This is a genomic window from Stenotrophomonas sp. PvP093 (assembly GCF_017876915.1).
GTDB lineage: Bacteria > Pseudomonadota > Gammaproteobacteria > Xanthomonadales > Xanthomonadaceae > Stenotrophomonas > Stenotrophomonas muris.
On sequence record NZ_JAGIOX010000004.1, the window covers coordinates 1,418,227 to 1,530,818 of the forward strand.

Annotated in this window: 109 protein-coding genes, 4 tRNA genes and 1 pseudogene (2 of these 114 only partly in view); 81 read left to right on the forward strand and 33 right to left on the reverse strand. The window is 66.4% G+C overall.

The features are described 5' to 3' along the window. On the reverse strand, nt 1-1,444 hold the 5' portion of the coding sequence (locus J3A72_RS09025; RefSeq protein WP_075075891.1) for a TonB-dependent receptor. 1,346 nt of this gene lie to the left of the window's left edge; only the first 1,444 of its 2,790 coding nucleotides appear in the window; the start codon lies at nt 1,442-1,444; its stop codon lies beyond the left edge, outside the window. A 213-nt stretch (nt 1,445-1,657) separates the two neighbouring features. Between J3A72_RS09025 and apbC the strand changes: the two genes are divergently transcribed. Together apbC and dcd are read left to right on the forward strand one after the other, a co-directional pair. After that, nucleotides 1,658-2,512, forward strand: a complete 855-nt coding sequence (gene apbC, locus J3A72_RS09030; protein WP_075075890.1) for an iron-sulfur cluster carrier protein ApbC — start codon at nt 1,658-1,660, stop codon at nt 2,510-2,512. 78 nt (nt 2,513-2,590) lie between these two features. Further along, complete coding sequence (gene dcd, locus J3A72_RS09035; RefSeq protein WP_014037995.1) at nt 2,591-3,163, forward strand: dCTP deaminase; 573 nt, start codon at nt 2,591-2,593, stop codon at nt 3,161-3,163. Nucleotides 3,164-3,269: 106 nt separating this feature from the next. Here the strand turns inward: dcd and J3A72_RS09040 are convergent, their stop codons facing one another. The 3 genes from J3A72_RS09040 to J3A72_RS09050 are packed head-to-tail and all read right to left on the reverse strand — an operon-like array spanning nt 3,270 to nt 4,543. Beyond that, the gene (locus tag J3A72_RS09040; RefSeq protein ID WP_005418011.1) at nt 3,270-3,437 is read right to left on the reverse strand and encodes a DUF5668 domain-containing protein; all 168 of its coding nucleotides are present in this window, start codon (nt 3,435-3,437) and stop codon (nt 3,270-3,272) included. 15 nt (nt 3,438-3,452) lie between these two features. Next, on the reverse strand, nt 3,453-3,875 hold the full coding sequence (locus J3A72_RS09045) for an HIT family protein (protein ID WP_014647910.1): 423 nt from the start codon (nt 3,873-3,875) through the stop codon (nt 3,453-3,455). Further along, nucleotides 3,872-4,543, reverse strand: a complete 672-nt coding sequence (locus J3A72_RS09050) for a dienelactone hydrolase family protein (protein WP_032957503.1) — start codon at nt 4,541-4,543, stop codon at nt 3,872-3,874. Before J3A72_RS09050 ends, J3A72_RS09045 begins: the two co-directional genes overlap by 4 nt. A 365-nt stretch (nt 4,544-4,908) precedes the next feature. Here J3A72_RS09050 and J3A72_RS09055 point away from each other — a divergent pair, with 365 nt between their 5' ends. From J3A72_RS09055 to J3A72_RS09105, 11 genes are all read left to right on the forward strand, one after another. Beyond that, a complete protein-coding gene (locus J3A72_RS09055; protein WP_014037992.1) occupies nt 4,909-5,367 on the forward strand; it encodes a hypothetical protein in 459 nt (152 codons plus the stop codon). Further along, nucleotides 5,367-5,711 carry a hypothetical protein gene (locus tag J3A72_RS09060; RefSeq protein WP_014647908.1) on the forward strand — a complete coding sequence of 115 codons (345 nt, stop codon included), beginning with the start codon at nt 5,367-5,369 and terminating at the stop codon, nt 5,709-5,711. Before J3A72_RS09055 ends, J3A72_RS09060 begins: the two co-directional genes overlap by 1 nt. 80 nt (nt 5,712-5,791) lie before the next feature. Then, on the forward strand, nt 5,792-6,034 hold the full coding sequence (locus tag J3A72_RS09065) for a hypothetical protein (protein ID WP_227864145.1): 243 nt from the start codon (nt 5,792-5,794) through the stop codon (nt 6,032-6,034). 34 nt (nt 6,035-6,068) lie between these two features. After that, complete coding sequence (locus J3A72_RS09070; protein WP_345776747.1) at nt 6,069-8,444, forward strand: phage tail tape measure protein; 2,376 nt, start codon at nt 6,069-6,071, stop codon at nt 8,442-8,444. After that, nucleotides 8,441-8,794, forward strand: a complete 354-nt coding sequence (locus tag J3A72_RS09075) for a hypothetical protein (RefSeq protein ID WP_014647906.1) — start codon at nt 8,441-8,443, stop codon at nt 8,792-8,794. Before J3A72_RS09070 ends, J3A72_RS09075 begins: the two co-directional genes overlap by 4 nt. Next, nucleotides 8,791-9,252 (forward strand): DUF1833 family protein, encoded by a 462-nt coding sequence (locus tag J3A72_RS09080; RefSeq protein ID WP_014647905.1) that lies wholly within the window; start codon nt 8,791-8,793, stop codon nt 9,250-9,252. Before J3A72_RS09075 ends, J3A72_RS09080 begins: the two co-directional genes overlap by 4 nt. Next, a complete protein-coding gene (locus J3A72_RS09085; RefSeq protein WP_014647904.1) occupies nt 9,252-9,647 on the forward strand; it encodes a hypothetical protein in 396 nt (131 codons plus the stop codon). The genes J3A72_RS09080 and J3A72_RS09085 overlap by 1 nt, the downstream gene beginning before the upstream one ends. Continuing rightward, nucleotides 9,638-17,914, forward strand: a complete 8,277-nt coding sequence (locus J3A72_RS09090; protein ID WP_075075889.1) for a host specificity factor TipJ family phage tail protein — start codon at nt 9,638-9,640, stop codon at nt 17,912-17,914. Before J3A72_RS09085 ends, J3A72_RS09090 begins: the two co-directional genes overlap by 10 nt. 3 nt (nt 17,915-17,917) lie before the next feature. Next, nucleotides 17,918-18,217, forward strand: a complete 300-nt coding sequence (locus J3A72_RS09095) for a hypothetical protein (protein WP_209572007.1) — start codon at nt 17,918-17,920, stop codon at nt 18,215-18,217. A gap of 188 nt (nt 18,218-18,405) precedes the next feature. Then, nucleotides 18,406-19,767, forward strand: a complete 1,362-nt coding sequence (gene rimO, locus J3A72_RS09100; RefSeq protein WP_049442367.1) for a 30S ribosomal protein S12 methylthiotransferase RimO — start codon at nt 18,406-18,408, stop codon at nt 19,765-19,767. Next, the gene (locus J3A72_RS09105; protein ID WP_075075888.1) at nt 19,764-20,588 is read left to right on the forward strand and encodes a DUF3025 domain-containing protein; all 825 of its coding nucleotides are present in this window, start codon (nt 19,764-19,766) and stop codon (nt 20,586-20,588) included. The genes rimO and J3A72_RS09105 overlap by 4 nt, the downstream gene beginning before the upstream one ends. Before the next feature lie 87 nt (nt 20,589-20,675). Here the strand turns inward: J3A72_RS09105 and greB are convergent, their stop codons facing one another. After that, nucleotides 20,676-21,182, reverse strand: coding sequence for a transcription elongation factor GreB (gene greB / locus J3A72_RS09110; protein WP_014647900.1), 507 nt, complete (start codon nt 21,180-21,182; stop codon nt 20,676-20,678). A gap of 125 nt (nt 21,183-21,307) precedes the next feature. Further along, nucleotides 21,308-22,813 (reverse strand): helicase HerA-like domain-containing protein, encoded by a 1,506-nt coding sequence (locus J3A72_RS09115; protein ID WP_075075887.1) that lies wholly within the window; start codon nt 22,811-22,813, stop codon nt 21,308-21,310. Between the two features lie 122 nt (nt 22,814-22,935). On the opposite strand from J3A72_RS09115, the gene J3A72_RS09120 reads away from it, so the two are divergent. Further along, nucleotides 22,936-24,546 (forward strand): transglycosylase SLT domain-containing protein, encoded by a 1,611-nt coding sequence (locus J3A72_RS09120; RefSeq protein ID WP_014647898.1) that lies wholly within the window; start codon nt 22,936-22,938, stop codon nt 24,544-24,546. Nucleotides 24,547-24,569: 23 nt separating this feature from the next. Beyond that, a complete protein-coding gene (locus J3A72_RS09125; RefSeq protein ID WP_046431838.1) occupies nt 24,570-24,917 on the forward strand; it encodes a ribonuclease E inhibitor RraB in 348 nt (115 codons plus the stop codon). A gap of 111 nt (nt 24,918-25,028) precedes the next feature. Here the strand turns inward: J3A72_RS09125 and asd are convergent, their stop codons facing one another. Both asd and J3A72_RS09135 read right to left on the reverse strand, forming a co-directional pair. After that, nucleotides 25,029-25,871 carry an archaetidylserine decarboxylase gene (gene asd, locus J3A72_RS09130; protein WP_075076287.1) on the reverse strand — a complete coding sequence of 281 codons (843 nt, stop codon included), beginning with the start codon at nt 25,869-25,871 and terminating at the stop codon, nt 25,029-25,031. Beyond that, nucleotides 25,868-26,518, reverse strand: coding sequence for an SCO family protein (locus tag J3A72_RS09135; RefSeq protein WP_075076288.1), 651 nt, complete (start codon nt 26,516-26,518; stop codon nt 25,868-25,870). Before J3A72_RS09135 ends, asd begins: the two co-directional genes overlap by 4 nt. Before the next feature lie 123 nt (nt 26,519-26,641). On the opposite strand from J3A72_RS09135, the gene prmB reads away from it, so the two are divergent. The 13 genes from prmB (at nt 26,642) to J3A72_RS09200 (ending at nt 45,012) form a co-directional block, all read left to right on the forward strand. After that, complete coding sequence (gene prmB / locus J3A72_RS09140; RefSeq protein WP_014647894.1) at nt 26,642-27,571, forward strand: 50S ribosomal protein L3 N(5)-glutamine methyltransferase; 930 nt, start codon at nt 26,642-26,644, stop codon at nt 27,569-27,571. Beyond that, nucleotides 27,568-28,671 carry a chorismate synthase gene (aroC, locus tag J3A72_RS09145; RefSeq protein ID WP_014647893.1) on the forward strand — a complete coding sequence of 368 codons (1,104 nt, stop codon included), beginning with the start codon at nt 27,568-27,570 and terminating at the stop codon, nt 28,669-28,671. Before prmB ends, aroC begins: the two co-directional genes overlap by 4 nt. Beyond that, nucleotides 28,664-29,701 (forward strand): D-glycerate dehydrogenase, encoded by a 1,038-nt coding sequence (locus J3A72_RS09150; RefSeq protein WP_075076289.1) that lies wholly within the window; start codon nt 28,664-28,666, stop codon nt 29,699-29,701. Before aroC ends, J3A72_RS09150 begins: the two co-directional genes overlap by 8 nt. Before the next feature lie 90 nt (nt 29,702-29,791). Beyond that, nucleotides 29,792-30,820, forward strand: a complete 1,029-nt coding sequence (locus J3A72_RS09155; protein ID WP_014647891.1) for an aspartate-semialdehyde dehydrogenase — start codon at nt 29,792-29,794, stop codon at nt 30,818-30,820. A gap of 145 nt (nt 30,821-30,965) precedes the next feature. Beyond that, nucleotides 30,966-32,978, forward strand: a complete 2,013-nt coding sequence (locus J3A72_RS09160) for a FimV/HubP family polar landmark protein (RefSeq protein WP_075076290.1) — start codon at nt 30,966-30,968, stop codon at nt 32,976-32,978. A gap of 26 nt (nt 32,979-33,004) precedes the next feature. Continuing rightward, on the forward strand, nt 33,005-33,367 hold the full coding sequence (locus tag J3A72_RS09165) for a VOC family protein (RefSeq protein WP_014647889.1): 363 nt from the start codon (nt 33,005-33,007) through the stop codon (nt 33,365-33,367). Nucleotides 33,368-33,399: 32 nt separating this feature from the next. Beyond that, nucleotides 33,400-34,170: a tRNA pseudouridine(38-40) synthase TruA gene (truA, locus tag J3A72_RS09170; protein WP_014647888.1), complete on the forward strand. Its 771-nt coding sequence runs from the start codon at nt 33,400-33,402 to the stop codon at nt 34,168-34,170. Then, on the forward strand, nt 34,167-34,823 hold the full coding sequence (locus tag J3A72_RS09175; RefSeq protein ID WP_014647887.1) for a phosphoribosylanthranilate isomerase: 657 nt from the start codon (nt 34,167-34,169) through the stop codon (nt 34,821-34,823). The genes truA and J3A72_RS09175 overlap by 4 nt, the downstream gene beginning before the upstream one ends. Before the next feature lie 168 nt (nt 34,824-34,991). Then, complete coding sequence (locus J3A72_RS09180) at nt 34,992-35,666, forward strand: hypothetical protein (RefSeq protein ID WP_014647886.1); 675 nt, start codon at nt 34,992-34,994, stop codon at nt 35,664-35,666. Beyond that, nucleotides 35,663-37,681 carry a hypothetical protein gene (locus J3A72_RS09185; RefSeq protein ID WP_014647885.1) on the forward strand — a complete coding sequence of 673 codons (2,019 nt, stop codon included), beginning with the start codon at nt 35,663-35,665 and terminating at the stop codon, nt 37,679-37,681. The genes J3A72_RS09180 and J3A72_RS09185 overlap by 4 nt, the downstream gene beginning before the upstream one ends. 85 nt (nt 37,682-37,766) lie before the next feature. After that, entirely contained in the window at nt 37,767-43,154 is a 5,388-nt protein-coding gene (locus J3A72_RS09190) for a DNA repair ATPase (RefSeq protein WP_075076291.1), read from the forward strand. 2 nt (nt 43,155-43,156) lie between these two features. Continuing rightward, complete coding sequence (locus J3A72_RS09195) at nt 43,157-43,858, forward strand: hypothetical protein (protein WP_230374568.1); 702 nt, start codon at nt 43,157-43,159, stop codon at nt 43,856-43,858. A gap of 44 nt (nt 43,859-43,902) precedes the next feature. Continuing rightward, nucleotides 43,903-45,012 carry a toxic anion resistance protein gene (locus J3A72_RS09200; protein WP_014647882.1) on the forward strand — a complete coding sequence of 370 codons (1,110 nt, stop codon included), beginning with the start codon at nt 43,903-43,905 and terminating at the stop codon, nt 45,010-45,012. A gap of 71 nt (nt 45,013-45,083) precedes the next feature. Here J3A72_RS09200 and J3A72_RS09205 read toward each other — a convergent pair whose 3' ends face one another. Further along, complete coding sequence (locus tag J3A72_RS09205) at nt 45,084-45,971, reverse strand: LysR family transcriptional regulator (RefSeq protein WP_032957497.1); 888 nt, start codon at nt 45,969-45,971, stop codon at nt 45,084-45,086. A gap of 97 nt (nt 45,972-46,068) precedes the next feature. Between J3A72_RS09205 and trpB the strand changes: the two genes are divergently transcribed. From trpB to glmM, 5 genes are all read left to right on the forward strand, one after another. After that, complete coding sequence (gene trpB, locus J3A72_RS09210; RefSeq protein ID WP_075076292.1) at nt 46,069-47,286, forward strand: tryptophan synthase subunit beta; 1,218 nt, start codon at nt 46,069-46,071, stop codon at nt 47,284-47,286. Then, complete coding sequence (locus tag J3A72_RS09215; RefSeq protein ID WP_014647879.1) at nt 47,283-47,963, forward strand: hypothetical protein; 681 nt, start codon at nt 47,283-47,285, stop codon at nt 47,961-47,963. The genes trpB and J3A72_RS09215 overlap by 4 nt, the downstream gene beginning before the upstream one ends. Nucleotide 47,964: 1 nt before the next feature. Further along, nucleotides 47,965-48,774, forward strand: coding sequence for a tryptophan synthase subunit alpha (gene trpA / locus J3A72_RS09220; RefSeq protein ID WP_014647878.1), 810 nt, complete (start codon nt 47,965-47,967; stop codon nt 48,772-48,774). A 306-nt stretch (nt 48,775-49,080) separates the two neighbouring features. Then, nucleotides 49,081-49,956, forward strand: a complete 876-nt coding sequence (gene accD / locus J3A72_RS09225) for an acetyl-CoA carboxylase, carboxyltransferase subunit beta (RefSeq protein WP_005410473.1) — start codon at nt 49,081-49,083, stop codon at nt 49,954-49,956. Next, nucleotides 49,956-51,317: a phosphoglucosamine mutase gene (glmM, locus tag J3A72_RS09230; protein WP_053495739.1), complete on the forward strand. Its 1,362-nt coding sequence runs from the start codon at nt 49,956-49,958 to the stop codon at nt 51,315-51,317. Before accD ends, glmM begins: the two co-directional genes overlap by 1 nt. 78 nt (nt 51,318-51,395) lie before the next feature. Here glmM and J3A72_RS09235 read toward each other — a convergent pair whose 3' ends face one another. From J3A72_RS09235 to J3A72_RS09245, 3 genes are read right to left on the reverse strand one after another with little or no spacing between them, the layout of a single operon-like run. Beyond that, nucleotides 51,396-52,253 (reverse strand): polysaccharide deacetylase family protein, encoded by an 858-nt coding sequence (locus J3A72_RS09235; RefSeq protein WP_049407821.1) that lies wholly within the window; start codon nt 52,251-52,253, stop codon nt 51,396-51,398. Further along, the gene (locus tag J3A72_RS09240; RefSeq protein WP_075076294.1) at nt 52,246-53,391 is read right to left on the reverse strand and encodes a glycosyltransferase family 4 protein; all 1,146 of its coding nucleotides are present in this window, start codon (nt 53,389-53,391) and stop codon (nt 52,246-52,248) included. The genes J3A72_RS09235 and J3A72_RS09240 overlap by 8 nt, the downstream gene beginning before the upstream one ends. A gap of 20 nt (nt 53,392-53,411) precedes the next feature. Further along, nucleotides 53,412-55,289, reverse strand: a complete 1,878-nt coding sequence (locus tag J3A72_RS09245) for a sulfatase-like hydrolase/transferase (protein WP_075076295.1) — start codon at nt 55,287-55,289, stop codon at nt 53,412-53,414. Between the two features lie 194 nt (nt 55,290-55,483). Here J3A72_RS09245 and J3A72_RS09250 point away from each other — a divergent pair, with 194 nt between their 5' ends. The 29 genes from J3A72_RS09250 (at nt 55,484) to J3A72_RS09390 (ending at nt 85,271) form a co-directional block, all read left to right on the forward strand. After that, complete coding sequence (locus J3A72_RS09250) at nt 55,484-56,419, forward strand: 2-oxoglutarate and iron-dependent oxygenase domain-containing protein (protein ID WP_014647873.1); 936 nt, start codon at nt 55,484-55,486, stop codon at nt 56,417-56,419. A gap of 668 nt (nt 56,420-57,087) precedes the next feature. Next, the gene (gene tpiA / locus J3A72_RS09255) at nt 57,088-57,843 is read left to right on the forward strand and encodes a triose-phosphate isomerase (protein WP_053495921.1); all 756 of its coding nucleotides are present in this window, start codon (nt 57,088-57,090) and stop codon (nt 57,841-57,843) included. Between the two features lie 31 nt (nt 57,844-57,874). After that, nucleotides 57,875-58,312 carry a preprotein translocase subunit SecG gene (gene secG, locus J3A72_RS09260; RefSeq protein WP_075076296.1) on the forward strand — a complete coding sequence of 146 codons (438 nt, stop codon included), beginning with the start codon at nt 57,875-57,877 and terminating at the stop codon, nt 58,310-58,312. 51 nt (nt 58,313-58,363) lie between these two features. Beyond that, nucleotides 58,364-58,448 (forward strand) — tRNA-Leu (locus J3A72_RS09265). A gap of 111 nt (nt 58,449-58,559) precedes the next feature. Next, nucleotides 58,560-58,916, forward strand: coding sequence for an NADH-quinone oxidoreductase subunit A (locus tag J3A72_RS09270; protein ID WP_008265012.1), 357 nt, complete (start codon nt 58,560-58,562; stop codon nt 58,914-58,916). Next, on the forward strand, nt 58,907-59,461 hold the full coding sequence (locus J3A72_RS09275; RefSeq protein WP_005417936.1) for an NADH-quinone oxidoreductase subunit B: 555 nt from the start codon (nt 58,907-58,909) through the stop codon (nt 59,459-59,461). Before J3A72_RS09270 ends, J3A72_RS09275 begins: the two co-directional genes overlap by 10 nt. A 33-nt stretch (nt 59,462-59,494) precedes the next feature. Beyond that, entirely contained in the window at nt 59,495-60,244 is a 750-nt protein-coding gene (locus J3A72_RS09280; protein WP_014647869.1) for an NADH-quinone oxidoreductase subunit C, read from the forward strand. Then, the gene (locus J3A72_RS09285) at nt 60,241-61,548 is read left to right on the forward strand and encodes an NADH-quinone oxidoreductase subunit D (protein WP_032957439.1); all 1,308 of its coding nucleotides are present in this window, start codon (nt 60,241-60,243) and stop codon (nt 61,546-61,548) included. Before J3A72_RS09280 ends, J3A72_RS09285 begins: the two co-directional genes overlap by 4 nt. 97 nt (nt 61,549-61,645) lie before the next feature. Next, nucleotides 61,646-62,173, forward strand: coding sequence for an NADH-quinone oxidoreductase subunit NuoE (gene nuoE / locus J3A72_RS09290; protein WP_014647867.1), 528 nt, complete (start codon nt 61,646-61,648; stop codon nt 62,171-62,173). Between the two features lie 4 nt (nt 62,174-62,177). Beyond that, on the forward strand, nt 62,178-63,518 hold the full coding sequence (nuoF, locus tag J3A72_RS09295; protein WP_014647866.1) for an NADH-quinone oxidoreductase subunit NuoF: 1,341 nt from the start codon (nt 62,178-62,180) through the stop codon (nt 63,516-63,518). Next, nucleotides 63,515-65,749: an NADH-quinone oxidoreductase subunit NuoG gene (nuoG, locus tag J3A72_RS09300; protein WP_075076297.1), complete on the forward strand. Its 2,235-nt coding sequence runs from the start codon at nt 63,515-63,517 to the stop codon at nt 65,747-65,749. Before nuoF ends, nuoG begins: the two co-directional genes overlap by 4 nt. Beyond that, nucleotides 65,746-66,840 carry an NADH-quinone oxidoreductase subunit NuoH gene (nuoH, locus tag J3A72_RS09305; protein WP_006458641.1) on the forward strand — a complete coding sequence of 365 codons (1,095 nt, stop codon included), beginning with the start codon at nt 65,746-65,748 and terminating at the stop codon, nt 66,838-66,840. Before nuoG ends, nuoH begins: the two co-directional genes overlap by 4 nt. A gap of 4 nt (nt 66,841-66,844) precedes the next feature. After that, a complete protein-coding gene (gene nuoI, locus J3A72_RS09310; protein WP_005410456.1) occupies nt 66,845-67,333 on the forward strand; it encodes an NADH-quinone oxidoreductase subunit NuoI in 489 nt (162 codons plus the stop codon). A 9-nt stretch (nt 67,334-67,342) separates the two neighbouring features. Beyond that, complete coding sequence (locus tag J3A72_RS09315) at nt 67,343-67,999, forward strand: NADH-quinone oxidoreductase subunit J (RefSeq protein WP_014647864.1); 657 nt, start codon at nt 67,343-67,345, stop codon at nt 67,997-67,999. Further along, nucleotides 67,996-68,301, forward strand: coding sequence for an NADH-quinone oxidoreductase subunit NuoK (gene nuoK, locus J3A72_RS09320; protein WP_005417921.1), 306 nt, complete (start codon nt 67,996-67,998; stop codon nt 68,299-68,301). The genes J3A72_RS09315 and nuoK overlap by 4 nt, the downstream gene beginning before the upstream one ends. A 7-nt stretch (nt 68,302-68,308) precedes the next feature. Then, the gene (gene nuoL, locus J3A72_RS09325; RefSeq protein WP_075076298.1) at nt 68,309-70,483 is read left to right on the forward strand and encodes an NADH-quinone oxidoreductase subunit L; all 2,175 of its coding nucleotides are present in this window, start codon (nt 68,309-68,311) and stop codon (nt 70,481-70,483) included. 23 nt (nt 70,484-70,506) lie between these two features. Then, nucleotides 70,507-72,015, forward strand: coding sequence for an NADH-quinone oxidoreductase subunit M (locus J3A72_RS09330; protein WP_019660580.1), 1,509 nt, complete (start codon nt 70,507-70,509; stop codon nt 72,013-72,015). Between the two features lie 15 nt (nt 72,016-72,030). After that, a complete protein-coding gene (gene nuoN, locus J3A72_RS09335) occupies nt 72,031-73,491 on the forward strand; it encodes an NADH-quinone oxidoreductase subunit NuoN (protein ID WP_032957446.1) in 1,461 nt (486 codons plus the stop codon). Nucleotides 73,492-73,618: 127 nt separating this feature from the next. Then, nucleotides 73,619-73,695, forward strand: a tRNA-Met gene (locus J3A72_RS09340). A gap of 82 nt (nt 73,696-73,777) precedes the next feature. Next, a tRNA-Met gene (locus J3A72_RS09345) sits at nt 73,778-73,854 on the forward strand. Nucleotides 73,855-74,220: 366 nt separating this feature from the next. Further along, entirely contained in the window at nt 74,221-74,811 is a 591-nt protein-coding gene (rimP, locus tag J3A72_RS09350) for a ribosome maturation factor RimP (RefSeq protein WP_014647860.1), read from the forward strand. Between the two features lie 4 nt (nt 74,812-74,815). Continuing rightward, entirely contained in the window at nt 74,816-76,327 is a 1,512-nt protein-coding gene (nusA, locus tag J3A72_RS09355) for a transcription termination factor NusA (protein WP_014647859.1), read from the forward strand. 92 nt (nt 76,328-76,419) lie between these two features. Further along, nucleotides 76,420-79,065 carry a translation initiation factor IF-2 gene (infB, locus tag J3A72_RS09360; protein WP_014647858.1) on the forward strand — a complete coding sequence of 882 codons (2,646 nt, stop codon included), beginning with the start codon at nt 76,420-76,422 and terminating at the stop codon, nt 79,063-79,065. Nucleotides 79,066-79,197: 132 nt separating this feature from the next. Further along, complete coding sequence (gene rbfA / locus J3A72_RS09365; RefSeq protein WP_005410447.1) at nt 79,198-79,581, forward strand: 30S ribosome-binding factor RbfA; 384 nt, start codon at nt 79,198-79,200, stop codon at nt 79,579-79,581. Between the two features lie 107 nt (nt 79,582-79,688). Further along, the gene (gene truB, locus J3A72_RS09370; protein WP_014647857.1) at nt 79,689-80,597 is read left to right on the forward strand and encodes a tRNA pseudouridine(55) synthase TruB; all 909 of its coding nucleotides are present in this window, start codon (nt 79,689-79,691) and stop codon (nt 80,595-80,597) included. A gap of 173 nt (nt 80,598-80,770) precedes the next feature. Beyond that, on the forward strand, nt 80,771-81,031 hold the full coding sequence (gene rpsO / locus J3A72_RS09375) for a 30S ribosomal protein S15 (protein ID WP_005417886.1): 261 nt from the start codon (nt 80,771-80,773) through the stop codon (nt 81,029-81,031). 151 nt (nt 81,032-81,182) lie between these two features. Further along, nucleotides 81,183-83,291: a polyribonucleotide nucleotidyltransferase gene (pnp, locus tag J3A72_RS09380; protein ID WP_032957452.1), complete on the forward strand. Its 2,109-nt coding sequence runs from the start codon at nt 81,183-81,185 to the stop codon at nt 83,289-83,291. Between the two features lie 287 nt (nt 83,292-83,578). Beyond that, nucleotides 83,579-84,769 (forward strand): glycoside hydrolase family 18 protein, encoded by a 1,191-nt coding sequence (locus J3A72_RS09385; protein ID WP_209572009.1) that lies wholly within the window; start codon nt 83,579-83,581, stop codon nt 84,767-84,769. A gap of 97 nt (nt 84,770-84,866) precedes the next feature. Further along, nucleotides 84,867-85,271 carry a VOC family protein gene (locus J3A72_RS09390; protein WP_041863657.1) on the forward strand — a complete coding sequence of 135 codons (405 nt, stop codon included), beginning with the start codon at nt 84,867-84,869 and terminating at the stop codon, nt 85,269-85,271. 24 nt (nt 85,272-85,295) lie between these two features. On the opposite strand, the gene J3A72_RS09395 is transcribed toward J3A72_RS09390, so the two are convergent. Genes J3A72_RS09395 through J3A72_RS09405 form a run of 3 tightly spaced genes read right to left on the reverse strand, consistent with a single transcriptional unit; the run spans nt 85,296 to nt 87,425 of the window. Then, the gene (locus J3A72_RS09395; protein WP_053495090.1) at nt 85,296-86,855 is read right to left on the reverse strand and encodes a PepSY-associated TM helix domain-containing protein; all 1,560 of its coding nucleotides are present in this window, start codon (nt 86,853-86,855) and stop codon (nt 85,296-85,298) included. A 10-nt stretch (nt 86,856-86,865) separates the two neighbouring features. After that, nucleotides 86,866-87,129, reverse strand: a complete 264-nt coding sequence (locus tag J3A72_RS09400; protein ID WP_032957460.1) for a hypothetical protein — start codon at nt 87,127-87,129, stop codon at nt 86,866-86,868. After that, nucleotides 87,129-87,425, reverse strand: coding sequence for a hypothetical protein (locus J3A72_RS09405; RefSeq protein ID WP_005410439.1), 297 nt, complete (start codon nt 87,423-87,425; stop codon nt 87,129-87,131). The genes J3A72_RS09400 and J3A72_RS09405 overlap by 1 nt, the downstream gene beginning before the upstream one ends. Before the next feature lie 429 nt (nt 87,426-87,854). On the opposite strand from J3A72_RS09405, the gene thrS reads away from it, so the two are divergent. The 11 genes from thrS to J3A72_RS09460 all read left to right on the forward strand — a co-directional run bounded on the left by thrS (nt 87,855) and on the right by J3A72_RS09460 (nt 96,305). Then, entirely contained in the window at nt 87,855-89,756 is a 1,902-nt protein-coding gene (gene thrS, locus J3A72_RS09410; protein ID WP_032957627.1) for a threonine--tRNA ligase, read from the forward strand. A gap of 63 nt (nt 89,757-89,819) precedes the next feature. Continuing rightward, entirely contained in the window at nt 89,820-90,347 is a 528-nt protein-coding gene (gene infC, locus J3A72_RS09415; protein ID WP_075076340.1) for a translation initiation factor IF-3, read from the forward strand. A 266-nt stretch (nt 90,348-90,613) separates the two neighbouring features. Then, nucleotides 90,614-90,811 (forward strand): 50S ribosomal protein L35, encoded by a 198-nt coding sequence (gene rpmI / locus J3A72_RS09420; RefSeq protein WP_005410436.1) that lies wholly within the window; start codon nt 90,614-90,616, stop codon nt 90,809-90,811. A gap of 11 nt (nt 90,812-90,822) precedes the next feature. After that, nucleotides 90,823-91,182 (forward strand): 50S ribosomal protein L20, encoded by a 360-nt coding sequence (rplT, locus tag J3A72_RS09425; protein WP_005410435.1) that lies wholly within the window; start codon nt 90,823-90,825, stop codon nt 91,180-91,182. A gap of 193 nt (nt 91,183-91,375) precedes the next feature. After that, entirely contained in the window at nt 91,376-92,371 is a 996-nt protein-coding gene (locus J3A72_RS09430) for a phenylalanine--tRNA ligase subunit alpha (RefSeq protein WP_005417865.1), read from the forward strand. 87 nt (nt 92,372-92,458) lie between these two features. After that, complete coding sequence (gene pheT / locus J3A72_RS09435) at nt 92,459-94,840, forward strand: phenylalanine--tRNA ligase subunit beta (protein WP_046431787.1); 2,382 nt, start codon at nt 92,459-92,461, stop codon at nt 94,838-94,840. 27 nt (nt 94,841-94,867) lie between these two features. Next, a complete protein-coding gene (locus J3A72_RS09440) occupies nt 94,868-95,167 on the forward strand; it encodes an integration host factor subunit alpha (protein WP_005410432.1) in 300 nt (99 codons plus the stop codon). Next, nucleotides 95,148-95,504: a MerR family transcriptional regulator gene (locus J3A72_RS09445; protein ID WP_005410431.1), complete on the forward strand. Its 357-nt coding sequence runs from the start codon at nt 95,148-95,150 to the stop codon at nt 95,502-95,504. The genes J3A72_RS09440 and J3A72_RS09445 overlap by 20 nt, the downstream gene beginning before the upstream one ends. A 68-nt stretch (nt 95,505-95,572) precedes the next feature. Next, nucleotides 95,573-95,649 (forward strand) — tRNA-Pro (locus J3A72_RS09450). Between the two features lie 117 nt (nt 95,650-95,766). After that, nucleotides 95,767-95,967, forward strand: coding sequence for a hypothetical protein (locus J3A72_RS09455; protein ID WP_014647847.1), 201 nt, complete (start codon nt 95,767-95,769; stop codon nt 95,965-95,967). Beyond that, nucleotides 95,964-96,305 (forward strand): phosphotyrosine protein phosphatase, encoded by a 342-nt coding sequence (locus tag J3A72_RS09460; RefSeq protein ID WP_049442387.1) that lies wholly within the window; start codon nt 95,964-95,966, stop codon nt 96,303-96,305. The genes J3A72_RS09455 and J3A72_RS09460 overlap by 4 nt, the downstream gene beginning before the upstream one ends. On the opposite strand, the gene J3A72_RS09465 is transcribed toward J3A72_RS09460, so the two are convergent. Together J3A72_RS09465 and J3A72_RS09470 are read right to left on the reverse strand one after the other, a co-directional pair. Then, nucleotides 96,284-96,733 (reverse strand): GNAT family N-acetyltransferase, encoded by a 450-nt coding sequence (locus J3A72_RS09465; protein WP_075076300.1) that lies wholly within the window; start codon nt 96,731-96,733, stop codon nt 96,284-96,286. The genes J3A72_RS09460 and J3A72_RS09465 overlap by 22 nt on opposite strands. Nucleotides 96,734-96,819: 86 nt before the next feature. Next, complete coding sequence (locus J3A72_RS09470; RefSeq protein ID WP_075076301.1) at nt 96,820-97,341, reverse strand: DUF3011 domain-containing protein; 522 nt, start codon at nt 97,339-97,341, stop codon at nt 96,820-96,822. Nucleotides 97,342-97,582: 241 nt separating this feature from the next. On the opposite strand from J3A72_RS09470, the gene J3A72_RS09475 reads away from it, so the two are divergent. Next, entirely contained in the window at nt 97,583-97,978 is a 396-nt protein-coding gene (locus J3A72_RS09475; protein WP_075076302.1) for a hypothetical protein, read from the forward strand. A gap of 12 nt (nt 97,979-97,990) precedes the next feature. On the opposite strand, the gene J3A72_RS09480 is transcribed toward J3A72_RS09475, so the two are convergent. Then, nucleotides 97,991-98,683, reverse strand: coding sequence for an aspartate/glutamate racemase family protein (locus J3A72_RS09480; protein ID WP_014647843.1), 693 nt, complete (start codon nt 98,681-98,683; stop codon nt 97,991-97,993). Between the two features lie 161 nt (nt 98,684-98,844). Here J3A72_RS09480 and J3A72_RS09485 point away from each other — a divergent pair, with 161 nt between their 5' ends. After that, the gene (locus J3A72_RS09485; RefSeq protein WP_014647842.1) at nt 98,845-99,486 is read left to right on the forward strand and encodes a LysE family translocator; all 642 of its coding nucleotides are present in this window, start codon (nt 98,845-98,847) and stop codon (nt 99,484-99,486) included. Between the two features lie 94 nt (nt 99,487-99,580). Beyond that, nucleotides 99,581-99,754, forward strand: a complete 174-nt coding sequence (locus J3A72_RS09490; protein ID WP_005417836.1) for a DUF1328 domain-containing protein — start codon at nt 99,581-99,583, stop codon at nt 99,752-99,754. 22 nt (nt 99,755-99,776) lie between these two features. Here J3A72_RS09490 and J3A72_RS09495 read toward each other — a convergent pair whose 3' ends face one another. The 4 genes from J3A72_RS09495 to J3A72_RS09510 all read right to left on the reverse strand — a co-directional run bounded on the left by J3A72_RS09495 (nt 99,777) and on the right by J3A72_RS09510 (nt 101,314). Continuing rightward, entirely contained in the window at nt 99,777-100,109 is a 333-nt protein-coding gene (locus J3A72_RS09495) for an SMR family transporter (protein ID WP_075076303.1), read from the reverse strand. A gap of 13 nt (nt 100,110-100,122) precedes the next feature. Next, a complete protein-coding gene (locus J3A72_RS09500; RefSeq protein ID WP_046431777.1) occupies nt 100,123-100,695 on the reverse strand; it encodes a TetR/AcrR family transcriptional regulator in 573 nt (190 codons plus the stop codon). 91 nt (nt 100,696-100,786) lie between these two features. Next, nucleotides 100,787-101,020: a DUF1653 domain-containing protein gene (locus tag J3A72_RS09505; protein WP_053495097.1), complete on the reverse strand. Its 234-nt coding sequence runs from the start codon at nt 101,018-101,020 to the stop codon at nt 100,787-100,789. 12 nt (nt 101,021-101,032) lie between these two features. Continuing rightward, a complete protein-coding gene (locus tag J3A72_RS09510) occupies nt 101,033-101,314 on the reverse strand; it encodes a hypothetical protein (protein ID WP_014647838.1) in 282 nt (93 codons plus the stop codon). Between the two features lie 392 nt (nt 101,315-101,706). Here J3A72_RS09510 and J3A72_RS09515 point away from each other — a divergent pair, with 392 nt between their 5' ends. Together J3A72_RS09515 and J3A72_RS09520 are read left to right on the forward strand one after the other, a co-directional pair. Continuing rightward, the gene (locus J3A72_RS09515; RefSeq protein ID WP_075076304.1) at nt 101,707-101,964 is read left to right on the forward strand and encodes a hypothetical protein; all 258 of its coding nucleotides are present in this window, start codon (nt 101,707-101,709) and stop codon (nt 101,962-101,964) included. A 37-nt stretch (nt 101,965-102,001) separates the two neighbouring features. Next, entirely contained in the window at nt 102,002-102,385 is a 384-nt protein-coding gene (locus J3A72_RS09520) for a hypothetical protein (protein WP_162292855.1), read from the forward strand. Nucleotides 102,386-102,430: 45 nt separating this feature from the next. Here J3A72_RS09520 and J3A72_RS09525 read toward each other — a convergent pair whose 3' ends face one another. The 8 genes and pseudogenes from J3A72_RS09525 to J3A72_RS09555 form a co-directional block, all read right to left on the reverse strand. Beyond that, nucleotides 102,431-102,913, reverse strand: coding sequence for a pilin (locus J3A72_RS09525; protein ID WP_075076306.1), 483 nt, complete (start codon nt 102,911-102,913; stop codon nt 102,431-102,433). A 111-nt stretch (nt 102,914-103,024) separates the two neighbouring features. Next, nucleotides 103,025-103,273, reverse strand: coding sequence for a pilin (locus tag J3A72_RS23010; protein WP_230374572.1), 249 nt, complete (start codon nt 103,271-103,273; stop codon nt 103,025-103,027). 94 nt (nt 103,274-103,367) lie between these two features. Further along, a pseudogene (locus tag J3A72_RS23225) lies at nt 103,368-103,457 on the reverse strand (prepilin-type N-terminal cleavage/methylation domain-containing protein); the annotation flags it as partial. Nucleotides 103,458-103,610: 153 nt separating this feature from the next. Next, nucleotides 103,611-104,057, reverse strand: coding sequence for a pilin (locus J3A72_RS09535; RefSeq protein WP_075076307.1), 447 nt, complete (start codon nt 104,055-104,057; stop codon nt 103,611-103,613). Between the two features lie 109 nt (nt 104,058-104,166). Further along, a complete protein-coding gene (locus tag J3A72_RS09540) occupies nt 104,167-104,493 on the reverse strand; it encodes a hypothetical protein (protein ID WP_197735280.1) in 327 nt (108 codons plus the stop codon). 99 nt (nt 104,494-104,592) lie between these two features. Further along, nucleotides 104,593-104,964, reverse strand: a complete 372-nt coding sequence (locus tag J3A72_RS09545; RefSeq protein ID WP_075076309.1) for a roadblock/LC7 domain-containing protein — start codon at nt 104,962-104,964, stop codon at nt 104,593-104,595. After that, entirely contained in the window at nt 104,957-105,508 is a 552-nt protein-coding gene (locus J3A72_RS09550; protein ID WP_080469285.1) for an ADP-ribosylation factor-like protein, read from the reverse strand. The genes J3A72_RS09545 and J3A72_RS09550 overlap by 8 nt, the downstream gene beginning before the upstream one ends. Further along, nucleotides 105,505-106,212, reverse strand: a complete 708-nt coding sequence (locus J3A72_RS09555) for a hypothetical protein (protein WP_075076310.1) — start codon at nt 106,210-106,212, stop codon at nt 105,505-105,507. The genes J3A72_RS09550 and J3A72_RS09555 overlap by 4 nt, the downstream gene beginning before the upstream one ends. A gap of 221 nt (nt 106,213-106,433) precedes the next feature. Between J3A72_RS09555 and J3A72_RS09560 the strand changes: the two genes are divergently transcribed. From J3A72_RS09560 to J3A72_RS09570, 3 genes are all read left to right on the forward strand, one after another. Then, nucleotides 106,434-107,135: a response regulator transcription factor gene (locus J3A72_RS09560; RefSeq protein WP_230374570.1), complete on the forward strand. Its 702-nt coding sequence runs from the start codon at nt 106,434-106,436 to the stop codon at nt 107,133-107,135. A 127-nt stretch (nt 107,136-107,262) separates the two neighbouring features. Continuing rightward, entirely contained in the window at nt 107,263-107,826 is a 564-nt protein-coding gene (locus J3A72_RS09565) for a DUF3011 domain-containing protein (protein WP_032956176.1), read from the forward strand. Nucleotides 107,827-108,000: 174 nt separating this feature from the next. Further along, nucleotides 108,001-108,204, forward strand: a complete 204-nt coding sequence (locus J3A72_RS09570; protein ID WP_005417823.1) for a hypothetical protein — start codon at nt 108,001-108,003, stop codon at nt 108,202-108,204. Between the two features lie 139 nt (nt 108,205-108,343). Here J3A72_RS09570 and dxs read toward each other — a convergent pair whose 3' ends face one another. From dxs to J3A72_RS09585, 3 genes are all read right to left on the reverse strand, one after another. Further along, nucleotides 108,344-110,251: a 1-deoxy-D-xylulose-5-phosphate synthase gene (gene dxs, locus J3A72_RS09575; RefSeq protein WP_032956193.1), complete on the reverse strand. Its 1,908-nt coding sequence runs from the start codon at nt 110,249-110,251 to the stop codon at nt 108,344-108,346. Nucleotides 110,252-110,356: 105 nt separating this feature from the next. Then, on the reverse strand, nt 110,357-111,022 hold the full coding sequence (locus tag J3A72_RS09580) for an HNH endonuclease (protein ID WP_032956174.1): 666 nt from the start codon (nt 111,020-111,022) through the stop codon (nt 110,357-110,359). A 475-nt stretch (nt 111,023-111,497) separates the two neighbouring features. Next, nucleotides 111,498-112,592, reverse strand: the 3' portion of a protein-coding gene (locus J3A72_RS09585) for an acyl-CoA dehydrogenase C-terminal domain-containing protein (RefSeq protein ID WP_075076312.1). Its footprint extends 696 nt past the window's final position; the window shows 1,095 of its 1,791 coding nt (coding positions 697-1,791); its start codon lies beyond the right edge, outside the window — the gene reads right to left on this strand; the stop codon is at nt 111,498-111,500.

The following is a 112,592-nucleotide window of genomic DNA, read 5'->3' on the forward strand; positions in this document are numbered from 1 at the left end:
TGCTGCGGTGGGTGCCATAGCCGGTGAAGCTGGCGAACTGGTCCGGGGTGATCGGCGAGTAGAACGCGGCGTAGTCCGGGTTGTAGATGCCGAAGCCATCAGCGGTGGTACCCAGGCGCGGGCCCAGCACGGTGTCGCCGAAGAAGCCTTCGATCTTGTCCTTCCAGCGCGCGAAGCGGTTCTGGTCCAGGCGGTATTCGCCGCGGGTGAAGCTGGCGCTGTAGTCCCAGTCGCCGACCATGCCCTTGCCACCCAGGGTGACCTGGTAGGAACGGCTCTCATCGGAGTTCAGGATGTTGTTGTAGTGGCCCGGGCCGATTTCTTCCGGTGCGAAGGCGCGCTGCAGGTTCACGACCTTGCCCAGGCCCTGGTCGTAGAAGCCGCCCATCACCGACTTGGTGCCCCACCACAGGGCGCTGGAGCCGGAGGTGAACTCGGTCTTCTCCTTGCTGTACAGCACATCGGCGAACAGCTGGAAGTTGTCGTTCACGTCGAAGGTCATCGACGAGTAGAACTGGCCGCTGTTCTTGCCGTTCTTCAGGGTCTTGTAGCCGGCGCTGTACACCGAGCCGCACGATTCGCCCGATGCACGCTTGCCGACGGTGGTGGTGCCGTCGTACAGGCCTGCGACGTTGGCGCAGCGGGTCGGGTCCATCATGTACAGCTTGTTGTCGGCGTTGCCGATGACGGCAAAGTCGTTCGACGGCAGCTGTGCGGTGTAACCGACCGGGTTGTTCTGCTTGGTGATGTCACGCTGGTAGCCCCAGATCGGGCTGCCGTTTTCGATCTGCACGTTGACCAGCGCGTGGAAGCGGTCGTCGAATGCATTGAAGCCCTTGGCGGCGCTGAAGCGGATGTTGCTGCCACCACCTTCGGTGTAGGTGCCGCCACGGATCGACATCGTGCCGCCGTCCATGCGTTCCTTCAGGATGATGTTGACCACGCCGGCGATCGCGTCCGAGCCGTACAGCGACGACTGGCCGCCCGGCAGGACCTCGATGCGCTCGACGATGTCGATCGGAATGCCGCTGATGTTGTTGAACGACTCGCTGCCGTTGTACAGCGCCGGATACGAGAGCATCGGGCGGCCGTTGATCAGGTACTTGGTGTAGCCCGGGTTCAGGCCGAACATGCCGGCGGCTTCGGCGCCCTGGGTGAACGCACCCGAGGTCTGTCCACCCTGCAGGCCGCCGGTGGTCAGCGACGACTGCTGCAGAACTTCAGCAACGCTGCTGAAGCCGCGGGTCTGGATGTCTTCGGCGGTGATGGACATCACCGGGGTCTGGGTTTCGACCTGGGTCTGCGGGATCAGCGAACCGGTGACGGTGATCTTGTCCAGGTTGGTCGCCTTGTCCTGGGCCATTGCCGGGGCGGCGGCCATCAGAGCGGAAATCAGGGCGACAGCGAGCGTGTTGCGACGTGCGGTATTGCTGACGTGTTTCATGTAATTCCATTGGAGAGCAAAAACAAAAACGGCACTGCGCATGCGCCATCGCGCGGGCTGGAATATCCGGCTCCGCAGCTCAAAACAGTGCTCATCGAACGTAACATGAACTTAACAATCTGTGCACGAATCTGTCGCATTCCTGAATTTCAGTCAGCTTGTATCCAGCTTGTATGATGTCGGGTTATCCCCCTGACCCCGCCGGTGCCCGTTGTGAACAGTCCTCCCCGCCGTCCCCATGTCAGCCAGGTCCAGAAGGGACTTACGCCGCATGCCCGCATCCGCAACGTGATCGCGATCGGTTCGGGCAAGGGCGGCGTCGGCAAGTCCACCACCTCGGTGAACCTGGCCGTGGCGCTGCAGCAGCTCGGTGCGCGCGTGGGCGTGCTCGATGCGGACATCTACGGGCCGAGCGTGCCGGCCATGCTGGGCTTGTCCGGTCGCCCGGAAAGCCCGGACAACAAGAGCATCGAGCCGTTGCGTGCCTTTGGCGTGGACACCATGTCGATCGGCTACCTGATCGAAGAGGACACGCCGATGATCTGGCGGGGTCCGATGGCCACCTCGGCGATGACCCAGCTGTTCAACGACACCCTGTGGGACGACCTGGATTTCCTGCTGATCGACCTGCCGCCGGGCACCGGTGACATCCAGCTGACCCTGACCCAGAAGATTCCGCTGGCCGGTGCGGTGATCGTCACCACGCCGCAGGACATCGCCACGCTGGACGCGAAGAAAGCGCTGAAGATGTTCGAGAAGGTCGAGGTGCCGGTGCTGGGCATCGTCGAGAACATGGCGGTGCACACCTGCAGCAGTTGCGGGCACATCGAGCACCTGTTCGGCGAGGGCGGCGGCGAGCGCATGGCCGCGCAGTACGGCGTGCCGCTGCTGGGCTCTCTGCCCCTGCAGATCGGCATCCGTGAACAGGGCGATGCAGGCACCCCGATCACCGTCGCCCAGCCGGATTCGGCGCCGGCCCAGGCCTACCGCCATGCCGCACAGCGCCTGATCGAGGAAGTGGGCAGGCGCCCGCGGGCTTCGATCCCGATCCTGTCGTCGCTGCTGTAAGGGCCGGGGCAGGGGCCGCCGGCCGAGGCCGGGCCCCTGCTAGAATCCTCGCGCCCCCTCGTACCCCCAGGACAAAGCATGAGCATCAAGAGTGACCGTTGGATCCGCCGCATGTCCGAGCAGCACGGCATGATCGAGCCGTTCGAGGCCGGGCAGGTGAAGCAGGCCAACGGCCAGCGCATCGTCAGCTATGGCACGTCCAGCTATGGCTACGACGTGCGCTGCTCGCGCGAGTTCAAGGTGTTCACCAACATCAACTCGACGATCGTCGATCCCAAGCACTTCGACTCGGGCAGCTTCGTCGACATCACCGCCGACGAATGCATCATCCCGCCGAACAGCTTCGCGCTGGCGCGTACCGTCGAGTACTTCCGCATCCCGCGCGATACCCTGGTGGTGTGCCTGGGCAAGAGCACCTACGCGCGCTGCGGCATCATCGTCAACGTGACGCCGCTGGAGCCGGAATGGGAAGGCCACGTCACCCTGGAATTCAGCAACACCACGCCGCTGCCGGCGCGCATCTACGCCAACGAAGGCGTGGCACAGATGCTGTTCTTCCAGGCGGCCGCCGATGACGTCTGCGAGACGTCCTACCGCGACCGTGGCGGCAAGTACCAGGGCCAGACCGGCGTGACCCTGCCGCGGACCTGACGATTGCAGGCGATTTGTAGAGCCGAGCCATACTCGGCTGCCCTGCATTGAAGCCGAGCATGGCTCGGCTCTACATGAGGGAAGGCGGCGCAATGCGCCGCCTTCCTTATTTGCCGCGACCGAACAGCATCGCGATGCCGACACCAACCAGGGCCACCGGCCACCAGGTCAACAGCAGCTTGGACAGGTTCAGGTGCGTCCAGCCGAGATTGCTGGCGAGCATGAACAGGCCGATCAGGATCAGCAGGACGGCGGCAACGAGGTTGAATCGCATCGGGTCGGCGAAGGCTCAGGACTGGGCCGGATATCCTAGCCGTTCCTTCCAGTAGGCGACATGCTGGTCCAGCGCCGCCGGCTCGTAGCGGTGCGCCGGGCCACTGCCCCAGACCGGGCCCGGCCAGGCCGGATCACCGTCATGGCGGCCGATGACATGGAAGTGCAGCTGGCGCACGATGTTGCCCAGCGCCCCGATGTTGATCTTCTCCACCCCGTCGGCACCCTTCAGGGCCTTGCAGGCGCGGTTGAGCTCGGTGCGCAGCTTGTCCTGCTGCTCGCCGTCCAGCTCGATCCACTCGGTCACCCCGGCCAGGCGCGGTACCAGCACCAGCCAGGGGAATCGTTCGTCGTTCATCAGCCGCACTTGCGACAACGGTCCTTCCGCCACCAGCACGCTATCGGTGGCCAGGCGTGAATCGAGTTCGAATTCGCTCATCCAAGATGCTCCGAGAAGAAGTCCAGGGTGCGTTGCAGCGCCAGGGCGGCGCTGTCTGGATCATACGCATGTCCGACCTCCCGGTTGAAGGCGTGATCGGCCGGATAGACGTAGGTGGCCATCTGCGGCAGCTTCTCGCGGTGGGCCTGGACCGCTTCCGGCGGGATGCTGCGGTCCTGGGCGCCGAAGTGGAAGATCACCGGGGCCTTGGGCGCCTCGTCGAGGAACTGCACGTTGCGCGCACCGTAGTAGCTGACCGACGGCAGCCCCAGGCGCAGTGCGGACAGCATCGCCACCGTGCCGCCCCAGCAGTAGCCGACGGTGCCGACCTTGCCGTAGGGCGCCAGCCGGGTGGCCGCCGCGCGCACGACCTCCAGCGCCCGTTCCATGCCCAGCGCGCCGACCCGTTCCAGGCCCTGCTTCACGCCCTCGGCGTCGTAGGGCAGCGCATCCGGGTCGGCGTCGGGGCCGTCGACCAGGTCGAAGAACGAGGGCGCCAGCACCGCATAGCCTTCGGCTGCGAAGCGCTCGGCCACGCTGCGGATGTGCGGGTTGGCGCCGAAGATTTCCTGCACCACCACCAGGCCGCCGCGCGCGGTGCCGTCCGGCAGGGCCTGCCAGGCCCGTACCGGGCCGTGATGCGTATCCAGGGTGATCCACTCGGCCATCGTCATCTTCCTCGTTGCTGGGAACAGAGCTGCATTGTCGGCGCTGCGCCGGTTAGCGCGGCGTCAGCGGCTGTGCCGGATCGGGCGGCTGCGGGTTTGCGGCAGTGCGTTCCCAAGGCGGTGCAGAGGGCTGTTTCTGCATTGACCGGTGCACACCCACAGCCTAAGCTTTCAGCCACGATGACATACAAGCCTCCGGCGCGAGCCGGGGGCTTTTTTGTTGTCCGCGTGTTGCGGGTCGCAACGCGCAACCGGTGGCTGTGACGGGCCAGCCACGATGACCCACTGCAGGCAGCCCCGAGCCTGATCACCCCGAACCCCAGCCGCCGCAAGGCGGCTTTTTCATTTCCAGGAGATTCAACACCATGTCCATCAATCAAGCCATTTCCGCCCAGGACTCCGCGCTGTACGTGAAGGCCGGTACCGCCCCGACCGCGCCGAACAATCCGGCCGGCTATACCGAAATCGACGGCCTGACCGCCTTCCCGTTCGGCCGCGGCCAGGCCAACACCCTTGATGCCACCAACCTGCGTTCGAAGCAGATGGAGAACATCGCGGGTCTGTCCGGCGGCCAGGCCGTGCAGGTGTCCGGCCACCGCTGGCCGGTCGGCAGCTCGGCAGGCCAGGAGATCCTGCGCGACGCCGATCCGGATGCCGACCTGCACTTCCTGATGGTGCTGCCCACCGGCGATGCCGCTACCTTCGTCGCCAAGGTCGCCGCCTTCAACGTGGCCCCGGGCACCAACCAGGTGCTGACGTTCACTGCGGACCTGCTGCCGCGTGAGTTCGCGCTGGTAACCGTGGCCGCTGGCGGCACCCCGTGATGCTGCTGGGCAAGCAGCAGATCCTGGACGCGCAGGATCGCCGGCACGAGGACGTCGCCGTACCCGAATGGGGCGGCAGCGTGCGCGTGGCGATGATGTCGGCGCGTGACCGTGATCGCTGGGAGCAGGAGACCTATGGCGGTGACACGCCCAAGGTGGATGACTTCCGCGCGCGATTCGTCGGCCTGTGCCTGGTCGATGAAATGGGCGAGCGCCTGTTCTCCGACCACGAGGTGGCCCAGCTGGGCACGAAATCGGCCGCGGCGCTGGATCGCGTGTTCCGTGTCGCGCAGACGCTCAATGCGCTCGGCGATGCGGCCGTGGGAGAGCTGGAAAAAAACTGATCCGCCGGCCTGAGCGCCGGCTTCAGTTCCGGATCGCGTGGAGGCTGGGCCTCCCGCATCCGGACCACCTGCTGGCGGGAGTGACCTCCCGCCAGCTCTCGGAGATGTATGCGTTCGCACGCCTGGAGCCGTTGGACCAGCCCCTGCAGGGGATGCTCGCCCAGCTGACCAGTGTGCTGGCGCAGGTGCACGGCAATACGACCACTGCCGACGACTTCCTGCTGGTGCGACCGCGTGCGTCGCCGGAGAGGGCGGCAAAGGAGCGCTCGCAGCAGCTGCTGGAACTGTTCGGCAGCGCATCGCGGCGCAACGCTGCGGCGTGATTCCGGGCGGGGCAGGGCATTGCTTCTCCGATGCGTGGCATGCAATCGAACCTGGGGCCCTGCGGGGCCCCTCATCATTCTTGGAGGAACGCGTATGGCGTCCACTAACCAGAATCTAGACGTAGTACTGCGGGTCAACACGACGGGCTTCCGTACCGCAATGGCGGAGGCCAGCCGCCTGGCAACGCAGAATCTCAAGACACTGCGCGCGGAGGCCGAGCGGACGGCCGCCGCGCTGGCGCGCGTGCATGCGGCACCGGAGGGCGCAACGGGCAAGGCCGCGACAAAGGCAAAGGCCAACGTCGGCGGCGATGTGCTCGGCAGCGGCTTGAAGGAGCTTGGTAGCGGCCTGCTGACGGCCGCCGGTGGCCCATGGGGCATCGCCATCGCGTCGGTGCAGAAGCTGGGCGAAGCGTACCTGGACATGGTCAAGGCGTCCGAACGTGCGCGCAGCGAGTACAAGGAGCAGATGCAGTCGCTGCAGCAGATGTCGTTCTCGATGGACCAGGCCGGCCTGGGCATGGGCGCGGGCACGCTGCCCCTGGAGCAGGCGGTCGCCACGCTGCATGAGCAGGCCAGGGCGCTGCGCGAACTGGAGGCACGCGAGAAGGCGCTGCAGGGCTCGGTCGTCCATTGGGAAGGCCGAGTGAGTCATGGCCAGCGATCGGGACGGGAAGGGGCGGGCCTGAGTGCAGCCTCGGACTACGCCGAGCTGGAGAAGGCCAGGGCGAACCTGGAAGCGTTCCAGGCGGAGGTCGCGCCGGTCCAGGAGAAGTTCCGGGGCCTGAAAGAAACGATCAGGGGCGCCCTCGACGAGAAGCTGTTCAATGCGATTGCCGCGGCCATCCAGAACGTGGACAACCAGACGCTTGACCAGCTCATCGCGTCTCTGGGTGCGACGCAATGGAACGCATTGAAGGCGACCGATGCCTTCAACGGCATGCTGGGCGCCATGCGCGGAGAGGCGTGGCGGGACGAGGTCGAGTGGATCCGGCTGACCCGTGGCGAGTACGCGGCCTGGATGGCTGAACGCGGCGCGGAGATCAACGCAAGGGGCGGCCCGGACAAGATGGACCCGGCCCAGCGCGCAGAGTTCAACAGGGATGCCGCGCGCAAGAAGGCCGACATCGAACGCAAGGCCCAGTTCCGCGAACGGCAGCAGGCCGCCCAGCAGTCGGTCAGGGGCGTGCACGAGCAGGCTGATGCGTACGCCGGGCTGATGGATCGCATCGAGAAGCAGATCGCCCAGGACCGGGTGCGGCAGAAGCTGAAGGAGGGGATGACAGAGGCGGAAAAGCTGCAGGTCACCCTCCTTGACGAGATGGAGCATGCCGAGAAGAAGCTCAGCGAGCAGAAGCAACTGCGGGTGAAGGCCTCGCTGGACGCCGCGGTGGCCCTGGCCAAGGAAGCGGCAGCCGCTGAAGCGTCGAAGAAGGCCCAGCAGGATCTGCTGAAGCTGCAGCGGGAGCTCCAGCAGGCGGCGCATGCACAGCAGCGCGGCAACGACCAGGCGCTGTTCGGCATCGGCCATGGCGCAGCGAGCGTGGATCGCATGCAACGCCGTTCCGCTCTGGATGAGGATCGGGACAATCGAAAGCGCGCGCTGGACGACGAGTCGCGTGGTGAGGACGGCAAGGTCATCGAGTCGGAGCGCTACAGAGCCCGGCTGGCCGAGCTCGATGCATTCCATGAACAGTCACTGCAACGCGAGGCAGAGTTCCAGGAGAACAAGAAGGCATACCAGTCCGATTGGAAGAACGGCGCAATGCGGGCGTTCGAGGACTATGCCGATGCCGCGGCCAATGCCGCCGAGTTGAGCCACGGCGTCTTCAGTAATGCATTGGGCGGGTTGGAAGACAGTCTGGTCAAGTTTGCCCAGACCGGAAAGCTGTCCTTCTCCGACCTCGCCGACTCGATCATCGCCGATCTGGCGCGCGTGGCAGCCAAACAGATGGTCAGTGGGCTGATCAGTTCGATCGGGCAGATGTTCGGACCGAAGATCACCGGTTTTTCCATCGGCGGGTACACGGGCCCAGGGGGCAAGTACGAGCCGGCCGGCATCGTCCACAAGGGCGAGGGCGTGCTCAGCCAGGAAGACATGGCTGCGCTCGGCGGCCCATCGGCATTCTTCGCCCTGCGCACTTCGCTGCGAACCGGCAATGGCCTGTCCGGTGGTGATAGCGGGGGTTATGTGCAGGTACCGATCGCCCGTGCCGGCGAGGGTGGGATGAATGTGGAAATCAACAACTACGGCGAAAGCCGGGTCAACACCCGGGAAGAGCGGCAGCGCATGCCCGATGGCAGCGAAGTACGGCGGCTGGTGATCGACATCGTGGGCGACAGCCTCAACGGTGGTGAGCTGGGCGCCATTGGACGAGCCCGATACGGATGGACGGAGGCAGTGGGATGAGCAGTTGGCCAGAATATGCAGAAATCCGCTTTGCGGATTACGGCGAGGAGATCGTCGCTTCGGAAGAGCGGACCGAGATGGAGCGCGGCCCCAGCAAGATGCGCGCGCTCAACAGCCGGGTGATGAAGAACGTGTACGCCTCGGTGCAGTTCCGCACCGCGGCTGACGCCGAGGCATTCGAAGCGTGGTACCTGCACGATGTCGGTCGCGTCGGCTGGTTCACGATGGAGCACCCGCGGACCGGGCAGCCGATCAGCGCCCGCTTCCCGCAGGGCATCGGCCGCCTGGTGCCACTGAACACCCGGTTCCGCTTCTCCAAGCGCGATCTTGTACTGGAGTACATGCGATGAGTTCCTTCCATGAGCGCCGCCAGCGCCTGGCCGACACCCAGGGACCGCTGATGCTGTTGGAAGTGTCGGCGCCGTCGATGCCGGAGGTGTTGCGGATCGTCAACGACAACGTCAACTGGACCAGCAACGGCAAGGAGTTCATTGCCGCACCGTTCGGCTTCCAGCTTCCCGACGATGTCAGTGGACAGGCACCGCGCGCGCAGCTGGTGATCGACAACATCGGCCGCGCACTCACCGAGGACCTGGAAGGGCTTGCCCCCGGAGAGATGGTGACCGCACGGTTGATGCTGACCGATCGCGCCGATCCGGATGCCATCGAGGCCGAGTACGACCTGCCGATGACCCAGGTGTCGGTCAACACGCGCACGGTCAGTGCCCAGTGTGGTGTCGACTTCCTGATGCGCCAGCAGGCCGTGCTGCTGCATGCCAATCCGTTCACGCTGCCGGGAATCTTCTGATGCGCCTGGTCGACGTCGAGCGATGGGTGGGCATCCCCTATGACGAAGCAGCGTGCGACTGCGCCGACCTGGTGATGCAGGTGCAGCGGGCGCTGTTCGCCCGTGAAGTGGCACTGCCCGGACGCCGGCCGCGCGGGCGGCGCGGCTCGGCCGAGCTGGGCGCATTGTCGCGCGCGCAGGCGGTACCTCGCGAGGGCCCTCCACAGGACGGCGACCTGGTACTGATGATCGAACGCGGACAACACAACCCCGGCCACGCCGGGGTTTTCTTTTTCCTGGCTCATGAGGGCTGGGTCTTGCACAGCAACGAAACGAACGGCTGCAGCGTGCTGCACCGCGTTCGTGACCTGCCCGGATTTGGGCTGAGGATCGAGGGATACTACGCATGGAACTGACACCACAACCGGCGGTCGACGGCCGCCTCATCATCACCCCGCACCCGGTGCTGCTGGATGGCCAGCGCAACGTGCCGGTCGAACTGCGCCCGGGTGAAAGCCTGTACGCATTCCTCATGCGCCATGTAGACGGGCTCGATGGCCGCGCATGGCAGGTCTGCGTTGACGGGCTGGAGGTGCCGCGCGAGCAGTGGATGCACACGCGACCGCGTCATGGCCAGTTGATCGAAGTGCGCAGCGTGGTGGGCAAGGCGGTGATTCCGCTGGTGGCGATGATCGCGCTGACCTATTTCACCTTCGGCATCGGCACGCTGGTGGCCGGTTCCGCGTGGGGCGCAGGCGCCATCGCAGGCACGTACGGCACGCTGGCTGCATCCGCGGTCTACGTGGCCGGCAGCGTGCTGATCAACAAGGTTCTCACGCCGAAGCCGCCCAAGCCCGGTGGTGGCGGTGTCGCCGACACGGCGTATTCCCTGGCAGCGCCGCGCAACCGTGTGCGCGCCTATGAACCGCTGGGCCTGCTGTTCGGTTCCACGCGCCTCGCTCCGGACCTGATCAGCCGCCCCTATACCTGGTTCGAGGGCGATGAGCAGTACGTCGGCCTGACCCTCAGCCCGGGCATCAACGTTGGCCGGGTGGAGGCCCTGCAGAACGGTGATTCAGCGCTGTCCAGCTACGAAGGCGTGCGCACCTGGTTCCGCGGCTTCCCGCAGATGCCCGACGAAGCGATTCCGCTGTACAGCAACGCTGATGTGATTGAAGGCGCGCAGCTGCTCGATACCGGCAGCGATGCCAAGCACGTGGCCAGCCCGTGGATGGAACGCACCAGCTCCGCTGACTCTCTGCGCCTGCAGGTGAACATCGAGTTCCGGCTGTGGGATACCACGTCCAAGGGCAAGGACAAGGACAACCGCGAGCAGATCCAGATCCAGTACCGGCCGGTCGGCTCCGATGCCTGGCAGTCGTTCGGCAATTACAGCGTCGTGGGACGCACGCAGAAGGCGCGCCGCGTCAGCTACGGCCGCGACGTGGAGCTGGGCCAGTACGACGTGCGCGTACGCGTGGCCGGGCAGAACACCGATGGCAGTGGCGCGCAGGCGAATTTCACCTGGACCACGCTGGTCAGCGTGCAGCGCGACGACGCCAGCCATGCCGGAATTCCTGCCATCGGCCTGCAGATGAAGGCGTCCGGCCAGCTCAATGGCACCCCGGATGAGATCCGCTGCGTGGCTCATGCGCGACCGATTCCGGTGTGGAAGGGTGAAGCGGCCGGCTGGGTGACCGAGGAAACCAGCAACCCGGGCGCACAGATCCTGGCCTACGCGCGTGGCATCCATGATGAGAACGGCAAGCGCATCGCCGGCCTGGGCATGGCCGACCGGCGCATCGATATCGAAAGCCTCAAAGCCTTCATGCTGCACTGCGCGGACAACGCGCTGGGCTACGACTACTGGCTGACCGAGGTGCGCAGCCACCAGGCAGTGCTCGACGCCATCGCGCTGGCCGGCTTCGGCCAGGTGACCTGGGCCAAGGGCCGGCTGGGCGTGGCCTGGGCGGCCGATGAGCAGCCCCTGTCCGGCGTGGTCAACATGGCCACGATCAAGAAGGGCCAGTTCCAGGTCGATTACACCCTGGCCAACGCTGCCGACGGCATCGAGTACAGCTACCTGGACCGCCGCACCTGGAAGGCGGCGACGCTGCGCGTGCCGGCGCCGGGCGTGGAGGTGATGCTCAATCCGGCCAAGATCACCGGTGAGGGCGTCAGCTCCGAAGCCCATGCCGCGATGCTGGCGCGTTGGCATCTGGCGCAGAGCGTCTATCAATACAAGTCGATCAGCTACAGCACCGACATCGAGCACCTGGCCTACTCGCGGTTGTCGGTGCTGGCGTTGCAGCACGACCTTACCCAGTGGGGCTTCGGTGGCCGCCTGATCGATGCCGCCGTCGACGCTGCAGGCGTTGCCACGCTGCAACTGGACGAGACGGTCCCGGCACCTTCGCTGGGCAGTGCGTTCATCGGCCTGCGTATTCCAGGCGAGCGTGTCTACCGCGTACTGCGCGTGGTTCCGGGCGCTGAGCCGAGTGACAGGCTGGTGCTGGCCGATCCGTGGCCGGCAGATGCACCGCTGCCGGGCCACAACGACGGCAATCCTGCACACGACACGATCTGGATCTACGACTTCAAGCAGACGCCGGGTACCCGCGTGCGCGTGACCGGCATCCGCCCGGAAGGTGACCTGAAGGGCGCCGCGGTGGAGGTGGTGCAGGAGGGGCCCGAGTTCTGGCACTACGTGCGGACCGGGCAGTATGTGCCGCCGTCGAATGAATCCTCGCTGCAGACCCGGCCGGTGGCCAGCAATCTGAAGGTGGTCGAGCGCCAGGTCAGCCGGGGTGGCAGCGTGCATACCGAACTGCAGGCCAGCTTCGATATCAGTGGACCCACCGGCGAAACGCGGGTCCTGTCCGATCCAGACGGCAATGCCGCGCTGGAGGAAGTGGCACGCACCACCACGCGATCAGCGAGCTGGGCGATTCCCGGAGCGGGTACCTATCCGGTGGTCGTTCGTCCGTACAGCCCCGATGGCCGTGCCGGCGTTGCCGTGTCCACCCGGTACACCACGCTGGGTGCCGATGCGCCGCCGGTCCTGGTCGATCTGTTCGACATCGAAGAGCTCAGCGGTGGCGTGCGCCGGTATGTGTGGGGCTTCTCCGGCGACACCGTGCAGTCGGCTGATTTCGCCGGCGTGGAAATCCGCTATACCGCCGGCAGTATCGACAACCCGCTGTGGGAGCACATGACCCCGCTGGGCGATGCCGGTGGCTTCTTCACCTCCGCTATCGAAGCCGTATTGCCAGAGGCGGGCAGCTGGACGTTTGCGTGCCGCAGTCGCAACACCGCTGGCGTGCTGTCCGTCGGTGCCCGCTACCTGCGACGCTCGCTGGGGCGCAATACCGGGCAGACGCTGGAGGGAATCGGCGGTGTGGTCGAATCGGTCAAGCAGGACCTGGGCAAGGAAATCAACGCCCGCATCGACAGCGACCTGGCCGCCGCCACCCGTGCAGCCGAGGCGCTGCGTAGCGAATCGCTGCGCCTGCAGGACCAGATCACCGCCAGCGCCCAACGACTTGCCGGCCAGGCCGAACGGCTGGACCAGCAGGCGCAGGCGCTCAAGGCGAACACCGATGGCCTGGCGCGCGAAGTGCTGGACCGTGCTGCCGGCGATCTGAATACCCGCACCGAGCTGACCACGGCGGTGACCCGCGAAACCAGCGAGCGCCGGTCGGATGTGGAGAACCTGACCCGCATGGTGAGCCAGCTGTCGGCAGGCAGTGGCGTGCAGTTCGACAGCAAGCGCATCTGGTACTTCGACAGCAGCGTGGAAGGTTGGGGCGCGAATGGCGGCAGTCCGACGCTGGTGGAGGGCTGGCTGCGCCCGGCCAACCATGCCAGCGACGCCTTCGTGACGAGCCCGCGCGGCCAGGATGTCCAGGGCGCGGCGCACCGCTTCGTCAAGCTGCGCATCCGCAAGGTGGGCAGTCCTGCCTGGGACGGGCGCCTGCTGTGGAATGGTCCCGGCCAGTCGTGGGACAACGCACGCATGGTGCAGTTCGCGGAGCCAAGCTATGACAGCAACGGCATCGCGACGCTGGACGTGGACAACATTCCATGGAACGGGACCATCGTCGACCAGATCCGCCTGGATCTGTCCAAGGCGCAGACCGATGCCGACTACTTCCTGCTGGACTGGGTGGCGATCGGTCGCCCGACGCCGGGTGCGTCGGTGGCCATGCTGCAGGACGAAGCCACTGCACGCGTCGCAGCAGACAGCAGCGAAGCGGGCCGGCGCGAGTCGCTGGCCGTGCAGTTGCGCGGCAGCTACGAGGGCGGTGACCTGGCAGGGGTTAGCCAGGGCCTGATCGCGGCCGAGAAGACCGCACGGCTGAGTGGCGACCAGGTCAACGCGCAGTCGATCCAGGCACTCCAGGCACGGATGCCGGCAGGCACCGGCGCGCTGGCCACCAGTGCCAGTGTCAGCAGCCTGCAGCAGGCGATGGTGACCGCTGACACCGCGCTGGGGCGGCGCGTGGACAGCCTCGATGCCACGATGGGGGACAAGATCGGATCCAGCGCCTTCAATGCGTTGAAGACCGAAGTCGGGCAGCTCGATGGCCGGGTTACCAGCAGCAGCCAGGACCTGGTGCAGCTGAAGAGTCGCATGGAAGCGGTGATGGGCGCGGGCAGCAACCTCGCGCTCAATGGCGACTTCAACCTGGGCGCTGGCACCGGCTGGACGTTCTTCAACACCACCGCAGCATCGGTGGTGCGCGAGGGCCGCGGCAACAGCCTGTGCTGGAAGGCGGAGCCCTATGCGGGCGGAAGCAATACGGTGGTCAGCGCCGCGGTCAATGAGGGGCGCGTCATCACCCTGACCGCCGGCCGTCGCTATCGAGTGTCGTGCTGGACGCGGACCAGCGAGGACTTCGACGGCACCGCCGACAATACCAAGCTGCGCGTCGCCGACCACAACGGCAACCTGATGGGCGGCGCCACGCAGTCGTTCCCGAAATCGGCGGACTGGGTCAAGACCGAGACCTTCGTGACGTTGCCGCCTACCGGCACGGTGCAGGGCATCAAGGTCACGATCAATCGCAATGGCACGGCCGGCACGTTGTGGCTGGACGATCTGTGGGTGGAGGATGTGACCGATGTCGACGCGAACGCTGCGGCGGTCAGTGGCCTGTCGACCAGGGTGGAACAGATCGATGGCAAGCTGAGCAGTGCCGCCGAGGACGTCACCCGGCTGGCCTCGGGCATCGGCAACATGGTGGCCTACAACATCATCGCCAACGCACATATCCTCGCCTGGCCCACCGGTGGCCCCCGTGCATCGGGTGTGTACCGTGCCAATGGCAGCATCGTGCCGGGCATGGGCGCCAACCGGGGGCTGCGGGTGGGCATCATCAATGCGGACAACAGCATCACCGATACGGCGGTGTTCGATACCCATGGCAATCTGCAGAGCGAGTCGGCCCGCTTCAACACCTGGTACGACCAGACGCTGAAGGACAACCAGTACTTCATTGCCTATACGTCCGATGCAGTGGGGGCGATCAGTAGTGCCAGCAACAGCGACACCAGTGGCCTGCGCACCCGCCTGCTGGACGCGGGCCTGTCACAGGAAAACCTGGCGGCCCTGTCGGGGTCGCGGATGCTGGTGATGATCGGGCGGCGCAGGAGTGGTGCCGGCGGTGGCAGGCAGATCCTGTCGCCCTTGCCGGAGACCGGCCGTACTGGCATGTGGGTGGAAATGACCGTCACCGTGCTCAATGGCGTGCCGACCGGATCGCAGGATTCGTCGATGCTCGATCGTACGGCGCGGAGCAATGCGGACGCATTGACCGGGCTGCGCACCGACGTCAGCAAGCTCGGTACCGACCTGGTGTCCGCCGCCGACAGCCTGACCAGCCTGGCCGCCCGGGTCGACACCTCGGTGACCAGCAGCGACAACGTGCTGCGCAACAGTAACTTTGCTGGCAGTGCCGCCTGGTGGACGCTGACCCGTACCGTGTCGGCCAACACCGTGGAGTGGGTGAAGGCATCGGGCCAGAGTGGTGATGCGTTGCTGATGACGCATGGGCCGCAGGCCGGGCAGAACCCCTTCATCACGGCCAACGACGCGCGGTGGTTGCCGGTGGTTGCGGGGCGGTCGCGCCGGTACCGACTGGTGATGGTGGCTCGCGCCTTTGATGAAGCCACGGCGACCCTGGTCTGCCGGTTGCGCGTGCGAACCACGGGTACAGGCGAAAGCCATGCCGACGTGACGCTGAACCTGTCCGATGCGTCCTGGAAAACCTACACGGCCGAATGGTCTGCCGCGCAGGATCGCAACGAGATCATGCCGCAGGTGCATCTGACCAACGCCGGCGGCAAGGTGCTGTTCGACCGGATCGAGTTCTACGACATCACCGATGCGCAGGACATCGCCGGCAACGCGACGGCCATCGCCAACCTGCGCAGCGACGTGGTGCAGCTGGGCGATCGTGTCACCAGCAGTGCGTCCAGTGTGCTCAAGCTGCAGTCGGACGTGCAGTCGGTCCTCAATGGCAGCGACAGCCTGTTCCCGCTGGGTGCGTTCGAAACGTTCCAGGATGGCCAGCTGCTGGGCAGTGCGGCGGGCACGATCTACACCGTCCGCGCCGATGCTCGCCGGACCGGTGAGCGCGGTCTGGACGTGAACGTTGCGGCCAACACCAGCCCGAACACCAATGCGGACCTGTACTTCGGGCAGTGGACCCCCATCACCGGCAATCGCCGCATCTATGTGGAGTACTACGCCCGCCTGCATCCGGACAGTATCCAGCCGACCGGTGGTTCCATCCGGGTGGGCTGGCAGACCACCAACGAAGCCAACGCGGAGAATTCGTGGCCCTTGCAGGCTTACGCACTGGCCTCGCTGCGCAAGGATGGCTGGACCAAGGTCAGCGGTTACCTGGACACCGCCGCGTCTGCGGCGAAGTGGCGGATGCTGGTCAGCATTCCGGGAGGAAGTGGTGCGCGCGAAGTGGGCGTGCGCGTGCAGGTGGACGACATCCGCATGATCGATGTCACCGACGCCTACGCCGCGCAGCAGAGCGCCGCTGCCACGGCCACCGCGGTGACCGCGCTGACCACCAAAGTCGATCAGCAGGGCACGAAGGTCGACGCGCAGGCGCAGCAGCTCACCGACCTGTCCAGCGGGCTGAAGGGCGTGCTCAACACCGGAAGCGGCCTGCTGCCCAATCCCGACTTCGCCGAAGGGCTGGGGGGGTGGACGGCATCGGCGGCGGCCAATGGGGCGGTGTGGAGTACGGTCAACGGCGACGGACGCCCAGGTGTGCTGCTCAACCGCTACACGAACGTGAATCCGACCCTGCAGGCCAACGGTGGCAAATGGGTGCCGATCAACGGCGCGCGCCGCCTGCGGGTGATCGTCCGCGCCTGCGGTTCTGGCGGCGCCAACAATCTGCTGGTGCGGATATATCGCAAGAATGCGGCAGGCCAGCAGTCCTACCAGGATCTGCGTGCCGTGTTCGCGGTGGAGGCGTTCGAGACCCGATCGTTCGACTTCGATGCCTTCAACAGCGGCATCGATGCCTGGCGCTTGAACCTCTATGTTCATCCCGACAACGGTCAGGTGCGGGTGGACAGCGTCCAGGTCTATGACATCACCGACCAGGTGGCCAACGATGCCAATGCCTCGGCCATCACGGGGCTGAGCACCTCGGTAAGCCAGCAGGGCACCAAGCTGGACACCACCGCGCGTGACCTGACCCAGCTCAAGACCCAGGTGGGCGATGTATCGGCCAGCGGCTTCTCGCAGCTGAACAGCCAGGTCAGCCAGCAGGGTACGCAACTGACCGCGCTGTCCGGGCGGATCGATGGCGTGCAGGCCTCACTGGGTGGCAAGGCGGATGCAGCCGTGGTCACCAGCATGCAGGCGCAGGTCAAGAATCTGGGCGCCGGTGGCAACCTGCTGATGAACACCACGTTCCCCTTCTGGCAGCGCTCGGGGTGGGGCTGGGGCAGTAATCCGAACGGGCGGTGGACCGAACTGGGCAACCCCACCGGCGATGACAACTGGCATCCGCAGGGGATCTTCGGGCTGGGCGCGGTGACGCCCGGCGTCGTCGCAGCAGGCGAAATGGCATGGTGGGGAACCGAGTACGACATCGCCATCGAAGGCGGCAAGACCTATTGCGCGTCCGCCTGGATCAATACCCATCGCGTGGAAGCCAAGCTGGAGATGACGTTCTTCGATGCGGCCGGCAATCACCTGGGGCTGGTGCACAGCCCGGGCGTGAGGAGCGATACCGGAACCCCGATCACGCTCGACCGCTTGACGCGCACGTTCCTGATCACCAAGGCGCCCGCCACGGCGACCTTCGCTCGCTTTCGCGTGATCGTGATCGGCACCGGTGGAAACACGCCCTATTTCTGGATGTTCCGCCCGATGCTCAGCCAGGTGGACGCGGCAGCAACCGCCCCGCCCACCTGGTCGGCCGGAGGCACCGAGTCTTCCGCGCAGTGGTCGGTCAACGTCCGTGCAGATGGCCGGGTAGGGGGCGTGCAACTGGCGTCCAGCGGCCAGGTCTCGCGTTTCGATGTGGTGGCCGACGCGTTCAGTGTCAGTGCCCCCGGTGGCGGGCGTCGTACCGAGTACAGCGATGGCAACTGGCGGGTCTATGACGAAGCCGGACGCCTGCGCGTGCGCATGGGCGTGTGGTGACCCGTGCACCTGCCCGTCGCGGTGGGTGCCCTGCATGAAAACCGTTCGGGCCGCCGGTGGATGCGGCCCTTTTTTTGGAGATCCAACATGAAGTTCAACGCACGTCTTGTCCTGCTGACCCGCGCAGTGGAGCAGTCGGGGGTGGTCAATCTGCATTTCCGGCCGGAGGGCGAGAACCTTCTTCCGCAGATGGTGATCCCGGTATCGCCGCTGGATGCGTATGCCTTGAAGTTCGGGGCACTGTACCGGTTCGAGGCGATCGAGGTGGAAGAAGCGCTGCCCATTGAAGCAGCCGCTGGCTGAGACCGGGCGATTGCAGTGGTGCTGGATATGACCGGGTACTGACCGTTCACGGGCCAGGCGCCGCAGGCGGCAGCGGCGATTCAGGGCGCTGGCCCGAAGCCCGGTATACTGGCGCCCTTTCAGGCCCCGGCCCCCAGGAACCCCTGCCATGCCGGCAGGGGCCCAGGCCCCCAGAGTCCCGCGATTCCATGTCCCAGCTGAACCCCAAAGTCGGCTTCGTCAGCCTTGGCTGCCCGAAGGCCCTCGTCGATTCCGAGCGCATCCTCACCCAGCTCCGCTCGGAAGGCTACGACATCGTCCCGTCCTACGATTCGGCCGACGTGGTGGTGGTCAACACCTGTGGCTTCATCGATTCGGCGGTGACCGAGTCGCTGGATGCCATTGGCGAGGCGATGAACCAGAACGGCAAGGTCATCGTCACCGGCTGCCTGGGCAAGCGCCCTGAGCAGATCCGCGAGGCGTACCCCAACGTGCTGGCGGTGTCCGGCCCGCAGGATTACCAGAGCGTGATGGAAGCGGTGCATGAAGCACTGCCGCCCAAGCACGATCCGTTCGTGGACCTGGTGCCCGACTACGGCATCAAGCTGACCCCGCGCCATTACGCCTACCTGAAGATTTCCGAAGGCTGCAACCACAAGTGCAGCTTCTGCATCATTCCGTCGATGCGCGGCAAGCTGGTCTCGCGCCCGGTGGATGAGGTGCTGCGCGAAGCCGAGCGCCTGGTGCGTGGTGGCGTGCGTGAGCTGCTGGTGGTTTCGCAGGACACCTCTGCCTACGGCGTGGACGTGAAGTACGCCGAGAAGATGTGGCGCGACAAGGCCTACCAGACCCGCCTGAAGGCGCTGTGCGAAGGCCTGTCCGAGCTGGATGCGTGGGTGCGCATGCACTACGTCTACCCGTATCCGCACGTGGACGAAGTGGTGCCGCTGATGGCCGAGAACCGCATCCTGCCGTACCTGGACATCCCGTTCCAGCATGCGAGTCCGCGCATCCTGCGCCTGATGAAGCGCCCCGGTGCGGTCGAGAAGACCCTGGAGCGCGTGCAGAACTGGCGCCGTATCGCGCCGGACATCACCGTGCGTTCGACCTTCATCGTCGGCTTCCCGGGCGAGACCGAGTCCGAGTTCGAAGAACTGCTGTCGTTCCTCGACGAAGCGCAGCTGGATCGCGTGGGCGCGTTCGCCTATTCGCCGGTCGAGGGGGCCACCGCCAACGATCTGCCCGATGCTGTGCCGGAGGAAGTGAAGCAGGAGCGTCTGGCCCGCTTCATGGAGAAGCAGGCGCAGATCTCCGCCGCACGCCTGGAGGCCAAGATCGGCACCGTGCAGCAGTGCCTGGTCGACGCCATCGAAGGCGATATCGCCGTGGCCCGTTCCAGGGCCGATGCGCCGGAGATCGACGGACTGGTGCACATCCAGAACGCCGACCAGGTGCCGCTGCGCGTGGGCGACTTCGTCGACGTGGAAATCACCGAGAGCGACGAGCACGACCTGTACGGTGACGCGCTGCCCGCCGCTCCCCGCCCGGCATTCGACCTCAAGATGCTGTGACCGCAGCGACGACCGCCGCCAATGACGGGGGCGGCGTCCGGCGCTTCGTACCGCCGCCACGTGCGGCGATCGATCCGCAGGTGTTCGCGCAGCCGCTGTTTGCCGGGCTGCAGGATTTCCGTGATCTGCTGGATGGCCCCCACTGGCCGTCCATCGCGGCGCTTGACGCACGCCTGTCCCTGCCGGGTTGGCAGCTGGTCGAACAGGATGCCGCGTTGCTGGCCGATGGCCTGCACTACGAGGCCCGCATCGCGCAGGGGCGCATCGCCACCCGTGCCGACAACTGGCACGACCTGTTCAACGCGCTGGTGTGGGCCTCCCACCCGCAGCTCAAGCGGGCACTCAACGTGCAGCAGTGCCGGCATATCGAAGCCATGCCACCCGGCCAGCGCAACCGCGCGCAGGCCGCCTTGACCCAGTTCGACGAAACCGGCGTGATCGTGCGTGTGGGGGATGTCACGTTGCTGCGCGCGTGGGATGGGCATGACTGGCCTGCATTGTTCGAGCCAACGCGCTGGCAGAGCGGTGACATCGCCATTGCCACGGTATTCGGGCACGCGTTGATGGAACAGGCACTGCTGCCGGGGCGATTGCTGGTGGGCAAGTGCGTGGTGGTGCAGGGTGATGCCGATGCTGCCTGCGTTGACGCGGTGACTGCGGCCATTGCCGAAGGCAGGGCAGTGACCGATCCGCTGCAGCTGCGGCCCCTGCCGTTGGCGGGTATTCCTGGCTGGCACGGCGTGCAGGATTCCGCCTTCTATCGCAATGCCGATTATTTCCGCCCGTTGCGTGCAGGGCGCACATACCCGCCGCCGTTGTAGAGCCGAGCCCATGCTCGGCTGCGTTTGCCCATCAGCCGAGCATGGGCTCGGCTCTACAACGGCAGCGAGGTCGGGCATGACTCGACTCTACAACGGCGCGTACTCCACCCCGATCACCGCAAAGGTGAATTGCCCGCCGGGCAGCTCCACCGAGAATTCATCATCCAGTCGCTTCTTCAGCAGCGCCCGCGCCAACGGCGAATCGATGCTGATCCAGCCCAGCCCGGCATCGGTCTCATCCGGCCCGACAATGCGATAGCGGCTGGTCTCGCCACTGTCCACATTCTCCAGTTCCACCCATGCGCCGAAGAACACCGCCAGCGGGTCGGTCGGCGTGGTGTCGACCACGCGCAGTGATTCCAGCCGCTTGGTCAGGTAGCGCACGCGACGGTCGATCTCGCCCAGCTGCTTCTTGCGATAGGTGTATTCAGCGTTCTCGGAGCGGTCACCTTCCGCGGCGGCCGCGGCCAGTGCCTTCACCACCTCCGGGCGGCGCACGCGCCACAGCTCATCCAGTTCGGCCTTCAGCCGGGCATGCCCGGAGGCGGTGATCAGTGCCGTGCTTTTTTCTGCGGGGGGGCGCCAACGCGACATGCAATACGACTTCTTTTCTGGATCACGAATGGGGAGTGGGGTCGGAGCCCTCCCTGGCGGGGGGATCCGACCCTGGGGTCAGATCCCTTTCCAGCGGAAAGGGCTCTGACCCCGGCCGTGGCAGATCAACGCTTTCCGCCGAAGATGCCACCCAGGATGCCGCGCACGATCTGGTTGCCCAGCTTGGTGCCGACGGTGCGCGTGGTCTGCTTGGCCATCGTCTCGATCATGCCCTGGCGGCGCTTGGTGCCGAAGATCGCATCCTTGATCGCCTGGCCGAAACCGCCTTCCTGCGCTTCGTCCTGTTCGCGGCTGCGCGCGGCCGGCGCCTGCGCCTGTTCGACAGTCTTCTGTGCACGCTGGGCCAGCAGTTCGGCGGCCGATTCGCGGTTGATCGCGGTGTCGTAGCGACTGCCGACCGGGCTGCCGGCACGCACCTGGGCGCGCTCGGCTTCGGTGATCGGCCCCATCCGGCAGCGTGGCGGCGCGATCATGGTCTGCTGCACCGGCATCGGGATGCCCTTGTCCTGCAGCGTGGAGACCAGGGCCTCACCAGTGCCGAGGTGGCTCAGTACCTTGGCCACGTCCAGCTTCGGGTTCGGCACGAAGGTTTCGGCCGCGGTCTTCACCGCCTTCTGGTCGCGCGGGGTGAACGCGCGCAGTGCGTGCTGCACGCGGTTGCCGAGCTGGCCGAGGATGTTGCCTGGCACGTCGTCGGGGAACTGCGAGCAGAAATACACGCCCACGCCCTTGGAGCGGATCAGGCGCACCACCTGCTCGATGCGCTGCACCAGCGATGGCGGCGCATCGTCGAACAGCAGGTGTGCCTCGTCGAAGATGAAGACCAGCTTCGGCTTGTCCAGGTCGCCCACTTCCGGCAGCTGCTCGAACAGCTCCGACAGCAGCCACAGCAGGAAGGTGGAGTACAGCTTGGGCTTGAGTACCAGCTGGTCGGCGGCGAGGATGCCGATCATGCCGCGGCCGTCGTGGTTGACCCGCATGATGTCGGCCAGCTCCAGCGCAGGTTCGCCGAAGAAGTGCTCGCCACCGTCCTGCGCCAGGCGCAGCACCGAACGCTGGATCGCGGCGATCGACTGCGCGCTGACCAGGCCGTACTCGGTGGAGATGTCCTTGCGCTCCTCGGCGACGAGGCCGAGCAGGGCGCGCAGGTCGTCCATGTCCAGCAGCAACAGGCCGCGGTCGTCGGCCAGCTTGAACACGATGTCGAGCACGCCGGACTGGGTGTCGTTCAACTCGAGGATGCGCGCCAGCAGGGTCGGGCCCATTTCGCTGACGGTGGTGCGCACCGGGTGGCCCAGCTTGCCGTACAGGTCCCAGAAGAGGGTGGGGCTGGCGGCCGGCGCATAGTCGGCCACGCCGATCTCGGCGGCACGCTGGAGCAGGTTCTCGGCGCCGCTGCCGGGCACGGCCAGGCCGGAGACATCGCCCTTCACATCGGCCAGGAACACCGGCACGCCCAGTCGCGAGAAGCCCTCGGCCAGCGTCATCAGGGTCACAGTCTTGCCGGTACCGGTGGCGCCGGCCACCAGGCCGTGGCGGTTGCCGAGTTTCGGCAGCAGGGTGACGGCAATATCGTCGGTAATGCCTTTGCCGAGCAGAATCGGATCCATGGTCCAGCCCTTGTGATGAATAGCCCAATGTTAACCGCCGGCAGTGACGGTCCGAAGGTCGGCTTGCCCGGACCTTGGCGGCGCCGCTACTCTGCCTGCCTGTTTCGCACACAGTGCCATCAATGCCCGTTCCTGTCCTGATTTCCCGCGGTTGGCCGCTGCTGGCCTTGGCCGGCCTGGTTTCCCTGGCGCCCGACGCCCATGCGCAGCGGGTTTCGGCCCGGGACAAGGTGAAGGTGGATGCGCTGCAGCAGCGCATGACCGTCGCCGAAAAGCGCTACAGCGACGCCCTGCTGCTGGTCGCCAATGCCGACCCCAAGGGCAGCAACGAGGCCGACGCCGCGCTGGAGGACATGGAAGATGTCCTCAACGACTGCGTGAAGCAGAAGGGCTGCCAGATGGGCACCCTGCTGGCCAGCTACAAGCGCCTGCTCAAGCACGACGCCGATGCCGCTGCCAGCGATGACGTGGCCGACGAGGGGGGTGACCGCCTGGAAGCCGACCCGGATCACATCGGCCCGCTGACCGCGGATGTGCCCGAGGCCGCGCGCGCTGCCGCGCTGCTGAACGACAAGCGGCACGCCTTCGACAGCATGGTCGAGTACAACCCGGCGGTGCAGGCCGGCATCCGTCGCTGGCTGACCGACATGCGTCCTGCGCTGCTGACCAGCTACGAGAACTACCAGAACCTGCGCGCGGTGATGTGGCCGGAGTGGGAGAAGCGTGGCCTGCCCGAGGCGCTGCTGTTCGGCATCATGGCCAAGGAATCCAACGGCCGCGTGCACGCCTCCTCGCGTGCCGGCGCCGCCGGCCTGATGCAGTTCATGCCGGCCACCGGCCGCCGCTTCGGCCTCGGCCCGGATGGCACCGGCTTCGACACGCGCTTCGATGCGCGCAGCGCCGCTGAAGCCAGCGCCAGCTACCTCAACGAACGCCTGCGCGAACTGAACAACAACGTGGAAATGTCGGTGGCCGCCTACAACGGTGGCGAAGGCCGTGCCGCACGCGTGTTCAAGCAGAGCGCCGGCCAGAGCTTCTGGACCGACAGTGTCTACAACCAGTTCCCGGGCGAGACCAAGGACTATGTGCCGATGGTGATTGCCGCGGCCTGGATCTTCCTGCACCCGCAGCAGTACGGCGTGGAGTTCCCGAAGATCAGCGCGCAGCCGGCCACGCTGCGCCTGGCCAAGTCCACCACCATCTATGAACTGACCATCTGCCTGGGCAGCCACGGCACCCGTGATGGCTACATGCGCGCGCTGCGCAACCTCAACCCGCGCTATGAAGCCGATGGCTGGATTCCGGCCGGCACCCTGATCAACGCCACCACCCGCATCGCCGGGCTGTACCAGCGCAACTGCGTCAGTGGCCCGCGTGCCGACCTGGCCCGCACCCTGATCACCGCCGATCTGAACGCGGCGATCAAGCGCCCGACCGCGGCCAGCTACACCGGCAGCGTCGCCGTGGGCGGCGTGGTGCCGGTGGCCGACGCTGCGGCCTCCACCAGTGTGCCGACCACGCCGGTGGCGGCGGTGGCGACGCCTCGCCCGGCGCCGGCCGCGCGCCCGAAGCCGGTGCGCAGCCACAAGGTGGGCAAGGGCGAGACCCTGGGCGCCATCGCGGCGAAGTTCCAGTGCGACGTGCCGACCCTGGCCCGCGCCAACGGCCTGAAGGCCCCGGCCTACAGCCTGCGTCACGGTCAGACGCTGAAGCTGCAGGGCTGCGACAAGTAATTCCCCCGACCCCTGGAACCCGCATGGATCTCGAAGACACCCGCAACCTGTTCGCCAACCTCCGCGAAAACACCGACTGGGACATCAACGGCCCGCTGCTGTGGGGGTACTTCTTCGTGCACTCCACTGCTGAGCCGTTGCAGGCACTGGCAGAGCACCTGCAGGCGCAGGGCTACACCTTCGTGGAACTGTTCGAACAAGATCCGGAAGAGGGTGACGCGCCGTTCCACGTGCTGCATGTGGAGCGCGTGGAGATCCACGACGAAGCCTCGCTGGACCGTCGCAACCAGGAATTCGCAGCGCTGGCCGCGGAGAAGGGCGTGGAAGACTACGACGGCATGGACGTCGGCCCGGCCCCGGCCCTGCAGTAACGCGCGTACCGGTAGTGCCGGCCGCTGGCCGGCATCCCGTTGTGGAAAAGGGGACGGAGGGGATTAAGTCGTTTATGCATAAACGACTTAATCCCCTCCGTCCCCTTTTTATCAGCGCAGCTTCGCCAGGGCCTGGCCCAGCTGTACCGGGCTTTCGGCGCCCAGCTGCGGGGCGAATTCGGCCACGCCCGGCGGCAGCAGCACGATCACGGTCGAGCCGTAGTTGAAGCGTGCCATCTCGGCGAAACGCTCCAGCCTGATGCCCTGGCCGCGGTAGTCCTTGCGGGTGATGCGGTCGCCGTAGTGCGGAATCTCCTCGCCGCTCCACACGGTTTCCACGCCGGACACCAGCAGTGCACCGACCATCACGCTGACCATCGGGCCGAAGCTGGTGTCGAAGTGGCAGACCAGGCGCTCGTTGCGGGCGAACAGGCGCGGTACGCCGTTCACTGCCGCCGGACCAACGCTGAACAGGCGCCCCGGCACGTGCACGGTCTCACGCAGGGTGCCGGTCCACGGCATGTGCACGCGGTGGTAATCGCGCGGCGACAGGTACACCGTGGCGTAGAGGCCATCGTTGTATGGCTTGGCGTCCTCGTCACTGCCCAGCAGTTCGGCAGCGGTGAATGACTGGCCCTTGGCCTGGAAAATGCGGCCGGCCTCGATCCTGCCGAGCTGGCTGATGCGGCCGTCGGCCGGCATCACCAGGCTGCGCGGATCGGCATCGGCCACGCGTGCGCCCGGCTTCAGCGCACGGGTGAAGAACTGGTTGAAGGTCGAATAGCTGCGCGGGTCCGGGTTGGCCGCTTCGTCCAGGTTGACGTTGAACTTGCGGGTGACCGTGTCGATCAGCCAGCGCGACACGCGCGGATCGTCCGAGTACGCCAGCGAACGCGCCATCGAGGACAGCAGGCGGTGGGGCAGGGCATACGTCAGGGCGGTGGTGAGGCTCATGGGGCGGTTTTCTCGGTCAGCTTCTGCAGGTCGCGGGCGATCGCCGGCGCGTTGAACGGGGGGCGTACCAGGCCGGCGAGGCGGCCCTGCGGGTCGAGCACGGCCAGGCTGGCCGAATGCTCGACGGTGTAATCCTCGGGGTTCTCGTCGAAATGCTTGCCCGGCACCTTCTGGAACACGAAGCCCAACGAGGTGGCGAAGCGCTCCAGCGAGGGAGCGTCAGCGGTGGCGGCCAGGGTGTCCTTGTGGAAGCCGTGCACGTACTCGCCCAGGCGGGTGGCGCTGTCGCGGTCGGGGTCGACCGAGATGAACAGCACGCGTGGGCGCAGGCTGTCGGGCAGGGCTTCCCACTGGTTCTGCGCGCCGGCCAGCGCGGCCAGCGTGGTCGGGCAGACGTCGGGGCAGAAGGTGAAGCCCAGGAACACCAGGGTCCAGTGGCCCTTCAGTTCGCCCGGGATCAGGCGGGTGCCGTCGGACTGGGCCAGGTTGAAGTCGGGCAGTTCGCGCGGCTGCGGGTACAGCGTGATCGCTTCGGTGGCCGGGGCATTGGCCGGCGGCTTCGGCGCGAACACCTGCTGGGCGGCCAGCAGGCCGAGACCCGCCGCCAGGGCGATCAGCAGGATGATGCCGGCGTTGCGATTGAACATGGGGGCTCCCGCGCGAAGTGGGCCCCATCATACCGGCTGTGGCCCGAATCGTTTCCGCCGCAACGGATGCCGCCACGGGCGCCAGCCCCTATAATCGGGGGCCACTTTGCCCGCAGTACCGCCATGACCGCTGAAACGGCCGCCGAACTCCACACGATCATCGATCTGATCCGCTACGGCACCAGCCGTTTCAACGAAGCCGGGCTGACCTTCGGGCACAGCTACGACAACGCGCTGGACGAGGCCACCCAGCTGGTGCTGCACAGCCTGCACCTGCCGCACGACCTCGGCCCGGCCTACGGCCAGGCGCGCCTGCTGCAGGCCGAAAAGCTGCGCGTGCTGGAGCTGTTCCAGCGCCGCATCGATGAACGCATCCCGGCCGCCTACCTGACCGGTGAGGCCTGGTTTGCAGGATTGAGCTTCAAGAGCGACAAGCGCGCCCTGGTACCGCGCTCGCCGATCGCCGAACTGATCGAATGCGGCTTCGAGCCGTGGCTGGCCGGCCGCGACGTGTACCGTGCACTGGACCTGTGCACCGGTTCGGGCTGCATCGCCATCGCCATGGGCCACTACTACCCGAACTGGCAGGTGGACGGCGTCGACCTGAGCGACGATGCACTGTCGCTGGCCGAAGAAAACAAGGAGCGCCTGCAGGCGCACAACGTCACCCTGATCAAGTCGGACCTGTTCAACGGCCTGTCCGGCCGCCACTACGACCTGATCGTCACCAATCCGCCATACGTCACCAACGACGAGACCGATGCCCTGCCGCAGGAATACTCCTACGAGCCGGAGATGGGCCTGCGTGCCGGCGACGACGGCCTGGACCTGGTGCTGAAGATCCTGCGCGATGCCCCGCTGCACCTGAGCGAGGACGGCCTGCTGATCTGTGAAGTGGGCGAATCCGAGCAGCATCTGGTCAAGCTGCTGCCGGAAGTCGATTTCGCCTGGATCGAATTCAAGGTCGGCCAGATGGGTATCTTCGCGGTTGAATGCCGCGAGCTGATCGCCCACAGCGCACGCATCACCGAACTGGCGGCGCAGCGCCCGTGAGCTCCAATTCGTTCGGCAAGCTGTTCACCGTCACCACGTTCGGCGAGTCGCACGGGCCGGCCATCGGCTGCGTGATCGATGGCTGCCCGCCGGGGCTGGCGCTGGACGCGGCCGAATTCGCCCACGACCTGCAGCGCCGCGCCACCGGCAAGAGCCGGCATACTTCGGCGCGGCGCGAGGCCGACGAGGTCGAGATCCTGTCCGGCGTGTACGAGGGCCTGACCACCGGCACTCCGATCGCGCTGCTGATCCGCAACACCGACCAGCGCAGCAAGGATTACGCCAACATCGGCCAGCAGTTCCGGCCGGGCCATGCCGACTACAGCTACTGGCACAAGTACGGCATCCGCGACCCGCGCGGTGGCGGCCGTTCCTCGGCACGCGAGACCACCATGCGCGTGGCCGCTGGCGTGGTCGCCAAGAAGTGGCTGGCCGAGCGCTTCGGCGTCACCGTGCGTGGCTACCTGTCGCAGCTGGGCGACATCACCCCGGCCGGTTTCGACTGGTCGGCGGTGGAAGACAACCCGTTCTTCTGGCCGCACGCTGCACAGGTGCCCGAACTGGAGGCGTACATGGACGCGCTGCGCAAGTCCGGAGATTCGGTCGGCGCGCGCGTGGACGTGGTCGCCGACAATGTGCCGCCGGGCTGGGGTGAGCCGATCTACGGCAAACTCGACGGTGAACTGGCTGCCGCGCTGATGAGCATCAACGCGGTGAAGGGCGTGGAGATCGGCGACGGTTTCGCCAGCGCCGCGCAGAAGGGCACCGAACACCGCGACCTGCTGACCCCGCAGGGCTTCGCCAGCAATCACGCGGGTGGCATCCTCGGTGGCATTTCCACCGGCCAGCCGGTGGTCGCCTCGATCGCGTTGAAGCCGACCTCCAGCCTGCGCCTGCCGGGCCCGTCGCTGGATACGTCCGGCAACGTGGTCGAGGTGGTCACCACCGGCCGCCACGACCCCTGCGTCGGCATCCGCGCCACCCCGATCGCCGAGGCGATGGTAGCGATGGTGCTGATGGACCAGGCGCTGCGCCACCGCGCGCAGTGCGGCGATGTCGGCACGATCACCCCGCGCATTCCCGGGCAGATCGATGGCTGACACGCGGCCGACCGTGTGGGTGAGCCAGCCGCTGATCGACGCGGCCATCGCGCCGCTGCGCGATCGCGTGCAGCTGCGCTGCACCGACACCGTCACCGCTTGGGCGCCGGACCAGATCGCCGGACAACTGGCCAGCGCCGACGGCGCGATCATCACGCTCAACGAGCGCATCGGCGCGGCCCAGGTGGCCGGCGCCGCGCAGCTGCAGGTGATCGCCAATGTCGGGGTGGGCTACAACAACCTGGACGTCGACGCGCTCAGCGCGGCCGGCATCCTGGCCAGCAACACACCGGACGTCCTGACCGAAACCACCGCCGATCTCGGTTTCGCCCTGCTGATGGCCACCGCGCGCCGCATCACCGAGTCCGAGCGCTGGCTGCGCGAAGGGCAGTGGCAGCAGTGGTCGTTCCAGACCATGCTCGGTGCCGATATCCACGGCAGCACGCTGGGCATCCTTGGCATGGGCCGCATCGGCCAGGGCATCGCCCGTCGCGGCGCGCACGGTTTCGGCATGAAGGTGCTGTACCACAACCGGTCGCAGCTGCCGGCGGCGACCGAGGCGGAAGTGGGCGCGACCTATGTGGACCTGGATACGCTGCTGGCACAGTCCGACCACCTGCTGCTGGTGCTGCCGTACACGCCGGCCTCGCATCATCTGATCGATGCCGCCGCACTGGCGAAGATGAAGCCGTCGGCGACGCTGGTGAATATCGCCCGCGGTGGCCTGGTCGATGAGATCGCGCTGGCCGATGCGCTGGCCAACGGTCGCCTGGCTGCGGCGGGTCTGGATGTGTACGAAGGCGAGCCAACGGTACGCCCGGAACTGCTGGCGCTGCGCAACGTCGTGCTCACTCCGCATATCGGCAGCGCCTCGCTGGCCACGCGCACGGCGATGGTACAGCTGGCCGTGGGTAATCTGCTTGCCGGGCTCGGCCTGGACGGCGGCCCGTCGCGGATGCCGAGCGCGATCAACGCTGACGCGGCGATGGCCGCGCGCGTGACGCTGGGCAAAAAAACCGGGAAACGATAGGGAACCTCCGCGCGCCCCGCTTGAGGAGGTTCCCCGAACCCAGCTGTCGTGCGTGTTTTTCCCCATTCCCGTTTTCGTGAGAGTTCCCCCATGAGCAATGCACAGCGCAGTTTCCACGTCGCCGTCGTCGGTGCCACCGGCGCCGTCGGCGAGACCATGTTGTCGATCCTGGCCGAGCGTGATTTCCCGGTCGGTACCCTGAGCGTCCTGGCCTCCGAGCGTTCGGCCGGTGGCGAGATCGAGTTCAACGGCCAGAAGGTCACGGTCCAGGACCTGGCCACCTTCGATCCGGCCGGCGTCGAGATCGCGCTGTTCTCGGCCGGTGGCAGCGTGTCCAAGGAATACGCACCGAAGTTCGCCGCCGCAGGTGCGGTGGTGATCGACAACTCCTCGGCCTTCCGTTACGACGATGACGTGCCGCTGGTGGTGTCCGAAGTCAACCCGGAACAGGTCGCCAACCGTCCGCGCGGCATCATCGCCAATCCGAACTGCTCGACCATGCAGATGCTGGTGGCGCTGGCGCCGCTGCACCGCAAGTACGGCATCGAGCGCATCAACGTCTCCACCTACCAGTCGGTGTCCGGCGGTGGTCGTTCGGCCACCGAGGAGCTGGGCAAGCAGACCGGCCAGCTGCTGAGCTTCCAGGAGATCGATCCGCAGCGCTTCCCGGTGCAGATCGCCTTCAACCTGATCCCGCACATCGACGACTTCCAGGACAACGGCTTCACCAAGGAAGAAATGAAGCTGATCTGGGAGACCCGCAAGATCCTCGGCGACGACAGCATCCTGGTGAACCCGACCGCAGTGCGCGTGCCGGTGTTCTACGGCCATTCCGAGTCGGTGGCGATCGAAACCCGCGACAAGGTCACCGTGGCCGAAGCACGTGCGCTGCTGGAGCAGTCGCCGGGCATCGAAGTGGTGGACCGTCACGAGGCCGGTGGCTACCCGACCCCGGTCACCCACGCCTCGGGCACCGACGCGGTGTACGTCGGCCGCATCCGTGAGGACCTGTCGCACCCGCGCGGCCTGAACCTGTGGATCGTATCGGACAACGTGCGCAAGGGCGCCGCCCTGAATGCCGTGCAGCTGGCCGAGCTGGTCGCCGCCGAGCAGCGCTGATCACAGCGGTTGCCTCACCGGTAGTGCCGGCCGCTGGCCGGCATTGCCGTGATGGCACGTGCGTGTCTGCCGGCCAGCGGCCGGCACTACCGAAGGTTCCCATCGGTGGGTGCGGACCGCGGTCCGCACGCTTTATAGTGTCGCCATGAATAAACGGGCCAGGGGCGCAAAGCGCCCCCTCCTCCATCTTTCCACCGCGCTGCTGGCCCTGGCCAGCAGTTCGGCGCTTGCCCTGGGCTTGGGCGACATCCGTGTCCTGTCCAAGCCGGGCCAGCCCCTGCTGGCCGAAATCCCGGTGGTCTCGGCCGATCCGTCCGAGCTGGAGAACCTGCGTGTCGCGTTGGCCTCACCGGTCACCTTCGAGCGCGTCGGCCTGCAGCGGCCGACCGGGCTGGTCGGCGAACTGCAGTTCGAACTGACCCGCAATGCGCAGGGCAGGGCAGTGGTGCGGGTGACCTCGCAGACGCCGGTCGAGACCCCGTCGCTGAGCTTCCTGATCGAGGCGGACTGGGGCCAGGGCCGCCTGGTGCGCGAGTACTCGGCGCTGGTCGATGCACCGTCCAGCGCACTGGCCGTGGCCGAGCCGGAAATCGTTGCACCCGCAGGTACGCTCTCCAACACCATCGCCCGTGAGGCCGCCCCGGCGCCCGCCGCCGCGGAGAGCGTGAGCGCGCCTGCGCCGTCCACCGCCACCACGCCGGCACCCGCACCGGCTCGCCCGCGTGCAGTGGCTGCACCCGCTGCCGCACCGGCAGCCGATGGCAGCGTTACCGTCCAGCGTGGGCAGACCTTGTCGCAGATCGCCAGCGTGGTGGCCCGCGGCAACCAGGTCAGCCGCGACCGCGCAATGATTGCGCTGCTGCGGGCCAACCCGGAGGCCTTCATCCGTGGCAACGTCAACCTGCTCAGGCAGGGCGCCGTGCTGCGCATGCCCGGCAGCGATGCACTGGCGGCGGTCGATGCCGCCGAGGCCGCCGCGCTGGTGCGCGAGCATGCCGCACAGTGGCGTCAGGCGCGCACCGTGCCGCAACCGGCGGGTACTGTCGCCCCGGTCGCCACGGCGGGAACCACGAACGCTTCTTCCCCGGCTGCGGCCACTGGGGCACGACTTGAAATCGCTCCGGCGCTGGCCTCCGACGCCGCGCACGCGGGCACAACCACCGGCACTGCAGCCGGCAGCGAGGGTGACATGCTGGGCAACGAACAACTGCGCCAGGCACGCGAGGACATCGCGACCCGCGATGCCGAGATCGGCGAGCTGAAGCAGCGGGTGGCCGACCTGGAAAAACTCAAGGAACAGCAGCAGTCGCTGATCGCGATGAAGGACAACGACCTGGCCGCGGCGCAGCAGCGCCTGGCGCAGGCACCGGATGCCCGCGATGCGGCAACGCCGTGGTACTGGCTGGGTCTGCCGGTGCTGTTGCTGGCGGCCGGCGCGGCCTGGCTGCTGCGTCGTCGCAAGCCGTCGCCACTGCCGCCGCTGCGCGAGGAAGGCGACGCCGCCGGCCTGGCCGCTGCGGTACCGGCCGGCGCGGCGCTGGATACGCTGGCCGAGCAGTCTTCGTGGTCGACGGCGGTGTCCGACAGTGGCCGCCAGGAACCGGCGATGCCTGCCTGGGCGACCGAAGCCGAGGTGCAGGGTGACGTGGCTGCCGAAGCGGTCGCCGACGTCGCCGCCCAGACTGACTGGCAGGCGCAGACGCTGCGCGATGACGAAGTGGTGGAGCTGCCCGGGGCCGTGACCGACCTGCCGCGCTGGGACGAGCCGGTGGCCATGCAGGACACCCCCGTGCAGGATGAGCCGCCCGCACAGGCGGTCCCTGACGAGATCGCAGTACCGGACTACGCGCTGCACGCCGAACAGCAGCCGCAGTTCCGCGGCGTGTTCGACCTGCCGGCCGAGCATCATGACGGCGGGGATTCGAGCGCGGCGCCGCACGACGCGCTGGCCGCGGCCGCGCATGAAGACGGTACTGCCGCGCCGGCCAGCGATGCCGGCTGGGCGCCGCGCGCCGGGCAGGAACGCCTGGAACTGGCCATCGCCTACCTCGACCTGGGCGATGCGCAGACCGCACGGACGTTGCTGCTGGAAGTGGCCGAGGGCGGCGACCTGCACTGCCAGGCCCAGGCTCGCGAACTGCTGGCCCGCCTGCCGTGACCGAACCCGCCGACAAGGACCGTGCCATGAGCCGCGAGCGCCGTATCGACTACGTTGAATTCGCCTCCAGTGACCCGGCCGACAGCCGCGCCTTCTTCGAAAAGGTGTTCGGGTGGTCGTTCGTCGACTATGGCAGCGACTACACCGCCTTCGACGATGGCCGCCTGCAGGGCGGCTTCTTCCGCGGCCAGCCGCAACGAGCCAGTGACAGCGGTGCGCCGCTGCTGGTGCTGTATGCCGACCAGCTGGCGCCCATCGAGGCGGCGGTGCGCGACGCTGGCGGTGAGATCGTACGGCCGGTGTTTTCTTTCCCCGGTGGCAGCCGCTTCCAGTTCGTCGAGCCCGGTGGCAACGAACTGGCGGTCTGGTCCGAACGCGATCCGGCCTGAGCGCCGCCCCTCCCGCAACATCGAGGTAGCACATGCGTTACGCGCTTGGCGTCGAGTACGACGGCAGCGATTTCAGGGGCTGGCAGAACCTGGGCGAGGGTGGTCCCAGCGTGCAGGCCAGCCTTGAGCAGGCCCTGTCGTCGGTGGCCGATGCGCCGCTGCAGGTGGTCTGTGCCGGTCGCACCGATGCCGGCGTGCACGGCCAGTGCCAAGTCGTGCATTTCGACACCGACGTGGTGCGCGATCCGCGCGCCTGGATGCTGGGCACCACCACCCGCCTGCCGCGCTCGATCGCGGTGCGCTGGTGCGTGCCCGTGGCCGATGATTTCCACGCCCGCTTCTCGGCGCGGGCACGCCGTTACCGTTACCGCCTGCTCAACCGCGAAGTGCGGCCGGCGCTGCAGCGGCAGACCCTCAGCTGGGAGCGCCGTGCGCTGGACGCGGGCCTGATGCATGCCGCCGGCCAGGCCCTGCTAGGCGAGAACGACTTCAGCGCGTTCCGCTCGGTGCAGTGCCAGGCGCTGCATGCACGGCGTGAACTGCAGTCACTGCAGGTCAGCCGCCAGGGCGAGGTGATCGAGGTCGCCGTGCAGGGCAATGCATTCCTTCATCACATGGTCCGCAATATCGTCGGATCGCTGATCCTGGTGGGCAGTGGCGAGAAGCCGGTGGAATGGATCGCCGAACTGCTGGCCGGGCGCGATCGCACCGTAGCCGGTCCCACCGCACCGCCGCAGGGCCTGGTGTTCCTTGGGCCCCTGTACCCCGACAACTGGCATCTGCCCGCCGAGGTCACGCTATGAGCCGCTCCTACTACCGCACGCGCATCAAGTTCTGTGGCATGACCCGGGCCGGCGACGTCCGCCTGGCCGGTGAGCTGGGCGTGGACGCGGTGGGTTTCATCTTCGCCCGTGAAAGCAGCCGCCGGGTCGCTCCAGCCGAGGCACGCGCGATGCGCCAGGCGATCGCGCCGATGGTCGACGTGGTGGCGCTGTTCCGCAACAACAGCAAGGAAGAAGTGCGCGAGGTGCTGCGCACGGTACGACCGACCCTGCTGCAGTTCCACGGCGAGGAAGACGAGAGCTTCTGCCGCAGCTTCAACATGCCGTACCTGAAGGCGATTGCCATGGGCGGCCGTGAAGAGATCAACGCCCGCACCCTGCAGCTGCGCTATCCCAGCGCCGCCGGCTTCCTGTTCGACAGCCACGCGCCGGGCGGCGGTGGCGGCACCGGCGTGGCCTTTGACTGGGGCCGGATCCCGACCGGCCTGCATCGCCCGTTCCTGCTGGCCGGCGGCCTGAACCCGGAAAACGTCTACGACGCGGTGCTGGGTACCCTGCCGTGGGGCGTGGATGTCTCCAGTGGCATCGAACTGGAGCCGGGCATCAAGGACGGCTACAAGATGCGCACCTTCGTCGAGGAAGTGCGCCGCGCCGATTGCACGGTTCTCGAGTGATTGGCGTCACTATTTGCCGTGATTTGGACCTGGATTTGAGCCTGCACGCATTCTTCACATAGGATGGTCCCAAGCGCGCCTGCCATGAGGACTGGCGCGGGGATCGACGGGACGCGCGCGGCGCGCCCCGAACGGGTGGCCGCCGCCCACAGCCCAGGAAGGCAAGCGATGCAGGAGTTTCTCACCGTCGTACTCGGTTACCCGACGCTGCCGTACAGCATTCTGCTGTTGGTGTCGGTGATGTATTGGGCGGTTGCGGCGTTCGGCCTGGTCGATGACGGTTTTGGCAATCTCGGCGCCGATGGCGCGCTCGAGGCGGGGACCGACCTCAGTGGCCTGTCGGCCATGCTGGCGCGCTGGGGCCTGGGTGGCGTCCCGATCATGGTGGTGGTCACCCTGCTGAGCCTGTTCGGCTGGCTCATCACCTATTTCATCCATCTGTTCGTACTGCTGCCGCTGCCGGACCTGCTGCGCTGGGGCCTGGGTACGCTCGTGGCGGTGCTGGCACCGCTGCCAGCGGTACCGCTCATCGCGCTGATCCTGCGCCCGGTCCGGCGCTTCCTGCTGCGCCTGCGGCCTGTGCCGCAGGCATCGCTGCTCGGCCGGGCCGGCGTGGTCGCGTCGCCGAAGGTGGACGCACGCAGCGGTCATGCCACGGTCGATGATGGCGGCGCCGGGCTGGTGCTGCAGATCCGCAGCGACATCGAACTGCAGCGTGGCGAGCGCATCGTGCTGGTTGAGCACATGGCCGAACAACACTATTACCGGGTGGTCCGCGCCGATGCGATCGCCCTCGATTTCCAGGACAACCTGCTTCCGGGCAACAAGGAGACTCATCAATGACGTTGGCATCCCTCTTACCGTTCCTGGCCGTCGCCGGCGGCCTGCTCGTCCTGCTGCTGGGCGTGGCCGGGCTGTTCAAGGCCTTCTACCGCAAGGTCGACCAGGGCGTGGCCCTGATCGTCAACGACATGAGCTCCACGCCCAAGGTGCACTTCACCGGTGCGCTGATCATCCCGGTGCTGTACCGCGCCGAGCTGATGCGGATCAGCCTGATCACCCTGCAGATCGACCGCCGTGGCAAGGAAGGCCTGATCTGCCGCGACAACATGCGTGCCGACATCGCCGTGGCCTTCTACCTGCGGGTGAACGAGACCCAGGCCGACGTGCTGCGCGTGGCCAAGGCCATCGGTGCCGACCGTGCGTCGGACAAGCATGCCGTCGATGAGCTGTTCAACGCCAAGTTCTCCGAAGCGTTGAAGACGGTCGGCAAGAAGTTCGACTTCACCGAACTGTTCGAGAAGCGCCAGGAGTTCCGCGACGAGATCATCGCGGTGATCGGCAACGACCTCAACGGCTATGTGCTGGAAGACGTGGCGATCGATTACCTGGAGCAGACCCCGAAGGCGCTGCTGGACCAGTTCAACATCCTTGACGCGCAGGGTATCCGCAAGATCACCGAGCTGACCGCCGCGCAGAACGTGGTGACCAACGAGCTGGAGCAGAACGAGAAGCTCGCCATCACCAAGAAGAACGTGGAAGCGCGTGAAGCGCTGCTGGCGCTGGAACGCCAGCAGGCCGAAGCCGAAGCACGCCAGAAGCGCGAGATCGAGACCATCCGCGCGCGAGAGGAGGCCGAGACCGCCAAGGTGCAGGAAGAGCAGCGCCAGCTGTCCGAGAACGCCCGCATCGAAGCACAGCAGCTGATCGAGATCCGCGACCAGAACCGCCTGCGCGAAGTGGAAGTGGCCGAGCAGAACCGCCAGCGCGCCGTGGCCATCGAGGCCGAGCGCGTGGAGCGCGCACGCCAGCTTGAGCAGGTCACCACCGACCGCGAAGTGCAGCTGCAGGGCGTGGAGCGCGACAAGGTGGTCGAGCAGGGCAAGATGGACGTGGCCAACATCACCCGCGAACGCATCTCCATCGACAAGACCGTGGCGCAGGAGGAAGAGCGCATCAAGGAAGTGCGCGAGGTCTCCGAGGCCGACCGCCAGAAGCAGGTGCTGATCCTGGAAGCCGAGGCCAAGGCGCAGGAATCGCTGGTGCGCGAGGTAAAGGAAGCGCAGGCACGCGAGACCGCTTCCAAGCACCGCGCAGTGGAACTGACCACGCTGGCCCAGGCCGAACACGAAGCAGCCGGCAAGCAGGCCGAAGCCAAGCGCCTGCTGGCCGACGCGCTGCGCGCCGAGCAGGCCGCACCGGGCCTGGCCGAAGCGCAGGTGCGTGAAGCTTCGGCACTGGCCATCGAGAAGGTCGGCATCGCCGAGGCCCGCGTGATCGAAGCCAAGGCCGAAGCCAGCCTGAAGCAGGGCAGCAACGAAGCCCGCGTGCTGGCCGAGACCCTGCAGGCGCAGGCGCAGGGTGAGGAGAAGATGGGCCTGGCCCGTGCCACCGCCACCGAATCGCTGGGCAACGCCGAAGCCGGCGTGGTGCAGAAGAAGCTGCTGGCCGAGGCCGAAGGCCTGGTGCGCAAGTTCGAAGCGATCGCTTCGCTGAGCGACCAGGCACGTGGCCACGAAGAGTTCCGCATGATGCTGGACAACAGCCTGAAGCAGGCGCTGGCCTCGATCGAAGCCGGCAAGGAAGTCTCGCGCGAGAACGCCAACGTCATCGCCAGCGCGCTGCGCAACGCCGATATCGATCTGGTCGGTGGCGACGGCGGCATGTTCGAGAACCTGGTCAAGGCGGTGTCGCTGGGCAAGTCGATCGAAGGCTTTGCCGGCAAGAGCCCGATCGTGCAGGAGCTGATGCAGCGCTACCTGGGCGTGGCCGTGGCCGAACCGGCGCCGCGCCAGATCGCCGAGGATGCCGAAGCGGTGCCGACCGTGTCGGCCACCGTGGTCGACAGCGCCCGTTGATGCATCGGGCGATGGCTGCTGCGGCCATCACCCGCCCGCGCCGGCCGCAACCGCGGCCGTCCGCCCGTGAGCCGGAAGCCTGCTGATGTCTGATACCCATCCGTCCGCCGAATCCACTGCACCGGAGGCCGGCGGCACTACCGTCGACCAAGCCGTTGCCCAGGGCGGTGCCTATGAAGTCCTGCGCCGCCGCCTGGCCGAGCAGGGCCAGCGCCTGCAGGGCCTGGCCGAAACGCTCAACCGCCAGCGCCTGGCCGAGTTCGGCGACAGCCGCCTGGAGGTGGTCGGGCGCTTCCGCATCCGCAGCGAAAACAACTGCGTCGGCCGTGACATCGTGCAGGTCGGGCCGGACCGCCTGCTGTTCGGCTACAACGTGTTCATCGGGCTGAAGACCCAGACCCGCATCGAGGACGTGTTCGGCCTGTACCGGCTGGTGCAGGGCAGCGACGGCTACGACGTGGCGGCGCTGGAGCTGAAGGGCAGCTTCCTCGACCAGCCCGGCTTCGTGCACGACTTCAACGAGCTGTACGCCTACTACAAGCACGCGCGCCTGCTGCAGCTGATCGTGGTGGGGGACAAGCTGCTGGCGTCGTTCCAGATCGGTGAGCGCAGCAGCGACGTGCGCGTGTTCCGCTGGGCGCTGTCGCGCGATGGGGAACTGACCTATCTGGATGCGCGCGGTGAGCGCGATATCGCACTGCCGCCGCCGTTCGACTTCGAATGGACCCGGGCGACCCGCGACCTGGCGGTCAATGGCCGCCATTCGCACCTGAACATCCTCGATACCCTGTTCGTGGAGACCACCGGCGGCGACCTCACGATCAAGGTCGAGAACAACACCGAGACCGGGCAGGGCATCTACAGCGAACCGGTGGAGGACAGCACGCAGTCGCTGGACGACGCCCAGTTCGAATTCGCCCGGGTCGGCTCGCTGGTGCTGCTGAAGGTGCTGCCGTACCGCGAGACGGAGTGGCGCGGGCTGATCTACAACACGCTGACCGGCGGCATCGTGCGCAACGATGCGATCGTGCAGGCCTGCGTGCAGCTGCCCGAAGACCACGGCGTGATCTTCCCGGGTGGCTATTACCTGCAGGGCGGCGAGCACAAGGCGTTCGACGCCTCGATGGCCGGCATGCAGTTCAAGCGCAGCATCCGTTCACCGAATGGTGAGGACGTGCTGTACATCTTCTATGAGCGCGAAGGTGGGCGCTCGGCGCTGTTCGTCTACAACACCATCCAGCGCGTGCTGCAGAACCCGGTGTTCGGCCATGGCTACGCCTTGATGCAGGACGGGCGCATGGTGCTGTTCCATGCCGAAGGCAGCGAACCGACCCGCATCCATCCGATGCAGGTCTGGCAGACCCCGTTCAGCAGTGACGAGTTTGCTGCAAGCCGGCCACCCGGCAACACCTTCATGGGACGCATCGGCAACGCCGAACTGGTGCGGGGCATCTCCAACCTGTTCAACCTGGCGCGCGAGATCGATGGCCAGGACGTGTCGGTGCAGCGCTACCAGCGCCTGGTGGCCGACACCCGGCGCCTGTTCGATGCCCACCACTGGTTGGGCGACGCGGCCTGCGATGGCGCCGAGGCGCTGCTGCGGCAGATCAGCGCCACCGGCGAATCGGTGCTGGACGAGTACGAGAAGGTGCAGTCGATCCGTCAGCAGTCGGCGCAGGCGATGGTCGAGGCAGAGGCCGCGCACAAGGCGCTGCTGGGCCGGCTGCAGCCGCAGAACTGGAACGAGGTGCAGGCCTTCGTCGAGGCCCTCAATGCGATCACCGCATTGCGCGGACGGCTGCTGACCATCCGCGAGCTGCGCTACATCGACACCGCGCGCATCGAGACGATGACGGCCGAGCTGGTGGAGGCGCAGGATCATGTCGGCGCCGCCACGGGTGACTTCCTCGCCGGCGATGCCGCGCTGGTGCCGCTGACCACGCGCCTGCAGGCGCTGGATGAAGCTGCGCAGCAGGCGCAGAGTGCCCGCCAGCTGGATGAGCAGCTGGAGGGGCTGCGCGGGATGGCGGCCGATCTGGATATGCTGTCTGAACTGATGGCCGGCCTGAAGGTGGACGATGCCACCGCCCGCACCCGCGTGGTCGAGTCCATTTCGGTGCTGTACGGCCGCCTCAACCAGGCCCGCGCGCGTGCCGATCAGCGCCGCAGGTCGCTCGGCTCAGCCGAGGCCGTGGCGCAGTTCGCCGCGCAGTTCGCGCTGTTCTCGCAGTCGATCACCAGCGCGCTGGCGCTGGCCACGGACCCGGAGCGTGCCGACGAGCAGCTGTCGCGCCTGCTGGTGCAGCTGGAGGAGCTGGAGAGCCAGTTCGGCGAACACGAGCAGTTCCTCGGCGACATCCTGAGCAAGCGCGAAGAGCTGGTTGAAGCCTTCGAAACGCACAAGCAGGCGCTGCTGGATGACCGCCAGCGCAAGGCACGTTCGGTGCTGGATGCGGCCAGCCGCATCCTCGATGGCCTGGCCAAGCGCACCGAGCGCTTCGCCACCGCCGATGAGCTCAATGCGTTCTTTGCCGGCGATCCGCTGATCCTCAAGCTGCGTGAGCTGGCCGAACGCCTGCGCGCGTTGCATGACAACGTCAAGGCCGACGACATCGAAGCGCGCCTGAAGGGCGTGCGTGACCAGGCGGTGCGCCAGCTGCGTGACCGCAGTGATCTGTACGAGGCGGGCGGCAACGTGGTGCGGCTGGGGCCGCGCCATCGCTTCAGCGTCAACACCCAGGCGCTGGACCTGACCCTGCTGCCGCGTGGTGACACGCTGGCGATCCATCTGACCGGCACCGACTTCCTGGAGACCCTGCACGATCCGGAGCTGGATGCGCTGAAGCCGTTCTGGCCGGTCACCCTGGACTCCGAATCACCTGCACTGTATCGCGGCGAGTATCTTGCCGGCAGCCTGTTGATGGCCGCGCAGGAGGGGAGCGACGGGCTTGACCTGGCCACGCTGCAGCACGACGTCGCCACGCCCGAAGCACTGGACCAGCGCGTGCGTGCGTTTGCCGAACCGCGCTACCGCGAAGGCTACGAGCGCGGCATCCATGACCATGATGCCGCGCTGATCCTGCGTGCGTTGCTGCCCTTGCAGCAGGCGGCCGGCAGCCTGCGCCATGCACCGCGGGTGCGTGCGCTGGCGGTGCTGTTCTGGGCTGCCGAGCAGCGGCGCGAAGCGGTGGCGCAATGGCCGGCCCGCCAGATGGGTGCTGAAGCGCTGGCACGCCTGCTGGGGTCCGACGAAGGGCGCCTGGCGTTGCGTGCGGAGATGGCCGAGGCACTGCTGGCGTATGCGCAATCCCACGCGTTGCCGTTCGATGCCGATGCCGCAGAGGCCGCGGCCGCTTATCTGGGCGAGGAACTGGCGGCCGGCGAACCGGTGTTCAGCAGCAGCCGCCATGCGGTAGCGCTGCTGGAGGCACTGGCTCGGCAGCTGGAACAGGCCGGGCAACGCGAGGCGGTCGAACGCGCCCTGCAGCGCAGCCAGGATCCGCTGGCCACGCGCTGGGCGCTGGCCGGTCAGTGGCTGCGGGCGCTGGCGCGGATGCCGGCGCATGCCCCGCATGCCGGCTACGTCGACGAGGCTGCAGCACTGCTGCTGGTGCAGCGCCAGCTGCGTACCCGTGCCAGCGACGCCGCGCTGCAGGCGGAGGTCAGTGGCCTGCTGGGTGAACACGCCCGCATCAGCAACGGCACGCTGGTGGTATCGCTGGATGATTTCCTGGCGCGCCTGAAGCAGCACCTGCGTCATTTCGTGCCAGCGTTCCATGCCTACCAGGCGCTGCGCCAGGGCATCATCGGCCGCGAGCGCGAGACCCTGCGGCTTTCCGAGTTCAAGGCGCGGCCGCTGTCCTCGTTCGTACGCAACAAGCTGATCAATGATGTCTACCTGGGCGTGATCGGTGACAACCTGGCCAAGCAGATGGGCACGGTCGGCGAGAACAAGCGCAGCGACCTGATGGGCCTGCTGATGATGATTTCGCCGCCCGGCTACGGCAAGACCACGCTGATGGAATACGTGGCGCACCGCCTGGGCCTGGTCTTCATGAAGATCAACGGCCCGGCGCTGGGTCACGAGGTGCGGTCGCTGGACCCGGCCCAGGCACCGGACGCGACCTCGCGGCAGGAGCTGGAGAAGCTCAACCTGGCGCTGGAAATGGGCAACAACACCATGCTGTATGTGGACGACATCCAGCACACCCATCCGGAGTTCCTGCAGAAGTTCATCTCGCTGTGCGATGGCACCCGCCGTATCGAAGGTGTGTGGCGCGGTCGCACCCGCACCTACGACATGCGCGGCAAGAAATTCTGCGTGGTGATGGCCGGCAATCCGTACACCGAGTCTGGCGAGGTGTTCAAGATTCCGGACATGCTGGCCAACCGTGCCGACATCTACAACCTGGGTGATGTGCTCGGTGGCATGGAGGCGGCCTTTACCCTCAGCTACATCGAGAACAGCCTGACTTCCAACCCGGTGCTGGCGCCGCTGGCTACGCGCGACATGGCTGACCTGTACACGCTGGTCGACCGGGCGATGGGCAAGGAGGTCTCGACCAACGGCCTCAGCCACGCCTACAGCAGCGCGGAGATCAACGAAATCACCGCCACCCTGCAGCGCATGCTGCGCGTGCGCGACGTGGTCTACCGCGTCAACCAGCAGTACATCGCCAGTGCCGCGCAGGACGATCGCTACCGCACCGAGCCGCCGTTCCGGCTGCAGGGTAGCTACCGCAACATGAACAAGCTGGCCGAGAAGATCTCGCCGGTGATGAACGAGGACGAGCTGCAGCAGTTGATCTCCGACCACTACCTGGGCGAGGCACAGCTGCTGACCACCGGCGCCGAAGAAAACCTGTTGAAGCTGGCCGAGCTGCGCGGCGTGCTGGACGACACGCAGGCGCAACGCTGGACGCAGATCAAGCGCGACTTCCTGCGCAACAAGGCCATGGGGGCCGACGACAGCGATGTCGGCGGGCGCGTGGTCGCGCAGCTGGCCGACATCGCCACCGCCCTGCAGCTTCCACCGCCGGCGCCGGAAGCGATTGCCGTTGCCGACCCGGCACCGTGGCCGGCGTTGCTGGAGGCCCTGCATCGTCTTTCTGAAACACGTCCGGCCGCCGCGCCGGTGCCGGTCGCGGCAGCCGCCAGTGTGCCGACGACGGTCCTGGCCGACGACCTGCAGGCTGGCCTGGCACCGTTGGTGGAACTGTTGGCGGCATCGCAGGCGCAGCAGGCACAGGTGTCGCAGACCCTGGCCGCGTTCGCCGGCTGGGCGCGGCAGCAGGTCGAGCGTGGGGTGCCGAACAGTGCGGTGGCGCAGCGTGCGCGTGTGCGCCGTGCCACGACGCCGGAGGAGCGCGCGCTGGATGAGGCGCTGATGCGTCACTTCTACGGCGAGTCGTTGCCGCCGGACGACGGTGAGGAGATTCCAGCGACGACACCGAAGCCGCCGCCGCTGCCGTGACCATGCAGGCGCCACTGCCGCCACCGAGCTTGCCGGACACGGCCGATGTCGCCGCGCTGGCCGACTATGGTGCGCCGTTGCTGCAGGCGCTGGCGCGGCGCGAAACACCGTTGCCGCCGGGCGCGGGCGCAGGGCTGGTGGCCGCACTGGAACGCATCGCGCTGGCCCTGCAGGCCGATAACCCGGCGCAGATCCGGCAGCAGGCGGGCTGGTGGGGCCGCCTGCTGGGGCGCGATGTCGATCGCGAGGCGGAAGGACGTGCGCTGCAGTCGCAGCTGGGCGTGCTGGCCCTGCAGGCGCGCGAGCAGGCCCAGCAGCTGCAGCAGCAGCTGCAGCTGCGGGCCATGGCCATCGCCGGACATTCAGCGGCGGCCGCAGCGCTGGACGCCTGGGTCGAGCTGGCAGCGGTGCGGCTGGCGTCGCTGGATACCGCCGGCCAGGCCGCGCTGTCGCAACGGCTCGATCACCTGCGCCGGCTGGCCACGCTGCGCCGTCTCGAGGCCGGCCAGTGGCAGCTCCTGCAGGACCAGGACAACGTGCTGCAGCAACGCTTCGCGCGCATCCATGACGTCCTGTTGCCAGCCTGGCGGCAGGCCGCCGCGGCGGGCCAGGCCGCGGCCGGCGCCACATTGGCGGCGAAGGCCGCCACGCTGCACGCACAGATCGATGACGAGGTCGCGGCGGCTCAGGCTAGACTGCCTTGAGCCGGCCGCCGCTGCCGCTTACCCAACTGCAAGGAGACTGCCCGATGACCCAGGACAGCCAGACCCCCGGTGCCCTCGTGCCCGGCACGACTACCGCCGTTCCGCTCGATGAAGGCGCATTGCAGGCGCTTGGCCTGGTCCGCGAGGATCTGCCGCGCATCGCCGAGATCCGTCTGGAGCTGGATGACCTGCGCCCGGGCAACCTGCAGGTCTTCGGTCGCGAAGCGGCCACGCGCACCGCGGCGTTTTCCAGCCAGTTGCTGGACCAGGTGCGCAATCGTGACCTCGATGCCAGCGGCGAGAAACTGGGCGAAGTGGTGCGCATCGCACGCAGCCTGAAGCTGGACGGCTTCGCGCAGCGGTCGAAGGTGCCGGTGATCGGTGGCCTGATCGACCGCCTGCGCGTATCCAAGGGCGAGCTGGTGCAGAAGTTCAGCGACACCAATGCGCAGATCGAGCAGCTGCTGGGTGATGTCGGTGTGCAGCAGGCGTTGATGGGCAAGCGCGTGGGCGAGTTCGACCGCATGCATGACATCGTCCGCGAAGAACGCCATGCGCTGGGCCTGTATGCTGCGGCCGGCAAGCAGCGCCTGGCCGAACTGCAGGCCGAGCAGCAGGCCGGGCAGGGCAGTGAGGATCCGCAGCAGCGCATCCGCCAGAGCGAAGTCGACAACGCGATCCGCCTCCTCGAAAAGCGCGTGTCCGACCTGCAGCTGATGCAGCATGCGGCCGACCAGTCGCTGCCGATGATCCGCCTGATCCAGGCCAACGCGCTGCAGCTGATCGAGAAGTTCAACACGGTGCGCGAGATCACCATCCCGTCGTGGAAGCGCCAGTTCGCCATCCAGCTTTCGCTGGGTGAGCAGAAGGCCGCGGTCGAGCTGTCCACCGCCATCGACGATGCCACCAACGAGCTGATGCGCCGCAACGCCGACCTGCTGCGCCAGGCCTCGGTGGATACCGCGCGCAGCAACCAGCGCGGCGTGATCGACGTGGCGACGCTGCGCCACGTGCACGACCAGTTGATCGCCACGGTCGAGGAAGTGCGCAGCATCCATCGCGAAGGAATGCAGCAGCGGCAGCAGGCCGAAGTCGAGCTGTCGCGCCTGCGCGAAGACCTGCAGCAGCGACTGGCCACCCCGACTGCCAGCTGAAAAAAGGGGACGGAGGGGATTAAGTCGTTTGTGCCACTTGCGACTTAATTCCCTCCGTCCCCTTTTTGTTGTCAGCGCAGTTGCTGGCCCAGCCAGTCGGCCAGCGCATCCACGCGCCCATCTGCCGGTCCATCCGGTCGCGCCAGCACCCAGAAGCCACCGGTGGCGGCAAATCCCCACGGCGCGACCAGTCGCCCGGCGGCCAGGTCCTCGGCCACCAGTGGCTCGGGTGCGATCGCCGGGCCCAGCCCGGCCACCGCTGCCTCCAGCAGGTAGTACAGGTGTTCGAAGGCAGTACCCAGCTGCAGCTTCGAGGTGTCCAGATCGTGCGCTTGCGCCCACGCCGGCCATGCCTGCGGCCGTGAGCTGGTGTGCAGCAGCGTCTCCTGCAGCAGCGCCGAGGGCGGCACATGCCGCAGTCGCTGCGCGGCCGGATGCGAGGGGGCCACCACCACGCCGACCCGTTCCGGCGCCAGCTCACGCACCTGCCAGCCCCGGGGCCACGGCCCCTGCGCCAGCAGCAGCACCGCGTCCAGTGCGGCCTGCGCCTCGGTGAAGCTGCCATCCAGCGCCGACCACTGCAGGCGTACGCCGGGCAGGGCGGCCTGCAGTGCGGGCAGGCGCGGAATCATCCAGCGCGCCAGCACGCTGCCGCTGCAGCCCAGCACCAGCGCCGGGGCCGCCGTCGGCCGGCGCAGTTCGCGCACGCAGTCTTCGATGCCGCTGAAGGCCTCGCTGCACGCTGCCTGCAGGCGCGTGCCCGCAGCGGTCAGGCGCAGGCCGCGACCGGCCCGCTGGAACAGCGCCAGGCCGAGGTGGTCTTCCAGCAGCTTCAGCTGGCGGCTGACCGCGCCGTGGGTCACGTGCAGGTCCTGCGCGGCGCGGCCAACCCCGCCCAGGCGGGCGGTGGCCTCGAACGCGCGCAGCGCATTGAGCGGTGGCAACAGCGAACGGCTCATGTGAGATTTCCTGACGGTATATGCCAGATAATATCCATTTTCCGGTCACGACCCGTGCGCTAGAGTATCCACCTGTCTCGAACCAGCGGTCGCTTCCATGTCTGCCTCCCCCATTGCCCACTACCACGCCTTCCCGGATGCCCAGGGCCATTTCGGCCGCTACGGTGGCAGCTTCGTTGCCGAAACCCTGGTCGGCCCGCTGCAGGAACTCGCCCAGGCCTATGACCAGGCCCGCCAGGATCCGGCATTCCAGGCCGCCTACGACCGCGACCTGGCCCACTACGTGGGCCGGCCGAGCCCGATCTACCACGCCCAGCGGCTGAGCGACCATGTCGGCGGCGCGCAGATCCTGCTCAAGCGCGAAGACCTGAACCACACCGGCGCGCACAAGATCAACAACACCATCGGCCAGGCGCTGCTGGCGGCGCGGATGGGCAAGAAGCGCATCATCGCCGAGACCGGTGCCGGCCAGCACGGCGTGGCCAGCGCCACGGTTGCCGCGCGGTTGGGCCTGGAATGCGTGGTGTACATGGGCGCCACCGACATCGAGCGGCAGAAGATCAACGTCTACCGCATGAAGCTGCTCGGCGCGACGGTGGTGCCGGTCACCTCCGGTTCGGCCACTTTGAAGGACGCGCTCAACGAAGCGATGCGCGACTGGGTGACCAATGTGCAGGACACCTTCTACATCATCGGTACGGTCGCCGGTCCGGATCCCTACCCGCGCATGGTGCGCGACTTCAACGCCATCGTCGGCCGCGAGGCACGCGAGCAGATGCTGGCCGAGTACGGCCGCCTGCCCGATGCGATCACTGCCTGCGTCGGCGGCGGCAGCAATGCCATCGGCCTGTTCCATGCCTTCCTCAACGACCGCCAGGTCGAGATCGTCGGCGCCGAGGCCGCAGGTGATGGCATCAGCACCGGTCGCCATGCTGCATCGATCGCCGCCGGTCGCCCGGGCGTGCTGCATGGCAACCGCACCTATGTACTGTGCGACGACGACGGCCAGATCATCGAGACCCATTCGGTGTCGGCCGGCCTGGACTATCCGGGCGTCGGCCCCGAACACGCATTCCTGGCCGATACCGGCCGCGCGCGCTACCTCGGCATCACCGATGACGAAGCACTGCAGGCCTTCCACCTGCTGGCGCATACCGAGGGCATCCTGCCGGCGCTGGAGTCCAGCCATGCGCTGGCGCAGGCGATCAAGCTGGCGCGTGAGCGTCCGCGTGACCAGATCGTGCTGTGCAATCTGTCCGGCCGTGGCGACAAGGATGTGCATACCATCGCCGCGCGCGAAGGGCTGGTGCTGTGAGCGCGCTGCTGCGCAACAGTGGCGTGCTGCTGCTGGCGCTGGGGTTGGCCGCGTGCCAGCCGCCGGAGCCGCCGCTGCTGGCACCGGCCGCCAAGGCCACCACGCAGCCGGCACAGCAGGCGGCCGCGAATGATGACCTCGACCCGATGGCACGTGCGCCGATCGTCGATCCGCCGTCCACGGAAGATATGGACAGCGATGGCGCGCCTGCGGTGGTCTCGGTGGCGCTGGACCATGCCGGCGAGGTGCTGATCGGCCAGCACATGAGCGATCTGAAGGCACTCGGGCCATGGACCGCGCAAGGGGCGGTCGAAGCCATCGGCGGCAGTTGCGAGTACTACGACGGCAAGGGGCTGCCGCCCGGCGTGTCGATGATGACCGATGAAGATCGCGTCGTCCGTTTCGATCTCGGCCTGGATCCGGACAGCGGGGCGCCGACCCAGCAGCCCGGTCCGTTCGGCCTGCGTGTCGGCATGACCCGCGCCCAGGCCATGGCCCAGTTCCCGAAGCCGCCGGTATCCAGCCCGCATGCCTACGATGGTGACCAGGGCGAGTACCTCACCTGGCAGGACCCGGGTTCGGACCTGGGTATCCGCGTGGAACTGTTTGAAGGGCGGGTCACCCAGATGTACTGGGGAACCAGCGATGCGATTGAACTGATTGAAGGATGTGCCTGAAATGTCCGTATCCCGACTCGATGCCTGTTTCCAGCGTCTGCGCGAACAGCAGCGCAAGGCGCTGATCCCCTTCGTCACGGCCGGTGATCCCTCGCTGGAGGCCACCGTGCCGGTCATGCACGCACTGGTCGACGCCGGCGCCGACGTGATTGAACTGGGCGTGCCGTTCTCCGACCCGATGGCCGATGGCCCGACCATCCAGCGCAGCTCCGAGCGCGCGCTGGCGCGCGGCGCCGGCAGCCGCTACGTCCTGCAGGCCGTGGCGCAGTTCCGCGAGCGCGATGCGCAGACCCCCGTGGTGCTGATGGGCTACCTGAACCCGGTGGAGATCCACGGTTACGCGGCCTTCGCCAAGGCCGCCGTCGACGCCGGCGTGGACGGCGTGCTGCTGGTCGACCTGCCGCCGGAAGAAGCGGGCGACGCCCAGCAGGCGTTCGACGCAGCCGGCCTTGCGCTGGTACTGCTGGCGTCGCCGACCACCAGTGAGGCGCGAGCCGACAAGCTGTTGGCGCTGGCCCGTGGCTATCTCTACTACGTCAGCTTTGCCGGTGTCACCGGCGCGTCCGAGCGCCTGGACAGCGATGCCGCCAGTGCCCGCCTGCAGGCGTTGCGCGCGCGTGCGTCGGTGCCGGTGGTGGCGGGCTTCGGCATCAAGGATGCCGCCAGTGCCGCGGCCATGGCCCGCCAGGCCGACGGCGTGGTGGTGGGCAGCGCGCTGGTGGCGGCGCTGGCCGAAGCGGGCTCGGCGGAAGAGGCCGCGCAGCACGCCCGGGCCTTCCTCGCCCCGCTGCGGCAGGCGCTGGACGCGTAACGGTAGTGCCGGCCGCTGGCCGGCATCCTCCTGAGGGCTCGCGTGCAAGGGCTGCCGGCCAGCGGCCGGCACTACCCATCGGTCTGCACGCAAGGGCTGCCGGCCAGCGGCCGGCACTACCCATCGGTCTGCACGCAAGGGCTGCCGGCCAGCGGCGGGCACCGCCCCAGCACCTAAACGTACGTCCCAGCATGGTTTTTTCCGGCTGCCCCGTGGCTGGCAAGGGGGTGCACGGGCGGGGAAAGCGGAGCTAGACTGTCCGCCTTTGCGGCCCCCGGGCCGCCCTGAACGGAAGTGTCCTCCCGCATGAGTTGGCTCAGCAAGTTGATGCCGTCCGGCATCCGCACCGACAACACCCCCAGCAAGAAGCGCAGTGTCCCCGAGGGCCTGTGGGAAAAGTGCAGCAACTGCGGCAGCGCGTTGTACCGTCCGGAACTGGAAGAGAACCTGGAAGTCTGCCCGAAGTGCGGCCATCACATGGCGATCCGTGCGCGTGCGCGCCTGGCTGCCCTGTTCGATGCCGACAGCACCACCGAGATCGGTGCGCGCCTGGGGCCGACCGACCTGCTCAAGTTCAAGGACCAGAAGAAGTACAGCGAGCGCATCAAGATCGCGCAGAAGAACACCGGCGAGTACGACGCGCTGATCGCCATGCGCGGCCTGCTCAAGGGCCGTGCGCTGGTGGCATCGTCGTTCGACTTCGCCTTCATGGGCGGCTCGATGGGCTCGGTGGTCGGCGAGCGTTTCGCACTGGCCGCGGAAACCGCGGTCGAGATCGGTGCGCCCTACGTGTGCTTCTCGCAGAGCGGTGGCGCCCGCATGCAGGAAGGCCTGTTCTCGCTGATGCAGATGGCCAAGACCTCGGCCGCGCTGGGCAAGCTGCGTGAAGCCGGCCTGCCGTACATCTCGGTGCTGACCCATCCGACCACCGGCGGCGTGTCGGCCTCCTTCGCGATGCTGGGTGACATCAACATCGCCGAGCCGCAGGCGCTGATCGGCTTCGCCGGCCCGCGCGTGATCGAGCAGACCGTGCGCGAGAAGCTGCCGGAAGGCTTCCAGCGCTCGGAATTCCTGCTGGAGCACGGCGCCATCGACCAGATCTGCGACCGTCGCGAAATGCGCGACCGCCTGTCCGATCTGCTGGCAATGCTGGGCCGTCAGCCGGCGCCGGAGGTGGCTTGATGGGAGGCCGCAAGTACTTCGGTACTGATGGCATCCGTGGACGGGTCGGCCAGGGCGTGATCTCGGCCGACTTCGTGCTGCGCCTGGGCAACGCCCTGGGCCGTGTCCTGGTCGACCAGCGCGGCCAGGATGGGCGCCGGCCGATCGTGGTGATCGGCAAGGACACCCGCATCTCCGGTTACATGTTCGAAGCGGCACTGGAAGCCGGCCTGGTCGCCGCCGGTGCGGACGTGCAGTTGCTGGGGCCGATGCCGACCCCGGCGGTGGCGTTCCTGACCCGTACGCTTGGCGTGGACGCTGGCATCGTCATCAGCGCCTCGCACAACCCGCACTACGACAACGGCATCAAGTTCTTCTCCGCCCAGGGCGAGAAGCTCGACGATGCCACCGAGCTGGCCCTGGAAGCGGCGCTGGACATCCCGTTCACCACCGCCGAATCGGAAAAGCTGGGCAAGGCGTCGCGTGCGCGCGAAGCGGTCGGCCGCTACATCGAGTTCTGCAAGGCCAGCGTGCCGCGCGCGTTCGACCTGCGTGGCGTGCGCCTGGTGCTGGACTGCGCGCACGGCGCCACCTACCAGATCGCGCCGCTGCTGTTCCGTGAACTGGGCGCCGAGGTGATCGGCATTGGTGCCGAGCCCAACGGCGTCAACATCAACGCCGGCGTGGGTTCCACCCACATCGACAACCTGGCGGCCAAGGTCCGCGAAACCCGCGCCGATCTCGGCATCGCCTTCGATGGGGATGGCGACCGCGTGCTGATGGCCGACGACCAGGGCAACCCGGTCGACGGCGATGACCTGCTGTATATCCTGGCCCGTGCATGGAAAGCCGAAGGCCGCCTGCGCGGCCCGGTGGTCGGCACGCTGATGAGCAACTACGGCGTCGAGAAGGCATTTGCCGACCTGCAGATTCCGTTCGTGCGCAGCAATGTCGGCGATCGCTACGTGCACCAGGCGCTGATGGAAGGCGGCGGCGTGCTCGGCGGTGAAGCCTCCGGCCACCTGCTGTGCCTGGATCGGGCCACCACCGGCGACGGCATCGTCAGCGCGCTGCAGGTGCTGGTGGCATTGCGCAACAGCGGGCAGACCCTGCGCCAGGCGCTGAAAGGACTGGTGCGGGTGCCGCAGAAGACGGTCAACGTGCGGCTGGGCAATGTCTCGGCCAAGGCCACGGTGCAGGCCGGCAGCGTGCAGGCCGCGCTGGCTGTCGCGCAGCAGTCGGTGGCCGGCCGTGGCCGTGCGTTCCTGCGCCCGTCCGGTACCGAGCCGGTGGTGCGGGTCACGGTCGAGGCCGATGATGCGACGCTGATGCAGGACACGCTGGATCGACTGTCCGCGGCGGTACGTGAAGCCGCCGCCTGAGGCCGCTGCACATCCGCCCAACGAAAACGCCCCGGAATGCCGGGGCGTTTTCGTTGAAGGGGCAGGGCGGTGGGTTGCCTACGGCCCCGGCACCATCTTCTTCTGGCGTGCCTTGAAGCCATTGAACAGCGGTGCGATCAGCGGGTTGTAGCTCTGTGCGATGCGTTTTCGCAGCCAGCTGGCCGGGCGGTTGCGGATCGCGAAACGATAGATGCGCTCCGGGTCGCCGCCCACCACATTGCGTCCGAACGGGTGGGTGGTATGCAGGTAGCGGAAGCCGTGCTCGCGCGCCACCTCGATGTGGTCCTGGTCGAAATCGCCGTAGGGCCAGCACAGCGTATCGGACACCTCGCCAAGCTTGTCCTGCAGGACGTCGCGCGAGACTGCCAGGTCGTGGCTCAGGCCGGCACGGCGCTGTGCGCGGTCCAGGTCGTCGCGGCGCAGCCAGCGGGTGTGGGTATGGGTGTGGCAATGCACTTCGAAGGTGCCGGCGGCGATGGCCGCGCGCGCTTCGCTCCAGCGCATCATCACGTCGTCGCTGCGGTTCTGCTCGTAGATCGCCGCTTCGCAGCCGCGATGGTCCGGCGTGGCAGGCAACGTTGCCCCGGCAAGCCCGGCGTGGGGCCGCTCCGGGCCTTCGCCCATCCAGCCGGTGACCACGAACACCACCGCGTGCATGCCGTACTTCTGCAGGATCGGGTGCGCATACACCCAGTTGTCCAGGTAGCCATCGTCGAAGGTGATCACGATCGACTTGCGCGGCACCGGCTTGCCGGCCAGGAAGCCGGCGTACTGGTCCAGTGTCAGCGACGTCCAGCCGTTGCCGGCCAGCCACGCGATCTGGCTTTCGAAATTCTCCGGTGACACGGTGATCATGCCCGGCGACGGACTGACGTGGTGGTGCATCAGCACCGGTACGGTTCGGGCATCAGCCATGTCCCAGCTCCTTCAGCCACTGGTGGTAATAGTGTTCGGTGGTCTCACCGTGGCCGTCGGGAGTGAACCGGTGCGCGCTGCGCATCCAGTCCCACCCGGCGCGGCCCATCTGCCGCCGCCGTTCCGGATCGTCCACCAGCAGGCGCAGGGCGCCTGTCAGGGCTGCATTGTCGCCCAGCCGGGTGAGGATCGCATTGCTGCCATCCATCACCATCTCCGGCACGCCACCCACCCGCGTGGCCACGATCGGCACCCCGACATAGGCGGCCTCCAGGAAGACGGTACCGGCCGCTTCCTTGTGCGATGCCAGCGCGAAGATGTCGAAGCCAGCCATCAGCCGGCATGCGCCATCGCGATAGCCGAGCAGATGGACCTGCTGCTGCAGCCCGTGCTCGTCGCGCAGCGCCTGCAGCCGGTCCATGACCGGCTGGCCATCGCCGACCACCACCAGGTGCAGGTTCGGGTGCGTCTTGCACAGCGGTACCATCGCTTGCAGCAGGTCGGCATGACCCTTGGGTTCGCGCAGCACCGCCACGCAACCGACCACGATGTCCTGTTCGCCGAAGCCGAGTTCGGCGCGCACGTCCGCGCGTACCTCCTGCAGGCATTGCCAGGGGTCGTCCTTGCGGATTTCGCTCCAGCGCGGCGGGACCGCGATGGGCGGCACGATACCGATGTGTTCGGCCGGAATGCCGCGCGCGGCCAGCAACTGCTTGACGAAGCTGCTGACGGTCAGCACCCGGTGCGGCAGGCCGGTATAGGTCAGCAGCGAGTTGACCGGGCTCATCAGGTGGCGCGAGCGCACCACCAGCGGCGTGCCGCCCAGGCGTGCACCGGCGGCGGCGATCAGTGCGTCACGGCGGCTGGTGGTGTTGACCACGTCATAGCGTTCGCGGCGCACCAGGCGCGAGACCGACCAGATGCCGCGCAGCAGGCGCAGCAGGCCACCCATGCGCAGGGTATGCACGGTGAAACCATCATCGCGTGCCAGCTGGGCCAGTCGCGCTTCGGGCTGGCACAGCAGCGCCACCTCGTGGCCACGCGCGCGCATCACCTGCATGTGGCGGAAGATGTAGATCTCCTGCCCGCCCATTCCCTTGGCGGCTTCAGTGTGCAGGATGCGCAGCGGACGGTTCATGCAGGATCGATCCTTGAGGGTCAGCGGTTGCGGAAGCGGGTCAGCGCTTCCCATGCAGTGCGTACGGCGGCCGCATCGGGCGCCTGCTGTGGCAGCGGCCGGTAGCGCAGGTCCAGGGCGGTGGCGTTGCCGAACTTGTCGAACACATAGATGGCATCGCCATGGCGCACCGCGCGCTGCGACCAGCTTTCGACCACCAGCGCACGCGTGCCCTGCGGCTCGGCCAGCAGGTCCTGGCCGGTGCTGTAATCGGCCGGTGCGTTCTCGCAACCCAGTGCGTGGCGCATCAGTGTCGGCACCCAGTCTTCGTGCGAGCTGGTGCGTGCGTCGTGGCCAGCGGCCTTGCCCGGCCAATGCAGCACGAACGGGACCTGCAGCTGATAGTCGGAGAAGTTGCCGTTGTGGCCCCAGTAGTTCAGCTTGAGGTCGTTGAACTCTTCGGCATGGTCACCGGTGACCAGCACGATGGTGTCCTCGGCCAGGCCCTGTGCGCGCAGGTCGTCCAGCAGCGAGCCGATCAGGCTGTCGGCATAGTGCACGGCGGTGCGGTAGCGGTTGAGTTCCGGCGTCGGGTCATGCTCCGGGCCGAATTTGAGGAAATCGATATCGGCGGCCATCGGTGTGGCCACCGCCGGATAGCCCTCGGGCATGTGGTAGGGCGCATGGGTGGAGTCGAGGAACACGAAGCCGAACCACGGTCGCTGCGCGGCCTGGCTGGCGCGGATGTCCTGCTGCAGCGCACTGATGATCGCGCGGTCGCGGCCGTCTGACTTCAGCGCTGCCGGCCCCTGGTGCAGCTGGTCGCGGACATCGGCGAACACCGTGCGATCGAACTCCGGGCTGTACAACGGCGCACTGCCGTACAGGTGCAGGTCGTAGCCCTGCTGGCCCAGCACCTGGAACAGCTGCGAGCCACGCTGCTCGTCAAGCATGCTCGGCCAATAGCCGCCGGGCAGGCCGTAGAGCAGTCCGAACAGGCCGTAGCGGGTGGCATTGCCGGTGCTGAAATGGTGGTCGAAGACGCGCGCATCCTGCGCCAGCGTCGACGTGTTGGGCATCAGCTGCGGTGTCAGCACATCGTGGCGCAGCGACTCCAGTACCACCATCAGTACGTTGGGACGATGTGGGCTCTGGCAGCGCAGCGGATGCAGCGGGTACAGCAGCTGCGCATGGCGCGGGTCGGGCAGGCCGGCGTGCTGTTGGCTGACCACGCCCAGGCGCCGCATGAAGCTCTTGGCCGTGATCGGCTGCGCCCACGGCAGGTAGTTCCACTGCGCGATCACATCACGGTCGCCGCGGGCGTCGTAGTAGGCCGTGGCGACCTGGCCGCCGGCCATCAGCAGCGCGACCACCGCCCAGGCCTGCAGCACCCGTCGACGGCGCGGCGCGGCCGGCAGCAGTTTCCAGCACGCCCAGGCCAGCAGGCCCTCGGCGGTGAAGACCGCGGCAACCAGCAGGCCGACCTGCAGCCAGGTCTTCCAGGACAGGGCAACCTGGTCCTGCAGGGCGCCGCCGAACACCATGTTCACAACCATGGCATTGAGGTGGAAGCGGTACAGGGTGAAGACCTTGGCGTCGACCAGCAGCAGGCACAGCCACAGGCCCTGCAGCACGGCCGCGCTGATGCTCAGCGTACGCGCGCTGCGTGGCCACAGGCCCAGCAGCAGCGGCAGCAGGCCGGCCAGCGCACCGAACGCGAGCAGGTGGCCGGGCAGGGCGACCGCCAGATAGGCCAGGCCGGCGCCGCCGCCCGGATTGTCACGCAGCGGTACATTGCCCAGCGCAATCGCCGCGGCCAGTACCGCATTGCCGGCGATGAACAGCGACCACCAGGCCAGCCGCCGCCAGCGCCGGGCGGAACCTTCAATGGCAGGGGCGGCAGGGGCAGCTGCGGGCATGGTGGGGCAGGTTCAGGGGGTGCAGGAGAGGGGCGGGGCCAACGTGACGGAAGCGTTGCTCCGCGCGCGGGTCGCGCATTGTATCGGTTTGTTTCCGTGTATCGAGTGGCGTCCCCCGGGCGATCTGTCACAATGTTCAGGCGGGCCATGAATGCGTTGGCCCCCTCAGACCCAACGACAAGCCAGGAACCGCTGTGAGCCAGATCCCCACCCTCGACATCACCCGTTTCGACAGCGACCGCGAGGCCTTCGTGGCCGAGCTGGGCGCGGCCTACCGCCAATGGGGATTCGCGGGCATCCGTAACCACGGCATCCCGCAGGCCGACATCGACGCGGCCTACGATGCCTTCAAGGCTTTCTTCGCCCTGCCGGAAGAGGTCAAGCGCAAGTACCACGTGGCCGGCAGCGGCGGCGCCCGCGGCTACACCCCGTTCGGCGTGGAAACCGCCAAGGGCTCCAAGCATTTCGACCTGAAGGAGTTCTGGCACATCGGCCGCGAGATCGCCGACGATTCCAAGTATCGGGACGTGATGGCGCCGAACCTGTGGCCGGCCGAGGTCGAAGGTTTCCGTGAGCGCGGTTACGGCCTGTATCAGGCGCTGGACAACCTGGGGTCGCGCGTGTTGTCCGCATTGGCCCTGCACATTGGCCTGCCGGAAGACTTCTTCGCCGACAAGACCAACTTCGGCAACTCGATCCTGCGCCCGATCCACTACCCGCCGATCACCACTGACGACATCCCGAACGTGCGTGCCGGTGCCCATGGCGACATCAACTTCATCACCCTGCTGGTCGGCGCCAGTGCCGCAGGCCTGGAAGTGCAGTCGCATGACGGCGAGTGGGTGCCATTTACGTCAGATGCGGACACGATCGTGGTCAACATCGGCGACATGCTGCAGCGCCTGACCAACCACGTGTATCCGTCGACCATCCACCGCGTGGTCAACCCCCCGGGTGACCTGGCGCGCCAGCCGCGCTATTCGGTGCCGTTCTTCCTGCACCCGAACCCCGACTACCTGATCGACGTGCTGCCCTCGTGCATCACCCCGGAGAACCCGAGCCGGTATCCGGAGGCGATCACCGCCCACGGCTTCCTCGAGGAACGCCTGCGCGAGATCAAGCTGAAGTAAGGAAAAGTGAGGCCGCCGAAAGGCGGCCTTTTTCTTTGCAGGGTTGCACCCTGCACCCGCGGTAGTGCCGGCCGCTGGCCGGCAAGTCCAAAGCCAAAGCGGCTCTGGGGTGTTCCGTGGGGAGGCGGGAGGTGTCGGATGGCGGGGACGCCGTAAACCCATCCCTGGGGGCTTGGCCACGGCATCCATGCCGCGGACACCCCGCCATCCGACACCTCCCCGCCTCCGACAGTTTCCCGGTGACGGTTGGTGGGTGTCGACCTTGCTCGACACGGTAGATCCACGCCATGCGTGGATGAGATCTGTCAGATCGAAGTGGGGCAGGGCACGTGGTATGCCGCTTTTGCTCTTGCTCTTCTTTTTTCTTTCCGTGGCGGGCGGAACCGCCGGAATGTGTCGGAGGCCGGGCGGGTGGGGATGACGGGGGTGTCCGCGGCATGGATGCCGCGGCCAAGCCCCCACGGACGGGTTTACGGCGTCCCCCGCCGTCCCCACCCGCCCGGCCAAGCCCACCAATCCAACCGGGCTTTCCGCGACCAACCCAAACAAACTCCCGCCACGAGGGGCTGCGCCGTTGGCTGAAAATCCATGTAACCGCTTACAAGGAAACGGATTTTTGCCGCAACGGGTATCATGACCGGCTGACTTCACACAGGAGCCACCCGCTCATGCGCCGCAAGATCGTCGCCGGAAACTGGAAGCTGCATGGCAGCCGTCAATTCGCCAATGAACTGCTGGGGCAGGTGGCCGCCGGGCTGCCGCTGGAGGGGGTGGACGTGGTGATCCTGCCGCCGCTGCCGTACCTGGGCGAGCTGGTCGAGGACTTCGGCGAGACCGGCCTGGCCTTCGGCGCGCAGGACGTGAGCAGCAACGAGAAGGGCGCCTATACCGGCGAGGTCTGCGCGGCCATGCTGGTCGAGGTCGGGGCCCGCTATGGCCTGGTCGGGCATTCCGAGCGCCGCCAGTACCACCATGAAAGCAGCGAGCTGGTCGCGCGCAAGTTCGCCGCCGCCCAGCATGCCGGCCTGGTGCCGGTGCTGTGCGTGGGCGAGACCCTGGAGCAGCGCGAGGCCGGGCAGACCGAAGCGGTCATCGCCAGCCAGCTGGCGCCGGTGCTGGAACTGGTCGGCGCGGCCGGCTTTGCCAAGGCCGTGGTCGCCTACGAGCCGGTCTGGGCCATCGGTACCGGCCGTACCGCTACAAAGGAGCAGGCACAGCAGGTGCACGCGTTCATCCGTGGCGAAGTTGCGCGCTTCGATGCTAGAATTGCTGATTCACTGCCCATTGTTTACGGCGGTAGCGTGAAGCCCGACAATGCCGGGGAACTGTTCGCGCAGCCGGATGTCGATGGTGGGCTGGTCGGCGGCGCCTCCCTGGTGGCCGCGGACTTCCTGGCCATCGCACGGGCGGCGGCCGCGAACTAATCCTAGAAGTATTGTCCGAGGGCGGTTTCCAATGCTGATGTTGATCCTCAATGTCGTCTACGTGCTGGTCGCTGTGGCCATGATCGCGCTGATCCTGATGCAGCGTGGCTCGGGTGCGGCGGCGGGTTCGGGCTTTGGCGCCGGCGCCTCGGGTACGGTGTTCGGTGCGCGTGGCGCCTCGAACTTCCTGTCCAAGTCGACCAAGTGGCTGGCCGTCGTGTTCTTCGGCATCAGTCTCTTCATGGCCTGGTATGCCGGTCACGGCACCCGTCCGGCGGCCGACCAGGACCTGGGCCTGATGTCCGCCCCGGCGGCCAGTGCGCCGGCGGCTCCGGCGGGCGAACTGCCGGCCGTTCCGAAGGCCGATGCGGTCCCGGCCGCCCCGGTTCCGGCGGCGAATGTGCCGGCTCAGGCGGAATCTTCGGTTTCTGGTGAAGAAAAGCCTTCGGAAGGCTCCCAGAAACACTGAAGCCGGTTACAATACGCGGCGCATCGGGAAGATAGTCTGATGTGATCGTTTGCCCAGGTGGCGGAATTGGTAGACGCACTACCTTGAGGTGGTAGCGACGCAAGTCGTAGGGGTTCGAGTCCCCTCTTGGGCACCATTTGTAAGTAAAGCGGGTTCGTCTGGCGCGCAAGGCGCCAGGCAGGTTCCCGTCCACTCCCCCATGCCAAAGCGCCTGCAGGCGCGGCGGCAGAGGCAAGAGAGAATCGCTGTGCTGGCCGAATATTTGCCTTCTCTGCTGTTTCTGATCGTTGCCACCGGTATCGGCATTACGCTGATGCTGGTTGGTCGATTCCTCGGTCCCCGCCGCCCCGATCTGGAAAAGCTGTCGCCGTACGAGTGCGGCTTCGAGGCCTTCGAAGACGCGCGCATGAAGTTCGACGTGCGCTACTACCTGATCGCGATCCAGTTCATCGTCTTCGACCTGGAAATCATCTTCATCGTGCCGTGGACCCAGGTCTTCATGGAGCTGGGCGCCCGTTCGCTCATCACCATGGGCCTGTTCGTCGGCATGCTGTTCCTCGGTTTCATTTACGTCTGGAAGAAGGGAGCGCTGGAATGGGAGTGATTCAGACTCTCGATGGCCTCATGAACAACCCGTCGCCGGAAGGCCGGGTTGATGACATCCTGCGGCCGGAAGGCGACAACCCGCTGCTGGAAAAGGGCTTCGTCACCACCAGCGTCGACGCACTGCTGAACTGGGCGCGCACCGGCTCGATGTGGCCGATGACCTTCGGCCTGGCCTGCTGCGCGGTCGAGATGATGCACGCCGGCGCCGCGCGCCTGGACCTTGACCGTTACGGCGTGGTGTTCCGCCCGTCGCCGCGTCAGTCCGACGTGATGATCGTGGCCGGTACCCTGGTCAACAAGATGGCCCCGGCGCTGCGCAAGGTCTACGACCAGATGCCGGACCCGAAGTGGGTCATCTCGATGGGTAGCTGCGCCAACGGTGGTGGCTATTACCACTACTCCTATTCTGTCGTGCGCGGCTGTGATCGCGTGGTGCCGGTGGACGTCTACGTCCCGGGCTGCCCGCCGACCGCCGAGGCGCTGGTGTACGGGATCCTGCAGCTGCAGAAGAAGATCTGGCGTACACAGACCATCGCCCGCTGACCCCTTCACCTGACAAGAGCGCGCCAAGCCCCCATGGCAGAGCAAGCATCCTTCATCGACCGACTCTCCGCACGTTTCGCTGGTGCGAAGGTCATCGTGGTCGAACCCCGCGGCGAAGTGACGCTGGAAGTGCCTGCCGCCGAGTGGCACGCCACCGCCCTGGCGCTGCGTGACGAGTTTGGTTTCGAGCAGGCCGTGGATCTGTGCGGCGTCGACTACCTCGGTTATGGCTCCGACGAATGGGACACCGCCGACGTGTCCTCGCAGGGCTTCAGCCGTGGCGTCGAAGGCAAGGCCCAGGGCCGCTTCGCGTGGGGCGAGTTCCCCACCGAGGAAAACGGTGCCGACGGTGCCCGCCCGCAGCACATGCCGACCCAGCGTTTCGCCGTGGTCGCCCAGCTGCGTTCGTACCAGCACAACCTGATGATGCACCTGCGCTGCTTCGCCCCTGACGAAGCGCTGCCGGTGGTGTCCTCGCTGACCAGCGTGTGGCCGGGCCTGAACTGGTTCGAGCGCGAAGCGTTCGACCTGTACGGCGTGATCTTCGAAGGCCACCCGGACCTGCGCCGGATCCTGACCGACTACGGTTTCGTCGGCCATCCGTTCCGCAAGGACTTCCCGCTGATCGGCAATGTCGAAGTCCGCTACGACGAAGAAAAGAAGCGCGTGATCTACGAACCGGTCACCTCGGTGGAGCCGCGTGTCGGCGTGCCGCGCGTGATCCGTGACGACGCCCGTCTGCAGACCGCAGCCGGTGAGCGCGCGCAGGAGGCAGTGAAGTGAGCCACGTACACCAGGCCGGCGAAGCGTTCGCCAGCAACGCCGCCGAAAGCCGGCAGGAAATCCGCAACTACACCATGAACTTCGGCCCGCAGCATCCGGCCGCTCACGGTGTGCTGCGCCTGATCCTGGAAATGGACGGCGAAACCATCATGCGTGCCGACCCGCACGTGGGTCTGCTGCACCGTGGCACCGAGAAGCTGGCCGAGTCCAAGCCGTTCAACCAGTCGATCGGCTACATGGATCGCCTCGACTACGTGTCGATGATGTGCAACGAGCACGCCTACGTGCGCGCGATCGAGACCCTGATGGGCATCGAGGCGCCGGAGCGTGCGCAGTACATCCGCACCATGTACGACGAGATCACCCGCATCCTCAACCACCTGATGTGGCTGGGCTCCAACGCGCTCGACCTGGGTGCGATGGCCGTGATGCTGTATGCCTTCCGCGAGCGCGAAGAGCTGATGGACTGCTATGAAGCGGTCTCCGGCGCGCGCATGCACGCGGCGTACTACCGCCCGGGCGGTGTCTACCGCGACCTGCCGGACCACATGCCGAAGTACAAGGAATCGCGCTGGCACAAGGGCAAGGCGCTGAAGCAGCTCAATGCTTCGCGCGAAGGCTCGCTGCTGGACTTCCTGGAGAACTTCACCGTCGAGTTCCCCAAGCGCATCGACGAATACGAAACCCTGCTGACCGACAACCGCATCTGGAAGCAGCGTACCGTCGGCATCGGCGTGGTCACTCCGGAACTGGCGCACCAGTGGGGCATGACCGGCGTGATGCTGCGTGGCTCGGGCGTGGCCTGGGACCTGCGCAAGAAGCGCCCGTACGCCAAGTACGATGCTGTCGATTTCGACATCCCGCTGGGCAAGGAAGGCGACTGCTACGACCGCTACCTGGTCCGCGTCGCCGAAATGCGCGAATCCAACCGCATCATCAAGCAGTGCGTGGCGTGGCTGAAGGCCAACCCCGGCCCGGTCATGGTCAAGAACTTCAAGGTCGCTCCGCCCAAGCGCGAGGACATGAAGGACGACATGGAAGCGCTGATCCACCACTTCAAGCTGTTCAGCGAAGGCTATTGCGTACCGGCGGGTGAAACCTATGCGGCCGTGGAAGCGCCCAAGGGCGAATTCGGCTGCTACCTGGTCTCCGATGGCGCCAACAAGCCCTTCCGCGTGCACCTGCGCGCACCGGGCTTCGCCCACCTGTCCTCGATCGATTCGATCGTGCGCGGCCACATGCTGGCCGACGTGGTGGCGATGATCGGTACCTATGACCTGGTGTTCGGCGAGGTTGACCGGTAATGCCGTCCGCCACGCCAACGCCCGCTGCAGGCAGCCGGCGCAAGCCGGCGCCGCAGTTTCTGGAATTTCACGTTATGCATTTCGCTGAGGTCGGCCGATGAAGGCGACAGGTAATTTCGAGGCGGCGCGCGACGTCGACCCGATGGTGGTGCTGAGCGACAAGACCCGCGCTCACATCGATCACTGGCTGTCCAAGTTCCCGCCGGACCGCAAGCGCTCTGCCGTGCTGCAGGGCCTGCATGCGGCCCAGGAGCAGAACCAGGGCTGGCTGACCGACGAGCTGATCGCCGCCGTCGCCAAGTACCTCGACCTGCCGCCGGTGTGGGCCTACGAGGTCGCCAGCTTCTACTCGATGTTCGAGACCGAGAAGGTGGGCCGCAACAACGTGGCCATCTGCACCAACATCAGCTGCTGGCTCAATGGCGCCGAGGACATCGTCCGCCATTGCGAGAAGAAGCTGGGCATCAAGCACGGTGAATCGACCCCGGACGGCCGCGTCTACCTCAAGCGCGAGGAAGAGTGCCTGGCCGGTTGTGGCGGCGCGCCGATGATGGTCATCAACGGTCACTACCATGAGCGTCTGACCCTGGAAAAGGTCGACGAGCTGCTGGACGGGCTGGAGTAAGGGCATGGCACATCACCACGAATCCAAGGGTCCGGTCGGCCCCGCGCCGCTGCCGCACCAGGTGGTCTACACCACCCTGCATTACGACACCCCGTGGTCGTACGAAAGCTACCTGAAGACCGGTGGCTACGCCGCCCTGCGCAAGATCCTCGAAGAGAAGATCCCGCCGGAGCAGGTCATCGAGATGGTCAAGGCCTCGGGCCTGCGCGGCCGCGGTGGCGCCGGCTTCCCGACCGGCCTGAAGTGGTCCTTCATGCCCAAGGGCAACATGCAGAAGTACATCCTCTGCAACTCGGACGAATCCGAGCCGGGCACGTGCAAGGACCGCGACATCCTGCGCTACAACCCGCATTCGGTGGTGGAAGGCATGGCGATCGCCTGCTACGCTACCGGTTCGACCGTGGGTTACAACTACCTGCGCGGTGAGTTCCACCACGAGCCGTTCGAGCACTTCGAGCAGGCCCTGGCCGACGCCTATGCGAACGGCTGGCTGGGCAAGAACATCCTCGGCAGCGGCGTGGACATCGACATCTACGGTGCGCTGGGCGCCGGCGCCTACATCTGCGGCGAAGAAACCGCGCTGATGGAATCGCTGGAAGGCAAGAAGGGCCAGCCGCGCTACAAGCCGCCGTTCCCGGCCAATTTCGGCCTGTATGGCAAGCCGTCGACGATCAACAACACCGAAACCTACGGTTCGGTGCCGGCGATCATCCGCAACGGTCCGGAGTGGTTCAAGGGCCTGAGCCTGACCGCCAACGGCGGTCCGAAGTGCTTCTCGGTGTCCGGCTGCGTGCAAAATGGCGGCAACTTCGAAGTGCCGCTCGGCACCAAATTCCACGACCTGCTGGAAATGGCCGGTGGCCTGCGTCCGGGCCGCACGCTGAAGGGCGCGATCCCGGGCGGCGTGTCGATGCCGGTGCTGACCGCGGCCGAGCTGGAGGACCTGCCGATGGACTACGACACCATCCGTGCACTGGGCTCCGGCCTGGGTTCGGGCGCGATCGTGGTGCTCGACGACAGCGTCTGCTGCGTCAAGTTCGCCTGCCGCATCAGCCAGTTCTTCCACAAGGAATCCTGCGGCCAGTGCACCCCGTGCCGTGAAGGTACCGGCTGGATGCACCGCGTGCTGGAGCGCATCGTCGCCGGCAAGGCCACGATGGAAGACCTGCACCAGCTGAAGGCGGTGGCGGGGCAGATCGAAGGCCACACCATCTGTGCGTTCGGTGAAGCGGCTGCATGGCCCATCCAGGGCTTCCTGCGCCAGTTCTGGGACGAATTCGAGTACTACATCGTCAACGGTCATTCGATGGTTGACGGCAAGAAGGTGGAGGCAGCCGCCGCATGAGCGCGCAACCCGTAAACCCGAACGTGCCACCGGATCACGTGACCATCGAGATCGATGGCAAGTCGCTGGTCGTGCCCAAGGGTTCGATGATCATCCAGGCGGCCGACAAGGCCGGTATTCCGATTCCGCGCTTCTGCTACCACGAGAAGCTGCCGATCGCCGCCAACTGCCGCATGTGCCTGGTGGACGTGGAGAAGTCGCCGAAGCCGGCGCCGGCCTGCGCCACCCCGGTGATGGACGGCATGAAGGTCGCCACCCGCAGCGAGAAGGCACTGAAGTTCCAGCGCTCGGTGATGGAGTTCCTGCTCATCAACCACCCGCTGGACTGCCCGATCTGCGATCAGGGCGGCGAGTGCGAGCTGCAGGACGTCTCGTTGGGCTATGGCCGTTCGGTCAGCCGCTTCAACGAGCGCAAGCGCGTGGTGCCGGACGAGGACATGGGCCCGCTGGTCGCCACCGAGATGACCCGCTGCATCCAGTGCACCCGCTGCGTCCGCTTCACCGCCGACGTTGCCGGTACCTACGAACTGGGTGGCATGTACCGCGGTGAGAACCTGCAGATCGGCACCTTCGACGGCAAGCCGCTGACCACCGAGCTGTCCGGCAACGTCGTCGACGTGTGCCCGGTCGGCGCGCTGACCAACAAGGTGTTCCAGTTCCGCGCCCGTCCGTGGGAACTGACCGCGCGCGAATCGCTGGGCTACCACGACGCGATGGGTTCGAACCTGTTCCTGCACGTGCGTCGCGGTGAAGTGCTGCGCACCGTGCCGCGCGACAACGAAGCCGTGAACGAGTGCTGGCTGTCCGACCGTGACCGCTACTCGCACCAGGGCCTGTACAGCGAAGACCGTGCGGTCAAGCCGCTGCGCAAGGTCAATGGCGAGTGGAAGGAAGTGAGCTGGGCCGAAGGCCTGGCCGCGGCCGCCGAGATCCTCAAGGCCAACCAGGGCGACAACCTGGGCGTGCTGGTGCATCCGTCCACCTCGAACGAGGAAGGCGCGCTGCTGGCCCGCCTGGCCAAGGGCCTGGGCACGGGCAACATCGACCACCGCATCAACAACCGCGATTTCTCCGACGCCGCAACCGCCGAAGTGTTCGGCCTGCCGCTGGCCGAAATCGAAGGCGCTGACCGCATCGTCGTTCTGGGCAGCAACATCCGCCACGAACTGCCGCTGCTGCACGCCCGCCTGCGCAAGGCGCAGACCACCAAGGGCGCGAAGATCCATGTCGTCAACCCGGTGGACTTCGACTTCGCCTTCAGCATCGCCGGCAAGCAGATCGTCGCACCGTCGAAGTTCGTCGACGCGCTGGCCAACGCCGAGCTGCGTTCGGCAGTGCAGGGCGGCAACAACACCGTGCTGATCGTCGGTGGCATCGCCGAAAACCACCCGCAGGCTGCCGCGATCCGCGCTGCTGCGCGTGAGTTCGCCGCCGCCACCGGTGCCAAGCTGTGCCGCATCCCGCAGGGCGCCAACGCCGTTGGCCTGACCCGCGCCGGCGTGCTGCCGGCCGGCAGGGACGTCGCCGCGATGCTGGCGCAGCCGCGCCAGGCCTATGTGGTGTACGGCCTGGAGCCGGGCCTGGACTTCGCCGATGCCCCTGCCGCGCGCAAGGCGCTGGCCGGCGCCCAGGTGGTGGCTTTCAGCCAGTTCGCCTGTGCCTCGACCCGCGACGTCGCCGACGTGATCCTGCCGATCGGTGCGCTGCCGGAAATCGACGCCACCCTGACCAACCTTGATGGTCGCGAGCAGTCGGCCCGTGCCGGCGGCAAGCTGCCGGGCGAGGCCCGTGAAGGCTGGCGCGTGCTGCGCGCCCTGGGCGGCGAGCTGGCCGTGGCCGGTTTCGACTTCACCGACCTGGCCGGCCTGCGCGCCAGCCTGGCCCCGGTACCGGTCACCGTTGCCGCTTCGGCGCAGCCGGTGGTTGCCGGCGAAGGCCTGGAAGTGGCTTCGACCGCCGCGATCTACCGCACCGATGCGGTGGTCCGTCGCGCCCCGGCGCTGCAGTCGCATCCGCTCAACAACGCCCCGCGCATCGTGCTGAACGCTGAAGATGCCGCTCGCCTGCAGCTGCAGGAAGGGCAGATGGCCAAGGTCGGCACCGATGCCGGCAAGGCCACCCTGCCGGTGGTGGTCGACGCCCGCGTCGCTGCGGGTTCGGTCTGGATTGAATCGGGCCACGGCGCGACCGCGCCGCTGGGTGCCGCTCGCGTAACGGTGGTGGCTGCATGAACGAATTGCTGTTGAACGCGGTCGACCCGCTGCACCAGTGGCTGCTTGGCCTCGGTGACATCGGCGCGCTGATCTGGATCATCCTGAAGATCCTGGTGATCACCGTTCCGGTGATCATTTCGGTGGCCTTCTACGTGGTCTGGGAACGCAAGCTGATCGGCTGGATGCATGTCCGCCACGGCCCGATGTACGTGGGCATGGGCATCTTCCAGGCCTTCGCCGACGTCTTCAAGCTGCTGTTCAAGGAAGTGGTCCAGCCGAGCAGCGCCAACAAGGCGATCTACCTGCTGGCCCCGCTGATCACCCTGGCCCCGGCCTTCGCGGCCTGGTCGGTGGTGCCCTTCGATTCGCAGATCGTGCTGTCCAATGCCAATGCCGGCCTGCTGTACCTGCTGGCGATGACCTCGCTGGGCATCTACGGCATCATCCTGGCCGGTTGGGCGTCCAACTCGAAGTATGCGTTCCTGGGTGCGATGCGCGCCTCGGCGCAGATGATCAGCTACGAAATCGCCATGGGCTTCGCCCTGGTCGGCGTGATGATCGCCTCGGGCAGCCTGAACCTGAGCAACATCGTGATGGCGCAGGCCGGCAGTTCCGGCTTCTTCGACTGGTTCCTGCTGCCGCTGTTCCCGCTGTTCGTCATCTACTGGGTCTCGGGCGTGGCTGAAACCAACCGCGCGCCGTTCGACGTGGTGGAAGGCGAATCGGAAATCGTCGCCGGCCACATGGTCGAATACTCCGGCGGTGCCTTCGCCCTGTTCTTCCTGGCCGAATACGCGAACATGATCCTGATCAGCTTCCTGATCTCGATCTTCTTCCTCGGCGGCTGGCTGAGCCCGGTCCAGGGCTGGGTCAACTTCGGCGATGTCTCGCCGCTGGTCGACTGGATCTGGAAGGGGGGCGCGCCGTGGCTGTTCGTCAAGGTGTTCTTCTTCGCCAGTGCCTACATCTGGTTCCGTGCCAGCTTCCCGCGCTTCCGCTACGACCAGATCATGCGCCTGGGCTGGAAGGTCTTCATCCCGCTGGCCATTCTGTGGATCGCGGTTACCGCCGTCATGGTGTTCTTCGGCGTGATTCAAAAGGGCGTCTAAAGTGATGAACAGGATTACCCATTACTTCAAGAGCCTGCTGCTGCTCGAACTGCTGGCGGGCCTCTGGCTGACGCTGAAGTACAGCTTCAAGCCGAAGTACACGATGATGTACCCGATGGAGAAGTTCCCGCAGTCGCCGCGCTTCCGTGGCCTGCATGCGCTGCGCCGTTATCCCAACGGCGAAGAGCGCTGCATCGCCTGCAAGCTGTGCGAAGCGGTGTGCCCGGCGCTTGCCATCACCATCGACTCGGCCAAGCGCGAGGACGGCACCCGCCGCACCACGCGTTATGACATCGACCTGTTCAAGTGCATCTTCTGTGGCTTCTGTGAGGAAAGCTGCCCGGTGGACTCGATCGTCGAAACCCACATCCTCGAGTACCACTTCGAGAATCGTGGCGAAAACATCGTTACCAAGCCGCAGCTGCTGGCCCTGGGCGACCGTCTCGAAAACGAGATCGCCGAGCGTCGCGCCGCCGATGCCGCTTACCGCTGAGGTCGAGAGATGGATTGGGTAAATATCGCTTTCTGGGTGTTCGCCATCGCGGCAACGGTTTCGGCCGGTGCGGTGATCAGCGTGCGCAACCCGGTTCACGCCGTGCTCTGCCTGGTGCTGACCTTCTTCTCCATCGCCTGCGTGTGGCTGCTGGTGGGCGCCGAGTTCCTCGGTGTGGCGCTGGTGCTGGTCTACGTCGGTGCGGTGATGGTGCTGTTCCTGTTCGTGGTGATGATGCTGGACATCGACCCCACCAAGCTGCGTGAGGGCTGGGTGCGCTACCTGCCGGTCGGCCTGATTGTCGCGGTCGCGATGCTGGCGCAGATGCTGATCCTGATCGGGGTCAAGGCGCGTTCGGTCACGCCGTTCCCGGCCGACAACGCCGCTGCGGTCGCCGCCGACAGCTCCAACATCACCTGGCTGGCACGCACGCTGTTCACCGAGTACCTGCTGCCGTTCGAGTTCGCCGCCGTCATCCTGACCGTGGCCGTGGTTGCCGCCGTGATGCTGACCCTGCGTCGCCGTACCGGCGTGAAGAGCCAGAACCCGGGCCAGCAGACCATGGTCAAGGCCGGCCAGCGCCTGCGCATGGTCAAGATGGGTGCCGAAGCACCGGTCGTGCACAGCAACAGCAAGCCGGTCGCCGGCGAGGAGACCCAGCCGTGATCACCCTTGGCCATATCCTCGCGCTGGGCGCGGTGCTGTTCGCCATCAGCCTGGCCGGTATCTTCCTCAACCGGAAGAACGTCATCGTCCTGCTGATGTCGATCGAGCTGATGCTGCTGTCGGTGAACATCAACTTCGTCGGCTTCTCGCGTCAGCTGGGCGATCCGTCCGGCCAGCTGTTCGTGTTCTTCATCCTGACCGTCGCCGCCGCGGAAGCCGCCATCGGCCTGGCGATCCTGGTGACCCTGTTCCGTACACGCCGCACGATCAATGTCGGCGAAGTCGATTCGTTGAAGGGCTGATCCACAGATGGAAATCACTCTCTCCAAGAGTCTGTTGATCGCAGTGGTGCTCGCACCGCTGTTCGGCAGCATCATCGCCGGCCTGTTCGGTCGCCAGGTCAAGCGCTTCGGCGCGCAGACCATCACCATCCTCGGCGTCGCGGTGGCCTGCGGCCTGTCGATGTATACGCTCTACCAGCTGCTGTGGGGTGGGGCGCAGCCGTTCAACCAGAACATCTACACGTTCTTCGAAGTCGGCCAGTACTCGGCCCACGTCGGCTTCATGGTCGACAAGCTGACCGCGATGATGATGGTGGTGGTGACCTTCGTGTCGCTGCTGGTCCACATCTACACGATCGGCTACATGCAGGACGATCCGGGCTACCAGCGGTTCTTCAGCTACATCTCGCTGTTCACCTTCTCGATGCTCACCCTGGTGATGAGCAACAACTTCCTGCAGCTGTTCTTCGGCTGGGAAGCGGTGGGCCTGGTGTCGTACCTGCTGATCGGCTTCTGGTTCAAGCGCCCGACCGCGATCTTCGCCAACATGAAGGCGTTCCTGGTCAACCGCGTCGGTGACTTCGGCTTCCTGCTGGGCATCGCCGGCGTGCTGTGGGTGTTCGGCACCCTGGACTACTCGCAGGTGTTCTCGCAGGCCGGCATGCTGGCCGACCCGCGCGCCCAGCTGCAGATCTGGGACGGCACGCTGCTGGGCATGCAGCTGCTGAACGAGCCGGTGATCTGGTCGATCGCCACCGTCATCTGCACCTGCCTGTTCATCGGTGCCATGGGCAAGTCGGCCCAGGTCCCGCTGCACGTGTGGCTGCCGGACTCGATGGAAGGCCCGACCCCGATCTCGGCACTGATCCACGCCGCGACGATGGTGACCGCTGGTATCTTCATGGTCACCCGCATGTCGCCGCTGTTCGAGCTGTCGCAGACCGCGCTGAACTTCGTGCTGTTCATCGGCGCCACCACCGCGTTCTTCACTGGCCTGATCGGCATCGTGCAGAACGACATCAAGCGCGTGGTCGCGTACTCGACCCTGTCGCAGCTGGGCTACATGACGGTTGCACTGGGCGTGTCGGCCTATTCGGCTGCCGTGTTCCACCTGATGACCCACGCCTTCTTCAAGGCCCTGCTGTTCCTGGGCGCCGGCTCGGTCATCATCGCGATGCACCACGAGCAGGACATGCGCAAGATGGGCGGCCTGCGCAAGTACATGCCGATCACCTTCATCACCATGTGGATCGGTACCCTGGCGCTGGTCGGCACGCCGTTCTTCTCCGGCTTCTACTCGAAGGACACCATCATCGAGGCGGCCGAGCTGCACGCGCACCTGTCCAACAGCTGGGTGGCCACCTATGGCTACTGGGCGGTGCTGGGTGGCGTGATCGTCACCAGCTTCTACAGCTTCCGCCTGCTGTTCCTGACCTTCCACGGCAAGGAGCGTTTCCGCGACGCGCATGACGATCACGGCCATGGCCATGACGATCACCACGCCGCCGACGCCCACCACGGCGATGCACACCATGGTGATGGCCACGACGACCACGGCCATGGCCACGGTCCGCACGAGCCGCACGAAACCCCGTGGGTGGTGACCCTGCCGCTGATCCTGCTGGCCATCCCGTCGATCGCCATCGGCTTCTTCAGCATCGGCCCGATGCTGTACGGCACCGACTGGGCCGGCAACCACGCGCACGATGCCATCAAGGGCCAGGCGCACACGTTCTTCACCGGCATCGTCGACTTCTACGATCCGGCCAAGAACACCATCGGCTTCCTGGGTGAGGAGTTCCATGGCCCGGTCGCCTTCGCGCTGCATGGCATGATGGCTCCGGCGTTCATGCTGACCGTTGCGGGCTTCCTGCTGGCCGCACTGTTCTACCTGTGGAAGCCGGACCTGTCGGGCAAGGCCCGCAAGACCTTTGCTCCGCTGGTGTCGGTGCTTGAAAACAAGTACGGCTTCGACAAGCTGTGGATCGATGGCTTTGCCGGTGGCAGCGTCAAGCTGGGCAAGGTCTCGCGCTGGATCGACAGCAACATCGTCGACGGCGTGGTCAATCTCTCGGCACGTGTTGTGGACGTCGCAGCCGGCGTGCTGCGTCGTACCCAATCCGGTTTCCTCTATCACTACGCCTTCGCGATGATCATCGGCCTGATTGCCCTGCTGGGCGTGCTGATGCATTACCTGCGTTGATGACCTGTACGGAATAAGAAGACGTGTCGAACTGGCCTCTACTCAGTGTCCTCATCTGGCTGCCGATCATCGGTGGTGCCCTGATCCTTGCGATCCGTGATGCGCAGACCGCCCGCTGGGCGTCGCTGGGCGTAGCGGTGCTGACCTTCGTGGCGAGCCTCTCGCTGCTGAGCGGCTACAACGCAGGCGTCGATGGTCTGCAGTTCGTCGAGACCCATGCCTGGATCCCGGCGTACAAGATCGGCTACAACCTGGGCGTGGACGGCATTGCCGTGGCGCTGATCCTGCTGACCACCCTGGTCAGCGTGCTTGCCCTGATCGGCGCCTGGAGCGCCATCGACAAGCGCGTGAACCAGTACGTGGCGGCCTTCCTGATCCTGGAAGGTGTCACCGTCGGCATCTTCGCCGCGACGGACGCGATGCTGTTCTACGTGTTCTTCGAAGCGATGCTGATCCCGATGTTCCTGATCATCGGTGTCTGGGGCGGTCCGCGCCGCATCTACGCCGCGCTGAAGTTCTTCCTGTACACCTTCCTCGGCTCGGTGCTGATGCTGGTGGCGCTGATCTACCTGTACATGAAGGGCGGCAGCTTCCAGCTGGCCGACCTGTACGCGCTGCCGCTGTCGGCCAAGGAGCAGACCTGGATCTTCTTCGCCTTCCTGATCGCCTTCGCGGTCAAGGTGCCGATGTTCCCGGTCCACACCTGGCTGCCGGACGCCCACGTGGAAGCGCCGACCGCCGGTTCGGTGATCCTGGCCGCGATCGCCCTGAAGATCGGTGGCTACGGCTTCCTGCGCTTCAACCTGCCGATCGTCCCGGACGCGTCGCAGGAGTGGGCCTGGCTGGTGATCGCACTGTCGCTGATCGCCGTGATCTACGTCGGCCTGGTCGCCCTGGTGCAGGACGACATGAAGAAGCTGATCGCCTATTCGTCGATCGCGCACATGGGCTTTGTCACCCTGGGCACCTTCATCGCCCTGTGGCTGGTGCGCGAAGCCGGCAACGCCGACGCCGCGCGCCTGGGCCTGCAGGGCGCCATGGTGCAGATGATCTCGCACGGCTTCGTGTCCGGCGCGATGTTCTCCTGCGTCGGCGTGCTGTACGACCGCATGCACAGCCGCCGCATCGCCGATTACGGCGGCGTGGTCAACGTGATGCCGTGGTTCGCCACCTTCGCGATGCTGTTCTTCATGGCCAACGCGGGCCTGCCGGGTACCAGCGGTTTCGTTGGCGAGTTCATGGTCATCCTCTCGGCCTTCCAGCGTAATCCGTGGATCGCCCTGGGCGCGGCCACCACCCTGATCATCGGCGCCGCCTACACCCTGTGGCTGTACAAGCGCATCTTCTTCGGTGAAGTGGCCAACAGCCATGTTGCCGAACTGAAGGACATCAACGGCCGCGAATGGCTGGTGCTGGGCGTGTTCGCCATCGGCGTGCTGGCCCTGGGCATCTACCCCAAGCCGCTGACCGACCTGATGGAGCCCTCGATCGCGAAGCTGGCGATGCAGATCGCATCCAGCAAGCTGCTGTAATTCCAGGATTTGATGATGACCACCTCGCCGCTGCTGCCATTGACCGCCGCTGACCTGCCACCGCTCGCTCCCGAGCTGGTGCTGATCGGCAGCGCCTTCGCCCTGATGATCCTCGACCTGTTCGTCAGCAACCGGAACAAGATCGTCACCCACCTGTTCTCGCTCGCTGCGCTGGCCGTGGTGCTGTTCATGCTGGCCACCGGCGTGGGCGGGCAGGGGGAGGTCTTCCATGGCATGTTCGTGCGCGATACCGCCGCGGACGTGATGAAGACCGGGATCGTGCTGCTCAGCGGCCTGACCCTGGTCTACGGCTGGCGCTACCTGCGTGATCGCGACCTGTTCCAGGGCGAGATCCCGGTGCTGATCCTGTTCGGCACCGCCGGCATGATGATCCTGGTCTCGGCCGGCAGCCTGCTGATGGTCTACCTGGGCCTGGAACTGCTGGCGCTGTGCTCCTACGCCCTGGTCGCCAGCAACCGCGAAAGCGGCCTGGCCTCGGAAGCGGCGATGAAGTACATCGTGCTGGGTTCGCTGGCCTCGGGCCTGCTGCTGTACGGCATGTCGCTGATCTACGGCGCCACCGGCAGCCTGCACCTGGATGTGATCCGCGAGGCCATCCCGCACTCGGAAGAGCGCGTGCTGCTGATCACCGGTGCGGTGTTCATGATCGCCGGCGTCGCCTTCAAGCTGGGTGCCGCGCCGTTCCACATGTGGCTGCCGGACGTGTACCAGGGTGCCCCGGCACCGATCGCACTGTTCATCAGCTCGGCGCCGAAGCTGGCCGCGTTCGGCATGGCCTACCGCCTGCTGGAAATGGGCGTGGGCCCGCTGTCGACCGAACTGCAGCTGCTGATTGCCGGCCTGGCCGCGGTATCGCTGGTCATCGGCAACCTGATGGCCATCGCGCAGAGCAACCTCAAGCGCATGCTGGCGTTCTCCACCGTCTCGCACATCGGCTTCCTGCTGATGGGCATCGCCGGTGGCGGTTCGCAGGGCTACGCCGCCGCGCTGTTCTACGCACTGGCTTACGCGATCATGTCCACCGCCGCCTTCGGCGCGATCATCGCGCTGTCGCGTGCCGGCTTTGAAGCCGAGAACATCGAGGACTTCAAGGGCCTGAACGCCCGCAACCCGTGGATGGCCGGCCTGGTGCTGTGCATCATGGCGTCGCTGGCCGGCATCCCGCCGTTCCTGGGCTTCTGGACCAAGCTGGCGGTGCTGGGCGCGGCCGTCAACGGCGGCCTGCTGTGGCTGGCCATCCTCGGCGTGCTGTGCGCCGTGGTCGGCTGCTTCTACTACCTGCGCGTCATCAAGGTCATGTACTTCGATGAGCCGGTGGGCGAGGCCATGCCGCGCAGCAACGACCGCGTGCTGGGCGTGGTGCTGGGCGTGAATGCCCTGGCGCTGCTCGCGCTGGGCCTGGCCTGGAACCCGATCATGGTCTGGTGCCAGCAGGCATTTGCGCATCTTGCATAAAAGTTGACACAAAGCTGCGCGATTCGTGTAATATGCGCAGCCTGAGTTGTCACTGCAGCGGTTCAGCCAGAACATCGTTGCGGTAGTCCTCCTCGAAAGAGCAGGGCAGCAGTTCAAACACTTCCGGTGCGGGGTGGAGCAGTCTGGCAGCTCGTCGGGCTCATAACCCGAAGGTCGCAGGTTCAAATCCTGCCCCCGCTACCAACGTCGGATCGGCGCCAACCGGTTCGATGAATGAGGGAAAGCTTGCATTTTTCGCAGCAATGCCTCATGATTCCGCTTCTGATGCGGGGTGGAGCAGTCTGGCAGCTCGTCGGGCTCATAACCCGAAGGTCGCAGGTTCAAATCCTGCCCCCGCTACCAAGTAAAGAGATCGCCTTCGAAGTCCTGCTTCGAGGGCGTTTTTCTTTGGGGCCTACGTTGTTTCTGCGTGATCGGGGTCAGATCCCTTATCCACGGGAAAAGGGATCTGACCCGGGTCCGCACCTTGCACCAGCGCGGTGCAGTCGCTATCATCAGCGGCCTAGCAGTACCCCTGAAGGCGGCCTCCCAGCGGGAGTCCGGACCCGGAAGGAGGGCCGCAACCGGCAGGCAATGCAGGTTGCAACCGGAATCCAGTCACCGGAGTCTTTCCGGAAAAGGGGCCCAACGGGCCCTTTGTCGTTTCCGGGGCGTCACGTTTCCACGCCGGCCAAGGCCGGCACCCAACCATAGAGATCAAGGCAGGCTGTGAGCGACAAGGCAACCGACATCGCGAATCTGCTCGCCCCGACCGTTGTGTCGCTGGGCCTGGAGCTGCTGGGCGTTGAGTATCTGCCGGCCCCCGGCGGTGCGACCCTGCGCCTTTACATCGACGTGCCGCTGGCTGAACAGCCCGAGCGCATCATCAATGTCGACGACTGCGAGCGGGTCAGCCGCGAAGTGTCGGCGCAGCTGGACGTCGAGGACCCGATCAGCGGCAATTACACGCTGGAAGTGTCCTCGCCGGGCGTCGACCGTCCGCTGTTCAGCCTGGAGCAGTTCGGCCGTCACCTCGGCGAATCGGCCAAGGTCACGCTGAAGCTGCCGCAGGACAACCGTCGTCGCCTGCAGGGTCGTATCGAGGCGACCGACGAGGCGGCGGGGACCATCACTTTCATCGTCGACAAGGCCGAAGTGGTCGTGTCGGCCGACAACATCGACAAGGCACGGATCATGCCCGACTGGGTGGCGCTGGGGCTGGCCCCGAGCAAGCCGACCGGTCCGGCACCGAAGCGTCCGAAGCCGAACACGAATTCTTCTTCCAACGAGCCGGCGGCAAAGAAGCCGCGCGCGGAGTGAGCCAATGAGCAAGGAACTGTTGCTGGTAGTCGACGCAGTCGCCAACGAGAAGGGCGTGCCGCGTGAAGTGATCTTCGATGCCATCGAGGCCGCCCTGGCCTCGGCAGCGAAGAAGCGCTATCCCGACGAGGAAGTGCTGACCCGCGTGGTCATCGACCACAAGGACGGCAGCTACGAAACCTTCCGCCGCTGGGAAGTGGTGGCCGATGACGTGGTCATGGAATCGCCGGACCGCCAGATCCGCCTGATGGATGCCGTCGATGAAGCCGAAGGCGTCGAGGTCGGCGACTACATCGAAGAGCAGATCGAGAACCCGGATTTCGGCCGCATCGCTGCCCAGGCCGCCAAGCAGGTCATCGTCCAGCGCGTGCGCGAAGCCGAGCGCCAGCAGGTCGTGGATGCGTGGAAGGATCGCGTGGGTGAGCTGATCACCGGCGTGGTCAAGCGCGCCGAGCGCGGCAACATCTATGTCGACCTCGGTGGCAACGCCGAAGGCTTCATCCCGAAGGACAAGGGCATCCCGCGCGACGTGCTGCGCGCCGGTGACCGCGTGCGCGGCTACCTGGCCGAAGTGCGCTCGGAGCCGCGTGGCCCGCAGCTGTTCATCAGCCGTGCCGCCCCGGAATTCATGATCGAGCTGTTCAAGCTGGAAGTGCCGGAAGTCGGCCAGGGCCTGGTGGAAATCAAGGCCTGTGCACGTGACCCGGGCGACCGCGCCAAGATCGCCGTGCTGGCCCACGACCAGCGCACCGATCCGATCGGCGCCTGCATCGGCATGCGCGGTTCGCGCGTGCAGGCCGTGTCCAACGAGCTCAATGGCGAGCGCGTGGACATCGTGCTGTGGAACGACAACCCGGCCAACTTCGTCATCAACGCGATGGCGCCGGCCGAAGTGCAGTCGATCATCGTCGATGAAGACAAGCACTCGATGGACCTGGCCGTTGCCGAAGACCGCCTGGCCCAGGCGATCGGCAAGGGCGGCCAGAACGTGCGCCTGGCCAGCCGCCTGACCGGCTGGCAGCTCAACGTGATGACCCAGGACCAGGTCACCGCCAAGTCGGAAGCCGAGCAGGCTGCGGCCCGCCAGCTGTTCATGGACAAGCTGGAAGTGGACGAGGAAATCGCCGGCATCCTGGTCAGCGAAGGCTTCGGCACCGTCGAGGAAATCGCATATGTCCCGGTCGGCGAACTGCTGGCCGTGGAAGGTTTCGACGAGGACATCGTCGAAGAGCTGCGCGCTCGTGCCCGCGATGCGCTGCTCAATGAGGCCCTGGCAGTCGAGGAAGGCCTTGAAGACGGCCAGCCGGCGCAGGACCTGCTGTCCCTGAAGGGCATGGACGAAGCCACCGCATACGCGCTGGCCGGCCACGGCGTGCGTACCAGCGAGGATCTGTCCGACCTGGCCGCCGACGAGGTCATGGACTTCGGCATCGAAGGACTGGATCAGGCGCGCGCCGCTGCGCTGATCCTGGCCGCCCGTGCCGAGGAGATCGCCCGACTGGAACGCGGCGAATGAGCCGGCAATGAACAGGGCCCTGAGCCGCTCAGGGCGTAGAATCCGCGCCACCTCCACATGCGGGGGGGCGCCCACAAGATCATAGGATCCGAATGTCGCAGCAAACCACCATCCGCAAGCTTGCCGAACTGGTCAACACGCCGGTCGAAAAACTGCTGGAACAGCTGGCCGGTGCCGGCATGAAGTTCAGCGGTCCCGACCAGGTCGTGACCAGCTCCGAGAAGGTGAAGCTCCTGGGCTTCCTTCGTCGTTCGCACGGCAAGCCCGAGCAGGCCCCGGAAGAGACCGATCAGTCTGCGAAGAAGATCACGCTCAACCGCCGGAAGCAGCAGGAAGTGACGGTCAATTCCGGTCGCAGCAAGACGACCGTGAATGTCGAGGTGCGCCAGAAGCGTACCTACGTCAAGGATGGTGCTCGCGCCATGACCCCGGACGAAGAGCGCGCCGACATCCTGCGCAAGCTGGAAGAGTCGCGCGCCCGCAACCTTGCCGAACAGCAGGCCCTGGCCGAGAAGGATCGTCTGCGCGACGAAGCCATCGTCCGTGCCCGTGAGGAAGAGGCCGCCGCCAAGGAACGCGCCGAGGCCGAGAAGAAGGCCGCCGAGGAAGCTGCGGCTGCCGCCAAGGCGGCCGAGACGCTGGCTGCCAGCAAGCCCAAGCGTGCTCCGATCGACGAAACCGCGCCGCGCCCGCCGCGCACCCCGGCCGCAGCCCCGGCTGCGCCGCGTGGTGCACCGCCGCCGCCGCGCAACGACGACCGCAACAACCGCAGCGCGCCGCGCAACGAGCGTGGCCCGGGTGACCGTTTCGCCGGCCAGATGCACCTGTCGGCCGCCGACCGTGCGCGTCGTGGCAACAGCAACAACAGCAACACCCGGGGTCGTCCGGGCGGGCGCAACCAGGCCGGTGGCCGTCGCGACATGTCGCGCGGTGGCAACAATGCCGGCCCGCACGCCTTCGAGCGTCCGACCGCACCGGTGGTGCGTGAAGTGGCGATCGGCGACACCATCACCGTGGCCGACCTGGCGCAGAAGCTGGCGCTGAAGGGCGGCGAGGTGGTCAAGGCGCTGTTCAAGATGGGCGTGATGGCGACCATCACCCAGTCCATCGACCACGACACCGCCGCGCTGGTGACCGAAGAACTCGGCCACAAGGCGATCCGCGCCAACGACAACGACGCCGAAGACGCACTGCTGGCCTCGACCGGTGAAAACCAGGGCGAAGCCACCCAGCGTCCGCCGGTGGTCACCATCATGGGCCACGTCGACCACGGCAAGACCTCGCTGCTGGATTACATCCGCCGCACCAAGGTCGCCACCGGCGAAGCGGGTGGCATCACCCAGCACATCGGCGCTTACCACGTCGATACGCCGAAGGGCGTGATCAGCTTCCTGGACACCCCGGGCCACGCCGCCTTCACCTCGATGCGTGCGCGCGGCGCCAAGCTGACCGACATCGTGGTGCTGGTCGTGGCCGCCGATGACGGCGTCATGCCGCAGACCAAGGAAGCGATCCAGCACGCCCGTTCGGCGGGTGTGCCGCTGATCGTGGCGATCAACAAGATCGACAAGTCCGACGCGGATCCGATGCGGGTCAAGAACGAACTGCTGTCCGAGCAGGTCGTGGCCGAAGACTTCGGTGGTGACACCCAGATGGTGGAGATCTCGGCCAAGACCGGCCTGGGCATCGACGACCTGCTGGACGCCATCTCGATCCAGGCCGAACTGCTGGAACTGAAGGCGGTCGATGAAGGCCGCGCCTCGGGCGTGGTGATCGAATCGTCGCTGGACAAGGGCCGCGGCCCGGTCGCGACGGTGCTGGTGCAGCAGGGCCGCCTGAAGAAGGGCGACTACCTGGTGTGCGGCATCCAGTACGGCCGCGTGCGTGCGCTGTTCGACGAAACCGGCAAGCAGCCGGAGTTCGCCGGCCCGTCCATCCCGGTGCAGGTCCTGGGCCTGTCCGGCGTGCCGGAAGCTGGTGACGACTTCGTGGTCGTCGAGGACGAGCGCCTGGCCAAGGACGTTGCCCAGCAGCGCGAGACCAAGCGCCGTGAATCGCGCCTGGTGGCCACCGCTGGCAGCCGCATGGAAGACATCATGGCGACCCTGGGCAAGGGCGAGGGCCAGCAGGTCCTCAACCTGGTCATCAAGGCCGACGTGCAGGGTTCGGTGCAGGCGCTGAGCCAGGCACTGGTCGCGCTGTCCAACGAAGACATCCGCATCAACGTGATCCACTCCGGCGTGGGTGGCATCACCGAGTCGGACGCCAACTCGGCCGCCGCTTCGAAGGCCACCGTCATCGGCTTCAACGTGCGTGCGGACGCTTCGGCCCGTCGCATCATCGAATCCAATGGTGTCGACCTGCGTTACTTCTCGATCATCTATGACGTGATCGACCAGGTGAAGCAGGTGGCCTCCGGTCTGCTGGGCGTGGAGATCCGCGAAGAGATCATCGGTATCGCCGAGGTCCGCGACGTCTTCCGCAGCTCGAAGCTGGGTGCCGTCGCCGGCTGCATGGTCATCGAGGGTGTGGTCAAGCGCAACAAGCCGATCCGCGTCCTGCGCGACAGCGTGGTGATCTTCGAGGGCGAGCTGGAATCGCTGCGTCGCTTCAAGGAGAACGTCGAGGAAGTCCGCAACGGTACCGAATGCGGTATCGCGGTGAAGGCCTACAACGACGTGAAGCCGGGTGACCAGATCGAGTGCTTCGAACGTATCGAAGTGCCGCGCACCCTGTAATGCTGCAAGGTGGCCCGGCCAACGGTCGGGCCCCACCATGTACCTGTAGCGCCCGACCGTTGGTCGGGCGACAATCGAATCAAAGGTAGTGCCCGACCGTTGGTCGGGCGACAACTGAACCAAGAGCTCCTCGTGCCCAAGACTTTCCATCGAACCGACCGTGTCTCCGCCCAGCTGCGCCGTGAACTCGGCACCCTGGTGCACAACGCCGTGCGCGAGCACGGGTTGCCCTCGGTGAGCGTGTCCGACGTGGAAATCACCCGCGACATGGCCCATGCCAAGGTGTTCGTCACCGCGCTGATGCCGGAACGTTCGGCTGAAGCCGTGGCCGGCCTGAAGGAACTGGGCTACCGCCTGCGCATGGACCTGGCCCGCGCGATGAAGCTGCGTCACGTGCCGGAGCTGCATTTCCACTACGATGACTCGGTCGATCGTGGTGAGCACATCGACAACATCCTGCGCGACCTGCCCGACACGCTGGCCGCCGAGAAGCGTCGCGAGAGCGACGAAGAATAACCGCGCGACGCCGGGCATGCCCGGCGTTGCTGCATTCCGGCTGCGCGATGTCTGATGCAGGCCGCGCTGCGGCAGCCGAGCATGGCCCGTCCCAACACTTTCCTGTCATGACCCGAATTCAGTTCCGTCGCCTGGATGGCATCCTGCTGCTCGACAAGTCGACCGGCATGAGCTCCAACGCCGCCCTGCAGGTGGCGCGCCGCCTGTTCCGCGCCGAGAAGGGCGGCCATACCGGCAGCCTCGACCCGCTGGCCACCGGCCTGCTGCCGCTGTGTTTCGGCGAGGCGACCAAGATCGCCGGCCTGCTGCTGGGTTCGGCCAAGGCCTACGACGCCGAGATCGTGCTCGGCCAGACCACCGATACCGACGATGCCGAAGGCCAGGTACTGCTGCAGCGCCCGGTGCCGGCGATCAGTGCCCAGGCCCTGCAGGCTGCGCTGGCGCCGCTGACCGGCACCATCCGCCAGCGTGCCCCGATCTATTCGGCGCTGAAGCAGGGCGGTGAACCGCTGTATGTGAAGGCCCGCCGCGGTGACGTCATCGAAGCGCCCGAACGCGAGGTGCAGGTACACGCCATCGAGGTGCTGGAGCAGCAGCCGGAACGGCTGCGGCTGCGCGTGACCTGTGGTTCCGGCACCTATATCCGCAGCCTGGCCCGCGACCTCGGCGAACGCCTGGGCTGTGGCGCCCACATCAGCGCGCTGCGCCGGCTCTGGGTCGAGCCGTTCCGCGAGCCTGCCATGGTCACCCTGGACCAGCTGCGGGCGATGGTCGAGGCCGGTGACGAGGCTGGCATGGACGCGTTGCTGCTGCCGCTGGCGGCCGGCCTGGCTGAATACCCGAGGGTCGACCTGGACGCCGACCAGGCCCACCGGTTCTGCGTGGGCCAGCGCCAGCGCGACCTGTCCTGGCCGCGCGGCCTGGTGGCCGTGTTCGGTCCGGACGATGCTGTCCAGGGCCTGGGCCAGGTCGACGAGAGTGGCCTGCTGGCCCCGCAGCGCCGTTTCAACCTCTGACCGGGGCCTGCCGGTTCAGCCCCGGTCCTTGTCCCGGACGCCCCCGGCCGTTACAATTTCGCGGCCGTTTTCCGGCAACCTGCCTCGCGCAGGTTTCATCCTCGTAGTCCACGGCGAGCCTGGCGGTGCGCGAAGCGCGTTCCTGCCGGCCACGCATCACAGAGAAAAAAGAAATGTCGATCGACACCCAGAAGGTCATTGAAGACAACAAGCGCAGCGCGGCTGACACCGGCTCCCCGGAAGTCCAGGTTGCACTGCTGACCGCCCGCATCGAACTGCTGACCGGCCACTTCAAGACCCACAAGAAGGACCACCACAGCCGCCGCGGCCTGCTGCAGATGGTCAACCGCCGTCGCAGCCTGCTCGACTACCTGAAGAAGAAGGACGTCGAGCGCTACAAGGCCCTGATCGAGAAGCTTGGCCTGCGTCGCTAAGCAACGAATCCCCCGCGGCGCAGCGATGCGCCGCGGTTTTGTTTTGTAGTACCGCAATCCCCGATTCAGGCCGGAACGATCCGGCCACCCGCTGGCGGCAAGGGTCGCCGACGGTCCAAATTCGCAGACAGCATCCCCAAGGACACCCTCCGTGGCAAAAATCACCAAAACCTTCCAGTACGGCAAGCACACCGTCACGCTTGAGACCGGCGAAGTCGCCCGTCAGGCCAGCGGCGCCGTCATCGTCAAGATGGACGACACCGTACTGCTGGTCACCGCCGTCGCCGCCAAGAGCGCGCGCGAAGGCCAGGACTTCTTCCCGCTGACCGTCGATTATCAGGAAAAGTTCTACGCCGGTGGCCGTATCCCGGGTGGTTTCTTCAAGCGCGAAGGCCGTGCGACCGAGAAGGAAACCCTGATCTCGCGTCTGATCGACCGTCCGATCCGCCCGCTGTTCCCGGAAGACTACAAGAACGAAGTGCAGATCATCGCCACGGTGATGTCGCTGAACCCGGACGTGGACGGTGACATCCCGGCCCTGATCGGTGCTTCGGCTGCCCTGGCCCTGGCTGGCACCCCGTTCATGGGTCCGATCGGCGCGGCCAAGGTCGGTTACAAGAACGGCGAGTACATCCTGAACCCGACCGTCAGCGAACTGGCTGACTCGCAGCTGGAGCTGGTCGTCGCCGGTACCTCCAACGCCGTGCTGATGGTTGAATCCGAAGCCGCGCTGCTGTCCGAAGAAGTGATGCTGGGCGCCGTGACCTTCGGTCACCGCGAAATGCAGAAGGTCATCAACGCGATCAACGAGCTGACCGTCGAAGCCGGCACCAAGCCGTCGACCTGGGAAGCCCCGGCCAAGAACGAAGCGCTGATCTCCGCCCTGAAGGAAGCCATCGGCCCGCGCCTGGGCGAAGCCTTCCAGGTGCGTGACAAGCTGCAGCGCCGCGACGCCATCTCGGCGATCAAGAAGGACGTGGTTGAAGCCCTGGCTGGCCGCGTGGCCGCTGAAGGCTGGAACCCGGCCGAGCTGTCGAAGGAATTCGGCGAGCTGGAATACCGCACCATGCGTGACTCGGTGCTGGACACCAAGGTCCGTATCGACGGCCGTGCGCTGGACACCGTCCGCCCGATCACCGTGAAGACCGGCGTGCTGCCGCGTACCCACGGTTCCTCGCTGTTCACCCGTGGCGAAACCCAGGCCATCGTGACCATCACCCTGGGCACCGCCCGTGACGGCCAGGTCATTGACGCCGTTGCCGGTGAGTACAAGGAAAACTTCCTGTTCCACTACAACTTCCCTCCGTTCTCGGTGGGTGAGTGCGGCCGCATGATGGGCCCGAAGCGCCGCGAAATCGGCCACGGTCGCCTGGCCAAGCGCGGCGTGCTGGCTGTCATGCCGTCGCTGGAATCCTTCCCGTACACCATCCGCGTCGTCTCGGAAATCACCGAGTCGAACGGTTCCTCGTCGATGGCATCGGTCTGCGGCTCGTCGCTGGCCCTGATGGACGCCGGCGTGCCGGTGAAGGCGCCGGTGGCCGGTATCGCCATGGGCCTGGTCAAGGAAGGCGAGCGCTTCGTCGTCCTGTCCGACATCCTGGGTGACGAAGATCACCTGGGCGACATGGACTTCAAGGTGGCCGGTACCGCTGAGGGCATTTCCGCCCTGCAGATGGACATCAAGATCGAAGGCATCACCGAAGAGATCATGAAGCAGGCTCTGCAGCAGGCCAAGGCTGGTCGTCTGCACATCCTGGGCGAAATGGCCCACGGCCTGACCGCTCCGCGTGAAGAGCTGTCCGACTACGCGCCGCGCCTGCTGACCATCAAGATCCACCCGGACAAGATCCGCGAAGTGATCGGCAAGGGTGGCTCGACCATCCAGGCCATCACCAAGGAAACCGGCACCCAGATCGACATCCAGGATGACGGCACCATCGTCATCGCTTCGGTCAATGCCATCGCTGCCCAGGCCGCCAAGGCCCGCATCGAGCAGATCACCTCGGACGTCGAGCCGGGCCGCATCTACGAAGGCAAGGTCGCCAAGATCATGGACTTCGGTGCGTTCGTCACGATCCTGCCGGGCAAGGACGGTCTGGTCCACGTGTCGCAGATCTCCAGCGATCGCGTCGAGAAGGTCGGCGACGTGCTGAAGGAAGGCGATGTGGTCAAGGTCAAGGTGCTGGAAGTCGACAAGCAGGGCCGTATCCGCCTGTCGATGAAGGCCGTGGAAGAAGGCGACGCCGCCAGCGCCGAGTAATCGACCTCCGGTCGATTACGGTAGGTGTCAACCTTGGTTGACACGCTTCTGGAATCGCTGAATTGAAAAAGCGGGCTTCGGCCCGCTTTTTCTTTGCCTTGATGTCATGCAGTGCCGCTCATCCAGGTCGCTGCATGTCCTGCTGCAGTGCATGGAAGCCGCGACGTGGCCATCGTTCTGTCATGGTTGTACGGATCGCGCCTGTCCATGGGACGACATGCCGCGACATGCGTCCCGACGCCCCATCCGTTTGCTAACGTGGCGGCGCCTTCGAACCGGGAGATCCCATGTTCCGCCAGACCGTGGCCGTCCTTGTCGTGCTGATTGCCGGTGCCGTGCCCATCGCTGCGCGCGCCGCGCCGGCGCCGCCGCCGATCTTCGGTGCCTACTACCCCGGCGGCTCGGCCGAGCGCTATCCGGTGTCGAGCATTCCCGCCGAGCGCCTGACCCATCTGTTCTATGCGTTCTCCACCATCGAGGACGGCCGCTGCGCGGTCGGCGCGGAAGCGCCGAAGAACTTCGCCGCGCTGGCCGAGCTCAAGAAGGCGCATCCGCACCTGCGCACGCTGATTTCGATCGGTGGCTGGGGTGCGGGTGGGTTCTCCGATGCAGCGTTGACCGAGGCCAGCCGCAAGCGCCTGGTGGACTCATGCATGGCACTGTTCTTCGATCACCATGCCGGCAGCTTCGATGGTGTGGATATCGACTGGGAGTTCCCGGTCAGTGGCGGGCCGAAGGAGCTGGCGCATCGCCCGCAGGATCGCGCCAACCTGACCAGGCTCGCGCAGGCGTTCCGCGTGGCACTCGACGCGCACGGGCGCAAGGTGGGGCAGCCAATGCTGCTGAGCGCCGCGCTGGCCGCCGGTCGCCTGCAGACCGATGGCCCCTATGATCCGGCGGCGAGCTACGACCTGCCGGCGCTGGCCAAGGTGTTCGATTTCATCAACCTGATGAGCTATGACATGGGCACCGGCTTCTCATCGGTGTCGACCTTCAATGCGCCCCTGCATGAAGTGCCGGCCGATCCGCTGGCGCCGGAGCTGCGGCGCTGGAACAACGTGGCCGGCGCCGTGCAGTACTACCGCGAGCACGGTGTGCCGGCCGACAAGCTGGTGCTGGGCGTGCCGTTCTATGGGCGCGGCTTCAAGGTCACCGGCGATGCGCCGGATGGCCTGTATCAGCCCTACAGCGCACCGGCCGACGCCGGCGACTGGCGGGTGATCAAGGCGCGCTATCTCGACCAGCCGGGTTGGGCGAAGCACTGGCAGCCGCAGGCGCAGAGCCCGTGGCTGTACAACGCCGTGCAGAAGATCTTCATTAGCTATGAAGACCCGCGCTCGATCGGCCTGCGTGCCCGGTTCGCCCGCGAGCAGGGCCTGGCCGGGGTGTTCATGTGGGAGCTGACCGGCGACGACGAGCAGGCCAGCCTGCTCAACGCGATGCTCGGCCCGTGGCAGAAGGCGCGCATCGGCGATTGAGTCACTGGTGGCGCCGGGCCATGCCCGGCGCCAGGCGGCAACGCCATCGGCCCGTCACCGCACATTGCGACGACGCCGGCGGCGCTACGCTTTGGGCATGATCCATCTCGAACGCCTGGACCACCTGGTCCTCACCGTCGCCGACATCGAACGCAGCTGTGACTTCTACCAGCGCGTGCTCGGCATGCAGGTCGTGCGCTTCGGCGCTGGCCGTACCGCGCTGCAGTTCGGCCAGCAGAAGATCAACCTGCATCCGGCCAGCGCGCCACTGCAGCCGCATGCGCTGCGACCCACGCCGGGCAGTGCCGATCTGTGCCTGGTCACGCATACGGCAATGGTCGATGTGCTGGCGCACCTGCAGGCGCAGGCCATCGCGGTGGAGGAGGGGCCGGCCACACGTACCGGTGCGCTGGGACCGATCGAATCGGTGTACTTCCGCGACCCGGATGGCAACCTGATCGAAGTGAGTCGTTACCCGGGCGAAGAACACCCGCAGCGGTAGCGCCGGGCCATGCCCGGTGAAGGCTTAGTTGGCCCAGACGCTGTTGGGGTCGCCGTTGCGGGCGCGGCGCTGGCTGGCGACAGCCAGGCGAGCGAAGCCGAAGGCCATGGCCAGCGCGATGGCATCGACCCAGAACAGCGGCCAATGGCCACGCGCGGCGGCGCGCCACAGCCAGTCACCATTGAGTGCGCCGTGCAGGACCGGCACCAGTGCAGTGCTGAGCGCTGCGGCCCACAGCAGCTCGCGCGCCGCCTGCGCGGGGCGGCGCAGTGCAGCCCACAGCGCACAGGCTGCCCAGCTGCCGAAGCAGGCCCAGCGGATGCCATGGTCGACCGCCGACGGTGCCAACCGCTCCAGCACCAGCGCGGTGATGAAAGCGACCGAGATCGCCACGCACAGGCCGATGCACACGCCAACCGTGGCCCGTGCCATGTTCACCCCGGCACGCGGCTGTTGCGGCTGGCGACGCTTGCGCCGCGACTCGATCCACAACAGGTTGCCGGAGTAGAACAGGAACGCACCGCCGAGGCCGAGCAGGAAGTACAGCCAGACCACCACGCCGTTGCCGAACTCGCCGAAGTGCAGGGCATAGGCGGCGCTGAGCGTGGCGTGGTTGGCATCGCGCTGGCCCGGCAGCTGGGAGGCCAGGACATTGCCGGTGGCCACGTCCAGGGCCACCGAACCGAGCGGCCCGAGTGTGCCGGTGGATTCGCCCGTGATCTCGATCGTGGCGTTGGCATCGCCGGCGTTGGCCAGCTTCAGGTAGGCCGGCTCGAAGTTGGCCACGCCCTGTGCGCGGGCTACTTCAAGCGCGCGCGCATGCAGCAGGCGCAGGCTGCCCGGCGGTGCCGGGATGCCACTGGCGTCGCGCACCGGCGCGGTGTCCATTGCAGTCGGTACCGCCTGCAGGGCCTTGCCGTCGTAGATCAGTGGATTGAGCAGGGCCATCTGCACGAACACCAGGCAGAGCAGGGCGCCCGTGACCGCGAACATCAGGTGGAAGGGCAGGCTGAGCACGCCGATCACGTTGTGCGCGTCCTGCCACAGTTGTTTCAGGTTGCGGCCCGGACGCAGCGCGAACAGGTCGCCGAACAGCTTCGGCAGGTGGATCACCAGGCCGCTCAGCAGCGCCATGCCATACAGCAGGCTGACGATGCCCATCACGTAGATGCCGGCCACCGGCAGTCCGAGGCTGTAATGCAGTTCGTTGACCAGTTCGGCCAGCCCGGTCTGTGGCGGCGTCGGGCTGCCGGCGATCTGGCCCGGCCAGGCATAGCGCCAGCTGCCGTCGTCGGCCTGCCAGTAGGCCAGGGGTTGCGGATGTTCGGCGCCGGGGAACGTCATGCCGACGTGGCGGCGGGCTTCCGGGTGTGCCGCCAGCACGTCTTCCAGCAGGTACTGTGCGTCGTCCAGGCCCGCCGGCAACGCGGTGGCTGCACCGGGCGTCTGCCACAGCGGCAGGTCGTGGTGGAACAGGGTCAGCGCACCCGCGTAGAAGGCCACGAACAGGCCGAAGCCGGCAACCAGGCCGACCCAGGTGTGCAGGGTGGTGAACGTACGCAGGGTCTGCGAGCTGAACTTCATGGGGGGAGTCTCATTGCACCGCGCCGGTCAGGCGCAGCAGCGTCAGCACGGCGAAGCCGGCCGCAGCGCTGCCGGCCAGTGTCACCCAGGCGCGCAGCGCGCTGCGGAAGCTGAACGCCCACAGGGCAGCCAGCATCCACAGCGGGATGAACGTGATCAGGCTGGGCACCAGCGCGTTCTGCCAGGGGCCCGGCGGCAACCACGTCACCAGCCCGGTCGCGGCGGCGGCCAGCAAGAAGCCGGCCACGATGCCGGCGAAGGCGCGCGGCCACATCAGGGCGACTCCGTGCCCGGGCGATGCCAGGCGGCCAGTGCCGGCAGCAGCATCGCGGCCAGCATCCAGGTGCACAGCATCGCCACCAGGCCAGCGGCAAAGCCGAGTTCGGCCATCCACAGCCACAATGCGGCAGCCGCGGCGACCAGGCCGATCTGGCGGCCGAGGCGGCCGGCGCGGCGCAGGCGGGGCCAGCGGCAGTGCGGCGAGGCGGCATAGAAGGCCAGTGCCGAGAACATCGCTGCCAGCATGCCCAGGCTGCAGAAGCCCAGCGTGGAAAGGCCGACGGTGATCATTGCGGGCGGCCGCCATGGCAGCGGGCCAGCGAACGCGGGGCACGGGCGGGGCCGGCGGGAGCCGGTCGGAGCGGGTGGCGCATCACGAGGTCCTGGGGGGAAGCGGGCAGGCTGGCACGGGGCGGGCTGCGCGGACATGGTAATCATTGCGTTTTCACGCCGCCAGCGAGGGCCATTCAGCGGACCGTACGGTAGGCCTTGGGCTTTCCGGTGTGCTGGTTTAAGATCGTCGCAGAACCCTGACTGGAACAAGGTGGCCCGCGCCCAGCGCCGGCCGAGCGTGCGACATGAGCACTACCGCCGCCCACTGTTGACCTGCCCCCGAAGGCCCTGTGTACCAGGCGCCCTCGCGGCGCTTTTTTATTGCCCGGGCAATGGCCCGGGAACGCTTTCCAGCCCGCCCAGCGGGCCCCGCACGAAGCCAATGCGATGATCAACATTACCCTTCCCGACGGCAGCCGCCGCGAGTTCGAAAACCCCGTCAGCGTCATGGACGTCGCCCAGTCGATCGGTGCCGGCCTGGCCAAGGCCACCATCGCCGGCTCGGTCGATGGCGTGCTGGTCGATGCCAGTGACGTCATCGACCACGATGCCAGCCTGCGCATCATCACCGCCAAGGACGAGGAGGGCGTGGAGATCATCCGCCACTCCTGCGCCCATCTGGTCGGCCACGCCGTCAAGCAGCTGTACCCGGACGTGAAGATGGTGATCGGCCCGGTGATCGCCGAGGGCTTCTACTACGACATCTATTCCGAGCGCCCGTTCACCCCGGACGACATGGCCGCGATCGAGAAGCGCATGGGTGAGCTGATCGCCCAGGATTACGACGTCATCAAGAAGATGACGCCGCGCGCCGAAGTGATCGAGATCTTCAAGGCCCGTGGCGAGGACTACAAGCTGCGCCTGATCGAGGACATGTCCGACGACATCCAGGCGATGGGCATGTACTACCACCAGGAATACGTGGACATGTGCCGCGGCCCGCACGTGCCGAACACGCGCTTCCTGAAGGCCTTCAAGCTGACCCGCATCTCCGGCGCCTACTGGCGCGGCGATGCGCAGAACGAACAGCTGCAGCGCATCTACGGCACCGCCTGGGCCGACAAGAAGCAGCTCGAGGCGTACATCAAGCGCATCGAGGAAGCCGAGATGCGCGACCACCGCCGCATCGGCAAGCAGCAGGACCTGTTCCACCTGCAGGAAGAGGCGCCGGGCCTGGTGTTCTGGCATCCGAAGGGCTGGGCGTTGTGGCAGGTGGTCGAGCAGTACATGCGCAAGGTCTACCGCAGCAGCGGCTACGGCGAAGTGCGCTGCCCGCAGATCCTGGACGTGAGCCTGTGGAAGAAGTCCGGCCACTGGGACAACTACCAGGACAACATGTTCTTCACCGAGTCGGAGAAGCGCACGTACGCGGTCAAGCCGATGAACTGCCCGGGCCACATCCAGGTGTTCAACCAGGGCCTGCACAGCTACCGCGACCTGCCGATCCGCTACGGTGAGTTCGGTTCCTGCCACCGCAACGAGCCGTCCGGCGCGCTGCACGGCATCCTGCGCGTGCGTGGTTTCACCCAGGACGACGGCCACGTGTTCTGCACCGAGAGCCAGATCGAATCGGAAGTGACCGCGTTCCACCAGCAGGCGCTGGCGGTCTACCAGCACTTCGGCTTCGACGAGATCCAGATCAAGATCGCGCTGCGTCCGGAATCGCGCCTGGGCGACGACGCCACCTGGGACAAGGCCGAGGGCGCACTGCGTTCGGCGCTGTCCGCCTGTGGCGTGGAATGGCAGGAGCTGCCGGGCGAGGGCGCCTTCTACGGCCCGAAGATCGAGTACCACCTGAAGGATGCCATCGGCCGTACCTGGCAGCTGGGCACCATGCAGGTCGACTTCATGATGCCGGGCCGCCTGGGCGCCGAGTACGTGGATGAGAACAGCCAGAAGAAGCATCCGGTCATGCTGCACCGCGCCATCGTCGGCTCGATGGAGCGCTTCCTGGGCATCCTGATCGAGCACCATGCCGGCCAGTTCCCGGCCTGGCTGGCGCCGACCCAGGTGGTGGTGGCCAACATCACCGACGCCCAGGCCGACTACGTCTCGGGCGTGACCAAAACCCTTGCGGAGCAAGGCTTCCGCGTCAGCTCGGATTTGCGTAACGAGAAGATCGGCTATAAAATCCGCGAGCATACGTTGCAGCGCGTGCCCTACCTGCTGGTCATTGGTGACCGCGAGAAGGAAAATGGGGCTGTGGCGGTGCGTACGCGTTCTGGCGAAGACCTGGGCAGCATGAGCCTGCAGGCCTTCATCGAGCGGCTCCAGGCCGAGGGCGCGTAAGCAAAGGTCCGGTCCGGGCGCACAGGCACCCGGACCGGTTCGATACCCTTGGGAGAACGTAATATCAGCACCCCTGACAACAAACAGAACCGCAAGAATCAGGAAATCCGTGTGCCGCGCGTCCGCGTGATCGGCAGTGACGGAGAAATGATCGGCGTGTTGTCGCGCGACGAAGCGCTGTCCATGGCCGAAGATGAAGGCCTGGACCTGGTCGAAATCCAGCCGCAGGCCGATCCGCCGGTCTGCAAGATCATGGACTTCGGCAAGTTCAAGTTCGAAGCGCAGAAGAAGGCCAGCGAGGCCAAGAAGAAGACCAAGCAGGTCGAGATCAAGGAAGTGAAGTTCCGTCCGGTCACGGACGAGGGCGACTACCAGATCAAGCTGCGCAAGATGCGCGGGTTCCTTGAAGAAGGCGACAAGATCAAGGTCAACATCCGTTTCCGTGGCCGTGAAATGAGCCACCAGGAACTGGGTCGCGAAATGGCCAACCGGATCGAGACCGATCTGGGCGAGGACATCGTCATTGAATCCCGTCCGCGCCTGGAAGGGCGTCAGATGGTCATGATGATCGCGCCGAAGAAGAAGACCTGAGGCCTGACGGGCCGCCTTCCGGGGCGCCTGGCTGAATGGTTCAGGGTAAGGGGACGCCACTGGCGTCCCTTTGCTTTTGCAGGATGCCGGTGAAATGCCGGCGCAAGAGGTGCTGGGGCTGGTGGCAGGGCGGTTTTGCCTGTATCATGCCCGGCTCGACCCACCCAGGACGGGTCGTACGCCGATCATGGCAGGACGGAAAGAGCGGCCCAGGCCGCCGCCAGATCAGTCAGAAACCAGGGTCAAATCCCATCAAGGACATTGCAATGCCCAAGATCAAGACCAACCGGGCAGCGGCCAAGCGTTTCCGCAAGACCGCCTCGGGCAAGTACAAGTGCGGCCACGCCAACCGTAGCCACATCCTCACGAAGAAAGCGACCAAGCGTAAGCGTAATCTGCGTCAGACGGGCCATGTCCGTGCAGAAGACGCAGGCCGTCTGGACCGCATGCTCCCTTACCTCTGAGGAACTGAAAAATGGCACGAGTTAAGCGTGGCGTACAGGCGCGTCGCCGCCACAAGAAGATTCTGGATCTCGCCAAGGGCTATTACAACGCCCGCCGCAAGGTCTTCCGCGTCGCCAAGCAGGCGGTCATCAAGGCACAGCAGTACGCCTACATCGGCCGTAAGCAGAAGAAGCGCAACTTCCGTTCGCTGTGGATCACCCGTATCAATGCGGCTGCCCGCATCAACGGCCTGAGCTACAGCCGCTTCATGAACGGTCTGCTGAAGGCCGGCATCACCCTGGACCGCAAGGTCCTGGCTGACATCGCCGTGCACGACGCAGCCGGTTTTGCTGCGCTGGCCGAAAAGGCCAAGGGCGCGCTGGCGGCATAAGTCCTTCCCGATGCCGTAACCGTTCATCCGGAACGGTGTCAGGTCAAGGCAATGCATGGGGAAGGGCGCAAGTCCTTCCCCATTCTTTTTTGGGTCCCGGCGAGGCCATGGCGGCAGCGCGGGGACGGCGGTGGCGACAGGGGTCGGCCCTTCGCGCATCGCGATGGCAGATCGACTGGAGTTCCGGCCCCCCATGAGCGACATCCAATCCCTCACCACCCAGGCGCTGGCCGATGTGGCCGCCGCACAGAGCCCCGACGTGCTGGAACAGCTGCGCGTGGCCCTGCTTGGCAAGAGTGGCAGCATCACCTCGCAGCTCAAGCAGCTCGGCGCCCTGCCGGCCGACGAGCGCAAGGCCGCCGGTGAAGCGATCAACCAGGCCCGCGACGCGCTGACCCGCGCGCTCGGCGAGCGCAAGGCGCTGCTGGAGGACGCGGCACTGGATGCACGCCTGGCCGCCGAAGCCATCGACATCACCCTGCCGGGTCGCAACGGCGACCGCGCCGGCCTGCATCCGATCACCCGCACTCTGGAGCGCATCACCGGCATCTTCGGCCGGCTGGGCTACGAGCTGTCGGAAGGGCCGGAGATCGAGGACGACTGGCACAACTTCGAGGCGCTGAACTTCCCGCCGCACCATCCGGCGCGCGCCATGCACGACACCTTCTACTTCGGCGACGGCCGCCTGCTGCGCACGCACACCTCCGGCGTGCAGGTGCGCTACATGGGTGACCACGCGCCGCCGCTGCGCATGATCGCCGCCGGCAAGGTGTACCGCAGCGACAGCGACCAGACCCATTCGCCGATGTTCCATCAGGTGGAAGGCCTGCTGGTGGACGAGCATTCGACCTTCGCCGACCTGAAGGGCACGCTGGCCGAGTTCGTGCGCGCCTTCTTCGAGCGCGATTTCGAAATGCGCTTCCGCCCCAGCTATTTCCCGTTCGTTGAGCCGGGCGCGGAAGTGGACATCGCCTGGCAGCAGCCCGATGGCAGCACCCGCTGGCTGGAAGTGCTCGGCTGCGGCATGGTCCATCCGAACGTGCTGCGCAACGTCGGCATCGATCCGGAGCGCTACACCGGCTTCGCCTTCGGCATGGGCGTGGAGCGCTTTGCAATGCTGCGCTACGGCGTCAACGACCTGCGTGCGTTCTTCGAGAACGACGTGCGGTTCCTGAAACAGTTCGCGTAAGCCGCAACCGTGTAGGGCCGAGCCATGCTCGGCTGCTCCCAAATTCGCAGGCCCAGGCGCATGCGCCGGGCCCACCAGGATGACACCATGAAATTCTCCGAAAACTGGCTGCGCAGCCACGTCCCGACCGGCGCTTCGCGCGATGAACTGAGTGCAGTGCTGACCGCCATCGGCCTGGAAGTGGAAGACGTGACCGCGCTGGGCGAAGGCCTCGACCACGTGGTCGTGGCACGCATCGTCGATGCGGTGCGCCATCCGGAAGCGGATCGCCTGCAGGTGTGCAGGGTTGATGCCGGGCAGGGCGAACTGCTGCAGATCGTGTGCGGCGCCCCGAACGCGCGCCCGGGCCTGGTCGCGCCGCTGGCGATGGTCGGTGCGCAGATCGGCGAGCTGAAGATCAAGCCGGCCAAGCTGCGTGGCGTCGAGTCCAACGGCATGCTGTGCTCGGCCAAGGAACTGGGCCTGGACAACGATGCTTCCGGCCTGCTGGAACTGCCCGACGACGCACCGGTCGGCCAGACCCTGGTCGAGTACCTGGGCCTGCCGGATGCCAGCATCGAGATCAAGCTGACCCCGAACCGCGCCGACTGCTTCAGCCTGCGCGGCATCGCCTACGACGTCGCCGCCGCCACCCGCAGTGAAGTGCTGGACTTCGCTGCCGACGCCATTCCGGCAGTCGGCAGCCGTGAGCTGGGCATCCAGCTCGACGCCGGCGCCGAAGCGCCGCGTTACCTGGGCCGTGTCATCGAAGGCGTCAATGCTGCCGCCAAGACCCCGTTGTGGATGGCCGAGCGCCTGCGCCGCAGTGGCGTGCGTCCAGTCTCGCTGCTGGTCGACATCACCCAGTATGTGATGCTGGAGCTGGGCCAGCCGATGCACGCCTACGACCTGGGCACCCTGCAGGGCAGCATCGCCGTGCGCCGTTCGCGCGCGGGCGAGACGCTGAAGCTGCTGGACGGCCGCGATGCTGCGCTGGACGACAGCTTCCTGGTGGTCACCGACGCTGACCGCGCGGTCGGCCTGGCCGGCCTGATGGGCGGCTTCGACACCCGCGTCACCGACGCGACCACCGCCGTGTTCCTGGAAGCCGCGCACTTCGCGCCGGCCGCCATCATGGGCCGTGGCCGCAAGCTGGGCCTGCACACCGATGCCGGCCATCGCTTCGAGCGCGGCGTCGATCCGGCGCTGCCGCGCACCGCGATCGAGTACGCCACCCGCCTGGTGCTGGACCTGGCCGGCGGTACCCCGGCACCGGTCACCGAGGCCGTGCGTGAAGCCGATCTGCCGCAGCCGGCGACCATCGTGCTGCGCCGCGCCCGCATCACCCGCGTGCTCGGCATCACCATCGACGATGCGGAAGTCGAGCGCATCCTGCGCGCGCTGGGCATGGACGTGGTCGCCGCCGCCGACGGCTGGCAGGTGGTCGCGCCGAGCCGCCGCTTCGACATCGCCATCGAAGAAGACCTGATCGAAGAGCTGGCCCGCATCCACGGTTACGAGCAGATCCCGACCACGCTGCCGGGCGGTGCCTCGCGCGTGGCGATGCCGAGCGAGACCCAGCTGGACGCGCTGAGCGTGCGCCGCCAGCTGATCGCCCGTGACCAGCAGGAAACCGTCAATTTCGCCTTCGTCGACGACGCGCTGCTGACCCAGTGGCAGCTGCGCGACGGCCTGGTGCCGCTGGCCAACCCGCTGTCGGCCGAACTGGCGGTGATGCGCCCGTCGCTGCTGCCGGGCCTGGTCGCCACGTTGGGCCGCAACGCCGCCCGCCAGTTGGGCCGTGTGCGCCTGTTCGAGCTCGGCCGCGTGTTCGCCCAGCAGGCCGGAGACGGCCAGCCGGCACCGCTGGAAACCCCGCGCGTGGCCGCTGCGGTCTGCGGTGAGGCGCAGGCGGTGCAGTGGGGCCTGCCGACCCGCAAGGTCGACTTCCATGACCTGAAGGGCGACCTGGAATCGCTGGCGGCCGCCAGTGGCGCGCAACTGGAGTTCCGCCCGTCCGTCCGCGCCTACGGCCACCCGGCGCGTTCGGCCGAGGTGTTCCGCGATGGCGTGGCGATCGGCTGGATCGGCCAGATCCACCCGCGCCTGACCCGGGCGATGGATATCGAAGCCGACGTCTACGCCTTCGAGCTGGACCTGGAGCCGCTGACCGCCCGCCGACTGCCGCGCGCCGGCGAGCTGTCGCGCTTCCCGGCGGTGCGTCGCGACCTGGCGTTCCTAGTGCCTGAACAGGTGGCCTGGGCCGATCTGGCGGCCACCGTCCGCCAGGCCGCCGGCCCGCTGCTGCGCGACCTGAACCTGTTCGACCGTTACGTCGGCCAGGGCGTCGAGCCGGGATTCAAGAGTCTCGCTATGGGCTTGATTTTGCAGGACAAGTCGCGCACTCTGACGGACCGCGACGTGGATGCGGTGGTGGCCGAGGCGGTCACTGCCATCGAGCGTGAACACCACGCCCGGATCCGCGGCTGAGCGGGCAGCACTCGGGGGTAGCAGGCAATGGCATTGACCAAGGCGGAGATGGCGGAAAAGCTGTTCGACGAAGTCGGTCTGAACAAGCGGGAAGCCAAGGAATTCGTCGACGCGTTTTTCGATGTGCTGCGTGAAGCATTGGAACAGGGACGTCAGGTGAAGCTGTCGGGCTTCGGCAATTTCGATCTGCGGCGCAAGAACCAGCGCCCGGGTCGCAACCCCAAGACCGGCGAGGAAATTCCGATTTCCGCCCGTACGGTGGTCACCTTCCGTCCGGGCCAGAAGCTCAAGGAGAGGGTGGAAGCTTATGCTGGATCCGGGCAGTAACCGCGAACTACCGCCGATCCCGGCCAAGCGCTACTTCACCATCGGTGAAGTCAGCGAGCTGTGCGACGTCAAGCCGCATGTCCTGCGCTACTGGGAAACCGAGTTTCCCAGCCTTGAGCCGGCCAAGCGCCGAGGCAACCGCCGCTACTACCAGCGCCACGACGTGCTGATGGTGCGGCAGATCCGCAGCCTGCTGTACGAACAGGGCTACACGATCGGTGGTGCACGCCTGCGTCTGGACGGCCCCGATGCCCGCGAGGAATCGGCGCTGAGCAACCAGATCATCAAGCAGGTGCGCATGGAGCTGGAAGAAGTGCTGCAGTTGCTGCGCCGCTGATCCCATTTCCATCGTAATCCGCTATACTTCACGGCCCGCCGCAGTGGCGGGCACATCGCAGCATCAGTCGGGGCGTAGCGCAGCCTGGTAGCGCATCTGCCTGGGGGGCAGAGGGTCGTCGGTTCGAATCCGGCCGTCCCGACCACTGTGATGAATCAAGAAGCCCGCGCAGCGATGCGTGGGCTTTTTTGTGCGTGCGGTGTATGCTGCGCGCCACTCGTACTACCGCGGCTGCTGAACCCGGTACTCACGAGAACACATCATGGATTCTGCAAGAAACCGTGCCTGGCGTCGCAGCCAGGCTCGCAACCGTGGTGGCGACCGCGCCACGACCGCCTACAGCTACAAGCCCGAGAAGAACTGGAAGCTGCTGTATACGCGCGATGCCAAGCTCGCGCGCGCACGCCAGCTGGGCTTCACCTATCCGGTCCTCAGCGCCCGCCAACTGCAGGAACAGGAATGATCAACCTGCTGTTCGTCTGCAGCCGCAACCAGCTGCGCAGCCCGACCGCCGAAGCCATGTGGCGACGGCGACCCGGCTTCGCTGCGCTGTCGGCCGGCACCAGCCCGCATGCACGACGCCCCATCGGCCCGGCGGACATCCGCTGGGCCGATGTCATCTTCGTGATGGAGGCCAAGCACCAGCATCGCCTGCAGGCCGCCTATGCGCGCCTGCTGGAACACAAGCGCCTGCATTGCCTGGATATCCCCGACGACTATCGCTGCATGGATCCGCTGTTGATGGACCTGCTGGATGCAAAGGTGACCACGTATCTCGATCAGCTGCCGGCAAAGCGGTAGATCAGTTCCGGATCGCCTTCGTCCAATCCGTGCACGATGCCGCTGTCGATGAAACCCGAAGCGGCGAGCAGGCGTTGCATGCCGGTATTGGAAGCATTGGTCGAAGTGAACAGCCTGCCGTGGCCGTGCAGCGCGATGGCATGGCGCAGCAGGGCGGCGCCGACGCCCTGGCTGCGTTGTTCGCGCGCCACCATCAGCATCTCGACGAAGGCTTCGCCGAAGAAGTGATGGTGGATGACCAGGTAACCGGCCAGCTGGCCGGCCCATTCGGCCACGTGCATGCCACCATTGGCCTGCCAGTCGCTGATCTGCCGTGCGCGTTGCGGATCGTGGACCGCAACGCTGTCGAGCCCGATCAACGCGGAAACGTCGGCAGGCATTGCCTCGCGGATGTGCAACATCGTCGAGGAGGGATCGAGCGGCACCATCGAAGGCTCCTGGGCTGGGTGCGCCCAGTCTATCGATCGCGTCGGCCGTGTCTGCGCATCCGCCACAGCCAGCGTGTGGTCGGCAGTCAATACACACGGAACTCGGCACGGCAGCCGTCGCTGACCCACACGCCGCGGCGGTCCCAGCCCCAGTTGCGATCCTCGACGCACGGTGTCACCGACTTCTGCTTGACCAGGCGTACCTCGTGGCGCACACGGATGCGGCATTCCTTCTCCTTCTGCTCGTAGGACTCGCAGACCAGGCGCTCGCCATCGTCATCGCGGTCACGGTCACGGTCCCGGCCGCGCCCCGGCCAGCGGCCGCGTCCCTGTCCGTCGGCCACGAACTCGGCGCGACAGCCGTCGGTGACCCAGAGCATGCGGCGGCTCTGGCCCCAGTTCTGGTCCTCTACGCAGCGGGTGACCGACAGCTGCCTGGCCAGGCGCATGCGGCCTTCGATCGGGCACTGCTGGGTCTTGTTGAACTGCGATTCGCAGCGCAGCGGCGCAATGGGATCGCTGCCGTAATCCTGGGCGGCCACCGTGGTGGCGGCCAGCAGCAGGGCCAGGGTGGGGAGGGCAATCGGCAGCAGCAGGCGATGGGTCATGGGGGGCCTCGGCAGGGGAACGGGCCGCAAGAATGGACCAGCCCGGGGCCATCGGAACGGATCGTTCCGGCGTTGGCTCAGTGGGGATTTAGTAGTGTGCACCGGCCCATGCAGAGCCTTACATCCCTTATCATCGCGGCACATCCGATCGCATCGGCTTACACCTTCTTACATCTCTCCCACGCTTGCCGGCCCAGCCTGTGGCTGCCGTCACTGGCGTGCAGCCGGCGTGTGGAGGAGGATGCGCGGACCACGACGACCACAGGGGGTTGCGTTGATCAGCAGTACCGTCATTCATCGCTCGGCTGGCGCAGAGGCCGGGCAGGTGCGTGTCCTGGACACCACGTTCAAGGGCAAGCATGTGTTCATTGCGTGGGGCCTGCGCGGGCCGGAACTGACCCGCAGCGCAGACCCGGCCGCCACCGTGGCTGCGCGCAAGGCGCTGCATGCCGTGGCCGGCCACAGCGAGGGGCCGCGCAGCCCGGAAGTGTTCATCGCCAACCAGTCGGCGGTGGCGATCACCGTCTATCGGCTGCTGACCGAAGCGCGTTCGGGCGATGCCATCTTCTTCCTGTGTGATTCGCAGGCCGTGGTCGACTGGTTGATCACCGCACTGGAAGTGCAGGGCGAAGACTGACAGCGCGCAGGGTCAGGCCAGTGCCGCATCCACCGCCGCCAGGGCGTGCAGGGTGGTGGTGTCGAACAGCGGCACCGGGCTGTCCTCGGCGCGGACCAGCAACATGATTTCGGTACAGCCGAGGATGATCGCTTCGGCGCCGCGTGCAACCAGGCGCGCGATCACGCCGGCGTATGCCTGCCGCGAATGCTCGCTGACCACGCCGCAGATCAGCTCCTGGTAGATGATGTCGTGCACGCTGCGGCGATCATCGGCCTCCGGAACCAGTACCTCCAGCCCGAAGCGGTCCTGCAGCCGGTCGCGGTAGAACGCCTGCTCCATGGTGAAGGCGGTGCCGAGCAGTCCCACCTTGCGGATGCCGGCCTGCAGGATCGCCGCGGCGGTCGGGTCGGCGATATGCAGCAGGGGCAGCGGGCATCCGGCTTCGATCCGGCCGGCCAGCGCGTGCATGGTGTTGGTGCAGATCACCAGCAGCTCGGCGCCACCGGCCTGCAGCCGCCGTGCAGCATCCAGCATGTGGTTGCCCAGCAGATCCCATTGGCCGTCGTGCTGCAGCTGCTTGATGCCGGCGAAATCCACCGACCACAGCAGCAGTTGCGCCGAATGTGCGCCACCGAGGCGATGCCGCACCGCCTCGTTGATGAGCCGGTAGTACTGCGCCGAGCTTTCCCAGCTCATGCCGCCGATCAGGCCAAGGGTCTTCATGCACTGCTCCAAGCCAGAGACGGCCATTGCAGCACAGATGGCAGTGGCGCTGCCGTGCACGGGCGCCGGCATCTGTAACCGTCGCATCCACCGCCCGCTGTATGTGCCGCGTCCTGCATGGGTGCCCTATGCTGGTGCCGTCTTCTGAAGTGGAAACCGGCATGGCCCTGCATACCTGGTGGTGGTTCCTGGCCACGGTCTTCGTGCTGTGCGGGACGCCCGGGCCGAACATGCTGCACATCCTCGGGCGCAGCGTCGGGCTGGGGTTCCGTGGCAGCGTGCCGGCCATGGCCGGCTGCCTGCTGGCGATGCTGCTGGTGCTGGCCGCATCCGCTGCGGGCCTGAGCGCGTTGCTGCACTCCTCGCCGATGCTGTTCGAAGTGCTGCGCTATCTCGGTGTGGCCTACCTGGCCTGGCTTGGCATCAAGGCGTGGCGTGACAGTTGCCGCCCGGCACCCGCGGTGGCCGATGCTGCCGAGGTCACACTGGCGCCGGTACATGGCGCAGCGACGGTATTCCGTGGCGGCCTGTGGGTTGGCTTGAGCAACCCCAAGCTGTTGTTGTTCGCCGCGGCGTTCCTGCCGCAGTTCGTTGATCCGTCGCGTAGCCAGGCCGTGCAGTACAGCGTGCTGGTGGCGACCTTCGCGGCCTGCGAACTGTTCTGGTACGTGATGTACGCCGCCGGTGGCCACGGCCTGCGTCGTTGGCTTGCAAAGCCATTCGCACGGCGCTGGTTCGAGCGGCTGGTGGGAAGCGTGTTCCTGGCCTTCGCGGTGGCGCTGCTGCGCTTCCGGCCGCGCTGATTCACGCCGCACACGCGGCCTTTTCACGATTGCCGCATCGGCTGCGGCCTAGCCTGATCACACCGTTTGCGTTCCCTGCGGGGTAAGGACTGACATGATCAAGTGGGCCATCATTTTCGCCATCATCGGCATCATCGCCGGCGTGCTGGGCTTCGGCGGCATCGCCGGTGCCGCTGTGGGCATCGCCAAATTCCTGTTCTGGGCCGGCATCATCATTGCCGTGGTGCTGTTCCTGATCGGCATGAGCGTGGCGAAGAAGGTCAGCTAGCACCTGTCGCGCAGCAGCGTGTTCAGTGCGCGCTGCTGCGCGAGAACAGGTTGATCACCAGCACGCCGGCGCAGATCAGCGCGATGCCGGCCAGCGCAGCTGCATCCAGCCGCTGCTTGAACACCACCAGGCCGATCAGCGAGATCAGCACGATGCCGACGCCGGACCAGATCGCATAGGCGATGCCGGTCGGCACCGACTTCATGGTGACCGACAGCAGGTAGAAGCACAGCCCGTAGCCGACCAGTGCGCCCAGTGTCGGCCACAGCCGGCTCATGCCGTCCGAGGCCTTCAGCAGCGACGTGGCAATCACTTCCAGCAAGATGGCGGCGGCCAGGTAGATATAGGGGTTCATCGCGGGCTCCGGGTCACTGCGGGTCGCACAGCTTGAGGGCCTGCTCGGCCATCGCCAGCGCATTGAGGCGCTCTGCTTCGTCCAGCGGCCGACCATAGGCGGTGGCCCAATAGCCATCGGCCGCGCAGCGTGCCGCGTACAGGCGCGGATCGCCGGCTTCGCCGGGGAACTCGGCCAGCATCGCGCGCTTCCAGTCGCGCCAGTGCGCCAGCAGGGCCGGCTCCATCAGGTTGCCCAGGGTCAGGCCGATGTCGTTGTCCTGTTCCTGCTGCAGCAGGTGCTCGAAGTTGGCCCGCACATAGGCGCGGCTGAAGCAGCCGTGGCCGGGCGTGCCGTCCTGCAGGAGCGCGCGCACACGCGCCTCGAATTCGCCGATGAGTGCGCCGATGGCTTCATCGACCAGTGCCTGCTTGCTGCTGAAATGGTGGAACAACGCGCCCTTGCTGACCCCGGCCACGCGCGCGACATCCTGCACGGTCAGTGCCGCCAGCCCGTGCTGGCCAATCACGGCAATGGTGGCGTGCAGCAATGACTGGCGCACGCTGTCGGGCGCTTTGCGCCGCGAGCGGGGAGGGGGGGAGGACATGATGGGAAGAAACCGACTGGACGGTATGATTGTAGCGCAGCCGGATCGCGTCACCGGCGCGACCATCGGCCACCGCCCGGTGGGAGCCGGATCAATCGTCGATGCGTGCGAAACGCGCCTGCGGGCCGTGTTTGCCTGGGATCTGCTCGACGAACATCGGGTAGGGGCGTACCCACAGGCCACCTTCGCCGTAGAGTGCGCGGTACAGCACCAATGGTTCCAGCGTCTCGCTGCTGCGGACGATGTCGATCACTTCGTATTCGCCGCCCTTGAAGTGGCGATACCGGCCACGGGCGAGGTCGGGCAGGGGACTCAGCTCAGCCATGACGGGTCGTGCTCACTTGCGCGCCGGGCTGGCGGGCGTGGCGCAGTACGCGTCGATCGCCTCGGCGCTGTTGGCCAGGCCGTGTGCCTGTGCCAGCTCCCAGGGCCGCTCGCAGCGCTGGCTGTGCTCGCACCACTGGTAGCCGGCCGAGCCGATGCAGCCGTGCGCGTCGCGATCGCCGCCTACCTTGGGCATGGTGGTCGAAGGCTTGCCGTCGGCACGCGGGGCTGCATTGTCCGGGCTCGCGCATGCGGCCAGAACCAGCAGCGCTGGAATCAGAAGAAGCACCTTCATGCGCGAGCTCCGTGCGTAAAGCAACATTTTCTGTCGCAAATAGCCCGTCAGCAAGCGCTCAATGCACGGCGGCGCGGACCAACTCTTCGATCAGAATCAGATAGCTGGCCACGAAATAGAACTTCAGCAACGTCGAACGCTGGTGCGAGAAGAAGGTGCGCATGTGGAAGGGGCCCCTGTTGATGATGGTAGTGTGAAGCCCAGCTGACTCCGTGACAAGGATCACGGAATGAACGAGCTAAACGGACTCAGGGATGTGATGAGGGTGGGGTTCTGACGCACTGGCGCGGACTTTTCGTACTTTTCTGATGGGACCACCCTGATGGCATGGCTAGGGTGACGGCATCAGCAGAGGCTGGTGCCCCCTGCGCCTATCCCAGAAGGAGCGTCCCATGGTCATTACCGTCAAGTGCAGTGCCGCGCAGTGGTCCCTGTTGGATCCGGCCGCAGGCGTCGCCGAAGCATTCAACTCCGGGGCCGCAGCGTTCGATGCCGCGGTTGGCCTGGCCAGCGCCCACCATCGCCGGACCGGCCAGGGCAGCACGGTGCGCGTGGAGGCGCTGGGCAGCAGCGTGGATGCCGTGCATTTAGAGGCGATGGCAACCGCCTCGGGGCCGGTTACCGGCCTGCGTCCTGCGCCGGTGGCGTAACGCCGGAGGATCCCCCGCGCAGTGCCTGGCTTACGACATGGCACAGCCACGATGGATTCACCGTTTTGGCATAGACATGACCGATCTGTGCCGGCAGGGCGCGATCCTGCAGTACGCGCAAGGGCTGTTGGGCCAGCACGAGGATGAGCAGATCCCCGCGCAGGCAGCAGATGCGGCGCAGCAGGGGCATGCCGTCGGCCTGGCCCACAGTCGGCATGCAGGGATCGATGATCAGTACGTTGCAGCGCGGGCTGGCGATCTGGGTCAGAACCTCTGCGGGCGAGCGCGCTTCGCCGAGGGTTCTGCCGTCCAGATGGGGCCGGAGTCTGCGTATCAGTTCGCGTCGGATCCAGGGGTTTGCATCGGCGATGACGAGGGAGGGGAGGGGGGACGGCCGGCTTTCGCAGGCGCCACTGCCTGACTGGAGCGGCAAAGCGTGAACAGCTTGAAGTATCTGCATGGCAGGCTATGGATTGCCGGGGCCACAGCCTTTGGGCAGGAGGTCGTAATAGGGGATGGCAGTCCAGCAGCGCCATTCATGGCTGCCCGAATCCCTGATCAGCATCAGGTTGTTTCGCCATGTCCCAACGTTGTAGCCGGTATCGAACCGCAGCAGGCAATCGATTTCCAGGTCGCCATCTGGACCAATTCTCGTCGTGATGGTTTCACAGCGCTCGCTGCTCTCCGGCAGGCCCAGCTTGCGGTTGTCTGATCCAAGGAGATCACCTCCTTCGGCCAACCACGCCTCCACTCCCGTCTTCCCACCGGCCAGTTCGGCCAACGCCGCCGCCAGCTTGGCTTTGGTAGAGAACTTCTTGTATTGCGGAACTGCGATCAGGGAAAGAACTGCAATGATGGCTACGACCACCATGAGTTCGACCAGAGAAAACCCTCGTTGCCGATGTGTACGCCTCACCGCGTGGCCGGCCCTTGAGATTTTCTTTTTCATAGGATCCTCCATGAGGAAATCAACTTTGAATCGCGGCCGGCGCACACAATGGGAGAGACGCGCGCAACTGGATACAGGCCCGGCGATCTATGTAGGGGCTTACGCGTGCGATCAGTTCATGCAGGCCTGGGGAAGGAGGCTCCGGTCCGGAATGTCGCCCTTGCAGAGCCAGGCTCCCTGCCAGTCGCGATCCAGGGTCAGGCTGCCACTGCCGATTGCAGCGTCGCTCTTGAGCTCGCAGTTGATGCTCGTAGCTCCATTCGTGACATCGCTTGTCACCGTAATCCAGGTACAGCGGGAGCTTGACTCGGGCAAGCCAATCGATTCCGGCGAGGAGTGATTCAACGCCGACTTTTCCACCGGCGACTTCTGCGAGGGCAGCGGCCAGCTTTGCCTTGGCCGAGAACCGCTGATACTGCGGCAGGGCAATCATCCCCAGAATACCGATGATCGCCACCACCACCATGAGTTCAATAAGGGAAAAGCCCTTCTGCCGGGATGCGCATTTGCCTGCGTGGCGTGTACGGCCGATTTCGGTATTCATGATAATCCTCTGTGGCGTGGTGGTTTCGTTGGTCTGGCCCCGAAACAAGCATTCGTGGCGCAGTCATAGGAAATCACGTGCACGGCAGTGGGTATATTCAAGAACTGGTAAAGTTGAACGTGTTGAATGGCAGCGCGACTGTTTTGCGAATAATCAGAAAGTGCGCCGCAATTGCGTTGGGCATGGCACAGGCGCTGCCTGCACATCGGCCATGCCCGCATTGCATCGCCATTCTCCGGCAGGGGTTCGCCACCATTGCAGGCGGCCGTCCTGGCGCAGATCACAGGTCAGCACTGCGCGGCCGGTGTCGGGGAGCGCGGCGCGCAGGTGCGCGCAATGCGCGGCGCTGGCAGGCAGACCCAGATGCTGGTCGGTCACGGTGAGATCACCTTTGGCGTAACTGCTTTCCACGGCGGCGATGGCGCCGCCCAGCACGCTGGCCGCGTCGCGCGGCCGGGTGCGGCCGGTAGCGTCATCTGCCGAGGGCGCGCACAACAGCAGCGCGTAGACGGCTGTCAGTCCGGCGACGATGCAGACCGACACCCAGGGCCGGTAGTGGCGGGGGCGACGTGCCGCCTGTGTGGTTGATCGAGGGCGCATGGAGGGCGGCTCCCGTTGTCGAGAAGGGCGCGCGGTGCAACCACAGGCCGGGGCCGCTCTCCCCAGAGCAGCCCCGGCATTCGCATCCCCTGGCTATCGTTGTCGTGCGCTACAGCGCCAGCGAGGTTTCCACGTCCAGCACCATGCGCCGGGCGAGAGCAAGATTGGCCTTCTGCCGATCCAGTACCACATAGAAGAACAGGCCCTTCTTGGCCGACACCGGGCGCAGCACGTGGTACGCACGACCCAGGGTGATCAGCACGTCCTCGATGCTGTCGTTGAGCTTCAGCGCTTCGGCCGCTTTCATCTTGGCGCGCAGCACCTCGGTGTTTCCAGCGGCCGCCAGTTCCATGTCCACGCCTGAGCCGGCTTCACCGAGCAGCATGCCGCTTTCGTAGTCGACCAGGGCAACGGCTTGTGCGCCGTTGATCTGCATGAGTGTGTCCAGGCATTTGTTGATGGCGATATTCATTTCAGTGGTCCGTTGCGGGTGTGAAGAGTTGAAGAGCCGTCTGATCAGTGAGAGGGGCATGCATCAGTTCGGGTTGTCGGTCAGGGCACGTACGCACTGCTTGGCATGCCACAGCACGTTGCCGATGACACAGCTGTGGTCGCATGCGGTCATCAATAGGCGGGGCTGTGCTCCGGGAATGGCAAGCATCAGAACCTTGCCGTTGGCGGCATCGAGGATGAGTGTGTCGAGTTCACCAAAGTGCAGTTCGCGACCCAGCGCACTGGCCAGGCCGAGCATCGAGCTGGTCATCGCGGCCAGGCGGTCGGCGACATGGCCCTTCGGGCCGGCCTGGGCCAGTGCGAAACCATCAGTGCTGGCAACGACGAGCGCCTGGATGCCGGTGACATCGTGTACCAGCGCGTCGAGTGCCGATGTGCGGTCAATGTCATTCATGGGCGGCCGCCGTGGCATTGCATTCGATCTGGCTCATCAGCAGGTCCATCGCCATGATGGCCTGCGCCATGTCGCGTGGATCCAGCGGCAATGCCGGCAGGTGTGGCGCATGGTCCTGCAACCAGTCCTGCCAGTGCGGCTGTACCGGATCATCGGTGCTGCCGCATCGGGTGAAACCGATGACCACGGGCAGGCCCGGCGCGTTGTCTGCGATGGCCTTCAGGTGCTGCCCCGCCAGCGTACTGTCCTTGCTGGCGCTGCCATCGATCAGGACGATGGCACCTTCTGCACCGGCCAGCAGGATCGGCCAGATGTAAGAGAAACGTTCCTGTCCGGGCGATCCATACAGGCGCAGGCGGTCGCCACCCGGCAGGTCGATGTCGCCATAGTCCATGGCTACGGTGGTGTACTGCTTGCCCACGGCAGGGTCGGTATTGCGGGCCTCGGTCACTACGGCCTTGCCCCGGGTCAGGGTCTGCACGAGGGTGGACTTGCCCGCGCCGAGTGGGCCCATCACTACGATCTTGTGCTCACGCACGGTCATGCACTCCAGCGGATGCGAAGTTGTCGCCACAGGTTGACGAGGCCGTCGGCGGGCGAGGGGCGCACAGGTGCGTCCTCGCCCACGACGGGAAAGGCATAGGCGGTGAGGAACGCTGCGTTGAAGAACGACTGCACGGTTTGGCGTGGCAGATCGAGGATGTCGCAGCATGCGCGCACGGACGCGCCCTGCTTGATCAGCAGCGCGCACAGTCGGAAGTGATCGGGACGATGGGCCAGGATGCGGAAGTCTGGCCAACGCCGCAGGCGCAACTTCGTGTCGTCGTGCAGGGGCGGGATTGGCACGCCGTGCCCGTCCGTGACCAGGCCAACGTTCCACAGCGTCAGGCGCAGCGGAACATTGCTGCACACCGTCGCACGCTGCACGAAAACCTCCTGTGTCACCGGTACCAGGCTCAGTCGAGGGTCTGCGTCGCCCAGTAGTCTCTGCAGCAGTGTCAGCGTGATCGGCGCGGGTGCGGTGGTCATCATCCGGTCGTTCCTGGCGTCCAGCCAGCACACGGTGGCCCCGTCGTGAATGATCGCGGCATGGGCAGGCCGCCGCGACGGCGTGCTGTCGCTCGCCAGATGCAGTCGCAACTGCTGTACGAACGGCAATGCGGCAGTTGGCAATGCGGCCGGCGCCAGTGGCTCTGCTTCAAAGGGCTCTTGCAGATCCTCAAACGATTGACGACGGAATCGGACCATGGGGTGTCCAGTGCAGCGAGTGATCGGAGGTGACTTTGTAAGCGGCCTTTCCGGATTTATGGAATGAAACTATTGGGAAAGTTTATGCGTGGGGTGTGTTTGTGGTCGCGAATGCAAATAATGGAAAACAAGCTGGCTATTCTGCTTGAATGAAATTAATTGCAGTGGGTAATTGTCAAGTTGACGTTGCCCGGAATGATTACTAGGGTTTTCGCTGCGCATTGCAGCGTGACTATTTACGGGTAATCAGCATGCTCACTCGAATTGCCATCGCGGACGACCATCCCTTGGTCCTGCTTGGCACGCGCATCGTGATCGAGGCCGGTGGGCAGCATCGCGTGGTGGCGGAGGCGCGATGTGCAGAAAGCCTGCTGGCCATCCTGGCCGAAGAGCCGGTGGATCTGGTGGTGACTGATTTTTCGATGCCGGATGTCGGCCGCTCGGACGGCCAGGCGATGCTGCAGGCGTTGAGTCGCAATTACCCCAAGGTGCCGGTGATCCTGGTCACGATGGTCACCAACGCCACTACCTTGAACATGGCAATGCGTACCGGTGTGCGCGGACTGGTGTGGAAGTGCAGTTGCGTGGATGGCACCCGCAAGGCGGTCGATACCGTGTTGAGCGGGGGGATCTACCTGGACCCCCAGTTGGCGCACTGCCTGCAGGAGGGTGGGCGTGAGCGATCGCTTTCGGTGTTGTCGCCCAAGGAGCTGGAAGTTCTGCGGCTGTATGTGTCGGGGCCTTCGATCACAGAGATCGCCGGGCAGCTGCGGCGCACCGTCAGTACCATCAGCCGGCAACGCATTTCGGCGATGAGGAAACTGGGCATCAGCAATGATGCCGAGCTGTTCGCCTATGCGTTCGAGGAACGCCTGGGTAATGCCGGTGGCATGGCCAGTGGGGCAGCAAACGGGGGGCCATGAGCTCACGGCGGTCCAGTCAGGTCCGGTTGCGTTGTTTGAATGGGGAAAAACTGCCGTTGCGCTCCCCTCTGTGCGCCGGGCCGTGAATCCCGGATGCTTGCGCCATCGTATTCATCTGGAGATTTCGATGGGCAAGGCACTCACTTGGCGCACCCTGGCCTGCACCCTGTTGCCGATGCTGGCGGCGGCCGGCGGCGCCCAGGCGCAGAGCTATGGCTACGGCTATGACGACGACCGCTATGGTGGCCGCGATGGCAGTGGCATCGTGCGCTGCGAGTCGGTCAAGAACCGCAGCAATGAGTGCCGCCTGGACGGCCGCGCGCGGTTGATCCGCCAGTTGTCCGGTTCGCCCTGTGTGGAAGGTGAGACCTGGGGCCAGTCGCGCAACGGCGTCTGGGTCACACAGGGGTGCCGTGCCGAATTCGTCGGTGAATACCGCCGCGGTGGCGGCTGGGGTGGCAATGGTGGCGGCTGGGGCAATGGCAATGGCAACGGATGGGGCGGCGGCGATGTGGTCACCTGCCATTCCAATGGACATCGGCAGGAGTACTGCGATGCGCGCATCCGCCGGGGTGTGCGCCTGATCCGCCAGGACTCACGCAGCGCCTGCATCGAAGGCCAGAGCTGGGGCTGGGATCGCCGCGGCATCTGGGTGAGTGATGGCTGCCGGGCGCAGTTCCAGGTGAACTGAGCTTTACGGGTTCAGCCCATGAAAATCAGAATAATCTGATACAGCTCACATTTTGAACGCCGTATTGTCTGCGATCAGGGCACGTTGCGTGCTCTGAATTCCAGCGGTGCCGTGTGCCATGACCGGCATGGGCATCCCGCCGCCATCGATACGCTGCCTCAAGGAGTGAGCTGCATGTTGATCCGCCTGCAATGCGAACAGCGCCAGTGGCGCGTGCTGCATCCGGACCGGCCGGAGCCGATCGAGTTCCGCGATGGCGCCCGCGCCTACGACTTCGCCGAGACCCTGGCCCGCCTGCACTTTGTCGACACCGGTCAGCGTGCGGCCGTGCGCGTGGAAGCCAGCGGCGCATTCGTCGAAGCGGTCAGTTACGGCTGAGCGCGGGTGCCTGCCAAGGCAGGCACCCGGAATTCCATCATCCACGCATGGCGTGGATCTACGCGTTGCGAGCCTGGAGGGTGCGGACGCTGTCCGCGCCCATTGCGCCCTGTGTGGATCTACCGGGTGGTGATCGGCCTCAGCCTGCCGCGCTGAGCGGCGGGGTACCTGCGGCGAGCTGCGGCCAGCGCTTGAGCACAGCAGCGCGGATGCCGGCGGCGTCGATGCCGGCTTCGGCCAGCAGGTCTTCGCGGCTGGCATGGTGCTGGTAGCTGTCGGGCAGCCCCAGGTGCAGGATCGGACGCAGCACGCCTTCGGCATTGAGCAGTTCACCAACACCGGAGCCGGCGCCACCGGCCACCACGTTGTCTTCGATCGTCACCAGGCCCTCATGCTGGGCGGCGACAGCCAGCACCAGCTCGCGGTCCAGCGGCTTGATGAAACGCATGTTGACCACGCTCAGGCCCAGTTCGCGGCCGACCTGCTCGGCGGCGGCCACGGTGCTGCCGAAGGCGAGCAGGGCAATGCGGCTGCCCTGCAGGCGCAGTTCGCCCTTGCCGATCGGCAGGGTCGACAGGTCGGTGCCGGCTGCAACGCCGGTGCCGGTGCCGCGCGGGTAGCGCACGGCGGCCGGGCCCGGGTGCTGCAGGCCGGTGCTTAGCATCTGCCGGCACTCGGCTTCGTTGGACGGTGCCATCACCACCAGGTTCGGCACGCAGCGCAGGAAGCTCAGGTCGAGGTTGCCGGCGTGGGTCGCACCGTCCGGGCCGACCACGCCGGCGCGGTCGATCGCGAACAGCACGTCCAGGTCCTGGATGGCCACGTCATGTACCAGCTGGTCGTACGCGCGCTGCAGGAAGGTCGAGTAGATCGCCACCACCGGCTTGCCACCCTGTGTGGCCATGCCGGCGGCGAGGGTGACCGCATGCTGTTCGGCAATCGCCACGTCGAAATAGCGCTGCGGGTATTCCTTGCTGAAACGCACCAGGCCGGAGCCTTCGCGCATCGCCGGGGTGATGCCGTACAGGCGCGGCTCGGCGGCGGCGGCATCGCACAGCCAGTCGCTGAATACATCGGTGTAGGTCGGCTTCTTGGCCCCGGCCTTGGCCACCAGGCCCTTGTCCGGATCGAACGGGCCCACGGCGTGGTAACCGATCTGGTCGCCCTCGGCCGGCTCGTAACCCTTGCCCTTGGTGGTCATCACATGCAGCAGCTTCGGGCCCTTGGAGGCGCGCAGCGTCTTCAGCGTGGACAGCAGGGCGGGCATGTCGTGGCCGTCGATCGGGCCGGTGTAGTGGAAGCCCATTTCCTCAAACATCGTGGAAGGCACGAACATGCCCTTCCAGTGTTCTTCCCAGCGTTTCACGAAGCGTGCCGGATTGTTCTTCTTGTCACCGAGAATCTTCTTGCCGCCTTCGCGCAGCGCGTTGAGCGTGCGGCTGCCGGTGGCGCGGCCCAGCATCTTGGTCAGGCCGCCCACGGCCTCGGAGATCGACATGTTGTTGTCGTTGAGGATCACCAGCAGGTTCGGCTCCGGCTCCATGCCGCCAGCGTGCATCAGCGCTTCGAACGCCATGCCGGCGGTCATCGCGCCGTCACCGATCACCGCCACGATCTTGCGGTCGTCGCCTTCGGACTGGCGGGCGATGGCCATGCCCAGTGCGGCCGAGATCGAGGTCGAGGAGTGGCCGACACCAAAAGTGTCGTACTCGCTTTCCTCGCGCTTCGGGAACGGCGCGATGCCGTCCTTCTGCTTGACGGTGTGGATCTCGTCGCGGCGGCCGGTCAGGATCTTGTGCGGGTAAGTCTGATGGCCGACGTCCCAGACCAGCTGGTCGTGCGGTGTCTGGTACAGGTAGTGCAGGGCCACGGTGAGCTCGATCACGCCCAGGCCGGCGGCGAAGTGGCCGCCACTCTTGCCCACCGATTCAATGAGGTAGGCGCGCAGTTCGTCGGCAACCGCCCTCAATTCGGATTCGTCGAACGTGCGCAGGTCATCCGGCGTCTGGATGCGCGCGAGGCGGGGATAGCGGGCAGAGTCGATCATCATGTTCGCACTTTTTCTGAACGCCCATTTTCGCCCTCAAACGGGGGTGGGGCAAGCAAACGCCGCCGTCCGTGACAGGACGGTGAGGGTTGCATTTTCAGGCGTTCAGGTGCTCAGTTTCGAGCGCTTGGGCAATTGCGCCTTCAGGAAGGCCATCTGGTCGGCCAGGATGTTGCGGTTGGACAGGATCAGGTGCTCGATCCAGCTGGGCCGGTAGGGCACTGCCAGCAGGGGCATGCCGGCCTGCTGCGGGGTGCGGTCGCTCTTGCGCGAATTGCAGTGGAAGCAGGCGGTGACCACGTTTTCCCAGCAGTCCAGGCCGCCCTTGGACAGCGGCATGACGTGATCGCGGGTGAGCGTGGGGCGGCTGAACTGCTGGCCGCAGTACATGCACAGATGGGCGTCGCGGGCGAAAAGGGCCTGGTTGGTCAGGTTCGGCGTCGGGTCGATCGCACGGGAGCGGGCGTGGCCGCGGGCGGCGATGATCGGGTGCAGGTCCATGCCGCTCTGCAGGCCGCTGAAGCGGTTGGTGCCGCCGTGGATGTGCAGGCAGGGGTCGCCGAGCGTCCAGGCCACCGCCTCGCGGGCGTAGAGGCAGGCCGCATCCTGCCAGGTGATCCAGTCCAGTACGCGTCCGTGGGCATCAAGCGAGAGCAGCCGGACCGAACCGGGGCGATGCAGCGTCGTGGCGTTGGGCGATGCTTCGGCGCCCGGAGCAGAAAACGGAGCTCCGGCTTCGATCAGACCCAAGCGTGTAGTGTCTGTCTCCATCGGGAGAACAGCTTATACCTGAATCATTGCGATTTGGGTATCGCCCGGAGGGCGAAACCCAAATCGCAATGATTCAGGTCCGCGCATTCCTCCTATCCCCCGCACCTGTCGGTGCGCCCCCCTTAACAAAGGGGGGCTTTTCCCCAGATGGATTTCGGTGGTTTCCATCCACGCGTGGCGTGGATCTACGCAGATCGCGGGGAACTGTCAGAGGCGGGGCGGTGTGGGTTGGCAGGACCGTTGGCGCCATGGAGGGCGCCATCGAGCCCCCAGGGGTGAGGGCGCTTTGCTTGCGAAGCACTGCTTCGCAAGCGCCCGAAGGCACAGTCGCCAGCGGCTGGGCCGGACCGCGGAGCGGGGTTTACGGCGTGTCCTGCCAGCCCACACCGCCCCGCCATCCACCGGGATCCAGCTGTTGCTATTGCGGTTGCCGGCCAGCGGCCGGCACTACCGCGGGTGCCGGGCGAAGCCCGGCTCAGGCGCCGAAGCGCTCGTCGTCCATGGCCATCAGCGGCGCGGCGCCGGCCTGGATCGCGGCGGCGTGGCTGAGGGTGCGCGGCAGCACGCGGGCGAAGTAGAACCGTGCGGTCTCGCGCTTGCCCTGGGCGAAGGCGGCGCCGTGCGCGCTGGCATCGGCGGCGGCCACGCTGCGGGCCCACCAGTAGGCCAGCACGACGTAACCCGAATAGAACAGGTAGTCGTAGCTGGCCGCGCCCAGTTCGTCGGGATTGGCGGCCGCGCGCTGCAGCACGTCCATCGTCAGCTTGCCCCATTCGGCGGCCTTGGCGCGCAGCGGGCCGATGAACTCGGCCAGCGCTTCGTTGCCCTCGTGTTCCTTGGCGAAGGCTTCGATCTCGGCCAGCATCAGCTTCAGGCCGGCGCCCTGGCTTGATGCGGTCTTGCGGCCGATCAGGTCCAGCGCCTGGATGCCGGTGGTGCCTTCATACAGCGTGGTGATGCGTGCATCGCGGGCCAGCTGCTCCATGCCGTGCTCGCGGATGTAGCCGTGGCCGCCGAAGCACTGCAGGGCGTTGTAGGTGTTCTCGATGCCCCATTCGGTCTGGCAGGCCTTGGAGATCGGGGTCAGGAAGCTCACCAGGGTGTCGGCGCGCTCGCGCTCGGCGGCATCCTGGGCGTGGTGGGCGATGTCGATCAGGGTGGCGGCATGCAGCGCCAGCAGGCGGCTGCCTTCGACCAGCGACTTCACGGTCAGCAGCATGCGACGCACGTCCGGGTGGACCAGGATCGGGTCGGCCGGCTTGTCCGGGAACCTGGCGCCGCTCAGGGCGCGCGACTGCAGGCGCTCACGGCTGTACTTCAGTGCGTTCTGGTAAGCGCGCTCGGACAGGCCGATGCCCTGCAGGCCGACACCCAGGCGCGCGGTGTTCATCATGGTGAACATGGCCTGCAGGCCCTTGTGCGGCTGGCCGACCAGGTAACCCTGCGCACCATCGAAGTTCATCACGCAGGTGACCGACCCCTTGATGCCCATCTTGTGTTCGATCGAGCCACAGCGCAGTGCATTGCGCTCGCCGACGTTGCCATCGCGGTCGACCTTGAACTTCGGGGT

Coding starts and splice junctions, on each gene's coding strand:
- J3A72_RS09280 (WP_014647869.1), top strand. CDS start 59,495: ATGGCAGAGCAAGCATCCTTCATCGACCGACTCTCCGCACGTTTCGCT.
- J3A72_RS09195 (WP_230374568.1), top strand. CDS start 43,157: ATGCAGGCGCCACTGCCGCCACCGAGCTTGCCGGACACGGCCGATGTC.
- nuoH (WP_006458641.1), top strand. CDS start 65,746: ATGAACGAATTGCTGTTGAACGCGGTCGACCCGCTGCACCAGTGGCTG.
- J3A72_RS09405 (WP_005410439.1), bottom strand. CDS start 87,425: ATGATCACCGTCGGCCTTTCCACGCTGGGCTTCTGCAGCCTGGGCATG.
- J3A72_RS09075 (WP_014647906.1), top strand. CDS start 8,441: ATGAGCAGTTGGCCAGAATATGCAGAAATCCGCTTTGCGGATTACGGC.
- rpsO (WP_005417886.1), top strand. CDS start 80,771: ATGTCGATCGACACCCAGAAGGTCATTGAAGACAACAAGCGCAGCGCG.
- J3A72_RS09515 (WP_075076304.1), top strand. CDS start 101,707: ATGGTCATTACCGTCAAGTGCAGTGCCGCGCAGTGGTCCCTGTTGGAT.
- J3A72_RS09155 (WP_014647891.1), top strand. CDS start 29,792: ATGAGCAATGCACAGCGCAGTTTCCACGTCGCCGTCGTCGGTGCCACC.
- J3A72_RS09500 (WP_046431777.1), bottom strand. CDS start 100,695: ATGTCCTCCCCCCCTCCCCGCTCGCGGCGCAAAGCGCCCGACAGCGTG.
- J3A72_RS09490 (WP_005417836.1), top strand. CDS start 99,581: ATGATCAAGTGGGCCATCATTTTCGCCATCATCGGCATCATCGCCGGC.
- J3A72_RS09115 (WP_075075887.1), bottom strand. CDS start 22,813: ATGGATCCGATTCTGCTCGGCAAAGGCATTACCGACGATATTGCCGTC.
- J3A72_RS09315 (WP_014647864.1), top strand. CDS start 67,343: ATGGATTGGGTAAATATCGCTTTCTGGGTGTTCGCCATCGCGGCAACG.
- J3A72_RS09055 (WP_014037992.1), top strand. CDS start 4,909: ATGTCCATCAATCAAGCCATTTCCGCCCAGGACTCCGCGCTGTACGTG.
- J3A72_RS09045 (WP_014647910.1), bottom strand. CDS start 3,875: ATGAGCGAATTCGAACTCGATTCACGCCTGGCCACCGATAGCGTGCTG.
- J3A72_RS09165 (WP_014647889.1), top strand. CDS start 33,005: ATGAGCCGCGAGCGCCGTATCGACTACGTTGAATTCGCCTCCAGTGAC.
- J3A72_RS09185 (WP_014647885.1), top strand. CDS start 35,663: ATGACGTTGGCATCCCTCTTACCGTTCCTGGCCGTCGCCGGCGGCCTG.
- accD (WP_005410473.1), top strand. CDS start 49,081: ATGAGTTGGCTCAGCAAGTTGATGCCGTCCGGCATCCGCACCGACAAC.
- J3A72_RS09455 (WP_014647847.1), top strand. CDS start 95,767: ATGGATTCTGCAAGAAACCGTGCCTGGCGTCGCAGCCAGGCTCGCAAC.
- J3A72_RS09135 (WP_075076288.1), bottom strand. CDS start 26,518: ATGTTCAATCGCAACGCCGGCATCATCCTGCTGATCGCCCTGGCGGCG.
- J3A72_RS09205 (WP_032957497.1), bottom strand. CDS start 45,971: ATGAGCCGTTCGCTGTTGCCACCGCTCAATGCGCTGCGCGCGTTCGAG.
- greB (WP_014647900.1), bottom strand. CDS start 21,182: ATGTCGCGTTGGCGCCCCCCCGCAGAAAAAAGCACGGCACTGATCACC.
- J3A72_RS09540 (WP_197735280.1), bottom strand. CDS start 104,493: ATGCAGATCAACGGCGCACAAGCCGTTGCCCTGGTCGACTACGAAAGC.
- J3A72_RS09190 (WP_075076291.1), top strand. CDS start 37,767: ATGTCTGATACCCATCCGTCCGCCGAATCCACTGCACCGGAGGCCGGC.
- J3A72_RS09555 (WP_075076310.1), bottom strand. CDS start 106,212: ATGGTCCGATTCCGTCGTCAATCGTTTGAGGATCTGCAAGAGCCCTTT.
- J3A72_RS09470 (WP_075076301.1), bottom strand. CDS start 97,341: ATGACCCATCGCCTGCTGCTGCCGATTGCCCTCCCCACCCTGGCCCTG.
- rimO (WP_049442367.1), top strand. CDS start 18,406: ATGTCCCAGCTGAACCCCAAAGTCGGCTTCGTCAGCCTTGGCTGCCCG.
- J3A72_RS09175 (WP_014647887.1), top strand. CDS start 34,167: ATGAGCCGCTCCTACTACCGCACGCGCATCAAGTTCTGTGGCATGACC.
- J3A72_RS09475 (WP_075076302.1), top strand. CDS start 97,583: ATGCGCGGACCACGACGACCACAGGGGGTTGCGTTGATCAGCAGTACC.
- J3A72_RS09545 (WP_075076309.1), bottom strand. CDS start 104,964: ATGAATGACATTGACCGCACATCGGCACTCGACGCGCTGGTACACGAT.
- nuoI (WP_005410456.1), top strand. CDS start 66,845: ATGAACAGGATTACCCATTACTTCAAGAGCCTGCTGCTGCTCGAACTG.
- tpiA (WP_053495921.1), top strand. CDS start 57,088: ATGCGCCGCAAGATCGTCGCCGGAAACTGGAAGCTGCATGGCAGCCGT.
- J3A72_RS09570 (WP_005417823.1), top strand. CDS start 108,001: ATGTTGATCCGCCTGCAATGCGAACAGCGCCAGTGGCGCGTGCTGCAT.
- J3A72_RS09510 (WP_014647838.1), bottom strand. CDS start 101,314: ATGAAGGTGCTTCTTCTGATTCCAGCGCTGCTGGTTCTGGCCGCATGC.
- trpB (WP_075076292.1), top strand. CDS start 46,069: ATGTCTGCCTCCCCCATTGCCCACTACCACGCCTTCCCGGATGCCCAG.
- J3A72_RS09060 (WP_014647908.1), top strand. CDS start 5,367: ATGCTGCTGGGCAAGCAGCAGATCCTGGACGCGCAGGATCGCCGGCAC.
- J3A72_RS09120 (WP_014647898.1), top strand. CDS start 22,936: ATGCCCGTTCCTGTCCTGATTTCCCGCGGTTGGCCGCTGCTGGCCTTG.
- J3A72_RS09485 (WP_014647842.1), top strand. CDS start 98,845: ATGGCCCTGCATACCTGGTGGTGGTTCCTGGCCACGGTCTTCGTGCTG.
- nusA (WP_014647859.1), top strand. CDS start 74,816: ATGAGCAAGGAACTGTTGCTGGTAGTCGACGCAGTCGCCAACGAGAAG.
- J3A72_RS09235 (WP_049407821.1), bottom strand. CDS start 52,253: ATGGCTGATGCCCGAACCGTACCGGTGCTGATGCACCACCACGTCAGT.
- J3A72_RS09465 (WP_075076300.1), bottom strand. CDS start 96,733: ATGGTGCCGCTCGATCCCTCCTCGACGATGTTGCACATCCGCGAGGCA.
- J3A72_RS09580 (WP_032956174.1), bottom strand. CDS start 111,022: ATGGAGACAGACACTACACGCTTGGGTCTGATCGAAGCCGGAGCTCCG.
- J3A72_RS09125 (WP_046431838.1), top strand. CDS start 24,570: ATGGATCTCGAAGACACCCGCAACCTGTTCGCCAACCTCCGCGAAAAC.
- J3A72_RS09520 (WP_162292855.1), top strand. CDS start 102,002: ATGGCACAGCCACGATGGATTCACCGTTTTGGCATAGACATGACCGAT.
- J3A72_RS09445 (WP_005410431.1), top strand. CDS start 95,148: ATGCTGGATCCGGGCAGTAACCGCGAACTACCGCCGATCCCGGCCAAG.
- J3A72_RS09480 (WP_014647843.1), bottom strand. CDS start 98,683: ATGAAGACCCTTGGCCTGATCGGCGGCATGAGCTGGGAAAGCTCGGCG.
- J3A72_RS09395 (WP_053495090.1), bottom strand. CDS start 86,855: ATGAAGTTCAGCTCGCAGACCCTGCGTACGTTCACCACCCTGCACACC.
- J3A72_RS09460 (WP_049442387.1), top strand. CDS start 95,964: ATGATCAACCTGCTGTTCGTCTGCAGCCGCAACCAGCTGCGCAGCCCG.
- J3A72_RS09200 (WP_014647882.1), top strand. CDS start 43,903: ATGACCCAGGACAGCCAGACCCCCGGTGCCCTCGTGCCCGGCACGACT.
- J3A72_RS09525 (WP_075076306.1), bottom strand. CDS start 102,913: ATGAAAAAGAAAATCTCAAGGGCCGGCCACGCGGTGAGGCGTACACAT.
- truA (WP_014647888.1), top strand. CDS start 33,400: ATGCGTTACGCGCTTGGCGTCGAGTACGACGGCAGCGATTTCAGGGGC.
- nuoF (WP_014647866.1), top strand. CDS start 62,178: ATGGCACATCACCACGAATCCAAGGGTCCGGTCGGCCCCGCGCCGCTG.
- trpA (WP_014647878.1), top strand. CDS start 47,965: ATGTCCGTATCCCGACTCGATGCCTGTTTCCAGCGTCTGCGCGAACAG.
- pheT (WP_046431787.1), top strand. CDS start 92,459: ATGAAATTCTCCGAAAACTGGCTGCGCAGCCACGTCCCGACCGGCGCT.
- thrS (WP_032957627.1), top strand. CDS start 87,855: ATGATCAACATTACCCTTCCCGACGGCAGCCGCCGCGAGTTCGAAAAC.
- infB (WP_014647858.1), top strand. CDS start 76,420: ATGTCGCAGCAAACCACCATCCGCAAGCTTGCCGAACTGGTCAACACG.
- truB (WP_014647857.1), top strand. CDS start 79,689: ATGACCCGAATTCAGTTCCGTCGCCTGGATGGCATCCTGCTGCTCGAC.
- dcd (WP_014037995.1), top strand. CDS start 2,591: ATGAGCATCAAGAGTGACCGTTGGATCCGCCGCATGTCCGAGCAGCAC.
- J3A72_RS09090 (WP_075075889.1), top strand. CDS start 9,638: ATGGAACTGACACCACAACCGGCGGTCGACGGCCGCCTCATCATCACC.
- nuoN (WP_032957446.1), top strand. CDS start 72,031: ATGACCACCTCGCCGCTGCTGCCATTGACCGCCGCTGACCTGCCACCG.
- J3A72_RS09050 (WP_032957503.1), bottom strand. CDS start 4,543: ATGGCCGAGTGGATCACCCTGGATACGCATCACGGCCCGGTACGGGCC.
- nuoG (WP_075076297.1), top strand. CDS start 63,515: ATGAGCGCGCAACCCGTAAACCCGAACGTGCCACCGGATCACGTGACC.
- J3A72_RS09565 (WP_032956176.1), top strand. CDS start 107,263: ATGGGCAAGGCACTCACTTGGCGCACCCTGGCCTGCACCCTGTTGCCG.
- J3A72_RS09080 (WP_014647905.1), top strand. CDS start 8,791: ATGAGTTCCTTCCATGAGCGCCGCCAGCGCCTGGCCGACACCCAGGGA.
- J3A72_RS09245 (WP_075076295.1), bottom strand. CDS start 55,289: ATGCCCGCAGCTGCCCCTGCCGCCCCTGCCATTGAAGGTTCCGCCCGG.
- J3A72_RS09535 (WP_075076307.1), bottom strand. CDS start 104,057: ATGCGCCCTCGATCAACCACACAGGCGGCACGTCGCCCCCGCCACTAC.
- glmM (WP_053495739.1), top strand. CDS start 49,956: ATGGGAGGCCGCAAGTACTTCGGTACTGATGGCATCCGTGGACGGGTC.
- J3A72_RS09390 (WP_041863657.1), top strand. CDS start 84,867: ATGATCCATCTCGAACGCCTGGACCACCTGGTCCTCACCGTCGCCGAC.
- J3A72_RS09385 (WP_209572009.1), top strand. CDS start 83,579: ATGTTCCGCCAGACCGTGGCCGTCCTTGTCGTGCTGATTGCCGGTGCC.
- J3A72_RS09085 (WP_014647904.1), top strand. CDS start 9,252: ATGCGCCTGGTCGACGTCGAGCGATGGGTGGGCATCCCCTATGACGAA.
- prmB (WP_014647894.1), top strand. CDS start 26,642: ATGACCGCTGAAACGGCCGCCGAACTCCACACGATCATCGATCTGATC.
- asd (WP_075076287.1), bottom strand. CDS start 25,871: ATGAGCCTCACCACCGCCCTGACGTATGCCCTGCCCCACCGCCTGCTG.
- J3A72_RS09150 (WP_075076289.1), top strand. CDS start 28,664: ATGGCTGACACGCGGCCGACCGTGTGGGTGAGCCAGCCGCTGATCGAC.
- J3A72_RS09550 (WP_080469285.1), bottom strand. CDS start 105,508: ATGACCGTGCGTGAGCACAAGATCGTAGTGATGGGCCCACTCGGCGCG.
- rpmI (WP_005410436.1), top strand. CDS start 90,614: ATGCCCAAGATCAAGACCAACCGGGCAGCGGCCAAGCGTTTCCGCAAG.
- J3A72_RS09430 (WP_005417865.1), top strand. CDS start 91,376: ATGAGCGACATCCAATCCCTCACCACCCAGGCGCTGGCCGATGTGGCC.
- nuoE (WP_014647867.1), top strand. CDS start 61,646: ATGAAGGCGACAGGTAATTTCGAGGCGGCGCGCGACGTCGACCCGATG.
- J3A72_RS09495 (WP_075076303.1), bottom strand. CDS start 100,109: ATGAACCCCTATATCTACCTGGCCGCCGCCATCTTGCTGGAAGTGATT.
- nuoL (WP_075076298.1), top strand. CDS start 68,309: ATGGAAATCACTCTCTCCAAGAGTCTGTTGATCGCAGTGGTGCTCGCA.
- J3A72_RS09440 (WP_005410432.1), top strand. CDS start 94,868: ATGGCATTGACCAAGGCGGAGATGGCGGAAAAGCTGTTCGACGAAGTC.
- J3A72_RS09275 (WP_005417936.1), top strand. CDS start 58,907: ATGGGAGTGATTCAGACTCTCGATGGCCTCATGAACAACCCGTCGCCG.
- J3A72_RS09040 (WP_005418011.1), bottom strand. CDS start 3,437: ATGCGATTCAACCTCGTTGCCGCCGTCCTGCTGATCCTGATCGGCCTG.
- J3A72_RS09400 (WP_032957460.1), bottom strand. CDS start 87,129: ATGTGGCCGCGCGCCTTCGCCGGCATCGTGGCCGGCTTCTTGCTGGCC.
- rplT (WP_005410435.1), top strand. CDS start 90,823: ATGGCACGAGTTAAGCGTGGCGTACAGGCGCGTCGCCGCCACAAGAAG.
- J3A72_RS09505 (WP_053495097.1), bottom strand. CDS start 101,020: ATGGCTGAGCTGAGTCCCCTGCCCGACCTCGCCCGTGGCCGGTATCGC.
- J3A72_RS09240 (WP_075076294.1), bottom strand. CDS start 53,391: ATGAACCGTCCGCTGCGCATCCTGCACACTGAAGCCGCCAAGGGAATG.
- secG (WP_075076296.1), top strand. CDS start 57,875: ATGCTGATGTTGATCCTCAATGTCGTCTACGTGCTGGTCGCTGTGGCC.
- J3A72_RS09180 (WP_014647886.1), top strand. CDS start 34,992: ATGCAGGAGTTTCTCACCGTCGTACTCGGTTACCCGACGCTGCCGTAC.
- dxs (WP_032956193.1), bottom strand. CDS start 110,251: ATGATCGACTCTGCCCGCTATCCCCGCCTCGCGCGCATCCAGACGCCG.
- J3A72_RS09160 (WP_075076290.1), top strand. CDS start 30,966: ATGAATAAACGGGCCAGGGGCGCAAAGCGCCCCCTCCTCCATCTTTCC.